General features: G+C 69.4%; 108 protein-coding genes and 1 tRNA gene (1 of these 109 running past the window's edge). 54 read left to right on the top strand and 55 right to left on the bottom strand.

Translation table 11 applies throughout. From position 1 onward, the window contains the following. Both PP359_RS10265 and PP359_RS10260 read right to left on the bottom strand, forming a co-directional pair. Positions 1-160, bottom strand: the beginning of a protein-coding gene (locus PP359_RS10265; protein WP_036318162.1) for a hypothetical protein. Its footprint begins 236 nt before the window's first position; 160 of the gene's 396 nt are visible here — the first part of the coding sequence; it begins with the start codon at positions 158-160; its stop codon lies beyond the left edge, outside the window. A 109-nt stretch (positions 161-269) separates the two neighbouring features. Beyond that, positions 270-1730: a protoporphyrinogen/coproporphyrinogen oxidase gene (locus PP359_RS10260; RefSeq protein ID WP_499250506.1), complete on the bottom strand. Its 1461-nt coding sequence runs from the start codon at positions 1728-1730 to the stop codon at positions 270-272. 71 nt (positions 1731-1801) lie between these two features. On the opposite strand from PP359_RS10260, the gene PP359_RS10255 reads away from it, so the two are divergent. Further along, entirely contained in the window at positions 1802-4630 is a 2829-nt protein-coding gene (locus tag PP359_RS10255; RefSeq protein WP_499250505.1) for an ATP-binding protein, read from the top strand. Here the strand turns inward: PP359_RS10255 and PP359_RS10250 are convergent. After that, positions 4627-5466: an ABC transporter permease gene (locus PP359_RS10250; protein WP_499250504.1), complete on the bottom strand. Its 840-nt coding sequence runs from the start codon at positions 5464-5466 to the stop codon at positions 4627-4629. The genes PP359_RS10255 and PP359_RS10250 overlap by 4 nt on opposite strands. Beyond that, positions 5463-6476, bottom strand: coding sequence for a daunorubicin resistance protein DrrA family ABC transporter ATP-binding protein (locus tag PP359_RS10245; RefSeq protein WP_036318156.1), 1014 nt, complete (start codon positions 6474-6476; stop codon positions 5463-5465). Before PP359_RS10245 ends, PP359_RS10250 begins: the two co-directional genes overlap by 4 nt. Positions 6477-6578: 102 nt before the next feature. On the opposite strand from PP359_RS10245, the gene PP359_RS10240 reads away from it, so the two are divergent. Further along, positions 6579-7154 (top strand): HhH-GPD-type base excision DNA repair protein, encoded by a 576-nt coding sequence (locus PP359_RS10240; RefSeq protein ID WP_036318155.1) that lies wholly within the window; start codon positions 6579-6581, stop codon positions 7152-7154. A gap of 95 nt (positions 7155-7249) precedes the next feature. Here PP359_RS10240 and PP359_RS10235 read toward each other — a convergent pair whose 3' ends face one another. Beyond that, entirely contained in the window at positions 7250-7975 is a 726-nt protein-coding gene (locus PP359_RS10235; protein WP_499250503.1) for a GNAT family N-acetyltransferase, read from the bottom strand. Between the two features lie 179 nt (positions 7976-8154). Further along, positions 8155-9543, bottom strand: a complete 1389-nt coding sequence (locus PP359_RS10230; protein ID WP_036318153.1) for a glycine--tRNA ligase — start codon at positions 9541-9543, stop codon at positions 8155-8157. 125 nt (positions 9544-9668) lie between these two features. On the opposite strand from PP359_RS10230, the gene PP359_RS10225 reads away from it, so the two are divergent. Then, the gene (locus PP359_RS10225; RefSeq protein WP_499250502.1) at positions 9669-10628 is read left to right on the top strand and encodes a hypothetical protein; all 960 of its coding nucleotides are present in this window, start codon (positions 9669-9671) and stop codon (positions 10626-10628) included. A 29-nt stretch (positions 10629-10657) separates the two neighbouring features. Next, complete coding sequence (locus PP359_RS10220; RefSeq protein WP_499250501.1) at positions 10658-11236, top strand: hypothetical protein; 579 nt, start codon at positions 10658-10660, stop codon at positions 11234-11236. Between the two features lie 143 nt (positions 11237-11379). On the opposite strand, the gene PP359_RS10215 is transcribed toward PP359_RS10220, so the two are convergent. Then, complete coding sequence (locus PP359_RS10215; RefSeq protein ID WP_499250500.1) at positions 11380-12063, bottom strand: NUDIX hydrolase; 684 nt, start codon at positions 12061-12063, stop codon at positions 11380-11382. Positions 12064-12152: 89 nt separating this feature from the next. Here PP359_RS10215 and PP359_RS10210 point away from each other — a divergent pair, with 89 nt between their 5' ends. After that, positions 12153-13181 (top strand): SPFH domain-containing protein, encoded by a 1029-nt coding sequence (locus PP359_RS10210; protein ID WP_499250499.1) that lies wholly within the window; start codon positions 12153-12155, stop codon positions 13179-13181. Between the two features lies 1 nt (position 13182). Beyond that, positions 13183-14070: an NAD(+)/NADH kinase gene (locus PP359_RS10205; RefSeq protein ID WP_499250498.1), complete on the top strand. Its 888-nt coding sequence runs from the start codon at positions 13183-13185 to the stop codon at positions 14068-14070. A 6-nt stretch (positions 14071-14076) separates the two neighbouring features. On the opposite strand, the gene PP359_RS10200 is transcribed toward PP359_RS10205, so the two are convergent. The 3 genes from PP359_RS10200 to PP359_RS10190 all read right to left on the bottom strand — a co-directional run bounded on the left by PP359_RS10200 (position 14077) and on the right by PP359_RS10190 (position 16831). Then, the gene (locus PP359_RS10200) at positions 14077-15540 is read right to left on the bottom strand and encodes a sugar porter family MFS transporter (RefSeq protein WP_499250497.1); all 1464 of its coding nucleotides are present in this window, start codon (positions 15538-15540) and stop codon (positions 14077-14079) included. Positions 15541-15636: 96 nt separating this feature from the next. Then, positions 15637-16416, bottom strand: a complete 780-nt coding sequence (locus tag PP359_RS10195; RefSeq protein WP_499250496.1) for a bestrophin-like domain — start codon at positions 16414-16416, stop codon at positions 15637-15639. Positions 16417-16459: 43 nt separating this feature from the next. Next, complete coding sequence (locus PP359_RS10190; protein WP_499250495.1) at positions 16460-16831, bottom strand: DUF4870 domain-containing protein; 372 nt, start codon at positions 16829-16831, stop codon at positions 16460-16462. A gap of 133 nt (positions 16832-16964) precedes the next feature. Here PP359_RS10190 and PP359_RS10185 point away from each other — a divergent pair, with 133 nt between their 5' ends. Beyond that, complete coding sequence (locus tag PP359_RS10185) at positions 16965-18350, top strand: SPFH domain-containing protein (RefSeq protein ID WP_239640133.1); 1386 nt, start codon at positions 16965-16967, stop codon at positions 18348-18350. Positions 18351-18408: 58 nt separating this feature from the next. Here the strand turns inward: PP359_RS10185 and menC are convergent, their stop codons facing one another. The 5 genes from menC to PP359_RS10160 all read right to left on the bottom strand — a co-directional run bounded on the left by menC (position 18409) and on the right by PP359_RS10160 (position 21905). Continuing rightward, positions 18409-19548: an o-succinylbenzoate synthase gene (menC, locus tag PP359_RS10180; RefSeq protein WP_499250494.1), complete on the bottom strand. Its 1140-nt coding sequence runs from the start codon at positions 19546-19548 to the stop codon at positions 18409-18411. A gap of 237 nt (positions 19549-19785) precedes the next feature. Next, positions 19786-20208, bottom strand: a complete 423-nt coding sequence (locus tag PP359_RS10175) for an organic hydroperoxide resistance protein (protein WP_036321258.1) — start codon at positions 20206-20208, stop codon at positions 19786-19788. 47 nt (positions 20209-20255) lie between these two features. Continuing rightward, positions 20256-20708 carry a MarR family winged helix-turn-helix transcriptional regulator gene (locus PP359_RS10170; RefSeq protein WP_036321260.1) on the bottom strand — a complete coding sequence of 151 codons (453 nt, stop codon included), beginning with the start codon at positions 20706-20708 and terminating at the stop codon, positions 20256-20258. Between the two features lie 55 nt (positions 20709-20763). Continuing rightward, on the bottom strand, positions 20764-21159 hold the full coding sequence (locus PP359_RS10165) for a hypothetical protein (RefSeq protein ID WP_499250493.1): 396 nt from the start codon (positions 21157-21159) through the stop codon (positions 20764-20766). After that, a complete protein-coding gene (locus tag PP359_RS10160; protein ID WP_499250492.1) occupies positions 21156-21905 on the bottom strand; it encodes a hypothetical protein in 750 nt (249 codons plus the stop codon). Before PP359_RS10160 ends, PP359_RS10165 begins: the two co-directional genes overlap by 4 nt. A gap of 52 nt (positions 21906-21957) precedes the next feature. Here PP359_RS10160 and PP359_RS10155 point away from each other — a divergent pair, with 52 nt between their 5' ends. The 5 genes from PP359_RS10155 (at position 21958) to purU (ending at position 28108) form a co-directional block, all read left to right on the top strand. Then, the gene (locus PP359_RS10155; RefSeq protein ID WP_499250491.1) at positions 21958-23397 is read left to right on the top strand and encodes an MFS transporter; all 1440 of its coding nucleotides are present in this window, start codon (positions 21958-21960) and stop codon (positions 23395-23397) included. A gap of 9 nt (positions 23398-23406) precedes the next feature. Next, the gene (locus tag PP359_RS10150) at positions 23407-24891 is read left to right on the top strand and encodes a peptide MFS transporter (RefSeq protein ID WP_499250490.1); all 1485 of its coding nucleotides are present in this window, start codon (positions 23407-23409) and stop codon (positions 24889-24891) included. Positions 24892-25082: 191 nt separating this feature from the next. Next, positions 25083-26261 carry a cobalamin-independent methionine synthase II family protein gene (locus PP359_RS10145; RefSeq protein ID WP_499250489.1) on the top strand — a complete coding sequence of 393 codons (1179 nt, stop codon included), beginning with the start codon at positions 25083-25085 and terminating at the stop codon, positions 26259-26261. Positions 26262-26549: 288 nt separating this feature from the next. Continuing rightward, positions 26550-27197, top strand: coding sequence for a GntR family transcriptional regulator (locus PP359_RS10140; protein ID WP_167487124.1), 648 nt, complete (start codon positions 26550-26552; stop codon positions 27195-27197). A gap of 29 nt (positions 27198-27226) precedes the next feature. Continuing rightward, entirely contained in the window at positions 27227-28108 is an 882-nt protein-coding gene (gene purU, locus PP359_RS10135) for a formyltetrahydrofolate deformylase (RefSeq protein ID WP_499250488.1), read from the top strand. A gap of 17 nt (positions 28109-28125) precedes the next feature. Here the strand turns inward: purU and PP359_RS10130 are convergent, their stop codons facing one another. Together PP359_RS10130 and PP359_RS10125 are read right to left on the bottom strand one after the other, a co-directional pair. Further along, positions 28126-29070, bottom strand: a complete 945-nt coding sequence (locus PP359_RS10130; protein WP_499250487.1) for a serine hydrolase — start codon at positions 29068-29070, stop codon at positions 28126-28128. Between the two features lie 89 nt (positions 29071-29159). Continuing rightward, positions 29160-31157, bottom strand: a complete 1998-nt coding sequence (locus tag PP359_RS10125) for a M13 family metallopeptidase (RefSeq protein WP_499250486.1) — start codon at positions 31155-31157, stop codon at positions 29160-29162. A 162-nt stretch (positions 31158-31319) separates the two neighbouring features. Here PP359_RS10125 and PP359_RS10120 point away from each other — a divergent pair, with 162 nt between their 5' ends. Further along, a complete protein-coding gene (locus PP359_RS10120; protein ID WP_295819825.1) occupies positions 31320-32639 on the top strand; it encodes an MATE family efflux transporter in 1320 nt (439 codons plus the stop codon). A gap of 42 nt (positions 32640-32681) precedes the next feature. Further along, positions 32682-34067, top strand: a complete 1386-nt coding sequence (locus tag PP359_RS10115; RefSeq protein WP_499250485.1) for an AAA family ATPase — start codon at positions 32682-32684, stop codon at positions 34065-34067. A gap of 12 nt (positions 34068-34079) precedes the next feature. Here PP359_RS10115 and PP359_RS10110 read toward each other — a convergent pair whose 3' ends face one another. Continuing rightward, on the bottom strand, positions 34080-34733 hold the full coding sequence (locus PP359_RS10110) for a TrmH family RNA methyltransferase (protein WP_036320389.1): 654 nt from the start codon (positions 34731-34733) through the stop codon (positions 34080-34082). Positions 34734-34908: 175 nt separating this feature from the next. Here PP359_RS10110 and PP359_RS10105 point away from each other — a divergent pair, with 175 nt between their 5' ends. Both PP359_RS10105 and PP359_RS10100 read left to right on the top strand, forming a co-directional pair. Then, on the top strand, positions 34909-36213 hold the full coding sequence (locus tag PP359_RS10105; RefSeq protein ID WP_499250484.1) for an Nramp family divalent metal transporter: 1305 nt from the start codon (positions 34909-34911) through the stop codon (positions 36211-36213). A gap of 22 nt (positions 36214-36235) precedes the next feature. After that, a complete protein-coding gene (locus tag PP359_RS10100; protein WP_039416231.1) occupies positions 36236-36880 on the top strand; it encodes a metal-dependent transcriptional regulator in 645 nt (214 codons plus the stop codon). A gap of 194 nt (positions 36881-37074) precedes the next feature. On the opposite strand, the gene PP359_RS10095 is transcribed toward PP359_RS10100, so the two are convergent. Further along, the gene (locus PP359_RS10095; protein WP_294944013.1) at positions 37075-38037 is read right to left on the bottom strand and encodes an SDR family NAD(P)-dependent oxidoreductase; all 963 of its coding nucleotides are present in this window, start codon (positions 38035-38037) and stop codon (positions 37075-37077) included. Between the two features lie 41 nt (positions 38038-38078). Here PP359_RS10095 and PP359_RS10090 point away from each other — a divergent pair, with 41 nt between their 5' ends. Together PP359_RS10090 and PP359_RS10085 are read left to right on the top strand one after the other, a co-directional pair. Further along, positions 38079-38888 (top strand): HAD-IIA family hydrolase, encoded by an 810-nt coding sequence (locus PP359_RS10090; protein ID WP_036320397.1) that lies wholly within the window; start codon positions 38079-38081, stop codon positions 38886-38888. Beyond that, positions 38885-39946, top strand: a complete 1062-nt coding sequence (locus PP359_RS10085) for a LacI family DNA-binding transcriptional regulator (protein ID WP_036320399.1) — start codon at positions 38885-38887, stop codon at positions 39944-39946. Before PP359_RS10090 ends, PP359_RS10085 begins: the two co-directional genes overlap by 4 nt. Positions 39947-39948: 2 nt before the next feature. On the opposite strand, the gene PP359_RS10080 is transcribed toward PP359_RS10085, so the two are convergent. After that, on the bottom strand, positions 39949-40701 hold the full coding sequence (locus PP359_RS10080; RefSeq protein ID WP_499250483.1) for a hypothetical protein: 753 nt from the start codon (positions 40699-40701) through the stop codon (positions 39949-39951). Next, positions 40659-41447 carry a CE1 family esterase gene (locus tag PP359_RS10075; protein ID WP_499250482.1) on the bottom strand — a complete coding sequence of 263 codons (789 nt, stop codon included), beginning with the start codon at positions 41445-41447 and terminating at the stop codon, positions 40659-40661. The genes PP359_RS10080 and PP359_RS10075 overlap by 43 nt, the downstream gene beginning before the upstream one ends. A gap of 250 nt (positions 41448-41697) precedes the next feature. Here PP359_RS10075 and PP359_RS10070 point away from each other — a divergent pair, with 250 nt between their 5' ends. Next, positions 41698-42915 carry an MFS transporter gene (locus PP359_RS10070; RefSeq protein WP_499250481.1) on the top strand — a complete coding sequence of 406 codons (1218 nt, stop codon included), beginning with the start codon at positions 41698-41700 and terminating at the stop codon, positions 42913-42915. A gap of 31 nt (positions 42916-42946) precedes the next feature. Next, positions 42947-44413, top strand: coding sequence for a sucrose phosphorylase (gene gtfA / locus PP359_RS10065; RefSeq protein WP_499250480.1), 1467 nt, complete (start codon positions 42947-42949; stop codon positions 44411-44413). Between the two features lie 18 nt (positions 44414-44431). On the opposite strand, the gene PP359_RS10060 is transcribed toward gtfA, so the two are convergent. From PP359_RS10060 to PP359_RS10035, 6 genes are all read right to left on the bottom strand, one after another. After that, positions 44432-45520: a helix-turn-helix domain-containing protein gene (locus PP359_RS10060; protein ID WP_347417925.1), complete on the bottom strand. Its 1089-nt coding sequence runs from the start codon at positions 45518-45520 to the stop codon at positions 44432-44434. Positions 45521-45604: 84 nt separating this feature from the next. Beyond that, entirely contained in the window at positions 45605-46438 is an 834-nt protein-coding gene (locus PP359_RS10055) for an alpha/beta hydrolase (RefSeq protein WP_499250479.1), read from the bottom strand. A gap of 43 nt (positions 46439-46481) precedes the next feature. Continuing rightward, positions 46482-47492 carry an alpha/beta hydrolase gene (locus PP359_RS10050; RefSeq protein WP_499250478.1) on the bottom strand — a complete coding sequence of 337 codons (1011 nt, stop codon included), beginning with the start codon at positions 47490-47492 and terminating at the stop codon, positions 46482-46484. After that, the gene (locus PP359_RS10045; protein WP_476152797.1) at positions 47489-48313 is read right to left on the bottom strand and encodes a carbohydrate ABC transporter permease; all 825 of its coding nucleotides are present in this window, start codon (positions 48311-48313) and stop codon (positions 47489-47491) included. The genes PP359_RS10050 and PP359_RS10045 overlap by 4 nt, the downstream gene beginning before the upstream one ends. Before the next feature lie 3 nt (positions 48314-48316). After that, entirely contained in the window at positions 48317-49216 is a 900-nt protein-coding gene (locus tag PP359_RS10040; RefSeq protein ID WP_347417929.1) for a carbohydrate ABC transporter permease, read from the bottom strand. Continuing rightward, positions 49216-50541: an ABC transporter substrate-binding protein gene (locus PP359_RS10035; protein ID WP_499250477.1), complete on the bottom strand. Its 1326-nt coding sequence runs from the start codon at positions 50539-50541 to the stop codon at positions 49216-49218. Before PP359_RS10035 ends, PP359_RS10040 begins: the two co-directional genes overlap by 1 nt. A 341-nt stretch (positions 50542-50882) precedes the next feature. Here PP359_RS10035 and PP359_RS10030 point away from each other — a divergent pair, with 341 nt between their 5' ends. From PP359_RS10030 to PP359_RS10005, 6 genes are all read left to right on the top strand, one after another. Beyond that, positions 50883-52196 (top strand): MFS transporter, encoded by a 1314-nt coding sequence (locus PP359_RS10030; protein ID WP_112932000.1) that lies wholly within the window; start codon positions 50883-50885, stop codon positions 52194-52196. A 27-nt stretch (positions 52197-52223) separates the two neighbouring features. Then, positions 52224-53033 (top strand): alpha/beta hydrolase family protein, encoded by an 810-nt coding sequence (locus PP359_RS10025; protein WP_135948828.1) that lies wholly within the window; start codon positions 52224-52226, stop codon positions 53031-53033. Continuing rightward, entirely contained in the window at positions 53030-54247 is a 1218-nt protein-coding gene (locus tag PP359_RS10020; protein WP_051039624.1) for a GDSL-type esterase/lipase family protein, read from the top strand. Before PP359_RS10025 ends, PP359_RS10020 begins: the two co-directional genes overlap by 4 nt. Positions 54248-54281: 34 nt before the next feature. Next, entirely contained in the window at positions 54282-54410 is a 129-nt protein-coding gene (locus PP359_RS10015) for a hypothetical protein (protein ID WP_269454347.1), read from the top strand. Continuing rightward, positions 54407-54589, top strand: a complete 183-nt coding sequence (locus PP359_RS10010) for a hypothetical protein (protein WP_036320403.1) — start codon at positions 54407-54409, stop codon at positions 54587-54589. Before PP359_RS10015 ends, PP359_RS10010 begins: the two co-directional genes overlap by 4 nt. Before the next feature lie 77 nt (positions 54590-54666). Further along, positions 54667-54888 carry a hypothetical protein gene (locus PP359_RS10005; RefSeq protein WP_499250476.1) on the top strand — a complete coding sequence of 74 codons (222 nt, stop codon included), beginning with the start codon at positions 54667-54669 and terminating at the stop codon, positions 54886-54888. 70 nt (positions 54889-54958) lie between these two features. Here PP359_RS10005 and pyrE read toward each other — a convergent pair whose 3' ends face one another. Then, on the bottom strand, positions 54959-55534 hold the full coding sequence (pyrE, locus tag PP359_RS10000; protein ID WP_112932004.1) for an orotate phosphoribosyltransferase: 576 nt from the start codon (positions 55532-55534) through the stop codon (positions 54959-54961). Positions 55535-55684: 150 nt separating this feature from the next. On the opposite strand from pyrE, the gene PP359_RS09995 reads away from it, so the two are divergent. From PP359_RS09995 to PP359_RS09980, 4 genes are all read left to right on the top strand, one after another. After that, positions 55685-57241, top strand: a complete 1557-nt coding sequence (locus tag PP359_RS09995) for a Re/Si-specific NAD(P)(+) transhydrogenase subunit alpha (RefSeq protein ID WP_499250475.1) — start codon at positions 55685-55687, stop codon at positions 57239-57241. After that, a complete protein-coding gene (gene pntB / locus PP359_RS09990) occupies positions 57238-58686 on the top strand; it encodes a Re/Si-specific NAD(P)(+) transhydrogenase subunit beta (RefSeq protein WP_499250474.1) in 1449 nt (482 codons plus the stop codon). The genes PP359_RS09995 and pntB overlap by 4 nt, the downstream gene beginning before the upstream one ends. 27 nt (positions 58687-58713) lie before the next feature. Next, positions 58714-59991, top strand: coding sequence for a hypothetical protein (locus PP359_RS09985; RefSeq protein ID WP_499250473.1), 1278 nt, complete (start codon positions 58714-58716; stop codon positions 59989-59991). 186 nt (positions 59992-60177) lie between these two features. Beyond that, positions 60178-61017: an exodeoxyribonuclease III gene (locus PP359_RS09980; protein ID WP_036320413.1), complete on the top strand. Its 840-nt coding sequence runs from the start codon at positions 60178-60180 to the stop codon at positions 61015-61017. A gap of 10 nt (positions 61018-61027) precedes the next feature. Here PP359_RS09980 and PP359_RS09975 read toward each other — a convergent pair whose 3' ends face one another. Both PP359_RS09975 and PP359_RS09970 read right to left on the bottom strand, forming a co-directional pair. After that, positions 61028-61654: a dihydrofolate reductase family protein gene (locus PP359_RS09975; protein WP_112932007.1), complete on the bottom strand. Its 627-nt coding sequence runs from the start codon at positions 61652-61654 to the stop codon at positions 61028-61030. Further along, positions 61654-62076 (bottom strand): VOC family protein, encoded by a 423-nt coding sequence (locus PP359_RS09970; RefSeq protein ID WP_036320418.1) that lies wholly within the window; start codon positions 62074-62076, stop codon positions 61654-61656. The genes PP359_RS09975 and PP359_RS09970 overlap by 1 nt, the downstream gene beginning before the upstream one ends. Positions 62077-62168: 92 nt before the next feature. Here PP359_RS09970 and PP359_RS09965 point away from each other — a divergent pair, with 92 nt between their 5' ends. Beyond that, positions 62169-63455 (top strand): sensor histidine kinase, encoded by a 1287-nt coding sequence (locus PP359_RS09965; RefSeq protein WP_036320420.1) that lies wholly within the window; start codon positions 62169-62171, stop codon positions 63453-63455. Further along, positions 63452-64162 (top strand): response regulator, encoded by a 711-nt coding sequence (locus PP359_RS09960; protein WP_294943988.1) that lies wholly within the window; start codon positions 63452-63454, stop codon positions 64160-64162. Before PP359_RS09965 ends, PP359_RS09960 begins: the two co-directional genes overlap by 4 nt. A gap of 54 nt (positions 64163-64216) precedes the next feature. Here the strand turns inward: PP359_RS09960 and PP359_RS09955 are convergent, their stop codons facing one another. Next, entirely contained in the window at positions 64217-65584 is a 1368-nt protein-coding gene (locus PP359_RS09955) for a hypothetical protein (protein ID WP_239498485.1), read from the bottom strand. Between the two features lie 250 nt (positions 65585-65834). Here PP359_RS09955 and PP359_RS09950 point away from each other — a divergent pair, with 250 nt between their 5' ends. Both PP359_RS09950 and PP359_RS09945 read left to right on the top strand, forming a co-directional pair. Next, on the top strand, positions 65835-66719 hold the full coding sequence (locus PP359_RS09950; protein ID WP_036320432.1) for an ABC transporter ATP-binding protein: 885 nt from the start codon (positions 65835-65837) through the stop codon (positions 66717-66719). Next, the gene (locus PP359_RS09945; protein ID WP_112932009.1) at positions 66716-67804 is read left to right on the top strand and encodes an ABC transporter permease; all 1089 of its coding nucleotides are present in this window, start codon (positions 66716-66718) and stop codon (positions 67802-67804) included. The genes PP359_RS09950 and PP359_RS09945 overlap by 4 nt, the downstream gene beginning before the upstream one ends. Positions 67805-67826: 22 nt before the next feature. Here the strand turns inward: PP359_RS09945 and PP359_RS09940 are convergent, their stop codons facing one another. Both PP359_RS09940 and rraA read right to left on the bottom strand, forming a co-directional pair. Next, the gene (locus PP359_RS09940; RefSeq protein WP_036320437.1) at positions 67827-69140 is read right to left on the bottom strand and encodes a cation:proton antiporter domain-containing protein; all 1314 of its coding nucleotides are present in this window, start codon (positions 69138-69140) and stop codon (positions 67827-67829) included. Positions 69141-69221: 81 nt separating this feature from the next. Beyond that, positions 69222-69692, bottom strand: coding sequence for a ribonuclease E activity regulator RraA (rraA, locus tag PP359_RS09935; protein ID WP_036320440.1), 471 nt, complete (start codon positions 69690-69692; stop codon positions 69222-69224). A gap of 187 nt (positions 69693-69879) precedes the next feature. Between rraA and PP359_RS09930 the strand changes: the two genes are divergently transcribed. From PP359_RS09930 to PP359_RS09920, 3 genes are all read left to right on the top strand, one after another. Continuing rightward, entirely contained in the window at positions 69880-70461 is a 582-nt protein-coding gene (locus tag PP359_RS09930) for a nitroreductase family protein (RefSeq protein ID WP_499250472.1), read from the top strand. A gap of 240 nt (positions 70462-70701) precedes the next feature. Then, positions 70702-71730: a hypothetical protein gene (locus PP359_RS09925; protein WP_499250471.1), complete on the top strand. Its 1029-nt coding sequence runs from the start codon at positions 70702-70704 to the stop codon at positions 71728-71730. Beyond that, positions 71727-72158, top strand: coding sequence for a GntR family transcriptional regulator (locus PP359_RS09920; RefSeq protein ID WP_499250470.1), 432 nt, complete (start codon positions 71727-71729; stop codon positions 72156-72158). The genes PP359_RS09925 and PP359_RS09920 overlap by 4 nt, the downstream gene beginning before the upstream one ends. Before the next feature lie 21 nt (positions 72159-72179). Here the strand turns inward: PP359_RS09920 and PP359_RS09915 are convergent, their stop codons facing one another. Next, the gene (locus tag PP359_RS09915; RefSeq protein ID WP_294943981.1) at positions 72180-74405 is read right to left on the bottom strand and encodes an ATP-dependent Clp protease ATP-binding subunit; all 2226 of its coding nucleotides are present in this window, start codon (positions 74403-74405) and stop codon (positions 72180-72182) included. A gap of 141 nt (positions 74406-74546) precedes the next feature. On the opposite strand from PP359_RS09915, the gene PP359_RS09910 reads away from it, so the two are divergent. The 5 genes from PP359_RS09910 to PP359_RS09890 are packed head-to-tail and all read left to right on the top strand — an operon-like array spanning position 74547 to position 77976. Beyond that, positions 74547-74840, top strand: coding sequence for a type VII secretion target (locus PP359_RS09910; RefSeq protein ID WP_112932014.1), 294 nt, complete (start codon positions 74547-74549; stop codon positions 74838-74840). Next, complete coding sequence (locus PP359_RS09905) at positions 74837-76243, top strand: hypothetical protein (RefSeq protein WP_499250469.1); 1407 nt, start codon at positions 74837-74839, stop codon at positions 76241-76243. The genes PP359_RS09910 and PP359_RS09905 overlap by 4 nt, the downstream gene beginning before the upstream one ends. Positions 76244-76257: 14 nt before the next feature. Further along, on the top strand, positions 76258-76833 hold the full coding sequence (locus PP359_RS09900) for a hypothetical protein (RefSeq protein ID WP_294943976.1): 576 nt from the start codon (positions 76258-76260) through the stop codon (positions 76831-76833). An 8-nt stretch (positions 76834-76841) separates the two neighbouring features. Continuing rightward, complete coding sequence (locus PP359_RS09895) at positions 76842-77411, top strand: hypothetical protein (protein ID WP_112932017.1); 570 nt, start codon at positions 76842-76844, stop codon at positions 77409-77411. A 10-nt stretch (positions 77412-77421) separates the two neighbouring features. Next, entirely contained in the window at positions 77422-77976 is a 555-nt protein-coding gene (locus PP359_RS09890) for a hypothetical protein (protein WP_295819865.1), read from the top strand. A gap of 8 nt (positions 77977-77984) precedes the next feature. Here the strand turns inward: PP359_RS09890 and PP359_RS09885 are convergent, their stop codons facing one another. From PP359_RS09885 to PP359_RS09840, 10 genes are all read right to left on the bottom strand, one after another. Beyond that, on the bottom strand, positions 77985-78971 hold the full coding sequence (locus PP359_RS09885; RefSeq protein WP_036320462.1) for a GlxA family transcriptional regulator: 987 nt from the start codon (positions 78969-78971) through the stop codon (positions 77985-77987). A gap of 200 nt (positions 78972-79171) precedes the next feature. Next, on the bottom strand, positions 79172-80224 hold the full coding sequence (locus PP359_RS09880) for a LacI family DNA-binding transcriptional regulator (protein ID WP_005051831.1): 1053 nt from the start codon (positions 80222-80224) through the stop codon (positions 79172-79174). Beyond that, positions 80221-81609, bottom strand: a complete 1389-nt coding sequence (locus PP359_RS09875; RefSeq protein ID WP_499250468.1) for a glycoside hydrolase family 13 protein — start codon at positions 81607-81609, stop codon at positions 80221-80223. Before PP359_RS09875 ends, PP359_RS09880 begins: the two co-directional genes overlap by 4 nt. A 2-nt stretch (positions 81610-81611) precedes the next feature. Next, complete coding sequence (locus PP359_RS09870) at positions 81612-82433, bottom strand: carbohydrate ABC transporter permease (RefSeq protein WP_036320471.1); 822 nt, start codon at positions 82431-82433, stop codon at positions 81612-81614. Next, on the bottom strand, positions 82430-83374 hold the full coding sequence (locus PP359_RS09865) for a carbohydrate ABC transporter permease (protein ID WP_112932020.1): 945 nt from the start codon (positions 83372-83374) through the stop codon (positions 82430-82432). Before PP359_RS09865 ends, PP359_RS09870 begins: the two co-directional genes overlap by 4 nt. 8 nt (positions 83375-83382) lie before the next feature. Next, positions 83383-84636 carry an ABC transporter substrate-binding protein gene (locus PP359_RS09860; RefSeq protein WP_239498486.1) on the bottom strand — a complete coding sequence of 418 codons (1254 nt, stop codon included), beginning with the start codon at positions 84634-84636 and terminating at the stop codon, positions 83383-83385. A 36-nt stretch (positions 84637-84672) separates the two neighbouring features. After that, positions 84673-86418 (bottom strand): glycoside hydrolase family 13 protein, encoded by a 1746-nt coding sequence (locus PP359_RS09855; RefSeq protein ID WP_112932021.1) that lies wholly within the window; start codon positions 86416-86418, stop codon positions 84673-84675. Positions 86419-86489: 71 nt separating this feature from the next. Next, on the bottom strand, positions 86490-88364 hold the full coding sequence (locus PP359_RS09850; RefSeq protein ID WP_499250467.1) for an alpha-amylase family glycosyl hydrolase: 1875 nt from the start codon (positions 88362-88364) through the stop codon (positions 86490-86492). 120 nt (positions 88365-88484) lie between these two features. Then, complete coding sequence (locus tag PP359_RS09845; RefSeq protein ID WP_499250466.1) at positions 88485-89585, bottom strand: glycosyltransferase; 1101 nt, start codon at positions 89583-89585, stop codon at positions 88485-88487. Position 89586: 1 nt separating this feature from the next. Beyond that, entirely contained in the window at positions 89587-90798 is a 1212-nt protein-coding gene (locus PP359_RS09840; RefSeq protein WP_039416198.1) for a glycosyltransferase, read from the bottom strand. Between the two features lie 119 nt (positions 90799-90917). Here PP359_RS09840 and PP359_RS09835 point away from each other — a divergent pair, with 119 nt between their 5' ends. Genes PP359_RS09835 through PP359_RS09820 form a run of 4 tightly spaced genes read left to right on the top strand, consistent with a single transcriptional unit; the run spans position 90918 to position 96901 of the window. Continuing rightward, on the top strand, positions 90918-91523 hold the full coding sequence (locus PP359_RS09835; protein ID WP_036320991.1) for a hypothetical protein: 606 nt from the start codon (positions 90918-90920) through the stop codon (positions 91521-91523). Further along, on the top strand, positions 91520-94714 hold the full coding sequence (locus PP359_RS09830; RefSeq protein WP_499250465.1) for a glycoside hydrolase domain-containing protein: 3195 nt from the start codon (positions 91520-91522) through the stop codon (positions 94712-94714). Before PP359_RS09835 ends, PP359_RS09830 begins: the two co-directional genes overlap by 4 nt. A 44-nt stretch (positions 94715-94758) precedes the next feature. Then, positions 94759-95532, top strand: coding sequence for a potassium channel family protein (locus tag PP359_RS09825; RefSeq protein WP_499250464.1), 774 nt, complete (start codon positions 94759-94761; stop codon positions 95530-95532). A gap of 4 nt (positions 95533-95536) precedes the next feature. Beyond that, positions 95537-96901, top strand: a complete 1365-nt coding sequence (locus tag PP359_RS09820; RefSeq protein ID WP_499250463.1) for a DUF2252 domain-containing protein — start codon at positions 95537-95539, stop codon at positions 96899-96901. Positions 96902-96904: 3 nt separating this feature from the next. On the opposite strand, the gene PP359_RS09815 is transcribed toward PP359_RS09820, so the two are convergent. The 4 genes from PP359_RS09815 to dnaK are packed head-to-tail and all read right to left on the bottom strand — an operon-like array spanning position 96905 to position 100830. Continuing rightward, a complete protein-coding gene (locus PP359_RS09815) occupies positions 96905-97348 on the bottom strand; it encodes a heat shock protein transcriptional repressor HspR (protein WP_036320988.1) in 444 nt (147 codons plus the stop codon). A 2-nt stretch (positions 97349-97350) separates the two neighbouring features. Further along, a complete protein-coding gene (locus tag PP359_RS09810; protein WP_499250462.1) occupies positions 97351-98334 on the bottom strand; it encodes a DnaJ C-terminal domain-containing protein in 984 nt (327 codons plus the stop codon). Between the two features lie 15 nt (positions 98335-98349). Continuing rightward, entirely contained in the window at positions 98350-98946 is a 597-nt protein-coding gene (locus PP359_RS09805; RefSeq protein ID WP_294943960.1) for a nucleotide exchange factor GrpE, read from the bottom strand. A 12-nt stretch (positions 98947-98958) separates the two neighbouring features. Then, positions 98959-100830, bottom strand: coding sequence for a molecular chaperone DnaK (gene dnaK, locus PP359_RS09800; RefSeq protein ID WP_039413913.1), 1872 nt, complete (start codon positions 100828-100830; stop codon positions 98959-98961). A 370-nt stretch (positions 100831-101200) separates the two neighbouring features. Here dnaK and PP359_RS09795 point away from each other — a divergent pair, with 370 nt between their 5' ends. Beyond that, positions 101201-102592: an MFS transporter gene (locus PP359_RS09795; protein WP_294943957.1), complete on the top strand. Its 1392-nt coding sequence runs from the start codon at positions 101201-101203 to the stop codon at positions 102590-102592. Positions 102593-102689: 97 nt separating this feature from the next. On the opposite strand, the gene PP359_RS09790 is transcribed toward PP359_RS09795, so the two are convergent. Continuing rightward, the gene (locus tag PP359_RS09790; protein ID WP_112932029.1) at positions 102690-104513 is read right to left on the bottom strand and encodes a DEAD/DEAH box helicase; all 1824 of its coding nucleotides are present in this window, start codon (positions 104511-104513) and stop codon (positions 102690-102692) included. Between the two features lie 26 nt (positions 104514-104539). Next, the gene (locus PP359_RS09785; RefSeq protein ID WP_499250461.1) at positions 104540-105049 is read right to left on the bottom strand and encodes a DUF427 domain-containing protein; all 510 of its coding nucleotides are present in this window, start codon (positions 105047-105049) and stop codon (positions 104540-104542) included. 36 nt (positions 105050-105085) lie between these two features. Between PP359_RS09785 and PP359_RS09780 the strand changes: the two genes are divergently transcribed. Then, positions 105086-105682, top strand: coding sequence for an LON peptidase substrate-binding domain-containing protein (locus PP359_RS09780; protein ID WP_036320217.1), 597 nt, complete (start codon positions 105086-105088; stop codon positions 105680-105682). Between the two features lie 9 nt (positions 105683-105691). On the opposite strand, the gene PP359_RS09775 is transcribed toward PP359_RS09780, so the two are convergent. Further along, complete coding sequence (locus PP359_RS09775; protein WP_187289954.1) at positions 105692-106216, bottom strand: MarR family winged helix-turn-helix transcriptional regulator; 525 nt, start codon at positions 106214-106216, stop codon at positions 105692-105694. A gap of 115 nt (positions 106217-106331) precedes the next feature. On the opposite strand from PP359_RS09775, the gene PP359_RS09770 reads away from it, so the two are divergent. Next, positions 106332-107009, top strand: coding sequence for a hypothetical protein (locus tag PP359_RS09770; RefSeq protein ID WP_499250460.1), 678 nt, complete (start codon positions 106332-106334; stop codon positions 107007-107009). Positions 107010-107025: 16 nt separating this feature from the next. Here the strand turns inward: PP359_RS09770 and PP359_RS09765 are convergent, their stop codons facing one another. From PP359_RS09765 to PP359_RS09755, 3 genes are all read right to left on the bottom strand, one after another. Beyond that, positions 107026-108678, bottom strand: coding sequence for a BCCT family transporter (locus tag PP359_RS09765; protein WP_499250459.1), 1653 nt, complete (start codon positions 108676-108678; stop codon positions 107026-107028). A gap of 90 nt (positions 108679-108768) precedes the next feature. Next, the gene (dcd, locus tag PP359_RS09760; protein WP_036320211.1) at positions 108769-109374 is read right to left on the bottom strand and encodes a dCTP deaminase; all 606 of its coding nucleotides are present in this window, start codon (positions 109372-109374) and stop codon (positions 108769-108771) included. Positions 109375-109414: 40 nt separating this feature from the next. Further along, positions 109415-110005, bottom strand: a complete 591-nt coding sequence (locus PP359_RS09755; RefSeq protein WP_036320209.1) for a TetR/AcrR family transcriptional regulator — start codon at positions 110003-110005, stop codon at positions 109415-109417. A 111-nt stretch (positions 110006-110116) separates the two neighbouring features. Between PP359_RS09755 and PP359_RS09750 the strand changes: the two genes are divergently transcribed. The 3 genes from PP359_RS09750 to PP359_RS09740 are packed head-to-tail and all read left to right on the top strand — an operon-like array spanning position 110117 to position 112001. Continuing rightward, a complete protein-coding gene (locus PP359_RS09750; RefSeq protein ID WP_499250458.1) occupies positions 110117-110764 on the top strand; it encodes a DUF6230 family protein in 648 nt (215 codons plus the stop codon). Then, positions 110755-111267 (top strand): DUF6114 domain-containing protein, encoded by a 513-nt coding sequence (locus PP359_RS09745; protein WP_476152734.1) that lies wholly within the window; start codon positions 110755-110757, stop codon positions 111265-111267. Before PP359_RS09750 ends, PP359_RS09745 begins: the two co-directional genes overlap by 10 nt. Beyond that, positions 111264-112001, top strand: a complete 738-nt coding sequence (locus PP359_RS09740) for a hypothetical protein (protein ID WP_499250457.1) — start codon at positions 111264-111266, stop codon at positions 111999-112001. Before PP359_RS09745 ends, PP359_RS09740 begins: the two co-directional genes overlap by 4 nt. Positions 112002-112049: 48 nt before the next feature. On the opposite strand, the gene PP359_RS09735 is transcribed toward PP359_RS09740, so the two are convergent. Next, positions 112050-112886 carry an alpha/beta fold hydrolase gene (locus PP359_RS09735; protein ID WP_499250456.1) on the bottom strand — a complete coding sequence of 279 codons (837 nt, stop codon included), beginning with the start codon at positions 112884-112886 and terminating at the stop codon, positions 112050-112052. 235 nt (positions 112887-113121) lie between these two features. Between PP359_RS09735 and PP359_RS09730 the strand changes: the two genes are divergently transcribed. Together PP359_RS09730 and PP359_RS09725 are read left to right on the top strand one after the other, a co-directional pair. Continuing rightward, positions 113122-114306 carry a Fic family protein gene (locus PP359_RS09730; RefSeq protein ID WP_499250455.1) on the top strand — a complete coding sequence of 395 codons (1185 nt, stop codon included), beginning with the start codon at positions 113122-113124 and terminating at the stop codon, positions 114304-114306. 83 nt (positions 114307-114389) lie between these two features. Next, a tRNA-Gly gene (locus tag PP359_RS09725) sits at positions 114390-114463 on the top strand. Positions 114464-115343 lie beyond the last annotated feature (880 nt).

Here is a 115343-nt window from a genome sequence, read left to right as displayed (position 1 = left end):
TGCCGAGCTCCTTCACGGTGGCGACCTGCTTCTGCACCGGTGCGGTGTTCCAGAGCTTGAGGTAGCCCGCCTTGATCTGCTCGTAGCGCTCGCGGCCGGCGCGCGACCCGAGCACGTAGCCCGCGGCGAGTCCCACGACGATGCCGATCTTGCCCTTCATGGCGTCTCCTCACGTCCGTGCCGGGAGTGCTTCGTGACTCCAGGGTAGTCGCAATATTCCGATTCCGGCATCCTCCGGTCACGGGGCTGTCCCTGACGGGAGGCGTGTGCTAGGAGCGCGTCCACAGCACGTCGTGGCGGACGCGCTCGACCTCGGCGAGGGTGTCCGCGACGATGCCGGACACGCCGCCGCCGGCAAGGTCCTCGCCCACCGCGATGAGGCCACCGTGCCGGCGGCCGATCGCCGCGCGGGTCGCCGCACTGCGCTCGGCGTGCCCGAGCACGGAGGCGGGCGGGGCCAGGCGCGCCCGTCGATGCGTCGCCGCGCGAACATGCCCGATTCCGGGCCACAACCTCGTCACGTCGGCGGCGGCGCGCGCGACGATCTCCGTCGCATCGTCCGTCGGCGACGCGTCGAGGGTCACACGAAACACACGCCGATCAGGCCCGGCCTGGGCGTGCACACCCGACCACGCCGAGCCGACGTCGATCACGGATGCCGCCGCCATCGCCCCCGGCACAGGATAGATCGTCGAGGGGCCGTCGGAGGCGGCGGTCCCAGCATCCATGACGAGGGTCACGACGTCGCGCACCGGCCGCGGCGCCGCCTCGAGGACGATGCCGTGCTCACGCAGGAGAGCGGCACCGCTCGCCGCTCCGCCGGCGAGCACCACGATGTCCGCGGCCAGCGGCTCCGCGGACTCTTGCGTGGAGGAAAGCTCGGCCTCGTCCCGCGGGTCCGCGGGGTCGAGATGGACCAGCCAGCCGTCCGGCGTTCGCGTCAGGCCCCGTGCGCGGTGGTTCACCCGCAGGTCGGCGTCGAGCAGCAGCAGTCGCTCGGTGAGCGCCGTGACCAGCTGTGTCAGCCCACCTCGCAACCGCGCCCGGCGCGGACCTCTCGTCGCGGCGTCGTCGGGCAGCAGTTGGCCGACCGCGCCGGCGAGCGAGCCCGCGCGGGTCAGCGCGGCGCTGAGGCCCGGAACGGCGAGGTCCACATCGATCTGGTCGGGATCGACACCCCAGGTGCCGAGAGTGAGGGGGGCGACGAGACGCTCACGCAGGCGCGCGCCCATGCGTGAGCGCACGAGCGCACCCAGGCTGCGCTCACGACCGATGGTCAACGGAGGGCGCAACCGATCGAGGTAGGCCCGCCACACCCCCCGACCGCCCACGAGGGCGCGCACCGGTTCAGCCCACACGTTGGCCGGGATGCCGGCCCGATTCGGTGGCAGCGTGACCACGCGTGGGCCACCGGGGGTGGCGAGCGCCACTGCGACCGACCCGTCGCGCGCCGGCTCCACCTCGGTACGCAGTTCCAGCTCATCGAGCAGCCCCGCGAGCGCGGGCGCCGAGAGCGAGAACGCTTCGGGGGCCAGATCGACGGTGATGCCGTCCAGCTCGTCCGTCTCGATCCGGCCGCCGAGCCGGGGCTGCTGTTCGATGAGCGTGACGGGCATGCCGATGCGAGCGCACTCCCACGCGGCGACCAGACCTGCGATCCCCCCACCGATCACCACGACCCGGGTGGTGCGGGCACGGTCGGCGAGGTCGGCTGCAGGCTTGTCGGACACGCCCCCATCCTTTCACCGCGTCGTGGAGAGGGGCCGGAAGGGAGGTGGCGCCTCGCACCTAGAGTGGAGCCGTGCGGCTCACCTACTTCGGCGGACCGGCGTGGGATGCCGGGCATCTTCCGGCGCGCGGTCGCGGGCAGGAGAGCCTGCTGTTCCGACTCGCGGTCGATGCGGGCGCCGCGGTGTCCGTGCGGGCACTGGCGGACGACCTCTGGCCGGTCGATGCGCCCGACGATCCGCGCGCCGCGGTGCAGTCCCTCGTCTCGCGTCTGCGCCGCGCCCTCGGCTCGGCGACGATCGAGGCGGTGTCCGGCGGCTACCGTCTGACGCTCGGCCGGGAAGAGATCGACCTGACCCGCTTCCAGGACCTCGTGGCGGCGGCCCGCCGTGAGGACGACCCCGAACGAGCCGCGGCGCTGGCGCGCAACGCGCTCGATCTCTGGACGGCGGACCCCTGGGTGCCGGCCGACTTCGACTGGGCGCGGCGCGATCTGCTCGAAGACCGCGCGCACGCGCAGCGGATCGCGGGTCCGCACGGCGCGCCCACGGTGGGGGCTGTGGACGACACACGCATTCCGGCAGCCTTGACGGCGCTGATCGGGCGAGCCGACGAGATCGCCCTCGCCGAGGCTCAGCTGACCGATGAGCGGCTGCTCACCCTGATCGGTCCCGGCGGTGCGGGAAAGACAACTCTCGCACTGGAGCTCGCCCGCCGTCACGCGCCCGCGGTGTTCGTCGAGCTGGCACCGGCCGACGCGGGGGGCGTCTGGGATGCCGTCGCCACCGCTCTCGGACGCGGCGTCCGCCTGTCCGACGGCACTGTCGGGCAGGCCCAGGGCTCCCGCGAGCGTGCCCTCGCCGCCCTCGCCGGCCGGCCCCTGCTGCTCGTGCTCGACAACGCCGAGCACGTCGTGAGCGACGCCGCCCAGGTGGCGACCGATGCCTTGCGGGTGGCACCGGCGCTGCGACTGCTGGCCACGAGCCGCGAACCGCTGGGCGTTCCTGGCGAGGCGTTCGTCACGGTGGGATCGCTGCCGGAGGGCGATGCCGTGGCCTTGCTGGCCGCGCGCATCCGCGCCGCCCGCGGGCACGCGCCGGACGCCGGCGAGACGGAGGCCGTCGCCCGCATCGCACGGCGCCTGGACGGCCTGCCGCTGGCACTCGAGCTCGCCGGGGCGAAGGCACGGGTGCTGTCGATCGCCGAGATCGAGGACGGCCTCGCGGATCGATTCGCGCTTCTGGACCGAGGACCGCGCACGGCGGAGCCGCGGCACCAGACACTGCGGGCTGTCATCGACTGGAGCTGGAGCCTGCTCGACGACGCGCAGCGGGACGCGCTGCTCGCGTTGGCCGTCTTCCCCGACGGCATCTCCTCCGCGGACCTGGCCGAGGTCACGGCGGCGTTCGGGCTTCCCGAGACGGCGATCGACGACCTCGTCGAGCGTTCACTCGTGCAGCGCTCCCGCGGCCGCTACCGCCTGCTGGAGACCGTGCGCGAGTACGGACTGGACGCGCTCCACCGATCGGGCAGGCTGGAGGACGCTCGCGGACGCCAGGCCGCCGTGATGGCGCAGCTCGCACTCGCGCAGGACCGGGCGCTGCGGACCCCGGCCGCCCGGCCTGCCATCGCCTGGTTCGACGCCAACGAGGAGAACCTCGCTGCCGCGACCCGCTTCTCCATCGGTCACGGCGAGCTCGAGGTGCGTCTAGCGCGGGCGCAGCTGTGGATCTGGCAGTTGCGCGAGCGGTTCGATCTGCTGACGTCCGTTCTGAACGCGACCGCGACCCCCGCCGACGCCCTCGCCAGCGAGGCGGATGTCGTGGTGGCGGCCATGGCGATGCTGATGCGCACGATGCTCGATCCGACGACCACGCACCTGTCCGCGCAGAGCGTGGCGCGCATCGCCGCGGCCGCGCAGAGGTACGACTCGGAGCTCGCGGCCATCCTCCCCGTCGTCCTGCGCGGGGCACTGCGCGCCCGCCAGGATCGGCGCGGAGACGAACCGTGGTCGACGTACCTGCGGCTGGATGAGAGCGAGCTGACGGACGGCCCCGCCTGGAGCCGGGCGTTCGCTGCGGTCATGAACGCGGCCACCGCGCAGAACAACGGTGACATCGAGGGACTCGGCGACGCCAGCGGCCGCGCGCTGGATGCCTTCCGGCACCTCGGCGATGCGTGGGGCACGGCTCTGGCCAGCCAGATGCGATCGGAGTGGCTCATGCTGCAGGGGCGCCTGGAGGAGTCGCTGCGCATCGCGGACGAGTCGACGCAGGCGCTCGAAGGTCTGACGTCGGTCAGCGATCTGCTGCAGCAGCAGGCGCTCTCCGTGTCGATCCTGCTCCGTCTCGGTCGCGAGAGCGAGGCCCGGCAGCGCGTCGACCAGATGCTCGCCCGCGCGCGGGCCGACGGCTCCGAACGAGCCGTCGCCCAGGCCGCCGCGACGGCAGCCGCGCTCGAGCTGGTGCGCGGCGACGGCGCCGCCGCCCTGCGCGAGCTGGAGCGTGCCGGCAGCCTCGAACAGCAGCAGGCACTGGCGGGCTTTCCCGCACAGGTCGCCGCGTGGCAGGAGAGCAAGCGCGCGCTCGCGCTGCTATTGACCGGAGACGCGGCGGGGGCCGCGGACGCCCTGCGACGGGCCGCGCCGGTCGCCGTCCGCACGGGCGATCAACCGATCATGTCGGACGTCGCGGTCGCTTTCGCCCGCTGGTTCCTGGCCGCGGATCGCCTGAGCGATGCGGCGGCGGCACTCGCCGAGGCCGACCGACTGCGGGGGCGCGCCGACCTCAGCGATCCGATCGCCCTGCCCGTGCGCGATGCGGTGAGCGCCGCCGGACGGGATGCCGCGGCATCCGATCCGGCGGAGCTCACCGCACTCGTCGATCGTCTGGACGAGCGCTAGGCCTTCCGCATGTACGCCCGCACCGTGAGCGGCGCGAAGACGAGGACGATGACGGCGGCGCCCACGAGCGAGGCCCAGAAGTCCCCCGCGATGACCCCCGTGTTCGCGAGATCGCGCACCGCGGTCACGAGGTGAGAGATCGGGTTCACACTCGCGAACCAGGCGAGCGGTGCGGGCAGCGAGTCGATCGGCACGTATGCGTTCGACAGGAACGTGAGCGGGAAAAGGATGAGCATCGAGATGCCCTGCACGCTGGATGCCGTGCGAGCGATGACGCCGAAGAACGCGAAGATCCAGCTGATGGCCCACGAGCAGGCGATGACGAGCAGTCCGGCCGCGACGACCGCGCCGAAGCCCCCGGCCGGGTGGTAGCCCATGAGGAAGCCGACGACGAACGTGATGGAGGTCGCGATCGCATACCGCAGGGTGTCGGCCAGCAGCGCGCCCGACAGCGGAGCGATGCGTGCGATCGGCAGCGACCGGAAGCGGTCGAACACACCCTTGTCCATGTCTTCACGCAACTGCGTGCCGGTCACGACCGAGGTCGTGATGACGGTCTGCACGAGGATGCCCGGAATCAACGCCGGAAGGTAGCTCTCGACGTTTCCGGCGATCGCGCCGCCGAAGATGTACGCGAACATCAGCGTGAAGATGATCGGCTGCACGGTCACGTCGACGAGCTGCTCGGGCGTACGACGGATCTTCACCAGCCCGCGATACGCCATCGTCAGCGTGTTCTCGAGAGTCTGGCGCAGGCTCGTGCGGTTGGAGAGCCGGCGCTCGGATGCCGGGGTGATGGGCGTCAGATCGATGCGGGTCGGGGCGATGGCGCTCATGCGTGGACCTCCTCTGAGGCGGCGTCCGCAGACGCGGAGTCGGGGGCCGCGGCATCCGCCGGTCGGCCGGTGATGGTCAGGAACACCTCATCGAGCGTCGGCTTCTGCACGCTCATCTCGGTGAGGTGGATGCCGGCCTCGCGCAGGGTGATCAGCAGATCGGTGACACGGTCGGGGTCGGACATCGGCGCGGTGATGCGCGCCGCCTCGGGCGAGAGGGTGCCGCGCACCCCCAGCACCTGCGCGATCGCGCGCAGGGCGTCATCCACGTCGGCGGGATCGGACATCCGCAGGATCAGCGACGACGTGCCCACCGAGGCCTTGAGGTCGTCGGCCGTGCCCTCGGCGACCACGCGGCCGTGATCGATGACGGCGATGCGGTCGGCGAGCTGATCCGCCTCATCGAGGTACTGCGTCGTGAGCAGCACGGTGGAGCCGGTCGCGACGAGCTCGCGGATCGTGTCCCACATCTGCCCGCGCGTGCGCGGGTCGAGACCCGTGGTGGGTTCGTCGAGGAAGATGAGCGGAGGCTGGGCCAGAAGCGATGCGGCGAGATCCAGTCGACGCCGCATGCCGCCCGAGAACTTCTTCAAGGGCCGCCGCGCGGCATCCGTCAAGGAGAAGCGTTCGAGGAGGTCCTCGGCCTTGCGCTTCGCCTCGTTGCGCGTCAGGCCCAGGAGCCGACCGAAGATCATCAGGTTCTCCGTCGCCGACAGCGTCTCGTCGACCGACGCGAACTGCCCGGTGACGCCGATCAGCTGACGGACGACGTTCGGTTCCCGCGAGACGTCGTGGCCGAAGATCTCGGCGCGGCCGGCGTCGGGACGCATCAGCGTCGCGAGCATATTGATGGTGGTGGTCTTGCCGGCCCCGTTCGGACCGAGCACGCCGTAGACCGTGCCGGCGTCGACGGCCAGGTCGACGCCGTCGACAGCGCGGTTGTCGCCGAAGACCTTCACGAGGCCCTCCGCGCGCACCGCGAGGGTGGATGGTGAGGTGGAAGTGGTCATGGCATCCACTGTGCGCCGGGCGCACTGTCGCGCCCCTGTCACGCGGGCGACGGCGCTGTCACCGTGCTGTCACGGCGGGTCTGCGGGTGACACACTCGAGGGATGAGCCTGCACATCACCGACGACCCCGCCGCCGACACCCTGCTCACCGAGAACCCGCTGGCGCTGCTGATCGGCATGCTCCTCGACCAGCAGGTCGCCATGGAGACCGCGTTCAGCGGTCCGCTGAAGATCCAGGAGCGCATCGGCGCGGTGGATGCCGCGACCATCGCCGGCTACGATCCCGATGCCCTCGTCGCCGCCTTCCAGCAGTCGCCCGCGGTGCACCGCTACCCCGGGTCGATGGCCGGTCGCGTCCAGACCCTCTGCCGCACGCTCGAGCAGGAGTGGGGCGGCGATGCCGCGGCCCTGTGGACCGAAGGCGACCCGGACGGGCCGACCGTGTTGAAGCGCCTCAAGGCGCTGCCCGGCTTCGGCGAGCAGAAGGCCAAGATCTTCCTCGCGCTGCTCGGCAAGCAGTACGGCTTCACCGGCGCCGGCTGGCGCGAGGCCGCGGGCGCCTACGGCGAGGACGGCTCGTTCCGCTCCGTCGCCGACATCGTCTCGCCCGAGTCGCTCGCCAAGGTCCGCGAGTTCAAGAAGGCGGCGAAAGCCGCAGCGACGTCCGCGAAGGGCTGAGACCTTTCGACTCGTCGCGCCGCTCCTCGCTCAACGACGGGAGTTGCGCTCTCACCGGTCGTCGAACGAGCGCGGCGAGTCGAAACGTGACCGGCTCAGCCTTGCACGAACAGGTAACCGCGCTCGTCGTCGAAGCCACCGATGATGAGGCCGCGCCCGTAGTGGGACAGCATCTCCTCGCGCACGCGCAGACGCCACGCCGCCGCCTCGGCCGGATGTGTGCGGCGCAGGGCCTCGATGTCCTCGGGGATCTGGACGGTCGCGACGACGTCCGCGGCATCCGGGTCTCGCACGGGAGCCGACGCGAGGGCCCACGAGACCAGCAGCCGGTCGCTGTCGACACCCTGACCGTTCTGGTCGAGTTCGGCGCCGTCGTAGACCGAGCCGTACTGGTCGACGAGATACTCCACGAAACGCACGCCGATCGTCTTGGCGTTGAAGTGGGCGTTGCGGCGCACGAGCGGGTCGAACGTCCAGGTGACGGTGCCGATGTCGCGCGCGATGGCCCACTGACGCTGCTGCTGCTTGAGCAGGCGCCCGAAACCGCGGCGCTGGTACTCCGGCAGCACACCCGTCACGTGGGAGTGCATCGCATGCCGCTCCGGCGGCGAGAAGAAGGCAATGGACGCTCCGACGATGCGCTCACCGTCGTAGAGGCCGACCACGTAGTTGCCCGAGTACTGCAGCGCCCGCATGAGCGGCGCGGGCATGGGGTCTCGTCCGCCCCAGATCTCCACGATCACCCGATGGGCGGCGAAGATCTCGTCGAGCGTGTCGAGGTCGCGGATGCTGAGCGTGGACTCGGGTGCGCCGGATGCCATGCCTCCACGGTAGCCGGTCTCTCGCGCTGCGCCGCGTGCCCCTGACCGCGAGACACGCGCGGCGCACCGAAACACCGGTGCACAACGCGTGTCTCGGTGCGTGGACGGTGTCTCGCGGACCCGAGACGCGGCGCGGCGCGGCGGCGCGACGCGGCGCGGCGCGGCGCGGATGCCGAGGCTCAGGCGCCCCGCAGCCGCGAGCCGAGATAGCCGACGAGCTCGTCGAGCGCGATACGCTCCTGCGCCATCGTGTCGCGATCGCGCACGGTCACGGCGCGATCATCGAGCGAGTCGAAGTCGACGGTGACACAGAACGGCGTACCGATCTCGTCCTGGCGGCGGTAGCGGCGGCCGATGGCGCCGGCGTCGTCGAAGTCGACGTTCCACCCCTGTGCCCGCAGATCGTCGGCGACCTCGCGTGCCAGCGGCGACAGGCGCTCGTTGCGCGACAGTGGCAGCACGGCCACCTTGACGGGCGCCAGGCGCGGGTCCAGCGCCAGCACCGTACGGGTGTCGGTGCCGCCCTTGGCGTTGGGCACCTCCTCCTCGCGATAGGCGTCGACGAGGAAGGCCATCATCGCGCGGGTGAGGCCGAAGGACGGCTCGATGACGAAGGGCGTGTACTTCTCACCCGAGGCCTGGTCGAAGAAGGTGAGCGACTGGCCCGACGCGTCGGAGTGGCTCTTCAGGTCGTAGTCGGTGCGGTTGGCGACACCCATCAGCTCGCCCCACTCCTTGCCGGGAAAGCCGAAGCGGTACTCCACGTCGATCGTGCCGGCGGAGTAGTGCGCGCGATCCTCCTCGGGAACGTCGAACCGCTTCATGTTCGCCGGATCGACACCGAGGTCGACGAACCAGTTCCAGCACGCCTCCACCCAGTGCTCGAACCACTCCTGTGCCTCCGCGGGCGGCGTGAAGTACTCGATCTCCATCTGCTCGAACTCGCGGGTGCGGAAGATGAAGTTGCCGGGGGTGATCTCGTTGCGGAAGGCCTTGCCGACCTGGCCCACACCGAACGGGGGCTTGCGGCGCGAGGCGGTGAGCACGTTCGAGAAGTTCACGAAGATGCCCTGCGCGGTCTCGGGGCGCAGGAAGTACAGACCCGACTCGTCATCCACGACGCCCAGGTAGGTCTTCACCAGCCCGGAGAACGCCTTCGGCTCGGTGTACTGGCCCTTGGTGCCGCAATTGGGGCAGGGGATGTCGGCGAGGCCGTTCTCGGCCGGGCGGCCCTTGCGCGCCTCGAAGTCCTCGATGAGGTTGTCGGCGCGGAAGCGCTTGTGGCAGTGCAGACATTCGACGAGGGGATCGGTGAAGGTCGCGACGTGGCCGGAGGCCTCCCACACGCGCTTGGGCAGGATGATGCTCGAGTCCAGACCCACCATGTCGGCGCGTCCGCGCACGAACGTCTGCCACCACTGGCGACGGATGTTCTCCTTCAGCTCGGTGCCGAGGGGACCGTAGTCCCAGGCCGACCGCGATCCGCCGTAGATCTCCCCGGCCTGGAAGACGAAACCCCGGTGACGGGCGAGGGCGATGACTTTGTCGAGGCGGGACTGCTCGGCCACAGGTGGCTCCAAATGGTCGTGTCGCGAATGCGAAAAGGGTGTGGATGCCGACAGTTCCGGCATCCGTCGAGTCTAGTCTTCCGCTGCTGCGGCTTCCCGGACGGCCCGTGACTAACGTGGAACGGGTGAGCGCAGACCGCGAGATCCAGCACATCATCGTCCCCGGGCGTCACCACCTGCTGACGAGGTTCCAGGCGGCCTACCTCGGCGAACTGCTCGCCGGCCGCGGGCGCGACGAGAACGGTGAGCCGATCGCGGTCGCCGACGGCGCCGTCGTCGTCTGGGCGGTCACGAGCGCGAATCACTCCGCGACGCGGCGCAACCCGTTCCCGGGACATCGGCGCGAAGCGGCGATCGAGATCCTCGCGCACGTCGAGCGGATCCCGTCGATCGTCGTCCCGGTCATGGACGTCGCGCCCACGCCCCGCTTCGCCGAGATCACCCTCAAGGAGATCGGCTACGCGACGGCGCAGGGGGTCATCCCCGCGCCCGAGACCGCGATCATCGCCACCTCGACCCCCCAGGTCGCCGACATGTACCGCGCTCGGGGCTACCGCATCGCCCCGATGGAACGGGAGCATCCCGACACGCCGTGCACGCCCTGGCAGCTGCTCGACGAACTCATGGCCGGCTCGGACGGCTGGCGCGCCGACGCCCACCCGGCGAGCCTCGACATCGTCGACCGTTACGGCCTGGCGGCGCAGGCGCGCGAGATCGCGGCCGACCCCGTCATCGGCGACGAGGGCGGGCTCACCCCGACCCGCGACTACCGCACCTACAGCCGCGCGTTCGAGGATGCCGCGGAGCGCAAGTGGGCCCAGGCGCGCCCCTGGATCGTGCCCGGCCGCATCGTCGACCTGGGCTGCGCGACGGGGGCGATGCTCGAGCTGGCATCGCAGGAGCCGGCCCTGGCCGAGTCTGATCTCATCGGAGTGGAGATCGCACCGGAGCTGTTCGCGGCCTGCGAGCACAAGAAGTCCGAGGGCGCGTTCGCGAACCCGAACACCTTCTTCTACGGCGCAACATCCTGGCCGGGCGCCTGTTCCCGGATCGCAGCATCGCCACGACGCTCAGCTTCGCGCTGACGCACGAGATCTACTCCTACGGCGAGGGGATGCCGTCGCTGCGGGCCTTCGCGTCGGCGATCGCCGACCACACCGTGCCCGGTGGCGTGTGGATCAACTCCGATGTCTGCGGGCCGGCCGATCCCGATCGCATCGTGCGGCTGCGGATGCGGGGCGGCGACGTCACGACGCCCGCGCGCGAGCTGACGGGATCCAACGACGAGGTCGCGGCATCCCTCGACGCGCTGCCGGTGGGAAGCCGGGTCGCCCAGTTCGCGCAGGACTTCCGCGCGCTCAGCGGTGCCGCGTGGGAGTACGAGGTGCGCGACGAGCGGACGATCGAGCTGCGTCTGGCGGATGCCATGGAGTTCCTCGAGACCGTCTCGTACACCCGCAACTGGCTGTCGGAGATGCACGAGCGGTTCTGCGCGCTGTCGTGGGCCGACTGGCGCGAGCTGGTCGCATCGGTCGGGCTCGAGATCGACGAGCGCTCGGGGCCGTGGCGCAACGACTGGCTCGTGGAGAATCGGTTCGCGCCCGCGGCATCCCTTCTCGGGCTCGACAACGAGCCGCTGGACTGGCCCGACACGCACATGCTGCTCGTCGCGCGCCGCCCGCTCGACGGCTGAGGCGGGCCGGGCGGGCGGGTCGGGCGGGCCCGTCGTCCACGTCGTGGATTCGGATCAGGTCAACAGAATCGGATGCCGCGCGCGGCGGCATCCGCATCCGTTCACATCCTCCGAATCTGTTGACCGGCACGGCGGCCCGCCGCTCAGCGCTCCGGGCGGGTGAACGGCGGCTGCAGCTGGCCGACGGGGCCGCGACGGAACAGCTGGGCGGGACGCCCACCGTCGCGGGCCATGCCGCCGGCCGGCTCGACGAACCCGGCGGCGCCGGTGATCTTGCGGTGGAAGTTGCGCGGGTCGACGGGCACTCCCCAGACCGCTTCGTAGACCGCGCGCAGCTGCGCGATCGTGAACTCCGGCGGGCAGAAGGCCATCGCGAGCGCGGAGTACTCGAGCTTCGCGCGCGCCCGCTCGAGGGCATCGGCGAAGATCGCGACGTGGTCGAACGCCAGCGGCAGCGCACCACCCTCGACGTCCGCGACCGGCCACCAGCGGGCGGAACGGGCATCCGATCCCGCCGCCGGCTCGCCCAGATCGGGGGCGAGGGCCAACCAGGCGACGGTGACGACGCGTCCGCGCGGGTCGCGATCCGGCGCGCTGTACGTGCGCACCTGCTCGAGGTGCACGCCCGCGGTCACCCCCGTCTCCTCGGCGAGCTCGCGGTACGCGGCGCTCTCGGCATCCTCGTCGGCGAGGACGAAGCCTCCCGGTAACGCCCACATCCCCGCCGCCGGCTCGATGCCGCGCTCGACGAGGAGGACATGGAGAGCACGGTCGCGGATGGTCAGCACGACGAGGTCGGCCGCGACCGCGAAGGAGAAGGGGTCCACGCGCTCAGATTACCTCAAATCGTCATCTTGACGATAACTACGGGGAAGGGTTATCGTCAAAGTGACACTAACGAGAGAAAGAGGACATCATGGCCACCATCACCCGCCGCCCGTTCGTGCGCCACCTGAGCACGACGCCCACGATGCACGTCACCCACTTCCGTCGCGGCGGCATCCGCCACACCGGCGCAGGACAGGCGTTCTGGTTCCGCCCCCTGGATGCCGCGATCAGCGAGGTGCCGCTCGACGACCGCGAGCTGTCGGTCGTCGTGAGCCTGCGCACCGCCGACCTGCAGCAGCTGTCGGCGCCGGTGACGGCGACGTATCGCATCGTCGATCCCGACCTCGCCGCGCGCCGCATCGACTTCTCCATCGATCTGGTGACCGGCACGTGGACCGAGCAGCCGCTCGACGCGATCGCCGCACCCCTGCACGGCGCGACGACCGCCGCCGTCGTGCACCTGCTGCAGCCGCGCACCCTCGACAACGCCCTGCGCGCCGACCTCGCCGAGCTCGGCGCCGCGGCGACCGCCATGCTCGCCGCCGACACGCGCCTGACCGACCTGGGCATCGCCATCGTCGGGGTGCGGTTCTCGCTGCTGCGCGCCGAGCCCGACGTCGAGCGGGCCCTGCAGACCCCCGCCCGCGAGACGATCCAGCAGGATGCCGACAAGGCCACCTTCGCCCGCCGCGCCCTCGCGGTCGAGCGCGAGGCCGCGATCGGTGAGAACGAGCTGTCCAACCAGGTCGAGCTCGCGCGCCGGCAGGAGGAGCTCGTCCAAGCGCGGGGACGCAACTCCCGCATCGAGGCGGAGCAGGCGGCCGCCGCTGCCGCGATCGCCGTGGAAGCGGAGGCCGAGCGCATCCGCACGAACGCCCAGGCCCGGGCCGACGCCGACCGTGCGCTCGGTGAGGCGGCCGGCGCGGCCGAGCAGGCCCGAATGGCGGCACTGCGCGACGTGCCCGTCGAGGTACTGACCGCCCTGGCGATGCGCGAGCTGGCAGGCAACCTGCCCAGCATCGACCACCTGACCGTCACGCCCGACCTGCTCACCGACCTCGTGGGACGCCTCGGCGGCCGGGCCGTCGCGCAGACCGCGACACCGACGGGACGCTGAGATGACCGCCCCTCGAGCCGTCATCGTGCATCGGGCGAGCGAGCTCACCGAACTGCTCGCCCGGCACGGCACGCGCGGCCAGGTCGCCTTCTTCCTCGATCAGCGCGGCCAGAGCCTCGCCGCCGTCGAAGAGCGGCACGAGCGCACCCGCGCCGCCCTGGCCGACGTGTCCGCGGGGCTCCCGGTCGATTGGCGGCGAGCCACGGTCGAACGCAGCGACCTCGCCCGCTTCGTCTTCGAACCCGACGACGTCGTACTCGTCGTCGGACAGGACGGGCTCGTCGCCAACGCCGCGAAGTACCTCGGCATCCAACCCGTCATCGGCATCGACCCGTTGCCCGGCGTCAATGCCGGGGTGCTCGTTCCGCACACCCCCGCGGCGGGAGTCGCTCTCGCCGCCGCCGCGCAGGCGGGAACCGCACCGATCTGCGAACGCACGATGGTGCGGGTGCGCACCGACGACGGTCAGTCGCTCACGGCGCTGAACGAGGTGATGATCGGCCAGAGCGGCCACCAGTCGGCGCGCTACACGCTCGAGGTCGGCGGTCGCCGGGAGCGACAGTCCTCGTCGGGCGTGATCGTCGGCACCGGCACGGGAGCGACGGGATGGTGCTCCTCGATCGCACGTTTGCAGGCACCCGGGATGCCGCTGCCCACCGCCACCGAGAGCGCACTCGCCTGGTTCGTCCGGGAGCCGTGGCCGTCGCCGAGCACGGGCGCAGACCTGTTCGCGGGTCGACTCGACGGCGGGGAGGTGACCCTCCGCGTCGAGTCGGACGTGCTCGTCGCGTTCGGCGATGGGATGGAGGACGACCGCCTGTCGCTGTCCTGGGGTCAGCGGGTGAGCGTCGGTGTCGCCGACCGGACGCTGCGCACCGTCGCGGCGTGAACCGCCTCAGCGGGCCCGCGCGGACCGCTTGGGCTTGGGGACGAACAGCGTCTCGCTCTGCTCGAGCGCCATGCCCTTCGTCTCGGGGATCTTCCACAGCACGAAGACGAACGACAGCGCCGCGAACACGGCGTACATGCCGTACGTGAACGGAAGCGAGAAGGCCGCAAGCTGGGGGAAGGTCCACGACACGAGGAAGTTCGCGATCCACTGGGCACTCGCCGCGACACCGAGGGCCTTGCCGCGGATGCGGCTGGGGAAGATCTCGCCGAGCAGCACCCAGACGATGGGACCCCACGACGCTCCGAATCCGACGACGAACAGGTTGGCCGCCACCAGGGCGATCGGACCCCACGCCCCCGGGAGGGTCACCTCGCCGTCCACCGTCTGTGCGAACGCGAAGGCCAGGGCCATCGTGGCCAGCGACAGGGTCATCAGCAGCGAGCCGGTCATCAGAATCGGCTTGCGTCCGACCCGGTCGACGAGGAAGATCGCGACGAGCGTCACCAGCACGTTCGTCACGGACGTGAAGACGCTGATCAGCAGCGAGTTGCTCTCATCGAATCCGACGGCCCGCCACAGCGTCGTCGAGTAGTAGAAGATGACGTTGATGCCGACGAGCTGCTGGAAGGCCGACAGCAGGATGCCGATCCAGACGACGGACTGCAGACCCAGCGCCTTTCCACGCAGAGAGGCGCTTCGGTTCTTGCGGTCGTCTTCGATGCTGCTGATCAGCTCGTTCATCGTCTTGTCGAGGTCGGCGGCGGGAACGAGTCGCTCGAAGATCGCGCGCGCCTCGTCGTTGCGTCCCTTGGCGAGCAGGAATCGCGGAGACTCCGGCATCGTCAGCGCCAGGATGCCGTAGACGGCGGCCGGCGCGACGCCGATGAGGAACATCCACCGCCACGCTTCGAGGCCCCACCACAGCACGTTGTCGGCGCTGCCGGCGGCACCGGCGAGCACCGCGTTGCTGAGCAATGCGGTGAAGATGCCGATCGTGATCGCGAGCTGCTGCAGAGAGGCGAGACTGCCGCGCACCTGACGCGGTGCGACCTCGGCGATGTAGGCGGGAGCGACGACCGACGCGATGCCGATGCCGATGCCGCCCAGGACGCGCCAGACGATGAGGTCGGGAACGCTGAAGGTCAGCGCCGAGCCGATCGAGCTCGCGAGGAACATGGCGGAGCCGAGGAGCATGACGCGCAGCCGGCCCCAGCGATCGGAGAGGGCTCCGGCGATAATCGCCCCGAGCGCGCAGCCGAGCAGGGCGACGGCGACGACGAACCCGGTGAGCAGGGCGTCCTTCGTGTACGTGGACTCAATCGAGGAGACCGCGCCGTTGATGACCGAGGAGTCGAAGCCGAACAGGAACCCGCCCACCGCGGCGGCGACCGACAGTGCCGCAGCCCTTCGCCCATACGGGCTCTTCATCGAGAACGTGCCGGCGGGGAGCGAGTCGGTCGAGGTCACTCGGAAAACGATAGCCCCGCCGAGAGCGACAGGGGCCGCCCTCGCCGAATGTGCCCTGCGCGTGGTAGGGCGCATCCGCCTCCGGCGCGGGCAGCGCTACGGAACGCGCTGGAACAGGCCGTCCAACAGCGACTGGTAATAGGCCGGAGTGACCGAGATCGGTCCGGAATAGGGGCGGTCGAAGCCCGCGATGGCGTAGAGCAGCAGGGCGACGAACACGGCGATGAGCCCCGCCATGATGAGGTGGATGCGGAGGTTTCGCACCTGGATGAGTGACAGCAGGATCGCATTCAGCAGCGCCCCCACCCAGAGCACCGTCCACAGGATGCTCGGCAGCCCGAGATCCGTCACCTCGATCCGCTCGCGTCGCTGGCCGACGAAGGTCTCGAAGGACTGCAGTGTCTGCGCCTGTACGTTGATCTCCCGAGCGTCGGCGGGGACGAACCCGGTGATCGCCCGCTGGATCGCCGTGACGTCGGCGTCGCCGCTCACCGGCTCGATGAGCTGAGCCTGCTGCGGCCAGTCGACCTCGATGACGTTCCTCGTGTAGGTGACGAGCGCATCGCGGAGCTCGGCTCGTTGCGGATCGGGAAAGTCCTCCGCCGAGCGGTAGAGCACGGCGATGGAGGAGGACTCACTGAGCGCGACCTGGTCCACGTCGGCGTACGTGGAGTACGAGGCGGCGGCGATGAGGGCGAGCGTGACGCCGTAGAAGACCCCGTACGCACCGACGGCGTAGCTGAGCACCCGGTCCCACTCGGACTGATCATGCGCCATGCGCGCGACCCAGCGCCGCAGTGCCAGCAGGACGAGGCACGACAAGCCGACGAAGCCGACGCAGAAGACCGTTATCCCCAGCCACAGGGGCGCGTCCATCAGCGTGACGATCACGGTTCGGCGGGCAGTCGGCGGGAGCGAGTCAGCTGACGAACGAGATCGAAAGGGGGTAGGTGTACCACTCCCCCCTGTTCGCCTTCACGGCGGCGATGATCGAGAAGACGATGTTCACCACGTACACGGCGAGCAGGATGAGCAGCCCGATGCCGATGATGGAGAGCACCGTGCCGACGAGGGACGCGATCAGCATCGTGAGCTGGAAGTTCAGCGCGGCGGCCGTGTGCGCCCGCACGAACGGGCCGCGGTCCTTCAGCACGAGGTAGCCGATCAGCGACGGCAGGAAGTAGAAGATGCCGCCGATGTGGACCAGGGTCGCCCACAGTTTCTCATCCGAGGGGCTCATGGGCTGCGGGCCGGAGGGGACGGCGGGCTGCGGGTACGGCGGAGTGGTCATGCCACCAGCGTAGGGGGCGCGTGTCCGGCACACCGAGGGGGTTATCCCGAGATCCGCCGAATCCTCGGCATCCGTCCGTCGCATTCGATACGGTCGAAGGACATCGGCAATACACAGGAAGTGGGTTCGTAACGTGGAGATTCTTGCCGCTGGGGGCGCACTGGTGATCGTCGGCATCGCCGTCGTCGCCGCGATCGTCCTCCTGATTTTCCTGCTGATCATGGTGCGCGCGTGGTACAAGGTCGCCAAGGCCGACCAGGCGCTCGTGGTGGTCGGCAAGAGCCAGAAGAACGCCAGCGGCGAGTCGTCGCGCATCTCGGTGATCACCGGCGGGGGCGCCCTCGTCAACCCGCTCACGCAGCGCGCCGAGATGATCTCGCTGCGCGCCCGCCAGATCAAGATGGAGCCGACGGCACAGGCCTCCAACGGTGTGACGGTCAACGTCTCGGGCGTCGCACTGGTCAAGATCGGCTCCGACCCCGAGTTCGTCCGCCGCGCAGCGGAGCGCTTCCTCTCTCAGGACGGCGCGATCGAGCAGTTCACGACCGAGCAGCTCGAAGGCGCCCTGCGCGGCGTCGTGGCGACCCTGACGGTCGAGCAGCTGATGAAGGATCGGCAGAAGCTGTCCGACCAGATCGCCGAGGGCATCAAGAGCGACCTGCTCGCCCAGGGACTCATCCTCGACTCGTTCCAGATCCAGGGCGTCACCGACAAGAACGGCTACATCGACGCCCTCGGCGCGACCGAGGTCGAGCGCGTGCGCCGAGAGGCCGAGGTCGCCCGTATCAACGCCGCCCGCGAGGTTCGCGCCCGACAGATCGCGACCGACGAGGCGAACCTCGTCGAGCAGACCGCGTTCGACAAGAACTCCGCCGCCGCGGCGGCCGAAGTCGGTCGCGCCCGGGCCGAGGCCGAGCAGGCCGAAGCGCTCGCGCGTGCCGAGCGCGAGCAGGCCGTGCTGCTGCAGGGAGCCGAGAACAAGCAGGCCCAGCTGGATGCCGACATCAAGAAGGTCGCCGACGCCTCCCTCTACGAGCGCCAGCGCGCGGCGGACGCCGCCGCGTACGGCGAGGTCAAGGCCGCCGAGGCGCGCGCGCAGATCGCAGCGCAGGAGGCGGAGGCCACCCGGCTTCGCGCCCAGGCCGAGGCCGACGCGGTGCGGCTCGTGGGCGAGGCGCGGGCGGCGGCCATCGAGGCCGAGGCCGAAGCCCTCTCCAAGAACCAGGAGGCTCTGCTCGCGCAGCGCGCGCTCGAGGCGCTCGTGCCGATGATGACCGAGTTCGCGCGCGGCTTCGACAAGGTCGGCTCGATCACCGTGCTCGGCGGCGAGGGGGCGTCCAGTCACATGGCCGCCGAATCGGCCTCGAGCATGCGGGCAAGCTTCGACGCCATCCAGGCGGCCACCGGCATCGACCTGCGACAGGTCATTCAGGGCCAGGCGACCGGCCGCGGCATGGCCCAGGGACTGCGGGACGAGCAGTCGGTCGCCGCTGAGCCGCCGGTGACCACCGAGAGCTGACGCGTTTCGACTCCTCGCTGCGCTCGTCGCTCAACGACCGGGCAAGCCTCCCGCCCGGTCAGCGGCGTAGCTCGACCCGAGCGACGGTCGCGTCCTCGAGCGCCACGGGATCGATCTCGACGCCGATGCCCGGTCCCGTCGGCACGCGGACGTGCCCGCCGTCCAACACGATCGGGTCGCGCACGATGTCGCGTGAGTAGAAGCGGTCGGATGCCGAGACGTCGCCGGTCAGTGTGAAGCCCGGCAGCGCGGCCAGCGCCGCGTTGGCCGCGCGGCCGATGCCGGTCTCGAGCATGCCGCCGCACCACACGGGGATTCCCGCCTCGCGGCACAGATCGTGGATGCGGACCGCTTCGAGGTAGCCGCCGACGCGGCCCGCCTTGATGTTGATGATCGCGGCGGCCCGCAGAGCGAGCGCATCGCGCGCCGCCTTCGCAGACACGATCGACTCGTCGAGGCAGACGGGCGTGCGAAGCCGCGCGGCGAGCTGGGCATGGTCGACGATGTCGTCCTCCTGCAACGGCTGCTCGATCAGCAGGAGGTCGAAGCGGTCGAGCTCGGCGAGGGTGTCGGCGTCCGCGAGCGTGTAGGCCGAGTTCGCGTCCACCTGCAACGCAATCGGCCCGAACGCGTCGCGCACCGCCGCGGTGTCGGCGATGTCGCGACCGGGCTTGATCTTGATCTTGATGCGCACGTAACCCTCGTCGAGGTAGCCGCCGACGGCGTCGACGAGGGCCGACGGATCGCGTTGGATCCCGACCGAGACACCGCTGGGTATCCGATCGACCACCGCGCCGAGGTACTCCCCCAACGCGCGCGACTCGGCACGCAGGGCCGCATCGAGGACGGCGAGTTCGAGCCCCGCCTTGACCATGCGGTGCCCGACGAACGGCTCGAGCACGCCCGCCACCTCTTCGGGCGCGAGAGCGTGCGCCGCGGCATCCAGAAGCGCGGGCGCGAGGAAGCGCTGGGCGACGTCCCACGCGCCCTGCGTGTATTCGCTGGAGTAGAGGGGGGACTGCTGGGTGACGATCTCTCCCCACCCGTCGCCGTCGGCGGTGCGAACGCGCACCACGATGACCTCCCGCACGGTCTCGGTGCCGAAGGAGGTCGTGAACGGCGAGACGAGCGGCAGATGGAGCACGCGAAGCTCGATCGCGTCGAGGCGCACGGGTGCGGCGGGGCGGGCGAGCGGCATGCGCTCAGGCTACGCCGCGCGCCGCGCGCGCACCGGGCCGATGTGCGCCGCGTCGCTCCCCTCAGCGGTGCGCCCGCAGCGCCGCGAAGCGCGGGGCGACGTAGGTGCTGCGTCGCGGTGCCCGCGGCAGCAGGGCTTCGGTGATGGCGCTGATGAAAGTGCGCACGGCATCCGTCCTCTCGAGGTCTTCACTCAAGAGATGACGAATGCCGTGCGCTATGACGCGTGTTCGCGAAATCAGTCGTCAACGACGGTGACGCTGACCTCGATGTTGCCGCGGGTGGCGTTCGAATACGGGCACACCTGGTGGGCGGCGTCGGCGAGCTGCTGCGCGACGGCGAGGTCGATCTCGGGGATGTTGACCTCGAGCTCGACGGCGAGCTGGAAGCCGCCCTGGCCGTTCGGGCCGATGCCGACGCGCGAGCCGACGCTCGAGCCCTCGATGCTCACCTTCTGCGCGCGGGCCACGCTCTGCAGCGCGCTGTGGAAGCAGGCGGCGTACCCGGCGGCGAACAGCAGCTCGGGGTTCGGCGCCTCACCGGCGCCGCCCATCTCCTTGGGGACGCGCACGTCGAAGTCGAGGATGCCGTCGGTCGTGCGGACGTGTCCGTTGCGGCCGCCACCGGTCGCGAGGGCTTCAGCGGTGTAGAGGGTTTCCATGGGTGTTCCTTTCGTGGAGGTCAGAGGGTCGCGCCGGCGACCATCGGTCAGGCAGCAGTGCGCAGATCGGAGGCGACCGCGCGCATGTTGGCCGTGATGGCGGCGAGCTGTTCGAGCAGCTCACCGAGCCCGCGACCGCTGTCGACGAAGGCCGGCACGAGGCACCCCGCGGCCGCGACGACCTCGGCGTGCGTGTTTCGGCCGGCGGCCGTGAGCTCGACGCGAACGACCCGCTCGTCGTCGGCGTCACGGCGACGACTCACGAGACCGCGCTCCTCCAGCCGGCGCAGCAGCGGCGACAGGGTGCCGGAGTCGAGGCCCAGTTCCTCGCCGAGTCCGCTCACGGTGCGCCCGCCCGTCGCCAGGACGACCATCGCCAGGTACTGCGGATACGTCAGCTTCCACGGCTTGAGCACCTCGCGGTAGGCCTGCGTCGTGGCATGCGAGGCGGTGTACATCGCGAAGCAGACGAACTCGTCGAGCGTGGCGGGAGCGGGCATGAGAGAAGCATTGCACACAATTGAATTGTGCACAATGTTTCCCGCAAGGGCGGCGTCAGCGCGACAGGGTGAACCCGTCCGGGTCGCCCGACCGGGGCGGTCGCAGCTGCGGGGGCAACGGCCACGGCAGCACGATCGGCTCGTGCGGCCTGCTCATGTCGCCGTAGTCCTCGACCTTCACGATGATCCGCGCCGGCGTCACCTCGACGAGCCGGACGCGAACCGGCTGCTCCGCGCCGCGCTCGAGCATCCAGGGCTCGGCGAGGAAGGCGAGGCCGCGCCGTTCGAGCGCGTCCTCGGCATCCAGCCACTCGACGGATGCCGCGACCACCCGCCCCAGCACGTCGATCGCCGTCCACGCGGCTCCGTCGGGGCGGATCCACCCCAGCCGCTCTCCGTCGTCGCGCCGGTGCGGCGTCCAGTCGTCGGGAACGGCCCCGCCCCCGCTCACGACGTGGCCCCGGAGCGCACGAAGAGATAGCCGCGCTCGTCGAACCCGCCCACCGCGAAGCCGTCCTGGGTCAGCCCGAGGATGGCTTCACGCACGCGGTACCGCCAGTCCAGCGCCTCACCGGGCGCCTCGCGTCGCAGCCGTTCGATGTCGGTCGGCACCTCGACGGTGGTGACGATGTCCTGCTCGCGCGGCGGCGCGGACGGTGCGTCGAGGTCCCAGACGGCGAAGATGCGGTCCGTCTCGTCTCCGCGGTTGACCCCGTCATCCATCGCGCCGTAGTGGTCCACGTAGTACTCCCCCACCCGCGCGCCGAGTACGCGGAGGTTGAACGACGCGTTGCGGGCGACGAGGGGGTCGAAGGTCCACGTGATCCGGTGGACGCCGCGCGCCAGCGCCCACTCGCGCTGGTGGTGTTTCAGCAGCCGCCCGAGACCCTGGCCGCGCCGGTCGTCGACGATGCCGGTGATGTGCGAGTGCAGCGAGCGGTCGTCGGGCGCGGAGAAGAAGCCGACGGAGGCGCCGATCATGCGCTCTGGCTCGGCGCCGCGCGCGGGGTCCTCGGCATACAGCCCGACGGCGTAGTTGCCGACGTGCGCGAGTGCCCGCAGGAGGTTGGCGGGCATGCCCGTGCGGTCACCGCCCCACACCTCGCTGAGCACGGCGGATGCCGCCGTGACCTGCTCCATCGTGCGCAGCGGTCGGATGCGGATCCCGTCGGGGGTCCGGCTGTCGAGATCCACCATGCGGTCACCCTACGCCGGAGCCGCCGCGTCACCCGGGCGATAGCCTGAAACGATGCCCACTGACGACGATGCCCGACGACGATTGACCCGGATGCCGCCGCAAGGCGCCATCGTCGCCGTGCTGGCGCTGGCGGGGCTCGCCTCGTCGTTCATGTTCACGCTCGTCGTCCCGATTCAGACGCGTCTGCCGGATCTGCTGCACGCGAACCGCGACGACACGGCGTGGGTGGTCACCGCGACGCTGCTCGCGGCCGCCGTCATCACTCCCATCGCGGGGCGGCTGGGCGACATGTACGGCAAGCGGCGCATCGTCCTGGTGCTGCTGGCGACGCTCGTGATCGGCTCGGTGATCGCGGCGGTGTCGACCGGACTGATCGGGCTGATCGTCGGACGTGCGCTGCAGGGCGCGGTGACCGGCGTCATCCCCCTCGGCATCTCCATCCTGCGGGACGTGCTCCACGAAGACCGCGTCGATCCCGCCATCGCCCTCATCAGTGCGACGCTCGGCGTGGGCGGCGCGCTGGGACTGCCGATCAGCGCGCTCGTCACCGAGAACGCGGACTGGCACGCGCTGTTCTGGACGGCCGCGGCCCTCGGCGCCGTGGTGTTCGTGCTCGTCCTTCTCGTCGTTCCGGTCAGCGTTCTTCGTACCGCGGGCCGCTTCGACTATGCGGGCGCGCTCGGGCTGGCGTTGGGGCTTCTCGGCATCCTGCTGGCGATCTCGCGCGGTGACGCCTGGGGATGGGGGTCGGCGGCGACGCTCGGCTGCGGTCTCGGCGGGCTGGCGGTGCTGCTGGTGTGGGGCTGGTACGAGCTGCGCATCGCCGAGCCTCTGCTGGATCTCCGGGTCGCCGCGCGCCGCCCCGTGCTGCTCACCAACATCGCGTCGGTCGCGATGGGCTTCTCCCTCTTCTCATCCAACGTCTCCTACCCGCAGCTGCTGGAGCTTCCGGCGCCGACCGGCTTCGGGCTCACGCTGCTGGCGGCCAGCCTGGTGATCATGCCCTCCGGACTGGTGATGATGGTGCTCTCGCCATTCTCGGGGCGCCTTGCGAGCACCGTCGGTCCGCGGCGCCTGCTGATCCTCGGTGCGATCGCCCTGATCGCCGCCTACGGCTTCAGCCTCCTGTTCGCCTCCGCCGTCTGGCACATCCTCATCGCGAACCTCCTCATCGGTGTCGGGATCGGGTTCGGCTACGCGGCCATGCCCATGCTGATCATGCGCTCGGTCCCGCAGAGCGAGACCGGCGCCTCCAACGGCCTGAACGCCCTCTTCCGCTCGCTCGGAACGAGTTCGGCCGCTGCGGTCGTCGGCGCCGTGCTCGCGAGCATGTCGAGCGTGCAGGACGGACGCGCCCTCCCCACGGCATCGGCCTTCCAGGTGTCGTTCTGGCTGGGGCTGCTCGCTGCGGTGGTCGCCCTCACGGTCGCCGCCTTCATCCCGCTGCGCCCCGCCGACGAGCACCACCCCGCGCTGCCGCCGGACCACTAACCTCGCACCATGACCGTCGTCCCGCCCGCCAGCCCCGCACCCGCGGCTCCCTCCGGAGACCGCGACGCCCGCTTCTTCGGCCAGCCGTGGGCCCTCGCGCACGTGTTCGGGGTGGAGATGTGGGAGCGGTTCAGCTTCTACGGCATGCAGGGCATCCTGCTGATCTATCTGTACTACTCCGTGAGCGACGGTGGACTCGGCGTCGAGGAGGGGGTGGCCGCCGGCATCGTCGGCGCGTATGGCGGCGCCGTGTACCTCTCCACGATCCTCGGCGCCTGGATCGCCGACCGGCTCCTCGGCGCGGAGCGCGTGCTGTTCGGCAGCGCGATCGTCATCATGGCGGGGCACATCGCGCTGGCGGTGCTGCCCGGATTCGTCGGCGTCGGCGTCGGGCTCGTGCTCGTCGCGATCGGCTCGGGAGGGCTCAAGGCCACCGCCACCAGCGTCGTCGGCACGCTCTACGGCCCCGACGACACGCGGCGCGACGGCGGCTTCTCGCTGTTCTACCTCGGCATCAACCTCGGCGCCTTCGCCGGACCCCTGCTGACCGGTGTGCTGCAGTCGACGCTGGGCTTCCACTGGGGCTTCGGGCTGGCCGCCGTCGGCATGGCGCTGGGCCTCGTGCAGTACTCGTTCGGCCGCCGGCAGCTGCCGGCCGCGGCGCGCGCAGTGCCCAACCCCCTGCCGCGCGAGCGCTACCCGCTCATGGCGGGGATCGCTGCGGCAGGCGTCGTGCTGATCGTCGTGCTGGTGCTCGTCGGCGTCATCCGCGCCGACAACCTGGCTCTCATCGTCATCGTGGTCGTGATCGCGGCGGCGCTCGCCTACTTCGCGGTCATCCTGTCGAGTCGTCGGGTGGATGCCGAGGAGCGCAGCCGCGTCTGGGGCTTCGTGCCACTGTTTCTGACGTCGGTGGCGTTCTGGTCGCTCTACCAGCAGCAGTTCACGGTGCTGACGGTCTACTCCGACAAGCGACTGAACCGCGACCTGTTCGGCTGGGAGATGCCGGTGTCGTGGGTCAACTCCATCAACCCGATCTTCATCATCGTGCTCTCGGGCGTGTTCGCCGCGGTGTGGACGAAGCTCGGCGCGCGCCAGCCCGCGACTCCGGTCAAGTTCGGTGTCGCCGCGATCGTCATGGGGGCGGCGTTCCTGCTGTTCCTGCCGTTCGCCGGCGGCGGCGAGAACTCCACCCCGCTGTGGGCGATCATCGGCATCCTCTTCGTGCTCACCGTCGCCGAGCTGCTGCTGTCGCCGGTGGGACTGTCGGTGACCACGAAGCTCGCGCCGGAAGCCTTCCACACCCAGATGGTGGCGCTGTTCTTCCTGTCGGTCGCCCTCGGCACCGCGATCGCCGGTCAGCTCGCGACGCTCTACGACCCCGAGAACGAAGTGCCCTACTTCTGCGTGCTGGGCCTCATCGCGATCGGTGTCGGCGTGCTCCTGCTGCTGTTCGTGCGCCCCGTGCTGACGCTCATGCGCGGCGTGCGCTGACGGCGGCATCCCCGCCCATCCGCGCCGCGTCACCCGATGTCACACGCGTGCGCAGCAGACGGTTGTCGCTCTATCCTGACGACGGCTCGAAAACCGGAAGCCTCCGCCTTGAGCAGCCCGCGACCGTCGCCGCTGCAAGAGCCTTCTGACACTCGCCCGCATCGCGGGCCATCGTCTTCAGGAGGAGAACCATGTCCGTCGCCACCACCACCTCCGGCAGCCTCCCGCGCACGGCCGCGCTGATCGAGGCGAACGCCGCGCGAACCCTCGACGACGACGGCTTCACGCTGCAGTCGACGCCCGCCTTCGAGGCGCTCACCGCGCGGGCGGTCGCCGACGTGGTGGAGCGCCAGCGGGCCGCGGGGATCACTCTCGTCGGCGACGGCGAGTTCGGGAAGGCGATGTCCAACGCCGTCGACTACGGCGCCTGGTGGTCGTACTCCTTCCAGCGGGTGAGCGGTCTCTCGCTCACTGAGATCAACGCCTTCAACGAGCCCCCGGTGCGCTCCGCGCCGGGCGAGATCCGCCTCACCAGCTTCCTCGACCGCCGTGACCGTCAGCGGTTCCCCGCCGTCTATGCGGAGGCGGTCGAAGCGGGTCGCACCGCGACGGCGTTCCCCACGACGACCGGACCGCTCGCGTACCGAGGTCAGGATGCCGTGGCCGCCGACATCCGCCATCTCACCGCGGCACTGCGGGAGGGCGAGCAGGGTTTTCTCACCGCCATCGCGCCCGGCTCTGCGGCGCGCGTGCGCAACGACTACTACGCCACAGACGAGGAGCACATCTTCGCGTGGGCCGACGCGCTCCGCGAGGAGTACCGGGCGATCGTCGACGCCGGGCTCGTCCTGCAGCTGGATGATCCCTCGCTCGCCGAGAACTTCGACCAGATCAGCCCCGAACCCTCGATCGCCGACTATCAGGCGTTCACGAAGATCCGCATCGAGGCGATCAATCACGCCATCGCCGGGCTGCCCAAGGAGCAGGTGCGTCTGCACCTGTGCTGGGGATCGTGGCACGGTCCCCACACGACGGACATCGAGCTGCGGCACATCCTGCCGGTCGTGCTGCAGGCGAACGTCGGGGCGATCTCGTTCGAGGCGGGCAACGTCCGCCACGAGCACGAGTTCGGTGCGTGGGCCGACGCCGACGTCCCCGACGACCTGGTGCTCGCACCGGGTGTGGTCAGCCACGCGACGAACGTCGTGGAGCACCCCGAGCTGGTCGCGCAGCGCATCCGTCGCTTCACCGACATCGTCGGCGACGACCGCGTCATCGCATCCACGGACTGCGGACTCGGCGGGCGCATCCACCCCGACCTGGCGTGGGCGAAGCTCGCGACGCTCGGCGACGGCGCCCGCCGCGCCTGACGCTCGCCGCGCACCGTCCACGCGTTTCATGCCGGAATATCGGTTCGGGTGCCGATGGCGCGGAGAGAATCGGTTCGGAGGCAGGTTGGGCCGACGGCACCCGTCGACCGGCCCGGCGGACACGGCGCATCCGGGGGGATGAGCGCCTGCCCGCACACCTGGGGTGCGTTCCGCTTGGGCGGCCGGGTACTCGCCCGGCCGCCCAAGGCCGCCCTCCACAGGGCATGCGGCGGGCGCACCGCGCGCGATACCGTGTGCCTACAATGCACTCCTTGCGAGGGGGAGCACATGGAACATGCACGGGGGCGCGGCATCGTCTCGGGGCGCCGGTTGTTGGCGGACCACGTCTTCCGCGGGATCGCCGACGAGATCCTCGCCGGGCGGATGCCGGACGGACACATCCTCCGCGATCACGAGGTCGCGCGGCGGCTCAATGTGTCCCGCACCCCCGTGCGCGAAGCGCTGATGCGGCTGGAGCGGATCGGCCTCGTCGAGATCGAACCCAGCCGCTTCACCCGTGTCACGGCGGTGACCGACGAGGTCGTCGATCAGCATCGCGAGCTCGCCGGCTACGCCGCGGGAACCTCCGCGCACATGGCGGTGCGGCGCATGACGGATGACGAGCTCGCCCGTGCCGTCGGCCTCGCGGAGGCCGTCGCCGATGCTCTGGGCGACCCGGCGGCAGCATCGGCCGCGCGCCACGCGCTCTTCTCGTACCTGTCCGCCCACTCGGGAAACCCCGCGCACCACGCCCTCATGGCCGACACCGAGATCGCGCTCACCCGCGCCCTGAGCCGCGCGCCGCTGCGAGACATCAGCATCGAAGATCAGCGCGCAGAATACAACGCGATCGCGGGGGCGCTGCGCGCCCGCGATCCCGATCGACTGGAGCGGCTCATCCGGACGCAGCACGGCATCTCCGAGGGCCGAACGTGACGGGGGCGCCGATCCGGCAGAATCGATCCATGGCTCCCGTGCACGATCCCCACCTTCCCGCCGACCACGCCTGCCTCATCGTGCACGGCAGCGACAAGCCCGGCATCGTCGCAGCCGTGTCGGCGATGATCACCCGCATCGGCGGCAACATCGTCGCGTTCGACCAGTTCTCCGACGATCATCGCGGCGGCGCGTACTTCCAGCGGGTCGTCTTCCATCGCCCCGACTTCGCTCTCGAGCGTCCCGCGATCGAGGCGGACATCGCTCAGACCCTGGCCGACTTCGAGCTGGAATGGTCGCTGACCGATCAGTCGGTGCCCAAGCGCATGGCGATCCTCGCGTCGAAGCAGGACCATTGCCTCCTCGACCTGCTGTGGCGCCACCGACGCGGCGACCTGCCGGTCACCATCCCGATGGTCATCTCGAACCACACCACGACGGCCGAAGACGTCCGCAGCTTCGGCGTGCCGTTCTTCCACGTGCCCTCGGTCGCGGGTCCCGACAAATCGGCGTCGGAGGAAGAGATCCTGAAGCTGCTCGTCGGCAACGTCGACTTCGTCGTGCTGGCGCGCTACATGCAGATCCTCTCGCCCGAGTTCCTCGAACGCCTCGGCGTGCCCGTGATCAACATCCACCACTCGTTCCTGCCCGCCTTCGTCGGCGCCGAGCCCTACAAGAAGGCCAAGGAGCGCGGCGTGAAGCTCATCGGCGCGACCTCGCACTACGTGACGGGCGACCTCGACGAGGGTCCCATCATCGAGCAGGACACCGTGCGGGTCACCCATGCCGAGTCATCCGCCGAGCTCGCCCGGCGCGGCGCCGACGTCGAGCGTCAAGTTCTCTCCCGCGCGGTGCTGTGGCACGCGCAGGATCGCGTCATCCGTCACGGCAACCACACGATCGTCTTCTGACGTCTGCCGAGCGGACGTCAGTAGACGTACTCCATGAGGTCCAGCCCGAGGGCGCGGAAGGCCTCGTGCGCGCGCAGTCGATGCGCGACCGACAGGTCGTCGAAGCACACGATGAGGGCGTAGGCGGCACCGGCGCGCGGGCCCGCGATCACTCCGGCCTCGGCGCGGATGCCGTCGCCGCGACCGGTCTTGTTGACGAAGAGCAGGCCGTGGCGGTCGTCGTCGTGCGCGAAGGGGTCCAGCGCGGTGCTCGCCGCGACCAGCGCCAGATCCTGGTTGAGGCTGAGCCACTCCGACACCTGAGCGCTCACCGCCGGGGAGACGACCTGAGCGTTGACGAGCCCCGCGAACAGCGTGACCAGCTCCCCCGTCGACGCGAGACCGACGTGCGGTGCGTCGTCGGGCCCGCGCTCGTCTCGGAAACCGTCGATGAGCGCGGTCTTCACGAGACCGATCTGCTCGACCCGCGCGCGGACGGCCTCCAGCCCCACGCGCTCCAGCAGCGCATTGGCGGCGGCGGCGTCGGATGCCGCCGCGGCGAGCACGGCCAGATCGCGCACCGGAAGCGCGGGAGCCGCCAACCGATGCCAGAGGCCGCCGACGGTGACCGGCGCCACCGAGCTGCGTTCGATGATCTGCAGGGGATCGAGGGTGCCCGCGTCGATCTGCGCCGCGACCTCGATCAGCAGCGGAACGACGCCGATGCCGGCGACGGGCAGCACGAGGTGGGCGTCACCCGCGAGCACCGTCTCGCCCGAGTCCAGATCCGTGACGCACACCGACACCTGCGCCCCTGCCGCGGCGACGGCGTCCAGTGCGGCGAGCGCGGTGGCGAACGAACGCGAACGGCCGGACGAGCGTCGCGGCGAGCGTCGGGTCGACGCCCGCTCGCCACGCGCCTCGCCGCGCTGCGCGCGCACCTCACCTCGACGTGTCGACGATGCCCGACCTGCACTGTCCACGCGAGATGCTCCGTCCTCGATGTTCTCGCCGGCGCCGGCGTCGTGACCCTGGCGCCGGGCCGACGACCGCCGGCCCGGCGACGCCGTGGTCACCAGATGGTGACGCGCTGGTCGGCGTCGAGCCACAGCGCGTCGGTCTCGGTGACGTCGAACGCACGGTAGAACTCGTCGACGTTGCGGACGATCTGGTTGCAGCGGAACTCGTTGGGCGAGTGCGGATCGATCGTCAGCAGGCGGATCGTCTCGGCTTCGCGACCCTTCTGCTGCCAGATCTGCGCCCAGCTGAGCAGCAGCCGCTGAATGCCGGTGTAGCCGTCGATCACGGGACCATCGGCATCCTCGTCGGTCGTGTCGGCGCCGAGCGACAGGCGATAGGCCTTGATCGCGATGCCGAGTCCGCCGAGATCCCCGATGTTCTCGCCGATCGTCAGGGCGCCGTTGACGTGGTGCTCCGCGGCGAGACCCTGCGGCACGAGTTCGTCATACTGGGCGATGAGGGCACCCGTGCGCTGCTCGAACGCGGCGCGGTCGTCATCCGTCCACCAGTCGCGAAGGGCACCGGTGCCGTCGAAGGCCGACCCCTGGTCGTCGAAGCCGTGGCCGATCTCGTGGCCGATCACGGCGCCGATGCCGCCATAGTTGGCCGCGGCATCCCGGTCCAGCTCGAAGAACGGGTACTGCAGGATCGCCGCGGGGAACACGATCTCGTTCATCAGCGGGTTGTAATACGCATTGACCGTCTGGGGCGTCATGTACCACTCGTCGCGGTCGATGGGGGCGCCGAGCTTCGCGATCTGCCGCTCGTGCTCCCACGCGTTCGTGCGACGCACGTTGCCGATCAGATCGGCGCCGTCGACCTCGAGCGCGGAGTAGTCCTTCCACGTCACGGGGTAGCCGACCTTCGGCGTGAACGCGTCGAGCTTCTCGAGGGCACGGCCGCGGGTCTCCGGGGTCATCCACTCGAGGGTCTCGATCGAACGCCGATAGGCCTCGATGAGGTTTGCGACGAGCTCGTCCATCGCCTCCTTGGCCGCGGGCGGGAAGTGACGCTCGACGTAGACCTTGCCCACGGCCTCGCCCATCGCCGCCTCGACGAAGCTGACGCCGCGCTTCCAGCGCTCGCGGTTGACAGGAACGCCCGTGAGCTCGGTGCCGTAGAACGCGAAGTTCGCGTCGACGAAGTCCGACGACAGGAACGCCGCGGAGGCGCGCACGATGTGCAGCCGCAGCCACGCCTTCCAGTCCTCGAGGCGATCCTCGACGAGCAGCGAACCCAGGCCCTCGAAGTAGCTGGGCTCGTTCACGTTGATCTCGGCGAAGCCGTCGCGGCGTCCAGGGGCGACCGCATCCAGCCACGGCGCGAGGTCGACGCCGACAAGCCGCTGCACGTCATCCCACGTCATGAGGTTGTACGTGGCGACGGCGTCGCGCGTGCGCACGTTGTCCCAGTGGTGGGTCGCCAGCTCGGTCTCCAGCGCCAGCACGCGGTCGGCCTGCCGCCCGGCATCCTCACCCTGCGCACCCACCCCGGCGAGGCCGAGGACCGTCTGCACGTAGTCGCGGAAGGCGACGCGGGTCTTGTCGAAGTTGTCGAGGCGGTAGTAGCTCTCGTCCGGCAACGACAGTCCGGCCTGCACGAAGAACGCGACGTAACGCTCGGGATTTCCCGGGTCGGGCTCGATGTAGACGCCGATCATGCTGCCGACGCCTTCCCGCTCCATCTCGCCGACGGTGCGCAGCAGCGCCGGGATGGAGTCGATGGCGTCCACGCGGGCCAACTGGGCCGCGAGGGGCTCGGCCCCGAGCCGCTCGATGCGCTCGGTGTCCATGAAGCTCGCGAACAGGTCGCCGATCTTGCGCGCCTCCGTGCCCGGCTCCGCCGTCGTCGACTCCTCGATGATGGCCCGCACGTCCTTCTCGGCCTGCTCGGCGATCAGGTGGAACGAGCCCCAACGCGCCTTGTCGTCGGGGATCTCCGTACGTTCCAGCCAGGCTCCGTTGACGTGCCGGAACAGGTCGTCCTGAGGACGGATGCCGGGGCTCAACGCGGACAGCTCGATACCCGAGCGAAGGGTGGGGGCGGTCATGCCGTACAGGATACGCGCCGCTTCTGTTCCCACGATCCGAGTTCACCACCCGTTCGCCCGCGGGGTCGTTGCCCGAACACCGTCGGTCGCCGAGCGCGCGCCGCGCGTCGACACGTCCCCCCTCCCGCGGCCCGCGTCGTCCGCCCCCCGTAGGCTCGACGCATGCCCGCGTCGACCCTCAACCGCGAGATCCTCCGGCTGGCGGTGCCGGCCCTGGGTGCGCTGGTCGCAGAGCCCTTGTTCCTGATCGTGGACGCCGCACTGGTCGGACACCTCGGCGTCGTGCCGCTGGCCGGCCTCGGCATCGCATCGGCCGTGCTCCAGACGATCGTCGGGCTCATGGTCTTCCTCGCCTACTCGACCACACCCGCGGTGGCTCGTCGCTTCGGCGCCGGTGATCATGCCGATGCCGTTCGCGCCGGTGTCGACGGACTCTGGCTCGCTCTCGGTCTGGGCGTCGTGCTGGCGATCGCGGGATCTTTGTCGACCCCGGCGCTCGTGGCGCTGTTCGGCGCGGCGCCCGACGTCTCCCACCAGGCGCTGATCTATCTGCAGCTGTCGATGTGGGGCCTTCCCGCGATGCTCATCGTGTTCGCGGCGACGGGACTGCTGCGCGGCATGCAGGACACCGTCACGCCGCTGTGGATCGCGGGCATCGGCTTCGCCCTGAACGCGGCACTGAACGCACTGTTCATCTACGGGTTCGGCTGGGGCATCGCCGGGTCGGCCGCCGGAACCGTCGCGGCACAGTGGGGCATGGTCGGCGCCTACGCCGTCGTGATCGGCCGACTGGCGCAGCGGCACTCGGCATCCCTGCGTCCGCAGCGCGACGGTCTGCGCGGATCGGCCGCGTCGGGGGGCTGGCTGTTCCTGCGCACCGTGTCGTTGCGCGCGGCGTTTCTCGCGACCGTGTTCGCCGCGACCGCGCTGGGTACCGATGAGCTGGCCGGGTGGCAGGTCGCGTTCACGATCTTCTCGACCGCCGCCTTCGCGCTCGATGCGTTGGCGATCGCCGCGCAAGCGCTCATCGGTCGGGGCCTCGGGGCCGGCGATGAGTCGTTCGTCCGCCGTGTACTCGGCCGCACCGTCGCGTGGGGGGTGTGGTTCGGCGTGATCGTGGGCGCTGCGATCGCGGCGCTGTCGGGCGGGATCGGACTCGTGTTCACCGGGTCACCCGAGGTCGCCGCGCTCGTGCAGCCCGCGCTTCTCGTGCTCGCGGCCGCGCAGCCGGTGTGCGGTGTGGTCTTCGTGCTCGACGGCGTGCTGATGGGAGCCGGCGACGTGCGCTACCTCGCGGCGGCGGGCGGCCTCAACCTCGTCCCGTACCTGCCGGCCCTCGCGGTGCTGTGGCTGGTGCATCCCACCGGGGCCGTCGGCCTGATGTGGCTCGCCGTCTGCTTCTTCGGCGTGTACATGCTGGCGCGGCTCGCGACGCTCGCCTGGCGCGTGCGGCGGCCGCAGTGGGTCACCGCCGGGGCGTGAGCGGCTGTTGTCTCCCCTCGCGGCGCGACCTAGCCTGAAACGGTGACTGCCGAAGACGACCTGCTGGCTCAGCTCCGCGACCTCGTGCGGCGACTCAACGAGATGCCCGACGACCGCGAGCCCACCCTCACCGAGCTGGGGCTGCGCGTACAGCAGCACCTGGGAAGCGACCCGTCTGCGCTGCCGGTCACCGTGGAGAACGTCTCCCCTCATCGACTCATCGACATCGATCTCGCGCTGGACGATCTGGGCGGCGACTCGGCGACGCTCCTCGGAATCTCCGGAGGCACGGCACGACACCACGAGGATTTCGCCTCAATGCTGCGCAGCCTGCATCGCGGGTTCACCGCCGACGCCCCCGTCGACTACACGAGCATGGCCGACAGCCCCCACACGACTCGGCACGTCGTCGCGCTCGGGCTTCGTCTCCTGCACATCGACGACCACCCCATCGCTGTCCTGCAGCGTGCCGCAGACCGGCGCTTCGGCCGCGACACCGCCACACTCGAAGTACTGGCTTCGACGCCCGCCACGGCGGCGGCCTTCATCGATCGTGTCCGGGAGCGCGCCAATGAGCTGAGCGTGGTCCGCGGACAGGTGGTCACCTTCGGTCGCAACGACTACGGACACGGCGTCGGCTCGATGACGTTCCTGCCGCGACCCGAGGTGTCCGCGGCATCCGTCATTCTGCCGGGCGGAGTGTTGGAGCGCGTGCGCGACCACGTCGTCGGCGTGGCGGAGCACGCAGACGAGCTCCGGGCGCATGGCCAGCATCTCAAGCGCGGCATTCTGCTGTACGGACCGCCCGGGACCGGGAAGACGCATACCGTGCGACACCTGCTGCACGAGATGCCGCACGCGACCGCTGTGCTCCTGCAGGGCGGCGCTCTCGGGGCCATCGGCGAGGCGGCCCAGCTCGCGCGAGCGCTGGCGCCCGCGATCGTCGTTCTGGAAGATGTCGACCTCGTCGCCTCCGAGCGGGGCATGTTCGGACTGCAGCCGCTCCTGTTCGAGGTACTGGATGCGCTCGATGGACTGGATGGAGATGCCGACGTCGCCTTCGTGATGACGACGAACCGTGCCGACGTCCTCGAGCCCGCCCTCGCTGCGCGGCCCGGGCGTATCGATCTGGCGCTCGAGATTCCGCTGCCGGGCGCGGAGGCCCGCCGCGCACTGTTTCACCTGTACGCGAAGGGCCTCAGGCTGAGCAGAGCCGCTCTCGACGCGGCGGCCGCCGATGCCGACGGGACGACGGCCTCGTTCGCGAAAGAGCTGATTCGCCGCGCCGTCCTGCGCGCAACCCTCAATCGCCGCGAGGCCGACGACGAAGACCTGCGGACCGCCTTCACCGAGCTTCGCGAGAGCACCGAAGGAATCTCCCGCGTATTGTTCGGCGGCGCCGATGCCGCGGGTGTTCCGCAGCCATGATGGGAGAGGGCGTCATGCCCAGCGGCGGCACCACTCGTACATCACGACGGCGGCCGCCGCGCTCGCATTGATCGAGCGCGTCGACCCGTACTGGGTGATCTCGACGACGGCGGATGCCGCCGCGACCGCCTCGGCCGACAATCCCGGCCCCTCTTGACCGAATAGCAGCACACAGCGTTCGGGCAGTTGGGCGCGATCGACCGGCAGCGAGCCGTCGACGTTGTCGACTGCGATCACGGGGATCGCGGCATCCTCGGCCCATGCGGTGAATGCGGCGACGTCCTCGTGGTGCCGCACGTGCTGATAACGGTCGGTGACCATCGCGCCACGACGGTTCCACCGCCGCTTGCCGATGATGTGCACCTCGGCGGCGCCGAACGCATTGGCGCTGCGCACGATCGAGCCGATGTTCATGTCGTGCTGCCAATTCTCGATGGCGACGTGGAACGGATGCCGGTGCTCATCGAGATCGGCCACGATCGCCGCCATCGTCCAGTAGCGGTAGCGATCCACGACGTTGCGTCGATCGCCGGTCGCGAGCAGCTCCCGGTCGTAGCGCGGATCATCGGGCCACGCCGGCGGGCCGCCCGGCCACGGCCCGACCCCGACGGGGAGCTGCGGCTCGGCCGCCGCATCCTCGAGCTCGGGGTCGGTGCGCTCGGTCATCGCTCCAGGCTACCGACCCTGATCGTCCGGCCTGCCGGCCGCCCTGCGTAACTCCGCCTGAGGGTGCCGGAAAGCGCGTCGCGCAGGCACTTCCCGCTACTCAGGCGGAGTTACGCGCACACCGCCCCACGCCTGCAATATTTCGGCCTCCCGAAATCTCTGGTAATTTTTCGGCATGCCGAAAAATCTCTCGCCCATGCTGGAGACGCCCGGTCGCACGGTTCGAGCCGCGCACAACGATGCCGCGCCGTCGCGAGCACGCCGTGCGGCATGGCTGCTGGGACCGGCGCTGGTCGCCGGCGTCGCCTACCTCGATCCCGGCAATGTCGCGAGCAACATGACCGCGGGGGCGCGCTTCGGCTACCTGCTCGTCTGGGTCGTCGTGCTCGGCAACGCGATGGCGTGGCTCATCCAGTACCTGTCCGCCAAGCTCGGCATCGTGACGGGACAGAGCCTCGCCGAGACCCTCGGCGACCGCCTGCGCTGTCCCTGGGCGCGCCGCGCCTACTGGCTGCAGGCCGAACTCGTCGCCGTCGCCACCGACGTCGCCGAGGTGATCGGCGGTGCCGTCGCGCTCTGGCTGCTCTTCGGCGTGCCCCTGCCCGTCGGCGGCCTCATCACCGGGGCCGTCTCGATCGCGCTGCTGCTCATCCAGCAGCGCCGCGGAGCCCGCAGCTTCGAGTTCGTCGTGATCGGTCTGCTCGTGGTGATCTCGATCGGCTTCACCTACGGAGTCTTCATCGCCCCGCCGGATGCCGCGGGCGTCGCCGCCGGCATGATCCCTCGATTCGAGGGATCGGAGTCGGTGCTGCTCGCGGCATCCATCCTGGGCGCGACGATCATGCCGCACGCGATCTATGCCCACAGCGCCCTCGCCCGCGACCGTTTCTCCGCGGTCGGCGCGCGCGCCGCCGACCGCGCCGTCGCGACACCACGCCTGCTGCGCGCGACCCGGTGGGACGTCACGATCGCCCTGGCCGTCGCGGGCACGGTGAACCTCGCGATCCTGCTGCTCGCCGCCGCCAACCTCGCCGGCGTCGAAGGCACCGACAGCCTCGAGGGCGCGTACACCGCGCTGTCGGCGGGCCTCGGTGGCGCCGTCGCGACGATGTTCGCGATCGGCCTGCTCGCGAGCGGTCTGGCGAGCACCGCCGTCGGCGCCTATGCCGGCGCGGAGATCATGCACGGCCTGCTGCGCGTGCGCGTGCCGCTGATCGCGCGGCGCCTCGTCACGCTGGTGCCGGCCATCGTGATCCTCGCGCTCGGGGCCGACCCGACCTGGGCGCTGATCCTCAGCCAGGTGGTGCTGAGCTTCGGCATCCCGTTCGCGCTCGTGCCGCTCGTCGCCCTCACCGCCCGCCACGACGTGCTGGGGGTGCACCGCAACCGCTGGTGGACGACCCTTGCGGGTGTCGTCGCGTCGGTGTTCCTCATCGCTCTGAACGCACTGCTGCTGTGGCTCGTGCTGACGGGCCCATAGTCACGGCCGGTAGCCTGAGAGCGTGGCTGCGAACTCCGTCGCGATCGACGACTACCTGAAGACGATCTACCACCACACCGAGTGGCAGCCCGCGCTCATCACCTCGTCGCAGCTGGCGGCCGAGCTGAAGCTCGCCCCGTCGACGGTCACGGAGATGGTGCAGAAGCTCGTCGCACAGGGTCTCGTCGACCACCGTCCGTACGGGCCGGTGGCGCTCACCGAGCAGGGCCGGCTGCGCGCGGCATCCATCATCCGTCGCCATCGCCTGATCGAGACGTGGCTGGTGCAGGAGTTCGGCTACGCGTGGGACGAGGTGCACGACGAGGCCGAGGTGCTCGAGCATACGATCAGCGACCGCCTGCTCGCCGGCATCGCAGAGCGGCTCGGGCATCCTCGCTTCGACCCGCACGGCGACGCGATCCCGGATGCCGAGGGCAACGTCCACCGCCTGCCGTTCGTGCTGCTGTCGGCCGCCGAGCTCGGGCACGCGGGTGAGGTGCTGCGGGTCAGCGACCGTGACCCCGAGCTCCTGCGCGCGCTGGAGGGAGCGGGCATCGATGTGGGGCACCGCCTCGTGGTCGCGGGAGCCGACGTGGTCCGCGTCGACGACGGCGCGACCGTGACGCTGCCCGCCGGCGCGGCCGGTGCAGTCTGGCTGACCGCCTGACCCGGGTTGCGCCCCGCCCTCGCCCGGCGAGGCTGCCCCCGGCGTGGCTGCCCCCGCCGCGGGGATGTCCCAAAAGCCGTCCCCTCCGGGGCCTCCACACCGCACAATCTGGGACACGCCCCGCTATAAGTGGGACACGGTCGGGGGCGATGGGGGGCATCGCGACCGTGGCGCGGAGGGGCTGGCCGGCAGTCTCAGCGCCGCCAGAGGCGCCGCGGACGGCTGGCCTTGAGGTAGGGCCAGGTGATGCCGGTGGCGTGCTCGCAGTAGTCCCAGAGTCGGGTGGCGATGTCTTCGCGCCGGGCCAGCTTGCTGGCTTGACCGAGCGCGGGCGGGCCGGCGACCAGTCTCGACGGCCCCCAGAACTGGCCACCGATCGCCTCCGGATCGACGAGCGCCCGCACGAGCGGCCACGCTCCACGCTCCTTGGACTGCGTGATCGGAGCCTGCAGGTTGTCGACGAAGCGCGTCATCCGCGTGGGCTCGTTGATGCCCAGGATGCCGCGGGTGCGCCCGCTGATCGCGTACCCGGGATGGGCGACGAGGCTGGCAATCGGCACGTTCGCGGCCCGCAGGCGCCGATCGGCCTCGAAGCCGAGAGCGGTCGTCGCGACCTTCGACTGCACGTAGGCCCGCCACGGCGAGTAGTTCGTCGCCAGCTCCGGGTCGACGGGGTCGTAGTTGCCCATCGCGGTCGACATCGACCCGACCCACACCATGCGACCTCGACCGGCGGCGAGCGGTAGCAGCAGCTCGCCGGCGAGCGCGTAGTGGCCGAGGGCGTTCGTCGCGAAGACCACCTCGTGCCCGTCGGCGGTGGTCTCGCGGTGGCGCGGCGGGTGCACGACGCCGGCGTTCAGCAGAAGCCCGTGCAGCCCCGCGCGACCGCGCACCGTCGCGGCGGCGGCGCGTACGGAGCCCAGGTTGCTCGTGTCGAGCAGGAGGGTCGTGATCTCGGCATCCGGCACCTGACGGCGCACGGCGACGCGTGCGGTGGCCAGCTTGTTCGGGTTGCGCCCCGTCATGATCACGTGGGCGCCCGCCTCGGCGAGCTGCAACGACGCGAAGAAGCCGAGCCCAGCCGTCGACCCGGTGACGAGGTAGCGTCTGCCGGTGAGGTCGGGGAGCGTCGTCGGGTCCCAGTCGTCGCGTGCCACGCGTCGAGACTACGGCCGGATCGCCCCGCTAGGCTGGCCCCATGCGGACACGCGCCGATATCGAATGCTGGCTCACCGACATGGACGGCGTCCTCGTCCACGAGAACAAGCCGATCCCCGGGGCCGCCGAGCTTCTCGAGCAGTGGCGCGACGCGGGCACACCGTTCCTCGTGCTGACGAACAACCCGTTCTACACACCACGTGATCTGAGCGCGCGGCTGCGCATCTCGGGGCTGGAGGTCCCCGAGGATCGCATCTGGACCTCCGCGCTGGCGACGGCCGAGTTCCTGCGCTCGCAGCACCCCGGCGGCACGGCATTCGTCATCGGCGAAGCGGGCCTGACGACCGCGCTCCACGAGGCGGGGTACGTCCAGACCGAGACGCAGCCCGATTACGTCGTGATCGGCGAGACGCGCAACTACTCGTTCGACCGCATCACCCAGGCGATCCGCTTCATCAACAACGGCGCACGCTTCATCGTCACCAACCCCGACGCCACCGGCCCGACTCCCAGCGGCATCGTGCCGGCGACCGGCTCGTTCGCCGCGCTGATCACCCACGCGACGGGCAAGGCCCCCTATGTGGTCGGCAAGCCGAACCCGATGATGTTCCGCTCCGCGATGAACCGGATCGGGGCCCACTCGGAGAACACCGGCATGATCGGCGACCGCATGGACACCGACGTCGTCGCCGGCATCGAAGCGGGCCTGCACACGATTCTCGTCCGCACCGGCATCTCCGACGACGCCGAGATCGAGCGCTATCCGTTCCGCCCCGACGAGATCGTCGACTCGGTGGCTGATCTGCTGGCCGATGAGCCGGCGGAGTCCGAGATGCCCGAGGGGCTGTGACGGAGCGCAGCTCCGGTCGGCGGGTCACCCTCACCGAGGTCGCAGAGAGGGCAGGCGTGTCGCGCTCGGCGGCCTCGTTCGCACTGAACGGCCGCCTCGACCAGCGCCTGTCCGTCGAGACGATGGCCCGCGTCCGTCGGGCAGCCGACGAGCTCGGCTACCGCGCGAACGTCACCGCGAAGACCCTGCGCACCGGCCGCTCGGGCACGGTCGCCCTGGTATCGGACTTCGTCAGCTCGACCTCCTTCGCCAACTCGATGGTGCGCGGCGCGCTGGAGCGCCTGCGCGAGGCGGGGCTGCTGCTGTTCACTGTCGACACGCAGGGCGATGCCGAGATGGAGCGCCGCTTCCTCGACGATCTCGTCGCGCGCGACATCGACGGCATCCTGTACGCGTCGATGTTCACGCGGCGCGTGACGCCTCCGGCGTCGGCGCGGCACACCGCGCTCGTGCTCATGAACTGCGAAGCCGATGATGCGGCGATCAGCTCGGTCGTCCCCGACGAGCGTGCCGCGGGCGCGACGGCGGCCCGGCTGCTGCAGGAGGCCGGCCACGATCGCGACATCTGGTTCGTCGGCACGCTCGCGCCCGGCCGCACCGGCGGCAGCGCGTGGCACGAGTGGGGTCCGGTCGCGCTCCCCCGCCGCCTGGAGGGCATCCGCGCTCAGCTCGCCGCCGCGGGCACGCAGCTCGCCGGCGAGGTCGCCGTGGACGACGACTGGACGGTGCACGACGGGCGGGATGCCGCGGAGCGTCTGCTCGCGTCAGGAGCGCGCCCGCGCGCGGTGATCTGCGTCAACGACGCGGTCGGGGTGGGCGTGTTCCAGGCCCTTCGACGAGCCGGACTGCGGGTACCGGACGACGTGTCCCTCGTCTCCTTCGACGGCGGTGTTCTCGCCGAGGCGACCGATCCGCAACTGTTCTCTCTGCGCCTTCCGCAGGCCGAGATCGGCCGGCGCGCCGCCGACCTCCTGCTCTCCCCCGATGAGGGCATTCGGCACGAGCTCGTCGAGATGCCGGTGAGCGGTGGCGGCACGATCGCGACGCCGCGCGCCTGACGTCATCCGCGTCTGCTGCCATCCTCGCCGGCCAGCAGATCCCGGATGAGCACCGCCATGTTCCCCGACAGTCGGGCATGGTGATCGGTGACGTAGAGCACCCCGGAGTGTTCGGATACGTGGAGATCCATGATCGCCGCGGCGAACCACTCGAGCGCGACGTGCAGCTCTCCCTCACGCAGCACAGCCTCGGCGAGCATCGCCGTCACACGCCCGTCCACGACGCATCCGACGTTCCCCCGGGCGAACTGGAGCACGCGGCCGTCGGCCAGCCGGATCACGACGCAGTCACCGGTTGAACTCGATTCGAACTGCGCGTCGAAGACATCCGCGATGAGACCCAGAGGCGCGTAGAGGTACGAGCCGCGCACCAGCCGCGCACCGCCTCGACCGTGGTACTGAGCGCTCTCCCATGCGAAGGTCGCCGTCGGGAGCGGCCGGCACTGGCCCGACACCCACGCGTGCGAGCACCCGTCCGCGATAGCGATCGCGAAGTCGTCGCCACGGCGAGGAAGCTCGGAGGCGCCCGTGTGCAGACGCCCGTCCGCCGCACGCCGAAGACCCGAGAAGAAGTAGTCCCATACGAGTTCCGCGTCGTCGAAGGTCTGCCCATGGTCGCGGTTGCGCACATCGCGGAAGACATAGTCCGCCCGCTCACCCCGATAGAAGGCGAAGTTGCTCACACCGCGGATTGCGATGGCCGGCTTCTCGCTCACACCGTTGACGCGCAGCCAATACTCGCGGTTGTCGCGCACCAGCGCGATGTTGTCGTCGGTGAACGGGTGCGGCCCCTCGTCGAGGTCGAGTCGCGACTGCCAGAGCGGAACGGGACCCCCGTGTTGACCACCTCGCCCTCGGCGTCGAACAGCAGCGACGGGTCGATCGGCGCTCCCGATCCCGCAGCCCCCGACAGGAGGTGGCCGACCTTCCTCGCGAACGTCGACGTCATGGCTTCACCCATGGACATCCCGTGCAGGAAGACGCGCTCTCGGTCGATCGAGTAGGCACTCGCGGCCCAGTCGATCAAGCCGCGGATGAGGAGAATGTCGTGATTCGCCTCCGGATCCTCCACCGGCGCATTGAGGTAGAGCCCCTCGGGGTTGGGTGCCGTCATCACCGGAACCCACTGCGGGGCGATGTCGATCGTCCAGAACCGCCGTGCCGCGGCATCCGGAAAGACGACGATGAAGCCTTCGCGATCGGCGACATTGGTCCAGGACGAGTAGACCGCCTGACCCCACCCCGTCATGAGACCGCCGTGCAGGGAGATCACGAGCGGACAGCTCCTGTCCGCGGCGTACGACTCGGGGACGTAGGCGTACCACCGATCGGTCGAACCCGGGACGATCTCGCCGGTGCACTCCTGCAGCAGCGGTGGATACGGCTGTGAGTTGTTCCCGTTCTCGTTGACGACGATCTCGGTGTTCTTCAGGTACTCGGGAAGGTAGTGGCGGTTGTCGTCATCCGGGATGCCGGGCCTGACTGCCGTCCGTGTGGTCATGAGGCTGCCTCGCTCCTGCTGCGTGTGCACGCGGCCCTGAGCGGCACCGCGCGGTTGGTTCACTATCCCCCGAGAACGCGCTCATTCTCAGCCGCCGTGTGGCGGATAACGACAGCGAGATTGCGTCCGCCGGGCGGATCAGCCGCGCAGGCGGCCTCAGCGACCATGGCTATGCCGCCGAAGCGGGGGCGACTGCGGCGATACCGCCGAGGTGATGGTGGCCGCGAATGCCGAGGAGAAGGGGTGGCGGATGAGACCTCCGCGTGCTGATCGGCCGCCGATCTGGACAGCGCGTTTCGTCAGCCTGTTCCTCATCAACTTCGTCATCACGTTCGCGCAGTTCATGACCCTGGTTCTGGTGCCCAAGCTCGCGTCCTCACTCGGTGCGAGCTCGCTGATGGTCGGGGTCGTCGCCGGCGTCTTCGCGGTGACAGCCCTCGCGGTGCGTCCGGCAGTCGGCTGGACGACCCTGGTGGTGCGCCACAACTATCTTCTCGCCGGCACGGTGGGCCTCATTCTGGTCGCGTTCGTGATGTATGGGCTCTCGGACAGCGTGCCCGTGCTCATCGGCGCACGTCTGCTGCACGGCGCGGCCATGGGGTTCCTTGCCCCCGTGACCCTCGCGATGGCCAGCGAAGCCCTGCCCCCGAGCCGCATGGCGCAGGGAATCGGGACCTTCTCCCTGGGGCAGGCTCTGAGCACAGCCCTCGGCCCCTCGGTCGGGCTATGGATGCTGGCGAGCGTCGGCTACCGGACGAGCTTCTTCATCGGCGCGGGCGTCATGCTCGTGTCGGCGATCATGGCCCTGCGCCTGAGCTCTCCTCCGGCGCAACGTCCGCGCGATGTCCGCTTCCGCTGGTCGTCCTTCATCGCCCCCGAAGCGCTTCTGCCTGCGGCAGTGATGTTCTTCCTGGCCGGCGCGTTCTCGGGCGTCAACACCTTCATCGTCCTGTACGGCGAGGCCCGCGGCGTGGAGGAGATCGGCCTCTTCTTCGCCGCCTACGCGCTGTTCATCGTGCTGTCCCGGCCACTGGCCGGAGCCCTCGGAGACGCGCGCGGCCTGTCGATCGTCATCATCCCGGGGATGTTGGTGTTCGCGATCTCGTTCGTGCTCATCGCCAATGTCGACAGCCTCGCGGGGTTCCTCCTGGCGGGGGCGGTCTCGGCACTCGGCTACGGCATCTGTCAGCCCGCCGTCCAGACGTGGGCGTTGACGTCCGTGGAGCCGGATCGCCGCGGGCTTGCGAGCAACACCAATTACATCGGCGTCGACCTCGGCTATCTCATCATGCCGATCGTCGGCGGGTGGATCGTTGCGGCGGACGTCAACACGGGAGCATCGACGCAAGCGGCGTACTCGATGATGTACCTGACGTTCATCGTCCCCGTCGCCGTCGGCCTGATCCTGTTCCTGCTCAGTCGCCGTCACCGTCCCCCTCGTCGGACGCTGGCACCCACCGCGCCCTAGTGGCCTCGCCGACCCCTCGAAAGGACCTCTCATGAAGCCCGTCGTCAACCAAGCGATGCTCATCACCTACGCGGACAGCCTCGGCGGCAACCTCCGGGAGCTGGACCGGGTGCTGAAGACGCACTTCGACGGCGCCTTCGGCGGGCTCCACATTCTGCCGTTCTTCCCATCGTCCGGCGATCGCGGCTTTGCGGTGATCGAGTACGACATCGTCGACCCCGCGTTCGGCGATTGGAACGACATCGACGCCCTCGGCGCGCGGTACTACCTGATGGCCGACTTCATGATCAATCACGCCTCGATCCGCTCGGCCGAATTCCTCGACTACATGCAGCGCGGCGATGACTCGCCGTACCGACGGATGTTCATCCATTGGAACGAGTTCTGGGGTGATCGCGAGCCCACCGAGGCGGAGATGAACGCGCTCTACCGCCGCAAGGCCCACGGCCCCTACCTCGACGTGACGCGCGACGACGGCACGGTCGTGCGCCTGTGGAACACGTTCTTCGCCGAGCAGGTCGACATCGATCCGTGGCAGCCCGTCACGCAGGAGTACTTCGCCCGCAACCTCGGCCTGCTCGCCGATCATGTCGCCCTCGTCAGGTTCGATGCGTTCGCCTACGCCGCCAAGCGCCCGGGCACGAGCTGCTTCTTCGTCGAGCCGGAGGTCTGGGACGTCCTCGAGATCGGCATGCGACCGCTGCGGGAGCGTGGCACCGAGATGCTGCCGGAAATCCATGAGAACTACCGGATCCAACTCAAGATGGCCGACAAGGGTCATTGGGTATATGACTTCGCGCTGCCCATGCTGACGTTGCACGCGCTCTTCACCGGGCGAACGGATCGGGTGCATCACTGGCTCGAGATCTGTCCGCGCAAGCAGTTCACGACGCTGGACACGCACGATGGGATCGGTGTGGTGGATGTCGTCGGTCTTCTCGAGGACGATGAGATCGACGTCGTCGTCGCGCGCGTCAACGCCCGGACGGAGCACCTGCGCGAGATCCTCCCCCTGCCCGCATCGGTGATCCGCCAAGGCGAGAAGGGCGCTCAGCGCTACCAGCTCATGTCCACGTTCTACTCGGCGCTCGGCGAGGACGACACGAGCTACCTCCTCGCGCGGGTGTTCCAGCTGTTCGTCCCCGGCATCCCGCAGGTCTATTACGTCGGCGCGCTCTTCGGGTCGAACGACGCCGCGGCGCTGGCAGAGGCGGGGGACGCACGCGCGGCGAACCGCCACAACTACACGACGGAGGAGATCGCCGAGCAGATCACCAAGCCCGAGATCCAGACTTTTCTCGACGTGCTGCGCTTCCGTAACACCTTCCCCGCCTTCGGCGGCGATTTCACGGTGATCGAGGAAGCACCCGGGGTGCTCGTTCTGACCTGGCAGGATGCCGAGAGCACGGCCGCCCTTCGCGCCGACTTCCGCCGACGCACCTTCACGGTCGACGCCCAGCGAGGAGCCGAGAGCAGCGTGACCATGTTCCGCTCGTGAAAGCGACCGCCGGTCGACTCAACGGGCGGGGTCGTCGAAGGGCCGTGGGGTGAGGCGCACGTCCTGTTCGAGGTTCTCCGGGGTGCCGAAGGAGGCGTAGCGATGTGCAGCGCACGCCAGCCAGAGATGATAGGCGTGTCGGGCGTTTCCCAGGTTCAGGTTGAACTGCTGCTGAAGCCTGTCGATCCGCTTCTGCACCGTGGAATGGTGCAGCCCGAGAAGGTCCGCGGCGCCGCGCACCGAACCCGTCTGGGTCACCGCGGTGACGGTCTGATCGAGCCACGGCAAGTTGCCGGCCTCGATGGCGCTGACGACGGGAGATTCGAGGATCTCCTCGGTGCGTGCGCGGAGGAACAATGGCGCGAGAACCCCGAGCTTGTCCCAGACCAGCGCCTCCCCCGGCCGGGCCATGCGCAGCACGATGACGGCCCGCTTCCATGACCAGAGCAGCTCGGGCACGGCCACCGCGGGACCGATGCCGAAGCGCACCTGTCCGCCCACCTGGGAATCCATCTCGACGGGTGCCGGCCGGATCGTGGCCCCCACCTCGACGCCCCGCACGACCGCGGTCGCGTGCAATCCGTCTCCGGCATCGGCCGGCAGGTGCGCGACGACCTGGTAGGTGCGCGTCGCATCCAGCTTCAAGGCCGAGAACAACTGCCGACGCCGTTCCTCGGGGATGGGATCGTTCAGGAGCGTCGCCCAGGCCTGTCGAGGATCGGGAGCGAGCGCGTCCAGTCGATCCGCCCATCGCCGAACGGCGTGAGCGACCCGCTCGAGGACGAGCCCGTGAGTGGCGTCGAGCTGCTCGGTCTCGATCCACGCCCAGCCGTCACCGCCGGCACCGAGCGGGACACGTGGCCACGTCTCATCGAGCTCGGCGGGAGAAGAGTCACGGATGCGCTCGCCGCCGGCCGCGACACGCAGGGACAGTCCGCGCTCGGGATGGCGAACGCCCACGACACGGCCGGTCAACGCCGCCGCGCCCCGGACGTAGGCCTCGGGGCCCACGCCGCGGGCATCGAGCGCATCGAAGTAGTCGACCACCCGCAAGGCTGCCGCCACCGAGTCATCGTTCAGCGCCAGACGGGCGAGAAAGTCTCTCACTCGGTTCCACCCCCTCCGGTGGTCGGCGATCGTCGTACAGTATCACCGGCCCAGCGACGGAAGGCGCCCACCCCGACCGTCCGCTCAGGCCATGTCGACGTCGACGTCCGGAAGGCCGAAGAAGTCGAAAGCATCCTGAATCGCGAGGTCCCAGAAGTCCCACTCGTGGGTGTACCGATCGCGAATCAGGAACTCGGCATCCAAGCCGATCTCCTGCGCGTGAGCCTGGAACGGTCGCAGCGTCTCCATCACGTAGTCGTCGGCCGCGCCGCACGCGAACAGGAGGCGAGGGAGAACACCGGTGCCGGCGTTCTCGTCGAGCACGCGCCAGACGTTCTCCTCGGAGGCGAGAAACGCCTCCACGCCGCCGGCGTTGTCGACCATTCCCTCCAGCCGCGCGGCGAACACATCCCCCGACCGGAAGTACTCGGGCGTCAGATCGGAGAACTCGCGAGGGCTCGCCGAAAGCGCCGCTGCAGCCGCGAAGCGCTCGGGATTGCTCGCGGCGATGGTGAGGGTACCTCGGCCGCCCATCGACAGGCCCGCGATGAAGTTGTCCTCACGGCGCGAAGAGACCGGCAACCAGTTGTAGACGAGTGGCATCAGCTCATGGAGCAGATAGTCGTTCATGTCGTAGCCGAGCATGAAACGGCTCCAATTGACGTAGTTGCTGTTCAGGCCGCTGGGCATGACCACGGCGACACCCTTGCGTGCGGCGTAGCGCTCGACGTTGGTTTTGCGCACCCAGTCGGTGTGGTCGCCGAACGTGCCATGAAGCAACCAGACGACGGGCAGATCGCGATGCTTCGCGTAGAACTCACTCGGGTCTTCCTCGCGTGGCATGTCCGGCAGGATCACGCTGAAGGCCTGGTTCGAGCGGAGGTACTTGCTCTCGGTGTTCATCGTCAACAGCGCCATCGGGAAACTCCTCGGATAAGGGTGGACGTCACGTCGGTGTCGGTCAGTGGTCGCGAGGCGCGGTGGTGCCTTGGAGAGCCCGGCCGAGCCGCCGAGAAAGCCAGTTGCGGCGAGAGTCGAGGACTCCCTGTGTCACGGTCGCGTGCGTGTAGGACTGGAATCCATGGAACCCGCCGCTCCACACGTGCAGTTCCGCGTCACCGCCCTCACGCCAGATTCGCGTCGCGTAGTCGACGACCTCAGTCCGGAAGATCTCGGCAGATCCCACCTCCAACAGCGCGGGGGGAAGTCCGGCGAGTGACTCGACGCACGCGGGCGCGTTTGCGCCCGCTGCTGCGACGCCATCGGGGCCGAGGGTGAGCGCCCAGGCGGCGCGGTTCTCCTCACGATTCCACGGCCCGTCCGGCACCTGGCGAGTGGAGTCGCCCTCGGCGCGAGGGTCGAGCATGGGCGCCATCAGCAACTGCCCACATAACGGCGGACCGCCGCGCTCGCGAGCGAGGATGGCCGTTCCGGCCGCGAGTCCGCCTCCGGCGCTCAGCCCCGCGATCACGATGCCGTCGGGATCGATTCCGAGTTCGCTCGCCCGCTTGTGCACGTCGCTCAGCACCGCGTAGCAGTCCTCGACCGGTGACGGCGCGATCACCTCGGGGACGAGGCGGTAGTCGACGGTGACGACGCTGGCACCGAACTCCTCGACCCAGCGGCGGTACTCGATCGCCGAGTCCCACGGGCTGCCGACGACCATTCCCCCACCGTGCACGTAGACGATGCAGGGGCGGGGCGCGGGCGATGCCGCCTGACGGACGTGGTGGTACGTGATCTCGGCGCCGTCGTGAGCGGTGACAGTGAGATCATCGATCAGGATCCCGGCATCCTCGAGCGCCGTTCGTCCGGCCAGCGCCCATTCCCGCACCCCCTCTCGCACCGAAGCCAGGTTGCCGGGTTCGAAGTCCAGGACGTAGACCCCGGCGACCTGCAGAGACGCTTCGAGCTCGGGATCGTAGTCAGGCCGCGGCGTGCTCTTCGACGAGGGCGGGATCTCTTCGGTCATGACTTCACCGACCCCTGCAGGAGTGCGGCGCTGAACTGGCGCTGGAAGATGACGAACACCAGAAGGGTCGGGATCATCATGAGAAGCGCGGCAGCACACAGCATCACGACGTCCGTCGCATGGGCCCCTTGGAAGCCCGCAAGGGCACCACCGACCGTCCGCTTGGACGGGTCATCGATCATCACGAGAGTGAGGATGAAATGGTTCCAGGTCCAGAGGAAGCTCAGGATGACCATCGTCGAGATCGCGGGCCGCGCCAGCGGGAGCTGGACCTGCCAGAAGGTGCGGAACGGCCCCGATCCGTCGAGCTGAGCCGCCTCTTCGAGCTCGGCCGGCATGCCCAGGAAGTGGGAACGCATCCAGAAGATCCCGAACGGCATCTGCAGCGCGGCCAACGGCAGCGCGACACTCCAGGGGGTGTTGGTGAGACCCAGACCCTGCATCGTCAGATACAGGGGTGTGATGAGACTCTCCGTGGGGATCGTCAGACCGGCAAGGAAGAGCACGAAGATCACCCCCGCCAGCGGTACGCGCAGCCATGTCAGACCGTAGGCGGCCATGGTAGCGCCGAGGACCACAAGAGGAACGACGATGACGACGAGCGTGGCGCTGGAGAGCATCAAGGTCGGGAAGTTCGCCAGTTCGAACGCGGTGGCGAAGTTCTCCCAGTGCAACTCCCGCAAGAACGAGATGCCCGACGGCAGCGTGTTCGCGGGCGAGAGTGCGACCGACAGCAGCGCGACGAACGGAAGGAGCGTGAAAAGGATCAGCAGGATCAGCACGATCCTGCTGGTGATGCGTTCGGTGAGTGAGACGCGCATGGGTCAGTCCTTCGCGGCCAGTCGTTGCAGGGGGATGATCACGAGCAGGACCACGACCATGAGGACGATCCCCATCGCGGCCGCGCCACCGACCTGCTGCTGCCCGAAGGCCAGGTTGTAGATGTCGATGCCGGGCACGATGGTCGCTCGGTTGGGGCCTCCCTGCGTCGTCATATAGACGATGTCGAAGCTCGCGAGCGCGGCGATGATGGTCAGCGTGGCCGCGACGACGAGCTCTCGACGAAGTCCAGGCACGGTGACAGCGAAGAACTCCTGGAACGCATTGGCGCCGTCGAGTCGGGCAGCCTCGTAGAGCGCCGGATCGATCTTGCTGATTCCCGCGGTGAGCATCATGGTGACAAGACCCAGCAGCGCCCAGGTGCCGATGAATCCGACCGCCACGAGTGCCGTCGACGGGTCTGCCAACCACGCGCGGGTGATACCGCTGAGACCGACGGCGTCGAGAATCTGGTTCGCCGCGCCCTCGCGCGAGTAGATCCAGCTCCACCCGATGGCGGCCGCGACGATCGGAATCACCTGCGGCATGAAGAGGATCGTGCGCACGGCCGCCGCCGAGCGTCGGCCGACCGCGGCTCGCGTGAGAACCGCTGCCGCGAGCCCCAGCGTGAGCGTCGCTCCGCAGAAGAAGATCATCAGCTCGAAGGCATGCAGCAGCGACTCGAGGCGCGCCGGGGAGGTGAGCACCTTGACATAGTTCTCGAATCCGACGAACGTCGCGGCCCCGACCCCGTTCCAGTCATAGAAGGAGTACTGGACGGCGTTGCCGAACGAGCCCAAGATCAACCAGCCGTACAGCGCGAGCGCGGGCGCGACGAACACCACGCCCACAAGCGCGCGACGACGAGTCAACGAGGTGCGGAACACACCTCCCCGGCGAGCCATCAGCGACCCAGATCGGCGGCGTAACCGGCCTGCACGGTGTCGATGAACTCCTGCGGTGTGCGCGAACCGAGCACCAACGCCTGCATCTCGGGGTTGAGGGTGTTGAGCGTGAAGGCTGCGGATCCGTTCGCGATGAAGTCCACCGCGCCGTCATCGGCGAGCACCTGCTGGAAGGCGGCCAGAGTCTGACCGACCAGCGCGCTGCTGCTCGTCGGCACCGGCATGTCGACGGGGCCGCCGGGCGAGCTGCCGAGCACGTCCACGATGATCTTGCGGGCCTGGTCGTTGGACTGCACCCAGTTGAGGAAGTATGCCGCGGCATCCTTGTTCTTCGAGCCCGCGGGGATCGAGTAGTTGGCCGGCGATGCCATCGTGTACTGCTTCGCACCCGCGTCGGCCGGCGGGATCAGGAAGAAGCCGACGTTGTCGCCCATGGCAGCCGCGAGACGGGCGTTCTCCCAGTCGCCGACGGGAACGTACAGCGCCTTGCCTGCCTGGAAGTCGGCCATCATCGTGGGGTAGTCCACCGATACCGCATCGGGCGAGATCACACCGTTCTTCGTCCACTCCTGGAGCTTCTGCGCGGCCTTCAACATGCCGGGCTGATCGAAGCTCGCGCCGGGGCGCTGGTAGATCCAGTCGTTGATCTCCGGAGCGTTGCCGTAGGCGTTCTGGAGCTCCTGCAGCAGGAATGGGGTGCCGGCGTCCTTCGCGGCGAGCGAGACACCCAGGTGTCCGGCCGCGACGGCGTCCGTCACCGACTTCTCGAACTGCGCGAACGTGGTCGGCGGGCCCGACATGCCGATTTCCGCCGCGATCTTCTTGTTGTAGTAGATGCCGGTGACGTTGTAGCCGATGCCGACGGCATAGAGCGAGCCCGTGCCGCGGTCACCGTTGGGGGCGATGCGAGCGATGCGCAGAAGCTCCTGCGACCAGCTGCTCCACTTGTACGCGTCGAAGTACGGGTCGAGGTTCGTGAGCAGTCCGTCGCGCGCCGGCTGTGCGAGCGCGGGAGTGAACAGGATGTCGGGCGGGGTGTCGCGCGTCAGGATGCGCGACAGGTTCGTGTTGATGTTCGAGTTCGCCTCCGCGACGACATCGAACGTCACCGTCGGGTTCTGGCGGGTGAACTCTGCGGTCAGCTTCGTCACGACATCCGCCGCTTCCTGGCTTGTCATGATCTGCAGCTTGATGGGGTCCGCAGGCAGAGCGGTCGAGACGTTGGCGGCGGCGGTTGCGGGGCCGGTGTTCGCTCCGCCTGCTCCGGGAGGGGCACACGCCGTGAGGGCGAGGGCTGCGGTGGCGACGGCCGCGGTGACGAGCACGTGACTCACCCTGGTGTGCCGCCCGCGCCTCTTTGCTGTGATCGGGCTCATGGGATTCTCCTTTGGTATCGACATTGACCCTGTCCGAAGAATTCTCGCCAGAGCGTCAAGACCCGCGAAGCCGCAACTCGCTCGCACTCGGCGCGGTCGCATCCGCCGGGTGGCGGCAAGGCCGTGCGCTCTCCGGGGCCAGAGGAGAGTTTCCTCCGACTGATCGTGCGATATCCACGCTTGCCTCGCCTGCTATATCGGTATAGCTTGAGTCCCGGTGGCGGTGAAGCCCGTCGGGACCACCCACTGCCGCCCGCCTTCGTCACCCGCACGTACAAAGGAGTATGACCATGAGCGCACTCTCGGCTCGCCCCGCCCCGAACCCCTGGTGGGTGGGCTTCGTCTGCGGAATGGCGACCTTCGTCGACGCCGCCGCGACCACCGGCATCGGTGTCGCGCTCGTCCTCTTCCAGTCGTTCGTCCCCGGAACTCCGGGCCTCACGCCCGACCAGGTCGGCCTGCTGACGGGCGTGCTGACCGCGGGCGTCGCGATCGGCTCGCTCGTCGGAGGACGCCTGGCCGACCGATTCGGCCGTCGCCGTATCTTCCTGGTGACGATGAGCCTCATCGTGCTCGGATCGCTCACGCCGTTCTTCGGCGTCTCCTTCGGCCTCCTCCTGCCCGGCATCGCGCTGATCGGACTGGGCGTCGGCGCCGACCTCCCCGCGGCTCTCGCATCGATCTCCGAAGCGGCCACCGACCGCAACCGCGGCAAGATCCTCGTGTTCTCGAATCTGCTCGGCGGCTTCGGCATCCTGCTCGCGGTGCTCATCGGCATCAACTTCGGTCAGCTCGGCGAGGTCGGCGGACGCATCATGTTCGCGGCCTTCGGCGGCGTCGGTCTCGTCGTGCTGGCACTACGCCTCACGATCCCCGAGTCGGCGGACTGGATCGCCGCCCGCGACGAGCGCCGCAACGGCGTACAGACCGTCCGCGCCGAGCGCGGCCGTCTCCGCGACTTCGGGCGCCCGCAGTACCGCCGGCCTTTCGTGACCCTGCTCGTCTACTACACGCTCGCCTCGATCGCGATCAGCGTCGCCGGCAGCTTCGGCACCTTCGTGGCGGTGAACGTGGCCGGCATCCCGGTGAACGAATACCAGGGATGGACGCTGCTGGCGATGCCCGCCGCAATCCTCGGCGCCGTCTGGTTCATGGCCGTCGCCGACACGCGGTTCCGCATGAGCTACTACGTCATCGGGGCGATCGCCGTGGTCGTCGCGAACCTGGTGCCGGTGGTGTTCGGCTTCACCCTCCCCGCCCTGATCGTCTCGGTCGTCGTGACGACCTTCGCCGGCGCGTTCTGCTTCGAGACGATCATGAAGGTGTGGACGCAGGAGTCCTTCCCCACCATGCTGCGCTCCACGGCGCAGGGAACGGTCTACGCCGTCGCCCGCTTCGCGACCGCGGCGTTCAACGTCGTCACCCCCGCCCTGCTGCTTCTCAACCCGAGCGCCGTCTACGTCGCCGTCTCGGTGGTGGCCGCCGCAGGCTTCCTGATCGGGTGGATCGGGTTCCGGCGCGGTGTGACCAATGCGTTCGACGTCGAGGCGGACGTGGTCTCGGCATCCGACGCGAACGCGTCTGCCGCGACACTGGCCCGCTGAACCGGCTTCCCCGACGAAAGAACACCCATGCGACTCGTCCCCTTCGAGACCACGGTCCGCTCGCTCACGCTGCGGGGCACGCACTACCTTCCGGATGCCGCGACGGGCGCCGAGCCGGCACCGCGGCCGACCGTCGTGCTGCTGCACGGCTTCGGCGGATCGCGAGTGGAGACCACCGGCGTCTTCGTCGCTCTGGCGCGCGCGCTGGTCGCGGCCGGGTTCGGCGTGATCGCGTTCGATCGCGCGGGGCACGGCGAGAGCGACGGCGAGTTCTTCGACACGACGGCGTCGGGCGATATCGCGGACACGTTCGCCGTGCTCGGCGCCGTGCGAGAGAGTCCCGACGTAGATGCCGAGAACCTCCACCTCGTCGGCATGAGCCTCGGCTCCGTCATCGCCGCGGTCGTCGCGGCGGAGGCGGGAGCGGGCGGCATCCGCTCGCTGACGATGTGGTCGACGGCCGCCGTGTTCGTCGACGACATCCGCTCGGGACAGATCCAGGGGCGCTCGCTCGCCGCGCTCGACGGGCCGGACGGGTTCTTCGACTTCCTCGGGATGCGACTGGGCCCGGCGATGCGCGCCGACGCTCTCACGTTCGATCCGTATGCGCGAGCCGCGGCCTACGACGGCCCGGCCCTGCTGCTGCACGGCACGGCCGACTTCGTCCCGGTGCGCTACGCCCAGCGTTACGCCGAGGCGGACGTCTTCGGCGAGCGCGCCGTGGTCGTCGTCGTGGACGGCGCCGACCACGGCTGGGCGCAACTGCCTCAGCGTGACGAACTGATCGCCCGCACCGTCTCCTTCATCCAGTCCCACTCCGAGAGGACCGCTTCGTGACCACCCCCCTGACCCCGTCCCGGATCGGCATCGGCGAGGTCGTGCGCCTCGGAGACGCCGAGGTGCTGCTCGAAGGGCACCTCGACGTCGATGACAGTCGCGGCATCCGCCCCCTGCGCCTGCCCCGCCGCACGTGGGCGCACTTCCCGCCGAACGGCGAGATCCTTCGCGCGATCACGGCCAACGCGAGCGGCGTGCGCGTGCGGTTCACGACGGCAGCGACCACGCTGAGCCTGACGATGCGGTGCACCCAGCTGCACTTCGCCGAGCTCGCCGGCCCGGTCAACGACGTGGTCGTGGAGGTCGAGGGCGAGCCGGTGCACGTCGTGCGCGCCCCCGTCACCGACATCCGTCGACTCTCGTGGATCGGGGATGCCGCGACCGACGAGCCCGCGAGCGAACCCGCGACGCTGGAGATCGCGCTCGGCGGCGCGGGCGGCCCAGGTCCGCGCACGGTGACCGTCTGGCTGCCGCAGGGGATGATCGTCGACCTCCTCGATCTTCGCGCCGACGCCCCCGTGGTCGCAGCGGAGCCCTCCCCGGCACCCGTCTGGATCCACCACGGCAGCTCGATCAGCCACTGCGTCGAGACGCCCTCGCCGACCGGGGTGTGGCCGGTGATCGCGGCGCGCACGAGCGATCTGTCGCTCATCAACCTCGGCTTCGGCGGGCAGTGCATGCTCGATCCGTTCGTCGCCGACACGATCGCCGCCACGCCCGCCGACGTCATCACGCTCAAGGTGGGCATCAACATCGTGGGCGCGCGCTCGTTCGATCAGCGCACGTTCACGCCCGCGGTGCACGGCTTCCTCGACCGGGTGCGCGCCGGTCATCCCGACACCCCGATCGTGCTGGCGTCGTCGATCCTGTGGCCGGGCAGTGAGGACACGCCGGGCCCCTCCGACGTGGAGTTCTTCGACGACGGGCATGTCCGTTGCTACGCCGCCGGGGACGCCGACGACGTCGCCCGCGGTGCGCTGACCATGACCGAGTCGCGGCGACAGCTTGCCGAGGTGGTGCGGGTGCGCGCGGCATCCGGTGAGCGGATCGCGTACCTCGACGGGCTGAGCCTGTACGGCGCCGACGACCAGGAGCGGTACACGCTGCCCGACAGCCTGCATCCCGACACGGAGCTGTATGCCGAGATCGCCGCGCGCTTCTCCGCCGCCGTGTTCGGTGCCGACGGGCTCGTGCCGCGCGCCGGGCTAGGCTGAGACTGCCCGACTCCGCGCGGGCGGAGGAGACATCGTGAACGCGACCGAGCAGACGCTGCTGTTCGCCTCGACCGGCGTGGTGCTGGTCGGGACGCTGGTGGTGTTCGTCGTGCAGTTCATCCGCGGTCGCGGGCGCGACGGCGGCGACGGGAGCAACCAGTGATCGCCATCGTCTTCGTCGTGACCGCGATGGCGCTGCTGATCGTCGCACTCGTGCTCTTCGTGCGGGGCCGCCGCGATGCGCCGCAGGGAACCCCGCTGCCCAACGGCCGCGGCATCCTCCTGCTCACCCTCGCCGGCCTCGTGCTCGCGCTGGCGTCGCAGCTGCCCGTCTTCCACTGAGCGCGCCCCTCCTTGAGCTCGGCCGCTCCGCGACGTAGCGTGAAACCGCCCGATCTCCATCGACCGAAGGGGACACAGTGACGACGCCGAACCCGTTCCTGTTCTGGACGAGCTTCGCGATCATGATGGTCATCGTGGTCGGTGGCGGAGCTGCGCTCGGTATCTCGACGCAGCAGTATGCCCTCGCTTTTGCCCTCCAGCTGATCGTCGCCGGCGCGTGGGTCGCCATGTTTTTCCGCTACCGCCCGCGCCGCGCACCGCAACAGAATCGGATGCAGACAACGGATACGGAGGCGTGAGCTCGCGGCATCCGAATCCGGTGCTGATCTCCGAATCCGTTGCGGCAGAGGGACCGTTAGAGGCGCCGCGCTACTGGGCCTGCAGTCCCAGGTCGTCGAGGTCGATGATCGAGCGCCACTCATAGCCGGCGGCCTCCACCGCCGCCTGCGCGCCGGTCTTGCGGTCGACGACCGTGACGACCGCCACGATCTCGGCACCGGCAGCCGCGACGACCTCGGCGGCCTTCAGGGGCGAGCCGCCCGTCGTGGAGGTGTCCTCGACGATGACGACACGCTTGCCGGTCACCTCGGCGCCCTCGATCTGGCGACCGCGGCCGTGGTCCTTCGGCTCCTTGCGTACGACGAACGCATCCACGGGCGTGCCGGCGGCGACCGACGCGTGCATGACGGCGTTCGCGATCGGGTCCGCACCCAGGGTGAGGCCGCCCACGGCATCCGCGTTCAGGTCACGCACCGCGTCGAGCACGAGCCGGCCGATCGCGGGAGCCGCGCGGTGGTCGAGCGTGAGCTTGCGCATGTCGACGTAGTACGTCGCCTTCTTGCCGCTGGAGAGCGTGAAGTCGCCGTGGAAGACGGCTTCGGCGGCGATGAGGTCGACGAGGGCGCGACGCTCGGACTCGAGCTCGGGCGTAGAGGCGGCGGTCATGCTGAAGAGTCTACGGAAGCGAAGAACCGGGATTATTTCCGCAGCATCTCCGCCCGCGGCATCCGCCCCGCGCCCTAGAGTCGGGAGCGTCACCCGGCGCGGTGCCCGGGCGATCCCGGGCGCTGCGGCCGACCGGATCGAAGGAGCACCATGGCCCGTATCGGCATCGTCCGCGAGCGCCCCGGCGAGACACGCGTCGCCGCCTCCCCCACCACCGTCGGCAAGATCCGTGCGCTCGGCTACGACGTGAGCGTCGAGGCCGGCGCCGGCGCCGCATCGTCGTTCCCGGATGCCGCGTACACCGCCGCCGGCGCCGTCATCGCCACCCGCGACGAGGCCTGGGGCGCCGACGTCGTCCTGTCGGTCGCGGCCCCCACGGATGCCGAGATCGCGCTGCTGCAGCCGGGGGCGACGCTCGTCGGCATCCTGAGCCCCGCGCTCAGCCCCGACCTGCTCGCCGCCCTCGCCGCCCGCGGCGTGACGGCACTCGCGATGGATGCCGTGCCGCGCATCTCGCGCGCGCAGTCGATGGATGTGCTCAGCTCGATGGCCAACATCGCCGGCTACCGCGCGGTCGTCGAGGCCGCGAACGAGTTCGGCCGCTTCTTCACCGGACAGGTCACCGCCGCCGGCAAGGTGCCGCCCGCGAAGGTGCTGGTCGCCGGTGCCGGCGTCGCCGGTCTCGCCGCGATCGGCGCCGCCTCAAGCCTCGGCGCGATCGTCCGCGCCACCGATCCCCGCCCCGAGGTCGCCGACCAGGTCGCGTCGATCGGCGGCACCTACCTCGAGGTCGTCGTGCCCGACGAGCAGAAGGAGGTCTCGGTCGACGGCTACGCCAAGGCCACCAGTGCCGCCTACGACGCCGCGGCCGCCAAGCTCTACAGCGACCAGGCCGCCGACGTCGACATCGTGATCACGACGGCGCTCATCCCGGGCCGCGCCGCCCCGCGCCTGCTCACGGCCGCCGACGTCGCCGCGATGAAGCCCGGCAGCGTCATCGTCGACATGGCCGCGGGCCAGGGCGGAAACGTCGAGGGCTCGGTGGCGGGCCAGCGCATCGTCACCGACGGTGGCGTCATCATCCTCGGCTACACCGATCTCGCCGGCCGCCTCCCTCAGCAGGCGTCGCAGCTCTACGGAACCAACCTGGTGAACCTCCTCGCTCTCCTCACCCCGGGCAAAGACGGGCAGCTCGCGATCGACGACACCGACGTCGTGCAGCGCGCCGTCACCGTCACGCGTGACGGCGCCGTCACCTGGCCGCCGCCTCCCGTGCAGGTCTCTGCCGCGCCCACGACGCCGGGTACGGATGCCGCGGCATCCACTCCCGCGCCGGCCGCCAAGAAGGGGCTCTCGGCGGGAGCGAAGACCGGCCTGATCGTCGCCGGCGTCGCCGCACTGTTCCTCGTGTGCGCCGTCGCGCCCGCGCCCCTGCCGCAGCACATCCTCGTGCTCACGCTGTCGGTCGTGATCGGGTTCTACGTCATCGGCAAGGTCGCCCACGCCCTGCACACTCCACTGATGAGCGTGACCAACGCGATCAGCGGCATCATCGTCGTCGGCGCCATGAGCCAGATCGTCGTGCCGAACCCCGTCGTGCAGGTGCTCGCGGCGATCGCGGTGCTCCTGGCATCCATCAACATCTTCGGAGGCTTCGCGGTGACCCGTCGCATGCTCGCCATGTTCCAGAAGGGTGACCAGAAGTGACGATCATCACCACCTCCGAGGCATACGACGCGCTTCTGCTCGCCCAGTCCGTCTCGACCGCCGCGTACATCGTCGCGGCCCTGCTGTTCATCCTCGCCCTCGCCGGCCTCAGCAAACAGGAGACTGCCCGCCGCGGCGTCGTCTACGGCATCGTCGGCATGACGATCGCCCTCCTCGCCACCCTCGTGCTCGTCATCGCGAACGGCACCCTCGCGTCGGAGGGTGCGACCGCCGCGCTCGGCATCGGCCTCCTCGTCGCCGCGGTCGTGGTCGGCGGCGCCATCGGGCTGTGGCGGGCGCGCGTGGTCGAGATGACCGGCATGCCCGAGCTCATCGCCCTGCTGCACTCCTTCGTCGGCCTCGCGGCCGTGCTCGTCGGCTGGAACGGCAGCCTCTACGCCGAAGGGTTGCCGGAGGAACTGGTCGGCATCCACCACGCCGAGGTGTTCATCGGCGTCTTCATCGGCGCCGTGACCTTCACGGGGTCGATCGTCGCCTTCCTCAAGCTCTCGGGCCGGATGTCGTCGAAGCCGCTCATGCTGCCCGGCAAGAACGCCCTCAACATCGGCGCCCTGGCACTGTTCGTCGTTCTGACCGTCTGGTATGTCGCGACCCCGTCGATCTGGCTGCTCGTCGCCGTGACCGTGCTGGCCCTCGCGCTCGGCTGGCACCTGGTCGCCTCGATCGGCGGCGGCGACATGCCGGTCGTCGTCTCGATGCTCAACAGCTACTCCGGCTGGGCCGCGGCCGCGGCGGGCTTCCTCCTCAACAACGACCTCCTGATCGTCACCGGCGCCCTCGTCGGCTCGTCCGGTGCGTACCTGTCGTACATCATGTGCAAGGCCATGAACCGGTCGTTCCTCTCGGTGATCGCAGGCGGCTTCGGCATCGAGGCGCCCCGAAGTGCCGACGCCGAAGAGGGCGAACACCACGAGACGGATGCCGCGGCTGTCGCCGAGCTCCTCCGTGACGCGCGGTCGGTCATCATCACCCCCGGCTACGGCATGGCCGTCGCCCAAGCGCAATACCCGGTCGCCGACCTCACGAAGCGGCTGCGCGAGCGCGGCGTCGAGGTGCGCTTCGGCATCCATCCCGTCGCCGGGCGCCTGCCGGGCCACATGAACGTGCTGCTGGCCGAGGCCAAGGTGCCCTACGACATCGTGCTGGAGCTCGACGAGATCAACGACGACTTCGCCGACACCGACGTCGTGCTCGTCATCGGGGCGAACGACACGGTCAATCCCGCCGCGGCAGAGGACCCCGGCTCGCCCATCGCGGGCATGCCCGTGCTGCACGTGTGGGAGGCCCGCAGCGTCGTGGTGTTCAAGAGGTCGATGGCCTCCGGTTACGCCGGGGTGCAGAACCCCCTGTTCTTCCGCGACAACACGCAGATGCTCTTCGGTGACGCCAAGCAACGGGTGGAGGACATCCTGCGGGCGCTCTGACCCGGCAGCGGGCGCCATAATCGACGCATGGCACGAGGCAGCACGAGCCCGGAGAAGCTGATCGGCGAACTCCGGCGCGCAGACTCGGCCGCCGCACGGTCCCGGGCTCGAGAGCGCGCACTGTCACGGCTTGGTGTGGGCCGGTTCCGCGGGGACGTCGACCTCACCGCACTGCGGATGGCCCTGGCCGCGCACGACCGACGCCACGGTGAGCCGTCGCAGGCGGGCCGATGGGGCATCGTGACCGAGGGATGGGCGACGACGCGCGAACTGCGCGATCTGCGCCGCTACCTCCTCGGCCAGTTCAGCGAGGGCGACTACGTGCGCAGCGTCCTGCTGCTGCCCCCCGATGCGACCCTGCCCGGGGCCGTCGCCGACCTCGTCGATCCGGCCTTCCGTCCGCCGCGCGCCGGCGAAACGGTGACATCCGGCCCGGGGTGCGTTCTCGCGCTCGGCGCGACCATCAGCGGACTGACGGCGTTCATGTTGCTCTACGTGATCGTCTGGAACGTACTCACGAGCGGAAACGTCGCATCGGCCCCGATGCTGGCGCTCCTCAGCGCAGCGGCCGCGCTCGTCTGCGTCGGATTCGTGCTCGCGGTCCGCGCGCGGGGACCTCGCCCATCGGCGACGAGCTCGCCGGCCATCGAGCCGCGGGATCGCTTCTTCGGCACCTCGCTCGCGTGGCGGCTGCACGATGCCGGCGACGATCGCGCCAGCAGGATCTTGCTCCGACGCATGATTGAACTCGACATCGACGGCGACGGCGCGAGGGCGGCGATGGTCGAACAGAGCCGAATGGCAGGACGGCTCGATGAAGCGGGGCGATGGGGGTGCGCGAAGCCGGGGCTCAGCACGCCCGCGGAGCGTACCGCCTTCGCGGAGCAGCTCCGGGCCAGCCCCGTCGAGTCGAGGCTGCGTGAACTGGCAGGTATCCCCACTCCCCTCCCGCTCCCGAGTGATGCCCGCGACGTGCTGCGACGAGCCGGCGGAGAGCCGACGGAGCCCGTCGAGCAGACTGAATCCGATGACGGATTCGGCACCCGCTGGAAGGCCCTCCCACTCGTGACCTTCGTGATGCTCGGCCTCGCGATCGCCGTGGCCCTCATCGTCGCGATCGCTCAAGTCCCGGAGGCACCACTCATCGCGCGGGTCACTCTCGCCTGCAGCGGCGCGATCGTCGGCGTCCTCTGGATCATCGAGAGCTTCCTCCTGCCGCGCCGTCGAACAGCCGCGACGCTCGCCGCGGCTGTCGGAGCGCTCGCGCTGTCGACCCTCCTCGGCGTTTCGGCGATCTTCGGCTGACCCCGGCCGCGCCGCCGACCCGGCGGCCGTCGAGAGCCGGCACCACATTGCAGACACCCGCGTGCACAACTCCGCCTGAACGGCGCCCATCCCGGCTGCGAAGGCACCGAGGCCACGCTGAGCAGGAGTTGTGCACGCGGGCGGCCCGTGACGGCTGCGTCGGCGGGGGCCAATACGCTGGATGCCATGCGCATCGCCACCTGGAACGTCAACTCGATCCGCGCCCGCGTCGTCCGCACCGTCGACTTCGCCGTCCGCGAGGGCATCGATGTGCTCGCGATGCAGGAGATCAAGTGCAAGCCCGAGCAGTTCCCGTACGAAGCGTTCGAAGACGCGGGCTACACCGTCGAGGCGCACGGGCTCAACCAGTGGAACGGGGTCGCGATCGCCAGCCGTGAGCCGATCGAGAACCTGCAGGTCGGGTTCCCGGGCATGCCCGGCTTCGCGAAGGGTCACGACGGCCCCGGCGCTCCACTCGAGGCCCGCGCGCTCGGCGCCACGATCGGCGGCGTCGAGGTGTGGAGCCTCTACGTGCCCAACGGGCGCGGCCTCGAGGACCCGCACTACCGCTACAAGCTCGACTGGCTGGAGGCCCTCCGCGGCTACACCGCCGACACGCTCGCCGCCGACCCCGACCGGGCGCTGGCGCTCACCGGCGACTTCAACATCGCCCCGACGGATGCCGACAACGGCGACCCCACCGTCATCGAAGGCGTGACCACCCACGTCTCCCCGCCCGAGCGCGCCGCCTTCCAGGCGCTCCTGGATGCCGGCTTGGCCGACACCGTCCGCCCCCTCGTTCCCACGGGGTACACCTACTGGGACTACAAGCAGCTGCGCTTCCCCCGCAACGAGGGCCTGCGCATCGACTTCATCCTCGGCTCGCACGCGTTCGCCGACGCGGTGACCGCGGCATCCATCCACCGTGACGAGCGCAAGGGCGAGATCCCCAGCGACCACGTCCCCGTCGTCGTCGACCTCGACCTCGACGGCTCGGACGACGACGACCGCCCCATGATCTGGTGACCGGGCGAACTCAGGTCATGTCGCCCGTGACGACGTCACCGTCGGGGGCGTAGCGCAGCAGAAGCGTGCCGGTCGGTCCCGACACGGCGGGTGCGATCAGCCGCAGCCGTGCCGGTGCCGCGCCGTCCGGAAACACCTTCTTGCCCTGACCGAGCACCACCGGGTGCACCCACAGCTTCAGCTCGTCGTACAGACGGGTGCGAAGCAGCGTCTGCGAGAAGTCGACGCTGCCGATCACGTGCACCTCGGCGTGGCGATCGCGCAGCGCATCCACGGCCGCCGCGACCTCGGCGTCCGAGCCGGTCAGCACGCTGGTGCCCGCCCATTCCGGGTCGACACCGGCCCGGGTCGCCACATACTTCGGGATGGCATCGAAGTGCCGACCGATGAACCCCTCCGGCCCGTCGGTGTGATGCGGCCAGTACCCGGCGAAGATGTCGTAGGTGCGTCGGCCGAGCAGCAGCGCGTCCATCCGGCGGATGCCGCTGCCGACGTCCTCGCCGATGACGGCGTCCTCGAACGGCGCCTGCCAGCCGCCGAACGGGAACCCGCCGCTGGTGTCTTCGTCGGGGCCGCCCGGTGCCTGGGCGACGCCGTCGAGCGTCGTGAACAGGTCGATGACGATCCGCCCGCGCATCACGACGCCTCCGCCGGAGGGCCCTGCTCGGCGGCGACGGGGTCCATGTAGAGGAAGCCGAGGCTGTTGCCATCGGGGTCGTCCAGGTCACGGCTGTACATGAAGCCGTAGTCCTGAGCGGGGTGCGGCTCGGTGCCACCGGCAGCCAGGCCCGCCTCCACGATCGCGTCGACGTCGGCGCGTGAATCTCGGGAGAACGAGAGCGAGGCCTGCGCCCACTCCCTGGGCTCTCCGACGGGCTTCTCGGTGAACGTGGCGAAGAACTCCCGCCGCAGCACCATGAAGAAGATGTCGTCCGACCAGACGACGCACGCGGCGTTCTCGTCGGTGAAGTTGGGGTTGATGGCGCAGCCGAGCGCCCGGTAGAAGGCGACGCTGCGCTCGAGGTCGTTCGTCGGAATGTTCACGAAGATGCTCGTCATACCCAGAGCATGCACCCCCGGCACGATGAGGTCGAGACCCTCTCCCTCTCAGGGGGGATGCCGCGGCATCCGGCTGCCCCTAGCGTGGAAGGATGAGCTCCGCCGCCCTCGTCCGCACGACCACGCCCGCGCAGCGTCGCAACGATGTGTGGCTCGCGCTCGCACTGTTGATCAGTGCCGTGATCAGCGCGTGGCTGGGCACGGTGGCAGGCTTCTACGGCGAGAACACCCCCGCCTTCGGCTGGGCGCTCGTGTACGTCGCCGCCCTCACTCTCCCTCTGGCCCTGCGCCGGCGCTTTCCCGAAGCGACGCTCATCGTCGTCGCGCTCGCATTCTTCGTCGGTGTCTCGGTACGCATCCCGGAGATCTACGTCGGCAACGTGGCCCTGTTCATCGCCATGTACACCGTCGGGGCGTGGGTGAGCGACCGCCGGCGCGCAACCGTCGTGCGGCTCGCGGTGATCGCGGGCATGTTCATCTGGCTTCTCGTGGTGACCTTCCAGAGCGCGATCGATCCGGACGGCGACGGGCCCTCCCGGGCGGGCCTGTTCTCCCCGTTCGCCGCGTACATGATCATCCAGTTCCTCGTGAACGCGGCCTACTTCGGCGGCGCGTACTTCTTCGGAGAGCGCGCCTGGGCCGACGCCCGTGCGCGCGCGGTGCTCGAAGAGCGCACCGCCGAACTCGAACGCGAACGCGAGATCACCGCCGCCCAGGCGGTCGCCCTGGATCGCGTCCGTATCGCCCGTGAACTGCACGACGTCGTCGCCCACCATGTCTCCGCCATGGGTGTGCAGGCAGGGGCCGCGCGCACGGTGCTGGACCACGACGCGGCGGCGGCGCGCGAGGCACTGGTCACCGTCGAGTCGTCCGCCCGCGACGCGCTCACCGAGCTGCGCCAGCTGCTCGAGACCCTCCGCACCCCCGACGCCGACACCCCCGCCGCCTCGACGGTGCGCCTGCAGTCGATCCCCGACCTCGTCGCACACGCGAACGACAACGGCATGCCCACGACGTTCGCGGTGGTCGGTGACCCGATCGATCTGCCCGAGCTCGTGCAGGTGAACCTGTACCGCATCGCCCAGGAGGCGCTCACCAACGCGCGGCGTCACGGAGGTCCGGATGCCGCGGCCGATGTCCGGCTGCGATTCGACGACGACCACGTCGAGCTGGAGGTCGCCAACCGCGGCCGCGCCCAGGTGGCCGGGCGCACGGGACTCGGCATCGTCGGCATGCGCGAGCGTGCAGCCGCATCGGGCGGCACCCTCGAGGCGGGTCCGCGCACCCGCGGCGGCTTCGTCGTTCGGGCGCGGGTACCCGCCAGACTCGGCACGACGAGAATCGCGCCCCCGACACCGGTCAGCGCGGGGCCGCGATGAGCGCGCCGGTGCGGGTGCTGCTCGTCGACGACCACGCCGTGATGCGGGCGGGGTTCCGCATGATCCTGGAGGCTCAGAGCGACATCGTGGTCGTCGGGGAAGCCGGGACCGGCGCCGAGGCCGTGGCCGCCGCCTCCTCGCTGCACCCTGACGTGATCTGCATGGACGTGCAGATGCCGGACATGGACGGACTCGAGGCGACCCGACGGATCGTGGCCGACCCGTCGATCGACGCTGTCGTGGTCGTGGTGACCACTTTCGACCGTGACGACTATCTCTTCCAAGCCCTGCACGCGGGCGCGAGCGGCTTCCTGCTCAAGAACGCCGGTCCGGAAGAACTCGTCACGGCGGTGCGCGTCGCTGCGGCGGGCGATGCCCTGCTGGCGCCGGCCGTGACCCGCCGCGTCATCGAGCGCTTCGCGGCATCCGCCCGCGACACCGACTCCGGGGTCGTCGCCGCGCCGTCATCGGCGCAGCCGCCGGCGTCATCGGCGCCGGAGCGGACAGCTCCGCCCGTCGAGCTCACCGAGCGCGAGCGCGAGGTGCTGCGTCTGCTCGCCGAGGCCTACAGCAACGCCGAGATCGCCGCCGCCCTGTTCATCGGCGAGGCGACCGTCAAGACGCACGTGTCGAACGTGCTGCAGAAGCTCGGAGCGCGAGACCGCGTGGCCGCCGTGGTCTACGCACACCGGCACGGCATGGTCTGAGCCGACACGGTCGACGCACACCGCCCGCGGGGCGCGGTCGGTGATGAGGCCTCGTCAGCGAGCGGCGACCGGGATGGAGCCGGTGGTGGCCGTCGTCGCGGCGCGCGCCAGGCGCTCGCGCAGCGACACCAGGGTCGCGTCGGGACGCCACAGCACCACGAGGCTCCAGCCGAACATGCCGACCAAAAGCACGTTGCGGGCGAGCAGCACACCGGCCGCGAACGGATGCGCGTCGATGAGCGGAAGGTAGAGCACCGGGAACACGAGCGTCGTCAGGAAGCACGTGACCGCGAGCCAGACGGCGATCGACGTCCAGGCCTTGCGGTCGATCAGCAGACCGGCGGCGACGACGGGCGCGAGCCACAGCATGTACTGAGGCGAGCCGACCTTGTTGAACACGATGAGCGCCGAGGTCAGCGCGAACGCGCCGCGAAGGATGAGGTGCTGCTCCCCGATACGGGAGAGGGCACCCTCCTGAAGCGCGCGACGACGCGCACGCCACAGCAGCACGAGGATCACCATGAAGGCGATCGGCATGGCGTAGCCGACCAGCACGCCCGCGGCGGTGGCGCCGGGACCGGCGACCTCACGCGTCGCGAGCACGTAGTTCTGGTGGATCTGAGCACCGGGAAGACCCAGCACCGTCGCCCACACCCACGGCGTCGCGACGGGAGCCTCGAGCTGCAGCGCACGGTCGCCCTGGATGGTCGCGAAGCTGAAGAGGTTCGACGCACCGCCGAAGGCGACCACGACACCGGCGATCGCCGCGCTCAGGGCCAGTCCACCGGCGATGATGCGCATACGCAACGATGAGACCGCAACAGCGGCGGCGGCCAGAGCAGCGGGGGCGACCTTGATCCAGGTCGCGGCGGCGATCAGCACGCCGGCGATGAACGGCCGACGAACGAGCCAGACGAGACCGGCGATGGCCAGCGGCGCGGCGAAGCCCTCGAGACGCAGCATCGACACGGGCGCGAGCAAGACCTGGATGGCCAGCCAGTACCAGGCAGCGACGTAGCCCTTGCGGTTGCGCAGATTGTCGGTGAGCGCGAGGACGGCGAAGAAGTTCGCTCCCACCATCATCAGAAGCCAGACGAGCTGGTAGTTCCAGGGGCCGGCGACGATCGCGGCCATGATCGGCGCCAGAGCGCCGGCCGGGTAGACCCACGGCATGTCGATCACGGGCCAGTGCCCGTGGGCCGCCTGCTCCGCCCACAGACGGTACAGCGGCAGGTCGCCCTCAGTTCCGCCGAAGATCATCACCTTCAGCAGGGCGAGGAAGAACAGGGCGTGCACGACGGCGAAGCCGATGAGCAGGCCTCGACGGGTGAACGCGAAGTGCAGGGCGCGGGGCCACCACTCGCGGGCACGGTCGGATACACGGGCGCCGAGGGCGCGGGTCACCTCAGGAGCGCTCGTCACTCGACAGAGTTTAGGAGAAGCCGCCTGAGCAAATGGTGGACGCCGTGTTACCCGTTCCTGGGAGTTCGCCGAGTGCGCCGCGGTTCTGCGCCGTGATTGCTCCGCCCGACCGCTCCCCCGCACGGGGGAGATGGTCATCCGGCGGATGCCGCCGCGCACCGGATCACGCTGCGGATTCCCGCCCCAGGGGGGAGGTCTGCGGCATCCGCCCTTCTTAACGTGGAGTCATCGGCACGCAGAGGAGGAGAACATGCTCGAACTGAACGGCATCACCAAGAGCTACGGCGTAAAGCGAGTGCTCGACGACGTGAGCTTCCGGGTTCCGTCGGGACGTCTGACCGGATTCGTGGGCGGCAACGGCGCGGGCAAGACGACGACCATGCGCATCGTGCTCGGCGTGCTCGGCCGCGACAGCGGCGAGGTCACCCTCGACGACGCGCCCGTCACCGCGTCCGACCGACGCCTGTTCGGCTACATGCCGGAGGAGCGCGGGCTGTACCCGAAGATGCGGGTTCTGGAGCACATCGTCTACCTCGCCCGTCTGCACGGGTTCGACAAGGCCGAGGCCACCGCGCGCGCTGAGGCGCTGCTCGTGGAGCTCGGTCTCGGCGAGCGCCTCCGCGACAACGTCGAGACCCTCTCGCTCGGCAATCAGCAGCGCGCTCAGATCGCTGCCGCTCTCGTGCACGACCCGCAGGTGCTCATCCTCGACGAGCCCTTCTCGGGTCTGGACCCCCTCGCGGTGGACGTCGTCGCGGGCGTGCTGCAGGCGCGTGCGGCTCAGGGCGCGGCCGTCCTGTTCTCGTCGCACCAGCTCGACGTCGTCGAACGGCTCTGCGACGACCTTGTCATCATCGCGGACGGCACGATCCGCGCGGCGGGCACGCGCGACGCCCTCCGCGCCGAGCATGCCCAGCACCGTTACGAGCTGATCTCCGGGGGCGATCTCGGCTGGCTCCGCGACGAGCCCGGAGTCGATGTGCTCTCCTTCGACGGCGGCTATGCACTCTTCGACGTCGACGGGGATGCCGCCGCGCAGCGCGTGCTGCAGCGCGCGGTCTCCTCCGGCGATGTCGCGAGCTTCTCCCCCCAGCAGCCCTCTCTCGCCCAGATCTTCAAGGAGGTCATCCAGTGAACGTCAGCGCTCCGTCCTTCGCCCAGAGCACGTGGCTCGTCGCCGAACGCGAGGTGGGATCCAAGCTGCGCAGCAAGGCCTATCTCATCTCCACCGGCATCCTCTTCGTGCTCGCGCTCGTCGGTGTGCTGTGGGGAGGCTTCTCGGCACAGTCCGACAGCCGCACCCCCGTCGCCGTCACCGCCGACACCGCGGCTTCGGTCGCCGAGAACCCGCTCGTGAAGTCGACCGAGGTCGCCGACGCCGATGCGGCGCGAGCTCTGGTGCAGGACGGCACGGTCGACGCCGCACTGATCCCGGGCGGCGCCGCGCCGTTCGAGTACACCGTCGTCGCGAAGGACACAGCTCCCTCGTCGCTCCTGCAGGCGCTGAGCCTCACCCCCCAGGTGGAGCTGCTCGACCCGTCGGGCGTGAACCCGGGACTGCGGTACCTGGTCGCGCTCGGATTCGGGCTCATCTTCTTCATGGCGGCACTGACCTTCGGCTCGACGATCGCGCAGTCGGTCGTGGAGGAGAAGCAGACGCGCGTCGTCGAACTGCTCATCTCGGCCGTACCCGTGCGGGCGCTGCTCGCCGGCAAGGTCATCGGCAACACGATCCTCGCGATGGGCCAGATCATCGGCCTCGCGGCGATCGCGATCATCGGCTTCACGGTGACCGGCCAAAGCAGTCTGCTCGCCGGGCTCGGCGCCCCCATCGCCTGGTTCGCGGTCTTCTTCCTCTTCGGATTCATCCTGCTCGCCGCGCTGTTCGCCGCGGCTGCGGCGATGGTGTCGCGGATGGAGGACATCGGCTCCACGACGACACCGCTGACCATGCTGGTGATGGCGCCGTACTTCCTCGTCATCTTCTTCAACGACAATCCGCTGGTGATGACGATCATGTCCTACGTGCCGTTCTCGGCCCCCGTCGGCATGCCCGTGCGCATCTTCCTCGGGGACGCGCAGTGGTGGGAGCCGCTGCTGTCGCTCGGGGTCATGCTGGTCACCTGCGCGGCGGCCATCTGGGTGGGCGCGAAGATCTATCAGAACTCGCTGCTGCGCATGGGGGCGCGCGTCAAGCTCTCCGAGGCGCTCGCAGGCTGACGAGGACGCACCCCGAGACGGGTCAGTGATCGGCGGATGCCGGTGCCTTCGCGGGCGGCGCGAGCACCGGCATCCGTCGATTGACGAACTGGGGAACCGCGATGCCGTGCAGCAGGATGCTGCCGACGACGGTGAACACCATGATCGCGAGGACGTCGTAGGCCTCCGCGTCGGGCAGCTTGTTGAAGGCGAGCAGCCCGAAGACGATCGTCGCGGTGCCGCGTGGGCCGACGACCCCGATGAGGGTGCGCGACCCCCAGGGCACGGGCGATCCCAGCATCGACAGGTACACCGGCACGATACGGAACAACGTCAACGCCAGGACGACGAGCACGAGCAGGCGCCAGTCCACGCCGTTGATGATGACGACGGTGGTCATCGCTCCCAGGACGAACCACACGATGTTGGCGGCGAGGGTGCCGGCTTCTTCGACGAGAAGGATCTCGGGGTGCGGGATCGTGCGCTCGTCGGTGCGCTTGGTCCGTGCGATGCGGTAGACGATGCCGGCGACGAACGCCGCGACGAAGCCGTTCGCCGCGACGCTGCTGAGTGTCGCGACGCCGAAGGCGATGAGGGGAACGAGAAGCATGACGTAGCGGATGCCGGGGGCGTCGGCCCAGCCGCGGCGCGAGGCCCATCGCACGCACACGCCGAAGACACCGCCGATGACCGCGCCGACGACAATCGCGATCGCGGTGGCGGGAACGGCCCCGAAGAAGGCCTCGAAGAACTCCCCCAACCGCTCTTCGAGCTGCGATTCGTTCTCGGGTGACAGGGTGTCGGAGTTGACGGCCGCCAGGATCGTCGGCCAGGCGATCGCCGCGGCCAGCGCCATGGCGAACACCGGCGAGACCAACCCGTCGTTGTAGCCGCTTTCGACATTCAAGATCTGGCGCACCCGGGCGGGAATGCGCGGCGAGCGCAGCAGCGTCGCCGCCGGCGCGAAGTCGGTCGGCATGATGACGCACGCGACGACGATGAGGATGAAGACGCTGAGATGGGGCAGCAGGAACAGTCCGCTCACCACGACCGCCAAGATCGACAGCGGCAGGGCGACGAGCACGAGGCGCGCGATCGTTCGCCCTTCGCCGCCGAAGACGCCCCCGCTCACCTCGCACGCATCGACGAACAGCAGCACGGCGAGGATCAGCTCCACGACGTGCTCGGCGGCGTCACTGCCCACCGCATCGGAGAAGCCGGTGACGTCGATGAGCACGAGCACTGCTCCGGCGAGAGCGAGCACGGCCGGACCGGCCACGCCGGTGCGTTCGAAACGATGAGCGACGACCGACCACAGACCGATCACGACGAAGCCCAGCAGGAAGATCAGCGGCACCGTTCACCTCTCCTCGGCTGTCTCGGGCGCACGGCCCCCGGTTTCCGGGATCAGTCTGCCAGTCGATGCCGCCGCCGCGTGTCAGCGCTCCACGAGCACACCGTCGGCATCCGCCCAGACATGGGCCCCGGGACGGAACACGACGCCGGCGATCTCCACCGGCACGTCGAGCTCGCCGACGCCCGCCTTGGCGCTCTTGCGGGGGTTCGAGCCGAGGGCCTTGACACCGAGATCGAGCGCGGCGATCGCAACCCGGTCGCGGATCGCGCCGTGCACGATGAGGCCGGCCCAACCGTTCGCGACCGCGGATGCCGCGATCAGGTCGCCCACGAGCGCCGATTCCAGCGAGCCGCCGCCGTCGATCACGAGCACGGCGCCCTCGCCCGGGGTCGCGAGCGTCGCCTTGACGAGCGCGTTGTCACGGTGGCAGCGGATCGTGCGGACCGGGCCGTCGAACGCCGCCCGTCCGCCGAAGTCGTGCAGCTGCAGGGCGAGCGAGTCCAGCGCGTCCCCGCGCTCGTCGTACAGGTCGGCCGTCGCGATGGTGGTCATGACGCCACGCTAACGAGACGCAGGGGCGCGGGGCGACGTCATGAGCGCGGAAGTTCCGGCATCCTTCCGCCGCCAGCAAACTCATAGGTCCTCACGGGAACAAGACGTCGGTTCCATACGGTTGCATCGACCGGGCCGATGGCGTCCCACCGACAAACCGTCCTTCATCCTTCTTCAGGAGACGACCATGAGCACCATCGCCGCACACCCCGCCGACACCGACGCGCCGATTCTCGACGTCCTCGCCGAGCGCTGGAGCACCCGTGTCTTCGACCCCGCGACGCCGATCGACGAGGATGCGCTCGCCAGCGCGCTCGAGGCGGCCCGCTGGGCACCTTCCGCCAACAACACGCAGCCGTGGCGCTTCGTGGTCGCCCGCCGCGGCTCGGCCGCGCACGCGCAGATCGTGGACGCCCTGATGGGCTTCAACCAGTCGTGGGCCGCAGACGCCGCCGCTCTCGTCGTCTTCGCATCGGCCGCCGCGCTCGACGGCAAGCCGCTGCCGTGGGCCGCGTACGACACGGGCCAGGCGGCCGCCCACTTCACGGTTCAGGCGCACGCCTCGGGCCTGCACACCCACCAGATGGGCGGCTTCGACCGTGACGCTATCGCCGCGGCGTTCGGCTTCGGCGACGACCTCGTGGCCGTGACTGTGATGGCCGTCGGCGCCCTCGGCGACATCGACGCCGCTCCCGAGGCGCTGCGCGAGCGCGAGCTGGCCCCGCGCGCGCGTCGCCCCGTCGCGGAGTCGCTCATCGTCAACGACTGACGCGCGGCGCCCGCCCCGCCCCGCCACGCGAGACCCCGCCCCGCCCCGCGAGAAACCACTCCCCGCACGAGAAACCCGTGCAGGAGTGGTTTTTCGCGTGCGGAGTGGTTTTTCGCGAGTCGTCCGTCGTCGGATGCCGCGGCATCCGTGCCTGCCACGATCGCTCTTGTACTTCACTCGAGATACAAATTGTGATACTTGTGTAGTACAAGTTCTCGATGCACGAGCGAGAGGCGCCCGATGACGACGACCAGCCGCACCCTCACCCCTATCGATCTGCTCGACGCGGGTCTTCACTCGCCGGCGATCTGCGCGGTGCTGGCTCTGATCCTCGCTACCGCGCTCGCACTCCTGGCGTCAGGCAGGCGGACGCGCGCAGCGTCCTCCGCAACCGACCTGTCGATCGCCCGCGCGCACGCAGTCGAGCACCGCGGCATCGCCGTCGTCGCCGGCGCCGTCGTTGTGGCGTTTCTCACCGAGTTCCTCACGCGCGGGGATCTCGCCAGCGGCGTCGAGCTGCGGTGGTGGCGATTCGCGGTCCCCCTGACGGTCGCTGCGGGAGGGCTGGTCATCGTCGCGGCCTTCATCGCTCGACGACGGATGCCGCGCGTCGCCGCACCCATGCCCCCGACCGCTCGACGAACGTGGCGCAGCTTTAGCTCGGCCTCGTCGCTGTGGTTCACGGCGGGCGCCATCGGGATGCTCGTCGCGACCACGGTCGGAGCCGGGGCCGCGTCATCCATTGACGACGAGGGGCGCTACGCGCGTCTCACCATCCCCATCCCCAACGCCCCTGACGTACCCGCATTGCAGTTCCCGTTCTACGGCTGGGCCTACGGGGTTCCGGTCCTGGTCTGCCTTTCTTCGGCGACCGCGGTACTCGTGGCCGTCCTCCACCTGAATTCCGCGCGCCGGTTCCAGAGTGTCCAGAGCATGCCGGCAGAGAGCATACTTCGGCGCCGCACGGCACGAGACTCCGCGACCCTCGTCGCTGCCACGGCGGTGTTGACGACGGCAGAGGCGTGGCGGAAGATCGCAGACGCAGGATCGGCGTCGTCGCTCACGGTGGGCTCCCCCACCGGCGAAGCGACGTACGAGACACCCTGGCGCTTCGCAGAGTTGGCCGTAGCCGCCGGGTGGCTTGCTCCGCTTCTCGAGGTCGCGGCACTGACCATCCTCCTGCTGCTCGTCTCCGGTGGAGTTCAGACTCGTCGGCGCGCGATCGCGCAGGTTGCACCGCTGAGTCACCCGCTCGGGAGCATGAGGTGACCCCGCGCCCGGGCAACGCAGCGGAACAGACCAGATCAGCCCGCGACATCTACGGACAGCTGCGTGGCCACATCCTGGGAGGAGCCTTCGGCGCCGACGAGAAGCTGCCCACCGTGCGACAGATGGCGTCTGACATGGGGGTTTCACCGGGCACGGTCGCGAAGGCATACAAGCTGCTGGAACAGGACGGCCTCGTGGTGACCAGGACCGCGGCGGGTACGCGGGTCTCGGCATCAGCCGCTCGGCTGCCCGCATCGCTGACCCGGCGGCTGCGTGCTGTGATCGAGGAAGCCGCCGTCACGGGAGCCCGCGTGGAGGACGTGATCGACGTCTTGCGCAGCACCTGGCCACCCGCGACCGCCCTGGGCGACCCCGTTGGCGCCGATGCCGACATCGACGGGTCGGTTCCCGACGTCAGCGCCAGGTGAGCACGAGCGCCCACAAGGTCGTCAGTCGTCGAGCAGCTCGGCCTCGATCACGTCGTCATCGTCGGATGCCGCGGCATCCCCGCTCTCGTCGGGCGCCGCTCCCGCGCTGGTGAGCACGAGGCTCGAGCCGTCGGCGGCGACGTCGACGCGCACGAGGTCGCCGTCTCGGACACCGCCCGAGAGCAGCGCCATCGCGAGCCGGTCCTGGATCTCGGACTGGATGAGGCGACGCAGCGGCCGGGCCCCGAAGATCGGGTCGTACCCGCGCTCGGCGAGCCACGCTCGCGCGTCGGGGGTGACCGCCAGCGTGAGCCGACGATCGCGCAGCCGTCGTTGGAGGGCGTCGACCGACAGCTCCACGATCTGTGCCAGGTCGTCCTGACTGAGCGCCTGGAACATCACGATGTCGTCGAGCCGGTTGAGGAACTCGGGGCGGAACGCCGTGCGCACGAGCGCCATGACCTGCTCACGCTTCTGCGTGAGCGTCAGCGTCGGGTCGATGAGGATCGGCGAGCCGAGGTTCGACGTCAGGATCAGGATCGTGTTGGTGAAGTCGACCGTGCGCCCCTGACCGTCGGTGAGCCGGCCGTCGTCGAGCACCTGCAGCAGGATGTCGAACACCTCGGGATGCGCCTTCTCGACCTCGTCGAGGAGCACCACCGAGTACGGCCGACGCCGCACGGCCTCGGTGAGCTGACCGCCCTGTTCGTAGCCGATGTAGCCGGGAGGGGCGCCGACCAGCCGCGCGACGGAGTGCTTCTCGCCGTACTCGCTCATGTCGATGCGCACCATCGCACGCTCATCGTCGAACAGGAACTCGGCGAGCGCCTTCGCCAGCTCGGTCTTGCCGACACCGGTGGGCCCGAGGAAGAGGAACGAGCCCGTCGGGCGGTTCGGGTCGCTGATGCCGGCGCGCGAGCGGCGCACCGCATCCGAGACGGCCTTCACGGCGTCCTTCTGGCCGATCAGCCGCTTGCCGAGCTCGGCCTCGAGGTGCACGAGCTTCTCGCTCTCGCCCTGCAGCAGGCGTCCGACGGGGATGCCGGTCCACGCGGCGATGACGGCGGCGATATCGGCATCCGTCACCTGGTCACCCACCATCCGCTCGCCGCCCTCGGCAGCCTCCGCGTTCTCGGCCTGCGCGACCTGTCGCTCCAGCGCCGGAATCTCGGCGTAGTACAGCCGCGAGGCCTTCTCGAGATTGCCCTCGCGCTGGGCGCGCTCCGCCTCGACGCGCGCCTGGTCCAGGCGCGTCTTGAGGTCACCGACCGCGTTCAGCGAAGCGCGCTCGCGCTCCCATCGCGCCTGCAGCTCGTCGAGGCGGGCCTGTTCGACCTTGAGGGTTTCGCGAAGCGTCGCCAGCCGCTCCTTCGACGCGGCATCCTTCTCGCGCTTGAGGGCCAGCTCTTCGAGCTTGAGGCGGTCGACGTGGCGGCGCAGCTCGTCGATCTCGAGCGGCGCGGAGTCGATCTCCATGCGCAGGCGCGACGCGGCCTCGTCGATCAGGTCGATGGCCTTGTCGGGCAACTGACGCGAGGGGATGTAGCGATTCGACAGGGATGCCGCGGCCACGAGCGCGCCGTCGGCGATGGCGACCTTGTGGTGTGCCTCGTAGCGCTCCTTGAGGCCGCGCAGGATCGCGACGGTGTCCTCGACGCTGGGCTCACCGACGTACACCTGCTGGAAGCGACGCTCCAGCGCGGCATCCTTCTCGATGAACTCGCGATACTCGTCGAGCGTCGTCGCGCCGATGAGGCGGAGCTCACCGCGCGCGAGCATCGGCTTGAGCATGTTGGAGGCGGCGACCGACCCCTCGCCACCTCCGGCACCCATGAGCACGTGCAGCTCGTCGATGAAGGTGATGATGCGACCCTCGGACTCGGTGATCTCTTTGAGCACGCTCTTGAGGCGCTCCTCGAACTGTCCGCGGTACATGGCACCGGCCACGAGCGCGGAGATGTCGAGCGAGACGAGCTCCTTGTCCTTGAGCGACTCGGCCACGTCGCCGGCGACGATGCGCTGGGCGAGGCCCTCGACCACCGCCGTCTTGCCGACGCCGGGCTCGCCGATGAGGACGGGGTTGTTCTTCGTGCGACGGGTGAGCACCTGGCTGACGCGCCGGATCTCACTGTCGCGTCCGATCACCGGATCGAGCTTGCCCTGCCGGGCGCGGTCGGTGAGATTGATCCCGAACTGTTCGAGCGCGCTCTGCTGCTCCTCCTGCCCGGGCTGGGGCTGTGCGTTCATCACTTCTCCTTGAAATCTGCGAGGCTCAAACTTGAGCCATCTGGACTCAACTTTATCAAAACGTGATGCGGGCGGCAAGGGGCCGCGCGATGGGCAGTCCTCCCCATCGCGACGACGCCGGGGCTCACCTAAAGTGACGACGTGGCCGATCTCGTCGTCAATACGGAGAACCTCCGAAACCTCGCGAACCAGCTCGCGACCGTCCACGGCACCCTCACCGCCGCGGACGGCGATGCGCGCGACCTGGCGGGGATGATCCCGCACGCCGGGCTCGCCTCCGCCGTGGACGAGTTCACCTCGGGGTGGGACCGGCGCCGCAAAGACCTCGCGGATCGCGTGGACCAGCTGCAGAAGCGCGCCGACGGCGCCGCCGATGCCTTCGAAGGCGTCGACGGCCAGCTGGCCGACAAGCTCACGGAGGGAAGCAACGGATGAGCATGGCACCCATCGGCGGCGACGTCGCCGGCATCCGCGGGCACGCCGCGCGCTACAGTTCCACCGCCCGCGCGGTGTCGGAAGCGGTCGAGATGCTCCAGGCGGTGATCGACGCGTCGCAGCAGGAGACGAGCGACGCGGTCGAAGCGCTGGCTGGGACGATCGGCGACACGAATACCTACCTCTCCCGCATCCGCGAGCGGTACGAAGTGGCCGGCTCCGCGCTGTCCGACTTCGCGAACGAACTCGAGCAGGCGCAGCAGCAGGCGGCCGGGGCCATCGCCGCGCACGACGACGCCCAGCGTCGGCACATGTACGCGCAGCGCAACCTCTCGGAGGCTCGCGAGGCCACGCAGCAGACCGTCGACCCGAACGAGCTCGCGGAGGCGACGGATGCCGCGCGTCGCTACTCCTCGATGAGCACGACGGCCGCGAGTGATCTATCGCAGGCACAGGCCGCTTACGATGCCGCGCTCCAGCGCGTGCAGCGGGCCGGCGACGCCGCGGCATCCACGATCTCGCAGACGGTGTCCAGCGATTCGCTCAACGACTCGTGGTGGGACAACGTCCTGGACTGGGTGAACCAGAACGCGGAGTGGCTGAAGGTCGTCAAGGACATTCTGACGGTCGTCACCGCCATCGTCGGCGTGCTGTCGATCTTCTTCCCCGTGCTCGCACCCATCGCCCTGGGGCTCGCCGTCCTGTCGATGGGGCTGAGCTTCCTCCTCGCATCATCGGGCGACGGATCGTGGTTCGACTTCGCGCTGGACGCCATCGGCGTGCTGACCTTCGGCGTCGGCAGCGCCGCGCTGGCCGGCATCAAACTCGGCACCGTCGCCCTGCGCGGCGGCCGCGCGGCCACACTCGCGGTGCGCAGCCCCGGGATGGTGTGGGGCAACGGCGCGCGCCAGGTCATCGGCAATCTGCTCGACCGGGGCCTGGTGGGATCGATCCGCCAGCCGCTGCGGATGGTGGCCGACGAGAGCGCGAGCGTCCTGTCGGCACGGCCGAGCTTCGCACAGGTCGTCACGCACTGGGGTGACGATGCGATGAAGGGCATCCGCGAGTCGGACAGCATCATCATCTCCGAGTTCGACCAGATCGCGTCGCAGGCGCGGCTCGGCGCCGGAGGCGCCATCGACAACCTCGTGACGAGCGGCGTCGACAGCCTGAAGGGAGTCGTCGGGACGATGGGCAAGATCGGCTCGTCGCTCGACGCCTACAACCTGGTCGGAATCGGGATCAACCGCAGCGACCAGCTGGTCAACTGGGTTCAGGACCAGACCGGGGTCCAGACACCGCTGGGTACCCTCACGACCGGCCTCAACGAGGTGTACGGATTCGTTCCGGGGCTGTTCGAGGCGCCGATGGGAGCGGACTGGCGCTCCGCCTCCACCCCGTGACGCTCGAGCGCCGCGTGGCATGGGAGGCCCGCTTCGGGGACGGCCTCTTCCTCGCCACCATCCTCTGGATTGTCTTCGGTGCACTCCCGACGATCGGCTTGCTGGTGGGACAGCTCGTGACCGGTTCGTTCGTGAGCAAAGGCATCGTGCCCGACAGCTTTCCCGCCTTCATGCCACCGTGGTGGGCGGCCTACCCCATGACCCTGCTGCTCGTGGTGTTGGCCCTGGGGTCGCTGCCACTGCCCCTGCGGGGTCCGCGGGCAACCACGCGGAGCACACTTCTGACGGTGCTCGTGCTGACCTTCAGCACGACGCTCTACATCGCCGCAGCCGCCGGGGCGGCGGAAGCCCACGAGGGTCGCGTCAATTTCTTCGGGGTCGACAACCTCGTGTTCATCCAGTTCTTCCTGATCCTCGTCACCGTCGCACGCATGCTGCTGAGCGGACTGCGCCTGCTGCCGCGAACGTGGCGGGAGTACAGAGACGACGACGGTACCGTGGTGCCGCCGAAAGAGATCGTGCGTCGCGCCCCGCGCCGCCCGTGGGACTGGAATCGCAACCGGATGCAGCGCCGTCCGCCGGGGCAGTGAAGGACACCATGAACGAGATCGCGCCCCCGCGCTACCGGCTCGTGCTGCCGCCGGGCTTCCTGCTCATCCCCGTCGGCCACTCCACGGACGACGAGATCACCGCCCTCGTCCGTCGGCATTATCGCGACCTGCCTCGCGACAGCTACGGCCCGCAGATCGACCGGACCGCCGCTCAGCTGGTCGCCGCTGCGCGCAGCGCCCGCGAGGCCGGCGTCCTCGACCTCATCGTGCCGATGGGCGTGCCGTGGCGCGCGCCGGTGTCGCTGGCGATCGCGATCAGCACCGGCACGGCACCCGCCGTCGACGACCCGGAGCCCTCGGCATCCGAGATCAGCGAGACCGTGACGACATCCGCAGGCGAGGCCGTTCGAGCGACCGAGAGGTTCGCCGTGCCCACAAGAGCCGACGAGATGGCACCGTTGATGAGAGTGCGCTTCCGATGGCCGATTCCCGATAGCGACCGGCAGCTGGTCGCGATCTGCACGATCAGCGGCACGGTCGACCCCGAACTCGCGCCGATCGTCGACGCCCTCGCGGAGCTCGGCGATCTGCTGCTGCAGACGCTTCGCTGGGACTGAGAGGAACTTCATGGCCATCGACATGGACTACGACCTGGACCGCTGGGTCTACGTGCCGAACCTCTTCCCCTGGGAGTCGTTCGGCGACGAGGAGCAGTGGGCGGATGCCGTCGCACGCGCCTTCGGCGGCGAAGGCCGCACGGCCGCACCCGCAGAGCTGGTCGACTGGCTGCGGGCCTACCTGGTCGGCGCCGTGCGCAGCAACCGATCGGGAACGATCCGCTTCGTGCATCTACCGAACATCACCGCACCGCACGCCATCGTCGACGTCTACGACATGCCGCATCGCGACGACGTCGCACTGATCGACCTCACGCATGAGAAGCAGGGACCTGCAGTGCGCGAGCCCGAGGTCGTCCCGTTCGACTCCGAGCATCTCGGCGCGGGGATCAAATCCACGCGATGGGTGCGCACCGAGGCCGACGCGATCGTCCGAGCCACCAACTGGGTCTGGCGCACCGGCGAGCGCGACATCGTGGTGATGACCGCCAGCTCCGACCTCCCTCTCGCCGAGGCTCTCGACCCGGTGGTCGACGAACTGGCCCGTACGATCCGCCTGGCCTGAGGCCGCGATCAGGAGGCCATCGCCTCCAGATCTGCAGGCACCGGCGTCGTGCACGTGAAGCGCGCGCGGTAGGCGGTGGGCGTCAGCCCCAGAGTGCGCCCGAAGTTCTGCCGCAGCACGGCCGCCGACCCGAAGCCGCACGCCGACGCGATGGCGTCCAGGCCCAGGTCGGTCTGCTCGAGCAGACGCTGTGCGTGGATGATCCGCTGGCGTCCCAGCCAGGCCGCGGGCGTCGTGCCGTAGTCGGCTTTGAATCGACGCGCGAAGGTGCGCGGTGACATGTGAGCACGGGCGGCGAGCTGATCCACCGACAGATCGAGGGTGAGGTTCTCGAGCATCCACTCGGTGACCGGTGTGAGCGAGAGCGACGTGGATTCGGGCAGCGGCTTCGCGATGAACTGCGCCTGGCCGCCGTCGCGCTGGGGAGGGACGACCATGCGGCGCGCGATCGTGTTGGTCATCTCGGCGCCGAGCTCGAGGCGCAGCAGGTGAAGGCATGCGTCCAGCCCCGCTGCCGTGCCGGCGCTGGTGATGATGCGCCCGTCCTGGACGTACAGAACGTTGGGGTCGACGTCGATGCGCGGATACATCTCGGCCATCGTGTCGGCGTAGCGCCAATGGGTCGTCGCACGCCGGCCATCCAGCACCCCGGCAGCCGCCACCACGAACGAGCCGCTGCAGACCGTGAGCACCCAGGCGCCTCGCTCGACGGCGCGGCGCACCACGGCGGACACGCGTTCGTCCACGTGTGCCCACTGGTCGCGCGGGATCGGGGTGATGACGACGAGATCGGCCTCGTCGGCGAACGACAGATCGTCGTCGACGTTGATCGAGAAGCGCAGGTTGCTCGGCACCGCGCCCGGGTCGGGCGCGACGACGCGGAAGTCGAAGTTCGGGATGCCGTCGTCCGACCGATCGAGCCCGAACGCCTCGCAGGCCAGACCGAACTCGAAGGGAGCGAAACCGGGCTGGACGACGCAGGCGATGGTCTTCATGGCAGGAATCCTACTCCTTTGAGCAGTTCTGCCACTCGTGACTCTCCGGCTACGGGCATAGCTTTTCTGCCATGCTCATCTTCTTCCTCGTTCTCGCACTCGTCATCGTCGTCTCGGTCGGCGCGACCGTTCGCGCCCTCATCACCGACGACTACCGACCGGTGCGGACCGACCGGTCGCGCCTGCCGTGAGGACGCCGCCTACCCGGCGGGCGCCGGGCCTGTGGACTCGCGAACCAGCAGCGCCGTGCTCAACCGCCGCTGATGCACGTCGATCGTCGTTTCGTCTGACGCGGCGATAGCCTCCACGAGATATTCCGCCGCCAACCGGCCCTTCGAGACGATCGGCTGGCGCACTGTCGTGAGAGTCGGTCGCGTCCATCCCGCTTCGATGAGGTCGTCGAATCCCGAGACGGACAGGTCGCGCGGAACGTCCACCCCCGCCTCTCGCGCACCGTCGAGCACGCCCACGGCCAGGATGTCGCTGAACGCCACGATGGCCGTCGGACGACGAGATGCCTCCCACGCGCGACGGAATGCGGACGCGCCGCCGGCACGCGTGTTGGGCGCTTCGACGATGTCGATCCCGTCGTCCAACAAGTCGATACCGACCTTCGCCAACGCGCGGACCGCCCCGTCCAAACGCTGTCGGACGGCGCCCCGCCACGCCGCGCGGCCCCCATCGGCCTCCGTCTCGAAGGCGACGAAGGTGAATCGGCGATGTCCGAGACCGACGAGGTAGTCGACGACTTCCTCCATCGCCGCACCATCGTCGATGTCGACGCGGGAGACACCATCGTGATCCTCACTGTCGACAAGCACGAAAGGCACTCCCCGCTGTTGCAGCGCCGTCACTTCGCCCCGATCGAACTCCAGACCGCAAACGATGAAGCCATCCACGGCCGCGTAGGGGATGGCTTTGAGCATCGATCCGCGCAGGGGCGGAGCCAGCAGCAGAGTGAAGCCCTCGCGCTGACACACCTGCCCGATCCCCTGCATGAAGAGCGTGTAGTAGGGGTTTTCCAGAACGCGGTCGAGTTGCTGCGGCAGCAGCAGACCGAGGCTGTCGGTACGGCGCCGACGCAGCATCCGGGCGGCCGGGTCCTGGGAGTACCCGAGCTCGGACGCCGCGGCGAGAATGTTCTCGAGCGTCGTCGCAGAGAGCTTCCGCGGGTCGTTGTAGGCCAAAGAGACGGCCGACTTCGAGACCTTGGCGCGGTCTGCGACGTCCTGCATCGTCGGTCGCCGGTTCATGCGCCGGCCCCGCCGAATGGGCGGCGTGCCATCAGCGCGCCACCGGCGCGAATGCGCCAGTTCCGGGCCGAGGCGTCTCCGTCGACGTCGACGACCGTCCAGTCCTGATCTCCGCGCAGCTCGACGTGCGCCGCCGGGTCGACGTCGATGCCCTGCCCCCGATGCACGATCGCCACCACCTGCTCATCCTCCCAGAGACGCGACACGAGGACGGTGTCGGCATCCAGCGCCGACACCTGCTGCGTTCCGCGACGCAGCGCCGGCCACTGCGCTCGCCGTCGCGCAAGCGCACGGACACCCTCGTACAGGGCCGTCGACCAGCGCTTGCGATCCCACACCATGCCCGCCCGGCATCCCGGATCGTTCTGCCCGCGCATGCCGACCTCGTCGCCGTAATAGAGCATGGGCGCTCCCTCGGCGGCGAACAACAGCGTGAACGCAGCGAGAGCCGACTGCTCGTCGTCGCCGTGTCGCGTCAGCAGGCGTTCCGTGTCGTGGCTGCCGAGCAGGTTGAGCATTCCGCGATGGAATCCCTCCGGGATGCGAGCACGCAGGCGATTCATCCCCTCCGCGAACGCGAAGCCGTCGATCGTACGATCCGCGGTGAAACCGAGCACCAGGTCGCGCAGGGTGTAGTTCATGGTCCCGTCGGCGAGGTCACCCGTGAGCCACTGCTCGGGCTCGCGCCACTCCTCCGCGACGATGTAGAGGTCATCGTCGCGGTCCTTCACGATCCGGTGGAATTCGCGCCAGAAGCTCTGGTTGATGAAGTACGGGACATCGAGCCTCCACCCGTCGATTCCCTGGTCGATCCAGTAGCGCGCCACATCGCCGTGGTGCGCGCGCACCTCGGGGTTGTAGGTGTTCCACTTGGGGAGGTACCAGCAGCCGGAGCACGTGCGGTAGTTGGGGTTGCCCTCTTCGACGTTCACCGGAAAGCCTTCGACGGAGAACCAGTTCACGTAGGGGGAGGCCGCCTCACGTTCGACGACGTCACGGAATGCCCAGTGTCCATCGCCGCAATGGTTGAGCACGGCATCGAGCACGACGCGAATGCCGCGCGCGTGAGCATCGTCGATGAGCGATCGGAACGCATCGAGGTCGCCGAGACGATGGTCGATACGAAAGTAGTCGACCGCGTCGTAGCGATGGTTGGTACCTGCCTCGAAGATGGGCGTGAGGTAGATCGCGTTCGCTCCCACTGCGGCGATGTGATCCAGGCGTGCGCGGATGCCAGCAAGATCCCCGCCGAAGAAGTTGTCGCGCGTCGGCTCGGCATCCCAGGCCACCACGTCCGGCGGGTTCAGCGACGGATCCCCGTTGGCGAAGCGGTCGGGGAAGATCTGGTAGAAGACGGCATCGGCGAGCCAATCGGGAGCGGGCATGGTCAATCCTTCAATCCGGTGGTGGAGATGCCGCGAACGAGCGCGCGCTGGAAGACGAGGAACACCACGATGGCCGGGATCGTCGCCGTCAACGTGCCGGCCATCAGATAGTTCCAGCTCGTGCCGTAGCGACCGACGAACGACGAGAGTCCGATCTGGATCGTGCGGAAGTCATCGGTGTTGGTGACGAGCAGCGGCCAAAGGAAGTCGTTCCATGCGAAGAGGAAACTGAAGATCGCGAGGGTGGCGAACGCGGGCCTCGACAGTGGCACGATGATGCGGAAGAAGGTGCCGATCCGGCTGCAACCATCGATGCGCGCGGCATCCTCGAGCTCGGTCGGAATCGTCGAGAAGTACTGGCGCAGCAGCACGATGCCGAACACGTCGGCCAGGCGCGGCACGATCAATCCGGCGTACGAGTCGATCCATCCAAGATCGGCCACGATGGCGTACGCGGGGATCACGGTCACGAACGTCGGGATCAGCAGCATCGCGAGCAGGACCACGAAGAGCGTATTGCGAAGCGGGAAACGCAGGCGCGCGAACGCGTAGGCCGCGAGCGCGTCGAGGACGAGGTGTCCGAGCACGATGCCCACGGTCATGATGATGCTGTTGAGGTAGTACTGGGCGAACGGCGCAGCCTGCCAGGCTCTGACGTAGTTCTCCCAGTGCCACGACGTCGGCAGGATCGATGTGTTGGTGTAGGTTTCCGCACGACTGAGGAGCGACGTCGTGAACATCCACAGGAACGGGACGACCACGACCACGGCCCCCAGAATCAGGACGATGTGGCGCGCCGCGCGTGCACCGAGCGATTGCCTCATCGCGCGTCCTTCCCCGAGCCACTGACCCGCCACTGCACGAGGGTCACTCCGAGCACGAGCAGCAGCGTCACGAACGCGATAGCCGTGCCGTAGCCGAAGTCCCCGAGCCGGAACGCCGTGCGGTACATGAACATCCCCAGCACATCCGTGCCGCCGCGCGGGCCACCTTCGGTGAGGACGTAGACCAGGTCGAACGCTTGGAAGCTGGTGATGAGCGCCTGGACCACCACGAAGAACGTCATGGGCGACAGCAGCGGAATCGTCAGGAACCTCAGCCGCTGTCGTGCCGACGCACCGTCCAGCTGTGCGGCCTCGTAGATGCCGTGCGGGAGGGCTTGCATCGCCGTCAGATACAACACCGCGTTGAACCCGATGTTCTTCCAGACCGTCAACAGGGTGAGTGCCCCCAACGCGAGCCAGCGGTCCTGCAACCAGTCCGGCCCGTCAATGCCGATCTGAGCAAGGAGCGCATTGACGAAGCCCGACGGGTCGAGCATGTAGCGCCAGACGATGGCGGCCGCGACCGAAGACGTGACCGCCGGAAGGAAGTAGATCCCCCGGTAGAGACCGCGCCCGCGCAAGGGCGCGTCGAGCAGCAGGGCCACCGCGAGCCCCGTGACGACGCTCAGGACGCAGACACCCGTCGCGTAGAGCACGGTGACGAAGAGGCTGTTCCAGAACTCGGGATCCTGCGACAGCCGGAGGTAGTTGCCGACACCGATGAACTCCTTCGTGGGGTCGAAGCCGTTCCAGGCCGTGAGACTGATGTACCCGGCCGAAACGATCGGGTAGAGGACGAAGATCGCCAACACGACGAGGGCGGGCGCGAGAAACAGCGCCGCCGTGAACACCTGCTCGCGGTCGTAGCGATGTCTGACGCGGGGGTGGGACCCGCCCGACGTCGCAGACGTCGGACGGGTCCCTCGGGTTGTGATCGTCACCGCAGTGCTCAGCCCTTTGCGATGACGGCGTTGACGGCTTTCTCTGCCGCTGCCAACGCGTCGGACACCGTCGCCTCGCCCGCGAGCGCCTTCTCGATCTGCTGCGCGAACGCGAGCGAGATCTGGGGATAGAGGGGCGTGTTGGGCCGGGCGTGAGCGACAGCCATCTGCTCGACGAACGGTCGCAGCAGGGGCTGAGTCTTATCCACCCAGCCGAGGTAATCCGAGCCGGTGGCTACCGAGTTCAGCACGGGGAGCATGCCGGTCTTCTCGCTCCAATCGGTGACCTGCGCGGGCTGGAGGAACCATCCCAGGAAGTCGGCCGCCGCCTTCGTCTTGGCGTCGGAGTTCTGGAAGACCATCGCCTGCTCGCCGCCGAGATTGGTCGCCGGGGCACCATCCTTCGGATACGGCACCTGCGCGGCGCCGAACTCGAACGGTGGGTCGGCGGCCCAGATGCCGACCATCCACGAGCCCTCCTGCGCGGACCCACCCTGCCCCTTCTCGAACTCGCCCCACCGGGCGTAGGGGCTGGCGCCGGAGGAGATCAGATCGACCCAGTACTGCAGGGCCTTCGCACCCTCTGGGGTGTTGAAGGCCGCCGCCGAGTTGTCGGCAGTGAGGAACTCGCCGCCCGCCTGCCACAGGTTGACCTGGAAGTTCCAGGTCAGACCCTCGCCGTTGTCGCCGGCCTGCGTATACAGGTCGTACCCGGGCATGCCGGTGGCGTCGAGGATCTTCTTCGCATCAGCCTTGAGCTCATCCCACGTGGTCGGGGGCTTGTCCGGATCGAGGCCCGCCTTCTGGAAGAGGGTCTTGTTGTACATGTAGCCGAGGTTGTTGGCCGAGACAGGAACGGATACCTGCGACCCGTCGATCGTGCCGAATCCGGTGAGCGCCGGATTGATGTCCGAGAGCGTGTCGGCGGGCAGCAGAGGGGACAGATTCGCAAGCGATCCGATCTGCGCGATCTGTGGGACCCAGACGAGATCGCCGATTGCGACATCGGGAAGCGTCTTCGAGGTCGCGGACGCCCGGAGCTTGGTGAGGAAGTCGGCGTTTGGGACGTTCGTGGTGACGATCTTCACACCCGGATGAGAGGCGTTGTAGGAGTCGACCATGGCATCGAAGGTGTCGGCGTTCGTGCCGTCCCAGTAGTGCCAGATCGTCACGGTGGTGGTGTCGGTGGCCGCGCCGGTCGACGGGGAACAGCCGGCGAAGGCGAGGGTGCCGGCCACCCCCACGGCGAGTGCGGCGGTCATTCTGCGGTGCATCATTGCTCCAATCGGGTGGTGTTCTCAGTGGTGTTCGGGGGAGGTCGGATCGGACGACGCCGGCGCGCGCACGGGCAGCGCGAACCAGGCCGTGCTGTCCGAGGCAACGTTGTCTGGTGCGGCCGGAGCCGTGGCGAGGATGAGCTCGCCGGTGGGCCAGATCTCGGGGATGACGAAAGCGTCCGGCCCCGTGTTGACGACGCACAGCGTGCAACCGCGTTGGAACGCGAGCACGTTGCTCACGCCGGTCTCGAGCCAGAGGAGCGGGTCGGTCGGCGCAAACCGCTCGCGGCGCCGCCGGAGAAGCGTGCGGTAGAGCGAGAGCATCGAATCCGGGTCCACGTCCTGCGCCGCTCGCGCGTAGGCTCCGAACCACGCCGGCTGCGGAAGCCAGGTGGCGCTCGCCCCGCTTCCGAAGCCGAAGTCGCCGGGATCCTTCGTCCAGGGCAGCGGGACGCGACATCCGTCTCGGCCAAGATCCGCGCCCGCAGAGCGGAGCCAGATCGGGTCCTGTCTCGATGCCTGCGGCAGATCGAAGACCTCCGGAAGCCCCAACTCCTCGCCCTGATAGAGGTACACGGTGCCGGGCAGCGCCAGCAGCATCGCGACCGCCGCGGCAGCGCGGCGAGACCCCAGAGCGATGTCGACCGATCCGGTGCGGCGCGCCGCCGAGATCATGTCTGACGGATCGACCGCGTCCAGCAGCTGGGTCTGCCCATATCGGGTGACGGTGCGGTGCACGTCATGGTTGGACAGCGTCCAGGCAGGCGGACCCTCGGACGCGGCGAGCCCCGTCGAGATCGCCTCCCGGAGGCGGGCCGCGTCCCACGGCTGGACGAGGAGATCGAAGCTGAACGCCTGATGCAGCTCGTCCGGTCTGAGGTAGGCCGAGAGTCGGCTCGCCGACGGCACCCAGACCTCACCGACGAAGTACTTCGGGTCGGGGTAGGCGTCGCCCACCGCCCGCCAGTCCCGGTAGATCTCGTGCACTTCCGGCTGGTCCCACATCGCTGCATTGTGACCGCCGGTGCCGTCGTCGGCTCCGGGCCAATCGGGCAGCCCCAGCGCTTTGACGTGGCCGTGCGCGACATCGATCCGGAAGCCGTCGACCCCGCGATCGAACCAGAACCGCATGACGTCGCGGAAGTCCTCGGCAACGTCGGGGTTACGCCAGTTGAGGTCGGGTTGCGCGGAGTCGAACGAGTGCAGGTACCACTGGCCCGGTTGCCCGTCGGCTTCGACGATGCGCGTCCACGCAGATCCGCCGAACACGCTCAGCCAGTTGTTGGGCGGAAGCTCGCCGTCGGGCCCGGCGCCGGCGGCGAAGTGGAAGCGTCGACGCTCTCGGCTGCCCGGCCCCGCCCGCAGGGCCGCTTGGAACCAGGCATGCCGGACGGAGCAGTGGTTGGCGACCATGTCCATGAGGACGCGGATGCCGAGGCGATGGGCGTGCGCCACCAGCGCGTCGAAATCCTCGAGCGTGCCGTAGGTGGGATCGATCGCACGGTAGTCCGCGATGTCATAGCCGTGATCAGCCTGGGGCGAGACATAGCAGGGGTTGAGCCAGATGGCGTCGCAGCCGAGGGCGGCGATGTCGGTGAGACCGGCGATGAGTCCGCGGAGGTCACCGATGCCGTCTCCGTCGCTGTCGCGGAACGACCGCAGGTACACCTGGTAGACGACGGCCCCCTGCCACCAGGCAGGAGCGGGAGTGTCGGTGTCGGTGACGGTGACGGTGTCGGTGACGACGCGTGGTTCGAGAAGAGTCATGGAGATTCCTGAGGTGGTGCCCGGGCGGCGCATATGGCGGCCGCACCGCCCGGGCGGCTGTGTCCTTCCGCTCAGAAGGTGGGATAGATGTCGATCGTGCTTCCGCCGGTGCCGGTGAAGTTGCCTCCGCTGGACCAGGTCGCGTCGTCGATCAGCGGTTTGAACTGGAACGTCTGTCCTGCGGGGATGCGCTCGAGTTCGAACTCCCACACGTCACTGGCGACGTTCCTGGCGCCGCGACCCGCGGTCCAGGTGAAGGGATAGGCATCCCCGCGGATCGCGATCGAGTGGCCGAGCCCGGTGTTGTAATGCACGCGGATCTTCGTCGTGTTGCGCGCGGCGGGCGCGTAGGCCGATACGGGCGTCCCCGGTGCGTACACCTTCGACTCGTGCTCACCGAGGCTCACGGTGATCTGCTTGCCCGTGGTGCCACCGGCGGTCACCGTGACCGTGTCGGAGGTGTTCATGAGGTTCGTGAGCACCGTGCCGACGGGCAGCGAGCTCTCGGCGCGCAGCGGGATCGTGCGGGTCTGCGTGTGCCATGAGTTGGACGAGATCGTGATGGCCTCCGCGCCCGTGGAATCGACACGGCGCGAGAACCCGTAGACGTTGGTGTCCGCCCACATCTCGCGCTGGGTGCCGACCTGCAGGGCCGGGTACGCCTTCTTGATCGCGGTCAGACGCTGGATGTGCGTGTAGATCGGAGAGGTCTGGCTGAAGCTGGACATGTCCTTGCGGTTGTCCTTGTTGGCGATCGGCACCTCACTCGCATTCCCGTTGCCGTTATCGGCCTGCTCGGTGCCGTAGTAGATCACCGGCACGCCGCGAGACGTCAGCAGGAACGTGAGCGAGGAGCGCAGGCGCTGATAGTTGTCGTCCGCCCAGGTCAGAAAGCGCGCCCGGTCGTGATTGTCGAGGAAGGTCTCGAGCCGGTTCGGATTCTGGTACTTGTAGTCCTGCGCGAACAGGGTGCTCAGTCCCGTCATGCTCGTGTCAGCGGCGAAGGCGCTGCGGGCGGCGAAGAAGTAGGGGAAGTCGAGGACGCCCCACTCGTAGTTCTGATAAGGCGCGACGTAGTCGACATCGCCGACGAAGACCTCACCGAACGTGGGAACGCCCATTGCCGTCTGAAAACTTGCCAGCCACGACTGGGGGATGGAGCGCGCGGCATCGACACGGATGCCGTCGAAGCCCATGTCGACCCAGTCCTTGTACGTGTTGATCAGGTAGTTCGACACGGTGGGGTTCGACTGGTCGAGATCGTCGAGTCCACCCAGGTCGCAGTTCTCGATCTGCGCCTGGGTCTCTGTGCCGTTGAACAGGCAGTCGCCGTTGTGATGGAAGTAGGCCGGGTTGTCCAGCGGCGACGCGGGCTTGTAGGTGCTCGGGGAGTAGGTCGTCGCCGTACCTGCGAGGTAGTCCGCGGTGTGGTTCGGGACGACGTCGAGGATCATCTTCAGGCCTTTGGCGTGCGCCGTGTCGATCAGGGTCTGAAGTTCGGCGGTACTGCCGAAGTGCTGGTTGGGCGTGGCGAAGTTCTTGGTGAAGTAGCCGTGGTAGCTGGCCTCCAGCCCGTCCCGCGACAACGGCTGTTGCTCCGACACCGGCGAGATCCAGATCGCCGTCACGCCGAGCCCGGCGATGTAGTCCAGCTTCTGGGTGAGGCCCTTCCAGTCTCCGCCGTGGTAGAAGCCGAGATCCGACGGGTTGTACTCGCCGGCGCCCTGGTTGTTGTTCGTCGAGTCGCCGTCGGAGAAGCGATCGACGAGGACCTGGTAGATGACGTCGCCTTCCGCGAGCGGGCCGGGCGACGGAACCGTGGTGGTGGCGGCGGCCGGCGCGCTGAGCGCGGGGGTGATGAGCAGAGCGGCCACGAAGGTGGCGATCGCTCCGAGGCCGAGCACCTGCCGGCGTCTCGTTGGAACGGTGGTGTCTTCACGGATCATGCGGTGGACTCCTTACGACTTCGCTGTCGGAGTGCGTACCGGCCGCCAGGCTTGCACGTGTTTACTGGATCGATGCAACACCGTCGGGGACTGCGGTGTCAAGAGCCAGTTCTGACCCGGTCAGCGCCGGCGCGGGAGGCGTCCGAGCGCGTCCAGCAGCACGTCGGCCGATCGCTGCCACGAGAAGCGCGCGATGTGCGCCGATCCGGCGGCGGTGAGCGCGTCACGGCGCTCGGGATCGTCGATCGCACGCACCGCAGCGGCGAAAGCCGCGGCATCCGTGCCCGGCGCGTACAGCGCACCGTCGCCGGCGACCTCTCGGAAGATCGGCATGTCGGTGACGACAGCGGGAACGCCCAGCGCAAGAGCCTCGGCGACCGGAAGCCCGTAGCCCTCGTCGAGGGATGCCGAGACCAGCACGGCCCGCTCGGCCAGAAGCCCGGCGTACTCGGCATCCGTCACACCGTTGTGGAAGCGCACCGCACCCCCGCGGCCATCGACGAGACGCTCGAGCTCGGCGCGACGGCCGGGCGAGATGCGCGACAGCAGATGAAGCGTACGTCCGGGAAGCTCCGCCATGGCGCGGATGAGGGTCTCGACGTTCTTGTACCCCATGAACGAGCCCATGTAGACGAGGTTCTCGGCACCGGGCTCGACCCGGACGCCCGCCGGCAGCAGGTCGCCGAGGCGCTGCGGCGCGTTCGGGACGACGATGACGGGCCGCTTCGTCAGGCGCACGCGGGCGAACTCGGCCGCGCTCGTCTCGCTCACGGTCGCGACCAGATCGGCGGCGTTGAGCGTGAGGCGCTGCGGAACGTATGAGAGATGGAACAGCCGCCAGCCGACGCGGACGTACCAGGGAAGATTCCGCGGCGGCGTGCGATGCCGGTAGTAGATCGTGTCGTGGAGGGTGAGGATCACGCCGAAGCGACGGCCGAGCACCCCGATCGTCTGCATCGGTGAGAACAGGGCGTCCGGACGATACCGGTTCAGCAGGAGCGCCGTGAACGGCTCGCGCACCGAGGTGGGGGCGTGGATGCGCACCACGCGGGCACCGCTGGGCAGAAACGCCCGCTGCGTCTCGTCGTGGATCAGGAAGGCGACGTCGACCTCCCGAGCGGGCGCCGCCGCGGCGACGGCCGCCGCAAGCTCGGCCGAGTACCGGCTGATGCCGTCGTGGAAGTCGGTGCGGATGTACCGCGCGTCGAACAGCAGGCGCATGTCAGCCGTCGAGGGGCTCGCCGCGGTAGAGCTTTTCGAACGTGTCGAGAGTCTTCTCGATGTCGTGAATCTCGACGCCGTCGAGCGACGCCTGCTGCATGCGGCGGTACTCCTCGGGCGTCGCGGTCAGCACGCGACGCAGCTTGTCGGCGAGATCGTCGACATCGCCCGGCTCGAACAGGTAGCCGTTCTCGCCGTCGTGGACGAGGTGCGGCAGAGCCACGGCGTTCGCACCGACGACCGGCAGCCCCGAGGCCATCGCCTCCATGGTGGCGATGGACTGCAGCTCGGCGATCGAGGCGATCGCGAAGACGTCGGCGCGCGTGTACGCTGCGCGCAGCTCGTCTTCCTCGACACGCCCGTAGAACGTGACCCGATCCTGGATGCCGAGGCGCTGCGCGGCCTGCTCGAGCGCGCGCCGCTGATCACCGCCGCCGACGATGTCGAAGGTGATCTCGGGAATCTCCGGCGCGAGCTTGGCGACCGCGGCGAGGGTCACCTCGACGTGCTTCTCGGTCGTCAACCGCCCCACGAACAGCACCCGGTTGTGCGTGCGCGGCTCGAGGTTGGGCGTGTAGTTGCGTTTGTCGATGCCGCAGCTGATCGGGATGACGCCCTCGATGTCGATCGTGTTCTCGAGGAACTCGGCGGCCTTGCGGGTGGGTGTGGTCACTGCGCGGGACATGTCGAAGGTGCGCTTGGCGTCGTCCCACGCGAGCTTGACGACGACCTTGTCCAGCAGAGGGGGAAGGGTCGTGAAGTCGAGGATGTTCTCCGCCATCACGTGGTTCGTCGCGACGACGGGGATGCCGCGCTGTCGCGCGATGCGCGTGAGGGCGCGTCCGAGCACGATGTGCGACTGACTGTGGACCACGTCGGCGGCCACCTCGTCGAGAAGTCTGCGCGAGTAGTGCTTGGCCATCCACGGCAGCACGAAGCGCAGCCAGTCGTGCGGAGGCCAGCGCCACCCGGGTGGACGGTGCACGGTGATCCGCTGGCCCTCGATGATCTCGTGGAAGGTGCCGTGCACAGAGTGCTTCACGCTCGGCGTCATGACGTGCACGTCGTGCCCACGAGCGGCGAGGCCGGCCGCGAGGCGCTCCGCGAAGCGCGCAGCGCCGTTGACGTCGGGGCTGAAGGTGTCGGCGGCGATGACGATCGTGAGCGGCCGATGAGCGGGGTGCGGGTCGTCGGGTGTCGCGGAGTCGGTCACGGGGTGCGAGGCCTATCTGTGCGGCGGCGGCAAGACCGCGGATCGCGGAGCCACCCCGAGGAGTCTACCCGAGGGCCCCGTTGCCGCCGGGAACCAGCCGCCCCGCGTAACGTGGTGTCATGGCCCGACTCACCGCCGATGCCGACCCGACACGCTGGGTTCCCGTCACCGACTCCTTCGGGCTGCGGGGCCGCCGCGCGCGTAAGAAGGCGATCCGAATGCTGCTGGGTCAGGCCAACGGCATGCTGGGCGCCGAGCCCCGCCCCGGCGGGGCGTTCGCCGCCTGGGCCATGAGCCAAGCCGCGCCCGCACTGATGCGCAAGGCCGCCGGCCGCGTCTTGGTCTGGGTGTGGAGGTCCGACCCCGAGCTGGTCGTCGTCATGGCGCAGATCCAGCAGCTCACCCCGCAGTTGCGCACCGCGCGAGCCATGATGCCGATGGAGTACGACGACACCGAAGACTTCCGCGGAACGTATCTGGGCACGGGAGAACGGCTGGTCATGCCGACGCCGCCGGCCCGGAGCGGCACCGCGACGCCGCCGCCGTTCGCCACCTACACCTGGGACACCGGGACGCATCTGATCACCGTGACGGCGACCGGGGGCGATCGCGAGCGCTTCGGCACGGTGATCCCCGCCGTCGACGAGCTCGCCCGATCGCTCCGGGTCGTCGATGACGTCGTCAGCGGCGAAGCGGGGCCGGTGCTGCGGATCGACCCCGCATGATCTTTCTGCAGCCGGCGGACGGCCCCGCCGATCCGCCCTCCTCGCGCCCCCATGCCGGTGTGCTCGGCGGCCAGGTGCACCGCTTCGCGTTCCGCCCCGCGGACGGCGAACAGCGCCTCTGCGCGCCGGGACTGGATGCGCTCCGCTGCACACCCGACACGGTGCTGCACTGGGCGTTCTACGCCGACGGGGATGCCGCGGTCAGCGCGCCCTGGGCACCGCTGGCCGTGACGGTCGACGCCCGCGTCGGCGAAGAGCGGCTCAGCGACGACACGCGCGTGCGCGACCGCTACGGCTTTCACCTCGACGCGGACAGCCAGTTCGCGGCGGCCTGGAGCATGCCCGAGCAGTGGAACGCCGACACCGTGAGCCTCGCCCCCTTCGCAGGGCGGACCGCGGAGGTCGAGATCGTCCTGGGGACGAGCGCGCTCGCGACCGATGCCGGCACCCCCGACGAGGTGACCGGTTTCGTCGAGCTTCGTGTCGAGGAGCTGTCGGCATCCACCCCCTCACCCGCCGAACGCGTGGACACCCGGCGGGGCTCGCACGCCGGCGACCGGTTCTCGCGCGGCAACACGGTGCCGGCGGTCGCGGTGCCCCACGGGTTCACCTTCCTCACCCCGGCGACCGACGCCCGCGACCAGCGCTGGCCGTACCGCCCCTTCGTTCACGACGACGAGCGGGGTCGCCGCCTCGAGGCCGTGCAGTTCTCCCACCAGCCGAGTCCGTGGATCGGCGACCGCGGCGTGCTGCAGGTCATGCCGTTCGACGGCACCCCGGTCTCGGCGCCGACCGCCCGGCGACGTTGGATCGCCCCGGGCAGCGAGCGTGCCCACCCGCACGTCTGGTCGGCGATGCTCGACGGCGGCCTGCGCATCGAGACGACGGCGACCGACCACGTGGGCCTCTTCCGCGTCGAGGGCGACGACTCCGACGCGGAGGTCGGCTTCATCATCGACCAGCCGGGAGCCCACGGCACCGTCATCGCGCAGGGCGACAGCGTGCGGGGCTGGGTGGGCGAGGCCGACCCGTGGTGGGGCAACGGGCCACGGACGTTCTTCGCGGGTGTCGTGCGAGGTCATGCGGCCCGCTCGGGCCGCCTCGATGACGACGGGCGAGGCGAACGCGCGGGCTTCGTCGCCGGCTCGGGCGCCCTCGAGCTGCGCATCGCGATCTCCTTCATCTCCCTCGAGCAGGCACAGCGCGCGCTCGCCCTGGAGGCGCCGGAAGAGATGACGTTCGACGAGATCCGCGATCGTTCTCGCGGCGCCTGGGACGCGGTGCTCGACAGCGTGCAGATCCCGCAGCTCACGGCATCCGAGCGCCCCTTCCGCGGCCTCGCCGACACCGACATCCGTGCGCAGCTCGCCTCGGCGCTGTACCGCCTGCACCTCTACCCGAACGCGGCGGAGGAGAACGTGGGATCCGCCGAGAGCCCCCGGTGGGCGTACGCCGATCCGTTCACCCCCGCCGGGGAGCACACCGACACGCGCACCGGAGCGCCGATCGCGGCCGGGCGCCTCCCCGTCAACAACGGATACTGGGACACCTATCGCACGGCGTGGCCGATGATGAGCCTGGTCGACCCGGTGCGATCCCGGGAGCTGCTGGACGGGATGCTCGAGCCGCAGCGACGTCACGGCTGGATGCCGCGGTGGACGGCGCCCGGATACGTGGACGCGATGGTGGGCACCTCCAGCGATCAGATCCTCGCCGACGGGGAGAGGTGGGGACTGCTCAACGACCCGCGCACCGCCCTGTCGTCGGGATGGCGCAACGCCGCCGAGCGCGCACCCGACGCCCGCCGCGGACGCAAGGGCATCGAGCGGGGACGCTTCCTGGGTTTCATCCCGCGGGCCATCCACGAGGGCATGAGCTGGAGCATCGAGAACGCCGTCAGCGACGCCGCGCTGGCGCGGCTGGCAGACCGACTGTCGGCGGCGTCATCGGGCGACGACGCCGCGCGCGATGAGGCGCTGTCGCGCTGGCTGGGAAACCGCGCCCTCGCCTACCGGCAGCTGTTCGATCCTGTCGTCGGCTTCTTCCGCGGACGAGACGCCGACGGCCGGACGGCGGGCGGGCGCTTCGATCCGCGCGTCTGGGGCGGCGACTACGTCGAGACGAACGCCTGGGGGATGTCGGTGAGCGCGGTGCACGACCGCGCCGGCCTGGCCGCCCTCTACGACGGCCGAAAGGGCCTGCGCATCCACCTCGATCGCCTGTTCGCCGAGCCCGAGACCGCGGATGCCGCGTTCGCCGGCGCCTACCGTCAGGTCATCCACGAGCAGCGCGAGGCGCGGGCGCTGCGCAGCGGCATGTGCGCCATCTCCAATCAGCCGGCGCATCACATCCCGTACATGTACACCGGGACCGATCAGCCCTGGCTCGCCGGCGCGACAGCACATCGGTTGGCACGACGCCTGTTCGCGGGCGGCCACATCGGCCAGGGCTTTCCCGGTGACGAGGACAACGGCGAGATGAGCGCGTGGTGGCTGTGGGCGGCGATCGGGCTGTATCCGCTCGAGCTGGGTTCCGGCGAGCTCGTCATCGGCTCGCCGCTGCTCGACGACGTGACCGTCGCGCGCAGCGACGGGTCGCGTCTGCGCATCCGCTCGCAGCGACCGCACGCGGACGCCCATGTGCTGCGCGCCGCCCGGGTAAACGGTGCGCCGCTCACCCGTGCCGTGATGGAGGTGGATGCGCTCGGCGCCGACGTCGACCTGGAGCTCGAGTTCGGCGACGACCCCGCCGAGAGCCTGGGCGCCGACGAGCCGACCCCCGTGCGCCTGTGGCACCCCGATCTGACGGGCGGGCCGGGTCGCATCGTCCACGCGCCCGGCGTGCGCCACGCCCGCCGACTCGTCGACGACGGCGCTGCGGGCGGCGACCGCGGCGTGCGCCTTCGGCCGGGGGCCTGGGTGGGGTGGCTGTTCCCCGAGATCACGTCCGTGACGGATGCCACCCTGACCGCCGTGGAGGCGGTGGGCGACGACGCGCTGGAGTGGGAGTGGTCCGCCGACGGGACGTCGTGGCATGCGGCCGAGGTCACGGCTCCGACGCCGCTCGCCGCCGATCGGACGACCCCCTTCCGCTTCACCGACGCTCTCGCCGCGCGCGCCGTGCGCGTCCGAGCGGCGCGCGAGGTGCGTGTGCGCCAGATCGAGCTGTTCGACCTCGACGCCGACCACTGATCGCGTCCTCCGATCGCGCGAGCGTCGGCCGCTATCGTGGCGTTATGAGCGAGCGGGAGCGTCCCCGGCGAACCCTGTCACCGCGTGTGCTGCGCTGGGAGGATCGCACGGCGTGGCCGATGTTCGCTCTCTCGCTGCTCTTCTTCGCGGGATGGGTCTGGAGCCTCGCCGACACGAAGCTCGATGACCGTCAGCAGAGCCTCCTGCTGGGCGCGATCGGTGTGCTGTGGGCGGTCTTCATCGCCGACTTCCTCGTGCGCCTGAGCATCTGCGGGTCTCCGCGCGAGTTCTTCCGCACGCGCTGGTTCGAGGCCGTCTCGCTGGTGATCGTGTACCTCCGACCGTTCGTCATCCTCGCCTACCTCTGGCGTCTGCCCTGGTTTCGCCTACGCCCGTCTCGCCAACGCGTGCGCCTGGTCATTCTCGTGTCCCTGTTCACCCTGCTGTTCGTGTTCACCGCCTCGACTCTCGTCTGGCTCGCGGAGCGGCAGGACGCGCATGCGAACATCGTCGACCTCGGCGACGCGATCTGGTGGGGCTTCTCGACTCTGGCGACCGTCGGGTACGGCGACTACGTCCCTGTCACCCCGCTCGGGCGCACGATCGCGGTCGGGCTGATGATGGGCGGGCTCGTCGTGCTGGGCGTCACCAGCGCCACGGTCATCTCCGCCCTCACCGACCAGATGCAGCGCGTGGGGCAGCGGCTCGAGGACGACCGGGCGGCAGCGATCGGACGCGGCATGGCGTCGGCGTCTGCCTCCACCCCGGACCGCGCGGACACAGACGCCGCGGGCGGCCCCGATTCGGTGCCATCATGAGCGCATGACCACCGCCGCCTGGACCGCGCCCGCCTCTCGCCAGGTCGCCTTCGACCAGGGCCGCGCGCTGCGGAGGGAGCTGCCCCGCCGGATGCTGGCGGAGCTGCCGACACGTCCGCGTGATCCCCTCGGCATCCTGGCCGCGCAGGCCGCCACGCGGGTCGCCGAGCTCCTGCCCCTCCGCGATGAGCGGATGTCCGCCAGCCCCTTCGCGTTCTACCGGGGCACGGCGGCGCTGATGGCGGACGACCTCGCCGCCGGACCGCGCAGCGACATCCTCGTCGCCTCCTGCGGCGACGCGCACGTCGCCAACTTCGGTTTCTACGCGTCTCCGCAGCGCACGCTCGTGTTCGATCTCAACGACTTCGACGAGTCGGCGTGGGCGAGCTGGGAGTGGGATCTCAAGCGCCTCGTGACGAGCATCGTCGTGGCAGGTCAAGCGACCGGGCGCGACGATGCGGTGACCGCGGATGCCGCGCGCGCCGCCGTCCGCCGTTACGCTCGCGCCCTGGCCGTCGGCGAGGAAGCCACTCCGCTCGCCCGGTTCTACCAGCACTTCGACGCCGCGGGCGCGCTCGTCACGAGCGACAAGGCGTCGCGCAAGGTGCTGCGCGCCGCGATCGCGGATGCCGAGAAGCGCACCGGCGACAAGGCCGTGCGCAAGATCACGGAGGCCGATGCCGATGGGCGACTGCGCTTCGTCGAGCAGCCTCCGACGCTGACGCGCGTCACGCCCGACGTGGCGGCCGCGGTCGATGCGTCCCTGGCCCAGTACATCGCGACGACGCGCGCGGACGTGCAGCTCGTGCTCTCCCACTACACCTTCTCCGACGTGGCGCGTCGGGTCGTCGGGGTGGGCAGCGTGGGCACCCGCTGCTACATCGCCGTCTTCGTCGACGGAGACGGCGCCGCACTGCTGATGCAGGTGAAAGAGGCGGGGCGCAGCGTGCTCGAGCAGTACGGCGGCTGCGCACAGCCGGAGGAGCTCACGGCGTTCGTCGACCGCCACGGTCAGGGCGGGCGTGTCGTGGCGCTGCAGCGCATTCTGCAGGGGTCGTCCGACCCGTTCCTCGGACACTTCCGCGGTGAGCGCGCCGACTACTACGTGCGCCAGTTCCGCGACATGAAGGGCGGCATCGACGCCGAAACGCTCGAGGACGGCCCGTTCCGTCTCTACGCTCAGGCCTGTGCGACGGTGTTGGCCCGGGCCCACGGCCAGTCCCCGAACGCCGCGAAGGTCATCGGGTACCTCGGTGAGGGGCGCGCGTGCGCCGAGGCCATCGTGGAGTGGGCCTACGGCTACGCCGCCCTCTCGCGGGCGGACTACGGCGCGTTCGTGGATGCCGTCGCCGCCGGCACCGCGCCGTAACGGCTAGTCGTCGGACTCGGCATCCGCCGACGGAAGCGGACGCCACAGCACCACCTCGGTCGCCCGACGCACGCGCGTGCCGTGGCGGAGGGTCACGACCGATCCCGTCGCCCCCGCCGCGAAGACGCGGGAGCGACGGGCCAGTTCCTCCTGCAGACGCTGCTCGAGTTCGGCGACGCGACGGCGCAGTCCGCGCGCCTCGTTCTCGAGCTCGATCAGGCGCGAGATCGCCGGCAGACTCATGCCCTCGGCCGAGAGGGAGGCCACCTCGCGCAACTGCTTCACGTGCCGCAGCGAATACCGCCGCGACCCGCCCTGCGTGCGCCCGGGAACGACGAGGCCCAGCCGATCGTACTGACGGAGGGTCTGCGGGTGCATGCCGGCAAGCTCCGCCGCGACGGCGATCGCGAAGATCGGCGCTTCCTCATCGGGGTGCTCGTCGACCATGCTCACTCCCGGGCCTTGGCCATGAGGTCGGCGCGCGGGTTCTCCTTCGGCTCCAGCTCGTGGAAGCGCTGCAGTGCTTCCTTCGCCTGGTCGTCCAGATGCGACGGCACCGCCACCTGCACCTCGGCGAGAAGATCGCCGGCGCCCTTCGCCGTGTGCACGCCGCGACCCTTGACGCGCAGCACGCGCCCGGAGGGCGTACCCGGCGCCACACGCAGCTTGACCGGATCTCCCCCCAGAGTCGGCACCTCGATCGTGGCGCCGAGCGCGGCTTCCGTGAAGGTGACCGGAACCGTCACGCGCAGGTTCAGCCCGTCGCGGACGAACACCGGGTGCGGGCGCACCGAGACGCTCACGACGATGTCGCCGGACTCGCCGCCGTCCGGCGACGGGCGCCCCCGGCCGCGCAGGCGGATCTTCTGTCCGTCGGCGACGCCGGCGGGGATCTTCACCTTGAACGGCTTGCCGTCCTCGCCCGCGAGGGTGATCGTCTCGCCCTTGACCGCGGTCTGGAAGTCGAGGGTGGTCCGTGCGGTCACGTCGGCGCCGCGCTGCGGGCCGCCGTAGCCTCGGAATCCACCGGTGGACTGCCCGAACCGTCCGGAGCCGAAGCCGCCGCCCTGGCCGAACATCGAGAACAGGTCGTCGAAGTCGGCCGACTGCGCCGATCCGCGCGACTGACCGAAGCGGCTGAAGACGTCCTCGAACCCGCCGGAACCCGCGCCGGGCGCCTGGAAGCGCGCACCACCGGAGCCCATCGCGCGGATCTGGTCGTACTCCTCGCGCTGGCTCTTGTCGGAGAGCACGGCGTACGCCTCGCTCATCTCCTTGAACTTCGCCTCTTTGGCAGGATCACCCTGCGTCGAGTCGGGGTGATACGTCCGGGCGAGCTTGCGGTACGCCTTCTTCAGGTCGGCCTCGGACACGTCCTTGGAGACGCCCAAGACCTTGTAGAAGTCCTTGTCGAACCAATCCTGACTGGCCATGGACACCTCCTCCCGTCAGTCAGCGGAACCGGCGACGACGACCTTGGCCGGTCGCAGTTCGATCGTGCCCAGGCGGTAGCCGACCTCGACGACGTCGAGGATCGTGCCGTCCTCGACCCCTCCGGGGTTCGGGGCGTGGAAGATCGCCTCGTGCTGCTGCGGGTCGAACACCTCGCCCGCGACGCCGTAGGTCTCCACACCGAGGCGTGCGACCACGCCCCGCAGCTTCTCCGCGATCGCCGCCAGCGGCGAGCCTTCGACCAGGTCGCCGTGCTTCTCGGCACGGTCGAGGTCGTCGAGCACCGGCAGCAGCCCCTTGGCGACCGATCCCTTGGCGCGGGCGATCTCCACCTCGCGCTGGTCCTCGGTGCGACGACGGTAGTTGGCGTACTCGGCCTGCACCCGCTTGAGGTCCAGGAGCAGGTCGCGGTCCTCGGGCGAAGCCTCTGCGACGGCGGCCTCGTCGGTCTGCGGCGCGTCGAGGATGTCGTCGACGGTCAGGTCGTCGCCCTCACGCTGGTCCCCCTGCGAGTCGGGGCCGGAGGCGTGCGCCTCCGACCCCTCGTCACCGGGGACTTCGTCGATAGGCTCTTCGAAGTCCTTGTTCGTCATGGCTCGATTCTCTTACTTCTTCTCGTCCTCGTCGTCGACGACCTCGGCGTCGATGACGTCCTCTTCGGGGTTCGGCACGCTGCCGTTGCCCGGGTCGGCGACCGTCGGGTCGGCCGGCTCGCCGGCGGCCTGCGCCGAGGCATAGATGGCCTCGCCGAGCTGCTGCTGCGATGCGTTGAGCTTGTCGAACGCCGTCTTCACGGCATCCTCGTCGTCGCCCGCGAGCGCGGTCTTCAGCGCATCCACGTCAGCCTGGACGGAGGTCTTCACCTCGTCGGGGAGCTTGTCCTCGTTGTCCTTGATGAGCTTCTCGATCGAGTACGAGAGGGTCTCGGCCTGGTTGCGGACCTCGGCGGCCTCGCGGCGCTTCTTGTCCTCGGCCGCGTGCTCCTCCGCCTCGCGCACCATGCGTTCGATGTCGTCCTTCGGCAGCGACGAGCCGCCGGTGATCGTCATCGACTGCTCCTTGCCCGTGCCCTTGTCCTTCGCGGACACGTGCACGATGCCGTTGGCGTCGATGTCGAAGGTGACCTCGATCTGCGGGATGCCGCGGGGCGCGGGCGCGATGCCGGTCAACTCGAAGGTGCCGAGCGGCTTGTTGTCGCGCGTGAAGTCACGCTCGCCCTGGAAGACCTGGATGGCGACCGACGGCTGGTTGTCGTCGGCGGTCGTGAAGGTCTCGCTGCGCTTGGTCGGGATGGCCGTGTTGCGCTCGATGAGCTTGGTCATGATGCCGCCCTTGGTCTCGATGCCGAGGCTCAGGGGGGTGACGTCGATGAGCAGCACGTCCTTGCGCTCACCCTTGAGGACGCCGGCCTGCAGGGCGGCGCCGACGGCGACGACCTCGTCCGGGTTGACGCCCTTGTTGGGCTCCTTACCGCCGGTGAGCTGCTTGACCAGCTCGGTGACCTGCGGCATACGGGTCGAACCGCCGACGAGCACGACGTGGTCGATGTCGCCGACCTTGATGCCCGCTTCGGCGATGACGTCGTTGAACGGCTTCTTCGTGCGGTCGAGGAGGTCCTTGGTGAGGTCCTCGAACTTGGCACGGGTCAGCGTCTCGGACAGCGACACGGGGCCCGAATCGGTCAGCGAGAGGTACGGCAGGTTGATCGAAGTGCTGCTGGAGCTGGAGAGCTCCTTCTTCGCCTGCTCGGCCGCCTCCTTCAGACGCTGCAGGGCGATCTTGTCGCCCGAGACGTCGACACCGGTGGTGTCCTTGAACTGCTTGATGAGGTAGTCGACGACGCGCTGGTCCCAGTCGTCACCGCCGAGGCGGTTGTCACCGGCCGTGGCGCGCACCTGGATGGTGGAGAAGTCGTCGTCCTTGCCCACCTCGAGCAGGGACACGTCGAACGTGCCGCCACCGAGGTCGAAGACCAGGATGAGCTCGTCTTCCTTGCCCTTGTCGAGGCCGTAGGCGAGGGCGGCGGCGGTCGGCTCGTTGATGATGCGCAGGACGTTCAGGCCCGCGATCTCACCGGCATCCTTGGTCGCCTGACGCTCGGCGTCGTTGAAGTAGGCGGGGACGGTGATGACCGCGTCGGTCACGCTGTCGCCCAGGTACTCCTCGGCGTCGCGCTTGAGCTTCTGGAGGATGCGCGCGGAGATCTCCTGCGGCGTGTACTGCTTGCCGTCGATCGCCTGCGTCTTCCAGTCGGTGCCCATGTGGCGCTTGACGGAGGAGAGGGTGCGGTCGACGTTGGTGACGGCCTGGCGCTTGGCGGTCTCGCCGACGAGCACCTCGCCGTCCTTCGTGAAGGCGACCACCGAGGGGGTGGTGCGGAAGCCCTCGGCGTTGGCGATGACCTTCGGCTCGCCGCCCTCGAGGACGGAGACGACGGAGTTCGTCGTCCCGAGGTCGATACCCACTGCACGTGCCATGTCTGTTCCCTTTCGTGAAACGGCTCTGAGAAGTCTGCGGGGTTGAGTCTTAACGGCTCAACTTCAATGACTTCCACGATAGCCGCGGCGCTTCCGGGTGTCAAACGCAAGTTGATATGAATCGGCTCAACTTTCGATCGCGCGCCTTGTCCCACTTGCGACATCCCTTGTCCCATTTGCGGCGCAGAGCGTCCCACTTGCTGTCCCTTCTGGCCTCCGTGGACAGCAGTAAGTGGGACACGCCCCAGCGGATGCCGCGGCTCGCCACCCCGCTCCTTAGCGCAGAACGGCGGGATGCCGCGAGTAACGTGACCTGCACGCGCGACGACGCGCCACCCGGTGTTCACCGAAGGGACATACCGTGACGAACATGTCACTGCCCGACCAGCCCGCGCCCGACTCCCTCGCCGCCACCGGAGCACGCGCGATCGCGGCCGACCGGCGCGGCGTGCGCGCATGGGCGCTGTGGGACTGGGGCTCGGCCGCGTTCAACGCGGTCGTGACCACCTTCGTGTTCAGCACCTACCTGTCGAGCAGCTACTTCATCGACCCGGCGATCGTCGCGGCCGCCGCCGGCGACGACAAGAACCCGGCGCTCGTGGCCGCCAAAGCCGACAATGCATCGCTGATCGGCATCGCCCTGATGATCGCCGGCATCCTCGTCGCGCTCCTCGCCCCGGTCCTCGGGCAGCGCTCCGACGGATCCGGTCGACGCAAGCTCTGGCTCGGGATCAACACCGGCGTCGTGGTGCTCGCGATGGCGGCCATGGTGTTCGTCGACGGCGCGCCGGGCTATCTCGTGCTCGGCGCCACGCTGCTGGCCGTCGGCAACGTGTTCTTCGAGTTCGCGAGCGTGAACTACAACGCCATGCTCGTGCAGGTCTCCACCCGTCAGACGATGGGGCGCGTCTCCGGCTTCGGCTGGGGCATGGGCTACGTCGGCGGCATCGTCCTGCTGCTCATCCTGCTCGTCGGCTTCATCGGGCTCTCCTCGAGCCCCGGCCCCCTCGGCATCACCACCGAGGGCGGGCTGCACATCCGCCTGGCCGTCCTCGCGTCAGCCGTGTGGTTCGGCGTCTTCGCGATCCCAGTGCTCGTGCGGGTGCCGGAGATCCCGGCATCCGATCGTCGGGTGAAGGTCGGATTCTTCCGCTCCTACGTGCTGCTGTGGCAGACGCTGCGTGGCCTCTGGCACGGCAACCGCCAGGTGCTCCTGTTCCTGCTCTCCAGCGCCGTCTTCCGCGACGGCCTCGCCGGCGTCTTCACCTTCGGCGCGATCATCGCCGCGCAGGTGTTCGGCTTCACGTCGACGCAGGTGCTCTACTTCGCCGTCGCCGCCAACGTCGTCGCCGGCATCTCGACGATCTTCGCCGGCCGACTCGACGACCGCTTCGGACCGAAGAACGTGATCCTCACGTCGCTCATCGGGCTCGTCGTCGCGGGCCTGGCCGTGCTGGTCATCGGCAGCGGTCAGCTCGGCTTCTGGATCGTGGGGCTCGTGCTCTGCATGTTCGTCGGCCCGGTGCAATCGGCATCGCGATCGTTCTTGGCCCGCATCACTCCGGAAGGGCGCGAGGGCGAGATCTTCGGCCTCTACGCCACCACCGGACGCGCGGTGTCGTTCCTGGCACCCGGCCTGTTCGCACTCTTCGTCAGTCTCAGCGGCGACACGCGCCTCGGCATCCTGGGCATCGTTCTCATCCTGCTCGCGGGACTGCTGCTCATGCTGCCCGTCAAGACCGCTCAGGTCGAGATCCGCTGAGCTGACTCAGACTTCTCGACGCGGGCGGAGTCCCACCGGTCGTTGAGCGAGCGCAGCGAGTCGAAACGCAGAACCCGGCCCGGATGCCGAGCCGCGCTCAATCGCGGCGCGGGCGCCGATCGCCGCGGTCGTCACGGTCGCGGTCCGGACGCTTGGCGGAGCGCTGGAAGCGGTCGGGCTTGATCTCGATCAGGCGACCGCTGATGCGGGTGCCCTCCAGCCGCTGGAGCGTCTCGCGGGGAAGGTCGGCGGGCAGTTCGACCAGCGAGAAGTCGGGACGGATCTGGATCGCGCCGAAGTCCTCACGGCGAAGACCGCCTTCATTGGCGAGCGCTCCCACGATCTGACGCGGCTCGACCTTGTGCCGACGACCGACCTCGATGCGGTAGGTCGCGGTCGGGCCTCCCGAGCGACGGCGATCGTCGCGGCGGGGCCGGTCGTCGCGGTCGCGGTCGCTGCGGTCGCGTCCGCGATCGTCGCGCTCGAACCGTTCGCGGCGCGCCGGAGCGGGCGGGTCCTCGTCCAGCAGCAGCGGGGTCTCCCCCTGTGCGACGACGGCGAGCGCCGCCGCGACATCCGCCTCCGGCACGTCGTGGTGGGTGACGTAGTGGTTGATGATGTCGCGGAAGCGGTCGATACGCTCGGTCTCGGCGAGCGCCGCCGTGATGGCGTCGTCGAAGCGGGTCAGACGCGTCGCGTTGACGTCGTCGGCACTGGGCAGCGCCATCTCGGTGAGGGGCTGACGCGTCGCCTTCTCGATCGACGCCAGCATGCGGCGCTCGCGCGGCGTCACGAAGCTGATCGCGTCGCCCGAGCGGCCCGCGCGGCCGGTGCGGCCGATGCGGTGCACGTACGACTCGGTGTCGATGGGCAGATCGAAGTTGACGACGTGGCTGATGCGCTCGACGTCGAGGCCACGCGCGGCGACATCGGTCGCGACCAGGATGTCGAGCTTGCCGTCCTTGAGCTGATTGACCGTCCGCTCGCGTTGCGCCTGCGCGACGTCGCCGTTGATGGCGGCCGCCGCGTACCCGCGGGCGCGCAGCTTCTCGGCGAGGGTCTCGGTCTCGTTCTTGGTGCGGGTGAAGACGATCATGCCCTCGAAGTTCTCGACCTCGAGGATGCGGGTGAGCGCGTCGACCTTCTGCGGATACGACACGATCAGGTAGCGCTGCGTGATGTTCGTCGCGGTCGAGGTCTTCGCCTTGACGTTGATCTCCTCGGCATCCTTCAGATACGTGCCGGCGAGGCGGCGGATCTGCGCAGGCATGGTCGCGGAGAAGAGTGCGACCTGCTTGCCGGCGGGGGTGTCGGCGAGGATCGTCTCGACATCCTCGGCGAAGCCCATCTTCAGCATCTCGTCGGCCTCGTCGAGCACGAGGAAGCGCAGTTCGGAGAGGTCGAGCGTGCCCTTGTCGAGGTGGTCCATGATGCGACCGGGCGTACCGACGACGATGTGCACGCCGCGGCGGAGCGCCGACAGCTGCTGCCCGTAGCCCTGGCCGCCGTAGACCGGCAGCACGTGCACGCCGCGGAGGTGGCCCGCGTAGGACTCGAAGGCTTCGCACACCTGCAGCGCGAGCTCGCGCGTGGGGGCGAGCACGAGCGCCTGCGGCGTCTTCTGGGCGAGGTCGAGCTGCGAGAGGATCGGCAGCGCGAAGGCCGCCGTCTTGCCCGTGCCGGTCTGCGCGGTGCCCAGCACGTCGCGGCCGGCGAGCAGCGGCGGGATCGTCGCCGCCTGGATCGCCGACGGCGTCTCGTAGCCGACATCCTTCAGCGCCTTCAGCACGGCGGCGTCGAGGCCGAGATCGGCGAAGCCGGGGGTCGACGGGATGTCGGTGGATGCCGCAGAGTCGGCGTCGGTCTGGGTGTCGGGCGCGGGCGCGGCCTCGAGGGGATCGGTCAAGCTGTCAGAGGCCATACACCCACGGTAGCCGTCCGGCGCCGTCACCACCCCATCGAACCCGGGATGCCCTTGTACGGGCCGAGCACGTTCGCCGTGATCCAGCCGCCGTAGAAGCCACCCGGCTGCGGCGTGACGGCTTCCCCATCGACCGTGCACGCGTCCATCGCAGCGGCGTAGACCGCCACCCGGTCGCTCAGCGCCGCGTACCCCGGCGCGGGATGCGGATAGTTCCACGCGGCCTGTGCCCGCGTGATGCCGCCGCCGACCACGTCGAGATAGCGCGCGGCGCCCTTGAACTCGCAGAACGACGACCCCTCGGCATCCACGAGGGAGCCCGGCGCGAAGTCGGCGATCGGAAGGTAGTAGACGGGCGGGTGGCTCGTCTCGAGCACGCGCACGGCATCGTGGGTGTCGGCGATGAGCTGGCCGCCGAGACGGATGGTCACACGCACGGGCACCGGCTCGACGCGCGGCGGGCGCGGATAGTCCCAGACCGACTCCTGTCCGGGGCCGGGAACGTCGGGGCGGATCGATGCGGGAAGGCGAGGCACGCGCCCACTGTACGTCCGTCGGTGTTGACTGGGCGCATGACCGTCATGCCGATGTTCCCTCTCGGATCGGTGCTCTTTCCCCACACACCCCTGCCGCTGCGCGTCTTCGAGCCGCGCTACCTGCGCCTGATGGGCGAACTGCTCGACAGCGATGATCCGCAGTTCGGGGTCGTCCTCATCGACCGCGGGCACGAGACCGGCGGCGGCGACCAGCGCTCCGGCATCGGCACACTGGCCCGCCTGGTCGATGTCGCCGCCGGCGCCGATGCCCTCCAGGTGGTCGCCATCGGCACCGACCGCTTCACCGTCGACCGCTGGCTCGACGACGACCCGTACCCCCGGGCGGAGGTCTCGCTGCAGGAGCCGCTGGCCTGGAACGACGCACTGACGCCGCTGCGCACCGAGGCCGAGGCCATCGTGCGCCGCGTGCTCGGCCGCTTTCCCGATGCCCCCTGGGGCGCGCACATCGAGCTGTCGTCCGATCCCGTCGCCGCCGCCTGGCAGGTCGCCGCGATCGCGCCCCTGGTGGAGTACGACCAGCAGCGCCTGCTGCGGGCAACGACCATGGGAGGTCTGCTTCAGCAGATCATCGATCTGACGCTCGAGGTCGACGAGATCTGGCCCGAGGGGTGAGTCCCCGCCTCAGTCGCGTGGCCAGGCCGCAGCGAGCTTCGTGAGCAGGCGGGCCAGCTCCGCACGCTCGTCCGCGCTGAAATCGCTCAACGCCGCGGTCAGATGCTCGCGGCGCCGGCCCCGGAACCCGCGCGCGAACTGCTCTCCCACGGGCGTGAGAGCGATCCGGGTGCGACGGGCGTCGTCGGGGTCGGCTTCGCGCTGCACGAGGCCCATCTCGACGCTCTGCTGCACCAGCCGCGACGCCCGGGGTTGATCGACACCGATCGCCTCGCCCAGTTCGCTCACGCTCAGGGGGTGGGATGCCGCGTGCAGCGCCTCGATCAGACGCAGGCGCGCGGGGCCGCCGCCCATCCGCATCGCGGGGCCGCCCTCCGGCGGAGCGGGCCAGTGCCCGCGGGGGCCGAACCCGTGCGGAGCGCCGCGATGGGCTCCAGCGCCACCGGGCCGGGGTCCCCGCCCGCGCAGCCGGCCGAGGGCCGCATCGATCGCGTCGAGGTCCGTGGCGGAGGAGGGGGAGTCGGCATCCGTCATTCCTCAAATTTACATGTCGCTTGACATGTTCTCAGACTGCATGTCACACTACATGCACATGCACTTTGACATGCAAATGAGATCGCCCGGCGATCACCCGATGAAAGGACCTCCCATGGAGACCCCCACCGACACCCCTGACAGCACCCCCACCACCCCCGACCCCCGCGACTTCGTCCGCAGCGTCCGCGCGGTCGATCGCGCCCTCTGGCACGATCGCGCCCGAGCCCTCGCCGCCGACGGCATCCGTCCGCGCGAGGCGCGCCTTCTGCGTGCCTTCGCCTCCGAACAGGCGGCGGAACTGCTCACGCGCCTTCGCCAGCACCCCCATGGCGGCAAGGGCCTGCGTCGACTCGCCGAACGCGGCTGGATCGCCGAGACCGACGGCACCTGGTCGCTCACCGATGCGGGGCGCGACGCCGCGGACGGGCTGCGCCGGCACGCCGAGCAGTTCGACGCACGCCTGCACGAGGCCGCGTCCGCGGAGGAGCTGGCCGCCGCCGGCGCCACCCTCGACGCCGTCGCCCGCGCGCTCGGCGCGCCGGACGACCTCGATGACGGCGACCACCCGCGCCACCGTCGTGGATTCGGCCCCCGCGGGCACCGCTTCGGCCCCCACCAGCACGGCTTCGTACCCGGCGGACCGGGATTCGGACGCGGCATCCACCACCACGCCGGACCCGACGGCGACGGATGCCGCGAACACTCACCCCGCCAGCGCGCCGCCGAGGGCGCCTACGAGCGCGGCTTCGCCGCCGGATTCAGCGCAGGGCGCTCCGCTGCGAGCGCCTGACCGCCTGCCCGCGCGGTCAGCGGGGCGGGCGGCGCCACCATCCCGGCATCCGTACGCCCTGCTCGTTGCCGTGTTCGACGTCGAGCCCGTAGTGCTCACCGACGTAGTCGACGAGCTGAGCACGCTGCGCACGGTCGTAGACCCGTCGCTCGCGCCGGAAGGCGATCACCGTCGACCAGCAGATGAGAAGCATCACGACGCTGAACGGCAGGGCGATCGTGACCGCCGCGGTCTGCAGCGCCGACAGCCCCCCGGCCAGCAGCAGGGCGACGGCCAGCACCGCCGTCGCGAGCGTGAAGAACACCCGCACCCACCGCTTCGGCTCGACGTCGCCGCCGGTGGCCAGCATCCCCATCACGAGCGCCCCCGAGTCGGCGGAGGTGACGAAGAAGATGCCGATCAGGACGATCGCACCGATCGTCAACACCGGACCGGCCGGCAGGTGGGTGAACAACTGGAAGAGTGCACCCTGCAGATCGACCGTTCCATCGGCACCGAGCATCGAGCCGGGCACCGTGAGCTCCTGATACAGCGCCGAGCCCCCGAGCACGGCGAACCAGAGGATGCCGACGAGCGTGGGCACGATGAGCACGCCCAAAACGAACTCACGGACCGTGCGGCCCTTGCTCACCCGGGCGATGAAGATGCCGACGAAGGGTGCCCACGAGATCCACCAGCCCCAGTAGAACGACGTCCACGACGCCTGCCATTGCTCGCCGGCTGCGCCCTGGAAGGCGCTGACCGTGAAGCTCAGGCCGACGAAGTTCTGCAGGTAGGCGCCGATCGACTGCACCCACTCCCGCAGGAGGTACTCCGTGTGGCCCGCGATCAGGATGAACACGAGCAGCGCCGCCGCCAGCAGCAGGTTGAAGGTCGACAGCCACTTCATGCCCCTGCCGACGCCCGACAGCACGGAGAACAGCACGAAGACCGTGATCACGCCGATGATCACGATCTGCATCGCGGTGTCGGGGGTACCGAGGCCGGCGCTGGACAGCCCCGCGCCGATCTGCATGACGCCCAGCCCGAGCGAGGTGGCGACCCCGAAGACGGTGCCGACGAGAGCGAGGGTGTCGATCGCGTTTCCCCATGCCCCGCGCACGCGATGGCCGAGCAGCGGCTCCAGCGCCCAGCGGATGGAGATCGGACGGCGCCGACGGTGGATCGCGTAGGCGAGGGCGACGCCGATGACGACGTAGATCGCCCACGCCTGCACGCCCCAGTGCAGGTAGGTCTGCGTCAGCGCGCTCTGCGCCAGCTGCGCGTCGGTGCCGGTGACGCCGGGACGCGGGGTGACGTAGTGGCTGAGCGGCTCGCTGACGCCGTAGAAGACGAGACCGATGCCCATCCCCGCCGCGAACAGCAGCGAGAACCAGGCCCCCAGGGAGAACTCGGGCTCGTCCTCGTCCTTGCCGAGTTTGATGTCGCCGAAGCGGCTGAAGCCCAGGACGAGCGCGAACGCGACGAAGAACGCGGCGATCAGGACGTAGTACCAGCTGAAGGTCCGGATGATCGCGCCCTGGACGGTGGCGAACGCGGCCTCCGCCGCCGCGGGGAAGAGCACCGCGAAGGCCGCGACGGCGACGATGATGACCACGGCCGGCCAGAACACCCAGCGGGCGAGGGGACGAGGAGCGAGCGGGTCGGCGGCCGGGGCGATCTCCGTCATCGCTCCAGGGTAGCCAGGCCGGCGGCGACGACCGAGACCTGGACTCCGCGCGGCCACTCTGCTAAAGCGACGGGCCCGCCCGTCGTGCGCTCAGGCCCCCCGCGACCCGGCGTCCGTCGCGCCGACATCGGTGCGGTGGAAGTTCTGGAACGACCGCGACGCGGTCGGACCCCGCTGACCGTGATAGCGGTTGAGGTACGGGCCCGTTCCGTAAGGGTTCTCTGCCGCAGAGGACAGACGGAAGAAGCACAGCTGACCGATCTTCATCCCCGGCCACAGCTTGATCGGCAGCGTCGCGACGTTCGACAGCTCGAGGGTGACGTGACCGGAGAATCCGGGGTCGATGAAGCCCGCGGTCGAGTGCGTCAGCAGTCCGAGGCGCCCGAGCGAGGACTTCCCCTCCAGGCGCGCGGCGATGTCGTCGGGCAGCGTCACCTGTTCGAACGTCGAGCCGAGGACGAACTCGCCCGGGTGCAGGATGAACGGCTCGTCGGGGCGCACCTCGATGAGGTGGGTGAGATCGGGCTGGTCCTCGGCGGGATCGATGAAGGGGTACTTGTGGTTGTCGAACAGCCGGAAGTAGCGATCCAGACGCACGTCCACGCTCGACGGCTGCACCATCGCGGCATCCCACGGGTCGAGTCCGACGCGGCCGGAGGAGATCTCGGTGCGGATGTCGCGGTCACTGAGCAGCACGCGGCCAGCCTACTGGCCGCACGGCGACAGCGCGGCGCGCTCAGCGGTCGACGGATGCCGCGATCGCCAGCGCCGAACGCGACAGGAAGGCGACGATCTCACCGGCGGGCCGGTCGGATTCGAGCCCGAGCTCGATGAGCACGTCCTCGGCGAACGCGACCCAGGCGCGTGCGGCCACCGACAGCATGGGCGAGTCGGCGTGACCCAGCTCGTGGAACACGTCGACGATGCGGTGCGCGTTCTCGTCGCGGGCCTCGTCGACGAGTTGGCGGACGACGGGGTCGCCGCTGGCGACACCTCGCACCAGCGAATAGAAGGTGCCGCGATGCGCGCGTACGAAGGCGACGATCCGCTCGATCGTGTCGTCGAGGCGGGCGCGCGGAGCCAGCTCCGCGCGCGGGGCGGATGCCGCGATCAGCGCGTCGCGGGCGGTCGTGACCACCGCGGTGTGCAGGCCCTGCCGGGTGCCGAAGTAGTGGAACACCAGTGCGCGCGAGACATCCTCGCGCTCGGCGAGTGCCTCGATGGTCAGCTCGTCCAGCGGCTGCGACGCGAGGAACGCGACGCCCGAGGCGATCAGCTGGGCACGCCGATCCTCGCGCGACAGGCGCCGCCGCTGCTCCGTGGACATGTCCTCGACCCTACCGACGAGGTGGGCGCGGTCCCACGGGCACTTTTCGTGAGAGTTCTCTCACAGTGGCCCCTCTCTTATTGACTGATTGTCAATTGAGGCGCACAGTCGATGATCGAACGCGTCGGCAGCGGAGCCGGCGCCCCGGCATCCGGAGGATCGATGAGACTCTCGAACCCGACTCGCTCCCGCGCGGGACGCATCACCCTCGCCACCATTCCCGTCGTCCTCGCCTCCACGTTCCTCCTCGGCGGCGTCGCGCAGGGCGCCGTTCCGGTCTCCTTCGCCGTCTCCGGCAGCCAGTTCCAGATCAGCGCGTCCAAGCTCGAGGGCACCGGGTTCTCGCAGTACGCGGGCGTGACGCAAGACACGGCGGGCGGCTCGCACAACGTCGCGATCGCCAACATCGCGTCGGCGCAGCTCTACGATCTCTGCCAATCGGTGATCTCCGACACCCCGCTCGGCAAGGTGGGTGTGCTCATCACGGCCGGTGGCGGCGGCAACCCCGCCACCGCGAGCGACCTGCAGATCGGCATGACCGACCTCAAGGGCGATTCATCGTTCTCCAACATCCGCATCGGCGTCGACGCCTCCACCGTGAACACCGCGGCGAAGGGCTCGGCGGGAGACTTCGCCCAGGATGCCGACAGCGTCACGATCAACAACCTCCAGCAGATCTCGTGGAGCACGCAGGCTTCGGTCTTCACGCTCACCGGAATGTCGCTGAAGCTGACGGACGGGTCGAGCGGATGCTTCTGACACGCCGGGCCGCGCGCACCGCTGAGCCCACTGCCGAGTCCGCATCCGAGCCCGAGGACCGGACAGAGCCGGCGCCCGCGGCCGATCGACCGGCGCGCGCGTGGCGGAAGGATCGGCCGCTCGTGGGCGGCATCCTGCTCATCGTCGGCGGCCTCGCGATGTTCGGCTCGAGTCAGCTCGACTTCGGGCGGCTGCACATCCACCTCGGCATCGAGGGACTGCAGGCGGTCGTGATCCCGCTGCTGCTCATCGTGCTGGGCGCCCTCGTGATCGCCACGCCGGCGCACCGCATCCTGTACGGCGTGATCGCGCTGGCGACGAGCGTGTACTCGATCGTGGGGGTGAACCTCGGCGGGTTCCTGATCGGGTTCGTGCTGTCGGCGATCGGAGGCATCCTCGCGGTGTCGTGGATGCCGAGAGCCGCGCGCACCGCGGAGTCGGAGCCGACGGCTGAGGCGGATGCCGAGGAGGCGATCGTTTCCGACGAGGCGGTCACGCGATGACCACGCGGCGCGCTCGTTCCGCGCTGCTGGCGGCCGCGCTCCTCGCGCTCGCGCCGAGCGCGGTGGGTGCCGCAGCCCTGCCCGCGGCCGCCGCCGAGACCTCCGGTGCGCGACCCACCGAGTGGTGCATTCCGATCATCATGCCCTGCCACTCGTCGCCGTCCCCGACGCCCAGTCCGTCACCGTCGGCGAGCGCGTCGGTTCCCGGCATCCCCAGCCTGCCGACCATTCCCGGTCTTCCGGAGCCCGGGCAGCCCTCGCCGTCTCCGTCGCCGTCGGAAGGCACCACCCCGCCGGCGGTGGCGCCCATCGCCGACGAGCAGGGTCCCGTCTTCACGCAGCCGTCGGCCCAGCTCGGGTCGAAGTCGCTGTCGTTCAGCGGGCTGCGCGGCATCTCGGTCGTGACCGTTCCCCTCGCGGACGGGTCGCGGACGACGGCGTTGAAGCTCGAAGCCGACCGCATCACGATCTCCGGATTCAGCCTGACCGTCCGTCACGACACCGGCCCCATCCTGACGACGACGGCCGACACGATGACCCTCGACGGGCACGTGGCCGTCTACATCAACTCGCTCAGCGCGACGCTTCCGGGCGGAAAGCTGCTCACGCTGGGCGCCGACACCCCACCGCCCGCCGAAGGCCTCGACTCCATGTTCGGCGTGACCCTCGGCCTCGTCGGATCGACAGCCGATTCGATCACCTACACGAACACGGCGCAGCACCTGTCGGAGTGACGGGGAGCGCGGCGCCCGGCGCAAAGCGGGCGGTTCGCGACCGGGTGGTCAGGACTGGATGAACGCGAGGATGTCGGGGTTGATGACGTCCGCGTGCGTGGTCAGCATGCCGTGCGGGTGACCCTCGTAGATCTTGAGGGTCGAGTTCTGCAGCAGCTCGTGCTGCAGAAGCGCCGCGGCCTTGTACGGCACGACCTGATCGTCGTCACCCTGCAGCACGAGCACCGGCACCGTGATGGCCTTCAGGTCTTCGGTCTGGTCGGTCTCGGAGAACGCCTTGATGCCGAGGTAGTGGGCCTGCGCACTACCGGTCATTCCCTGCCGCCACCAGTTGTCGATGACGGGCTGGGACGGCGTGACGCCCTCGCGGTTGAAGCCGTAGAAGGGGCCGGACGCCACCGCCTCGAAGAACTCGGCGCGGTTGGCGGCGAGCGCCTCGCGGAAGCCGTCGAAGACGGCCAGCGGGGTGCCCTCGGGGTTGCTGTCGCTCTGCAGCATGATCGGGGGCACGGCGGCGACGAGCACGGCCTTGGCGACGCGCCCCTGGGGCTCGCCGTACTTCGCGACGTAGCGCGCGACCTGGCCGCCGCCCGTGGAGTGGCCGATGTGGACGGCGTTTCGCAGGTCGAGGTGCTCGACGACGGCGCTCACGTCACTGGCGTAGTGGTCCATGTCATGACCGGTGGCGATCTGCGACGAGCGACCGTGGCCGCGACGGTCCGAGGCGATGACGCGGTAGCCCTTGTCGAGGAAGTAGAGCAGCTGCGCGTCCCAGTCATCGGAGGACAGGGGCCAGCCGTGGTGGAAGACGATGGGCTGGGCGTCGGCGCTGCCCCAGTCCTTGTAGTAGATCTCCGCGCCGTCTTCGGTGGTGACGTAGGCCATGATCGGTCCTCCGGGTCGTGTGGATGTGTGCGCTCGATCTGAGCGTGTTCACGCTAACCGCGGCATCCACTGACCCGTTCCTACATCTGTACAGACGTTCGGGGCTGCGGCGCGAGTGAGCCGAGAGACATGCACGATTGCGGCACGCTTCAATTACACGATTGTGAGTTCAATTATTTGCCGTTTTAATTGAATCGATACGTGGTGTAGTCAAGGGAACTTGAAGGAGCGCAGCATGGATCCCGCACGATTCGCGGCAAGTCCGATCGGTGACCTCCTTCCGATTTTCGGCACGGACGGCCGCGGACAGACATACGAGCACGTCGCGTTCGCCGCTCATCCACTCGCGGCGCCGCCAGAACTCGGCACAGCCACCTGGAACCGTGTCGCGCGAGCCAGCCGCGCGCTGGGGCGCCTGCAGCAGGGTTCCCTCGTTGTCATCAATCCGGGGCTCCTGCGTCAACCCACCTTCCGCCGCGAAGCTCAGAGCACCTCAGCACTCGAAGGCACCTATGCGCCCCTCGAAGACGTTCTCGCCGCAGACGTCATGAAGGACAGCAGCCGGTCGGCTGCTCTGAACGAGGTGCTCAACTATGTCACCGCCGCTGAGAACGGCTTTCACTGGGTGCAACAAGAGCGACCGCTGACCGTCGGGCTTCTCTGCGACCTTCACCGGACGCTCGTCCAGGGCACAGCCGCAGACACTGATCAAGCGGGGCGCGTGCGACGCATTCAGGTCGTCATCGGTAGCCGCGGGGGGCGGGTCACCGATGCGCGATTCATACCCATGCCCGCAGGGCCAGCTCTCGACGCCGGCCTGCAGGATCTGATGACCTGGATGCAGACAAGCCAAGACGACCTCGATCCCATCGTCGCCACCGCGATGGGCCACTACCAGTTCGAGACTCTCCACCCCTTCAACGACGGGAACGGCCGCATCGGACGACTCCTCATCGTCCTCCAACTCGTACGCCATGGCGTGCTTCCAGAGGGCCTCCTCAGCGTCTCGCCCTGGTTCGAACAACGTCGAGACCAGTACCAAGAACTGCTCGCGCACGTCAGCGCGACGGGAAGCTGGGACGAGTGGGTGAGCTTCTTCGCCGAAGGCATCGAAACGTCGGCAAACGACTCCGCTGATCGAATCCGCCGTTTGCTGGAACTGCAGATCAGCTATCACGAAAGGCTGCGCGCTGCCGGCGCGCGCGGAGCGGTCCGTGACATCGCAGACCTTCTCATCGGAAGCCCCTACGTGAACATCCCCAATCTGCGCGATACGACAGGGCTCACCTACCAAGCGGTGAGCAACGCTGTGCGCAAACTCGAGGAAGTTGGGATCCTCGAGCAGCGGAACGTTCCGGGGGTCATGGCGTTCCGCGCCCCCGATGTCGTCGCGATCATCTCTGCACCCAGCGCAGCGTAACCGCGCCTGCACCCAGCGCAGCGCGGCGATCAGTCGGCAACATTCGTGGGTATGCTGGACGGGCACGGCCGTCAGGTCGGCATGGGGCTGTAGTTCAATGGCAGAACTTCTGCTTCCCAAGCAGACAGCGCGGGTTCGATTCCCGTCAGCCCCTCCACGGGTTGTTCGCGGAAGTACGCGATTTCGTTCGCGTAGGTCCTCGAGCAGCTTTATCCCGACCAGGAGTTCTTTTCCGCACGGTCGCCCGTCGAGAAGGCCGTATTTATGCGCTTCTTCAACGGCGGTATGCGCGGTCACAGCTTGAGGACGTTGGTCTCTCGAACGGCGCCGTTCGCTCAGTACAGATCCGAGGGGGGACCGGCGATGCTTGCATCGGGCGCGCCTGCTCGCGCCTCTTCAGGAGAACGAAACTATGGGTTCCTTCTTCATGCGCGCCGTTGATATCCAGTCACCTAGAGTGCGGCGACGGTCGAGCGGAAGCGCTCGAATGACTTGCTTGTACCAGTCGGCGATGGCTTGTCGACCGCGATTCTCTCGGCAATTCGAGGCGAGTCGCTCTCGGCGTACTCGTGACCCGATCTACGAGTGAGCCTCTTGAGCTCCGTCTTCGGGGAGTTAATGCTCTCGACATCACGCGCCTTGCGTGGCATCGTCGCGCGCCATGCCTTCGGCCGAACTGCTTCTACCTGAGCTGGAAATAGAAACCACCAAGCCTCGGTGCATTGCACCGGGACAACCGGGTGGGCAACCTTGAGCGAGCTGAGAGCTACCGTCAGCGACTGATGTCTCTTCCCACCGGGGTCAGGTTCGTCACTGTCGACGTGGACCAATACGGCGCGCACTGGCTGTCCGGCGGCTTCGGTCGCCGCTACAGCGTTGCTGACGGCCCCGATCCACTTGTCAAGCGCCGGTTTACCTGGATTCCCGCTTAGGGAAACGGGCTTGGGCCGCGAAAGAACTCGTGGCAGATCGCTTCGAAAAAATTCTACGAGCCATTTGATCGAGTCCGAATCATGCAGATCCTCACCAAATGCAAG

It is taken from the genome of Sphingomonas sp. BLCC-B65, from assembly GCF_028550675.1.
Classification (GTDB): Bacteria; Actinomycetota; Actinomycetes; order Actinomycetales; family Microbacteriaceae; genus Microbacterium.
Note: the sequence above shows the minus strand (reverse complement) of the source record. Positions and strands in the feature narration are given on the sequence as shown.

Bases quoted from the DNA above. Each gene is read 5' to 3' on its own strand.
- PP359_RS10050 (WP_499250478.1), bottom strand. From the start codon at position 47,492: ATGACCGAAGAGATCCCGCCCTCGTCGAAGAGCACGCCGCGGCCTGAC.
- PP359_RS10235 (WP_499250503.1), bottom strand. From the start codon at position 7,975: ATGGCATCCGGCGCACCCGAGTCCACGCTCAGCATCCGCGACCTCGAC.
- PP359_RS10220 (WP_499250501.1), top strand. From the start codon at position 10,658: ATGCCGTCGCTGCGGGCCTTCGCGTCGGCGATCGCCGACCACACCGTG.
- PP359_RS09875 (WP_499250468.1), bottom strand. From the start codon at position 81,609: ATGCCCGCTCCCGATTGGCTCGCCGATGCCGTCTTCTACCAGATCTTC.
- PP359_RS09930 (WP_499250472.1), top strand. From the start codon at position 69,880: ATGAGCACCATCGCCGCACACCCCGCCGACACCGACGCGCCGATTCTC.
- PP359_RS09870 (WP_036320471.1), bottom strand. From the start codon at position 82,433: ATGAGGCAATCGCTCGGTGCACGCGCGGCGCGCCACATCGTCCTGATT.
- PP359_RS09925 (WP_499250471.1), top strand. From the start codon at position 70,702: ATGACGACGACCAGCCGCACCCTCACCCCTATCGATCTGCTCGACGCG.
- PP359_RS10145 (WP_499250489.1), top strand. From the start codon at position 25,083: ATGTCCGTCGCCACCACCACCTCCGGCAGCCTCCCGCGCACGGCCGCG.
- PP359_RS09960 (WP_294943988.1), top strand. From the start codon at position 63,452: ATGAGCGCGCCGGTGCGGGTGCTGCTCGTCGACGACCACGCCGTGATG.
- PP359_RS10250 (WP_499250504.1), bottom strand. From the start codon at position 5,466: ATGAGCGCCATCGCCCCGACCCGCATCGATCTGACGCCCATCACCCCG.
- PP359_RS09845 (WP_499250466.1), bottom strand. From the start codon at position 89,585: ATGCGCCTGCTGTTCGACGCGCGGTACATCCGCACCGACTTCCACGAC.
- PP359_RS10190 (WP_499250495.1), bottom strand. From the start codon at position 16,831: ATGACCACTCCGCCGTACCCGCAGCCCGCCGTCCCCTCCGGCCCGCAG.
- PP359_RS09885 (WP_036320462.1), bottom strand. From the start codon at position 78,971: ATGAAGACCATCGCCTGCGTCGTCCAGCCCGGTTTCGCTCCCTTCGAG.
- PP359_RS09820 (WP_499250463.1), top strand. From the start codon at position 95,537: ATGACCACCGCCGCCTGGACCGCGCCCGCCTCTCGCCAGGTCGCCTTC.
- PP359_RS09905 (WP_499250469.1), top strand. From the start codon at position 74,837: ATGAGCATGGCACCCATCGGCGGCGACGTCGCCGGCATCCGCGGGCAC.
- PP359_RS10150 (WP_499250490.1), top strand. From the start codon at position 23,407: ATGACCGTCGTCCCGCCCGCCAGCCCCGCACCCGCGGCTCCCTCCGGA.
- gtfA (WP_499250480.1), top strand. From the start codon at position 42,947: ATGAAGCCCGTCGTCAACCAAGCGATGCTCATCACCTACGCGGACAGC.
- PP359_RS09825 (WP_499250464.1), top strand. From the start codon at position 94,759: ATGAGCGAGCGGGAGCGTCCCCGGCGAACCCTGTCACCGCGTGTGCTG.
- PP359_RS09750 (WP_499250458.1), top strand. From the start codon at position 110,117: ATGATCGAACGCGTCGGCAGCGGAGCCGGCGCCCCGGCATCCGGAGGA.
- PP359_RS10045 (WP_476152797.1), bottom strand. From the start codon at position 48,313: ATGCGCGTCTCACTCACCGAACGCATCACCAGCAGGATCGTGCTGATC.
- PP359_RS09805 (WP_294943960.1), bottom strand. From the start codon at position 98,946: ATGACGAACAAGGACTTCGAAGAGCCTATCGACGAAGTCCCCGGTGAC.
- PP359_RS09815 (WP_036320988.1), bottom strand. From the start codon at position 97,348: ATGGTCGACGAGCACCCCGATGAGGAAGCGCCGATCTTCGCGATCGCC.
- PP359_RS09965 (WP_036320420.1), top strand. From the start codon at position 62,169: ATGAGCTCCGCCGCCCTCGTCCGCACGACCACGCCCGCGCAGCGTCGC.
- PP359_RS09765 (WP_499250459.1), bottom strand. From the start codon at position 108,678: ATGACGGAGATCGCCCCGGCCGCCGACCCGCTCGCTCCTCGTCCCCTC.
- PP359_RS10245 (WP_036318156.1), bottom strand. From the start codon at position 6,476: ATGACCACTTCCACCTCACCATCCACCCTCGCGGTGCGCGCGGAGGGC.
- PP359_RS10040 (WP_347417929.1), bottom strand. From the start codon at position 49,216: ATGGCTCGCCGGGGAGGTGTGTTCCGCACCTCGTTGACTCGTCGTCGC.
- PP359_RS09790 (WP_112932029.1), bottom strand. From the start codon at position 104,513: ATGGCCTCTGACAGCTTGACCGATCCCCTCGAGGCCGCGCCCGCGCCC.
- PP359_RS09770 (WP_499250460.1), top strand. From the start codon at position 106,332: ATGGAGACCCCCACCGACACCCCTGACAGCACCCCCACCACCCCCGAC.
- PP359_RS09880 (WP_005051831.1), bottom strand. From the start codon at position 80,224: ATGAACCGGCGACCGACGATGCAGGACGTCGCAGACCGCGCCAAGGTC.
- PP359_RS09740 (WP_499250457.1), top strand. From the start codon at position 111,264: ATGACCACGCGGCGCGCTCGTTCCGCGCTGCTGGCGGCCGCGCTCCTC.
- PP359_RS09810 (WP_499250462.1), bottom strand. From the start codon at position 98,334: ATGGCCAGTCAGGATTGGTTCGACAAGGACTTCTACAAGGTCTTGGGC.
- PP359_RS10025 (WP_135948828.1), top strand. From the start codon at position 52,224: ATGCGACTCGTCCCCTTCGAGACCACGGTCCGCTCGCTCACGCTGCGG.
- PP359_RS10125 (WP_499250486.1), bottom strand. From the start codon at position 31,157: ATGACCGCCCCCACCCTTCGCTCGGGTATCGAGCTGTCCGCGTTGAGC.
- PP359_RS09745 (WP_476152734.1), top strand. From the start codon at position 110,755: ATGCTTCTGACACGCCGGGCCGCGCGCACCGCTGAGCCCACTGCCGAG.
- PP359_RS09980 (WP_036320413.1), top strand. From the start codon at position 60,178: ATGCGCATCGCCACCTGGAACGTCAACTCGATCCGCGCCCGCGTCGTC.
- PP359_RS09895 (WP_112932017.1), top strand. From the start codon at position 76,842: ATGAACGAGATCGCGCCCCCGCGCTACCGGCTCGTGCTGCCGCCGGGC.
- PP359_RS10195 (WP_499250496.1), bottom strand. From the start codon at position 16,416: ATGGACGCGCCCCTGTGGCTGGGGATAACGGTCTTCTGCGTCGGCTTC.
- menC (WP_499250494.1), bottom strand. From the start codon at position 19,548: ATGCCGCTCGCCCGCCCCGCCGCACCCGTGCGCCTCGACGCGATCGAG.
- PP359_RS09995 (WP_499250475.1), top strand. From the start codon at position 55,685: ATGGCCCGTATCGGCATCGTCCGCGAGCGCCCCGGCGAGACACGCGTC.
- PP359_RS09975 (WP_112932007.1), bottom strand. From the start codon at position 61,654: ATGCGCGGGCGGATCGTCATCGACCTGTTCACGACGCTCGACGGCGTC.
- PP359_RS10175 (WP_036321258.1), bottom strand. From the start codon at position 20,208: ATGGAAACCCTCTACACCGCTGAAGCCCTCGCGACCGGTGGCGGCCGC.
- PP359_RS09950 (WP_036320432.1), top strand. From the start codon at position 65,835: ATGCTCGAACTGAACGGCATCACCAAGAGCTACGGCGTAAAGCGAGTG.
- PP359_RS09985 (WP_499250473.1), top strand. From the start codon at position 58,714: ATGGCACGAGGCAGCACGAGCCCGGAGAAGCTGATCGGCGAACTCCGG.
- pyrE (WP_112932004.1), bottom strand. From the start codon at position 55,534: ATGACCGCCGCCTCTACGCCCGAGCTCGAGTCCGAGCGTCGCGCCCTC.
- PP359_RS09730 (WP_499250455.1), top strand. From the start codon at position 113,122: ATGGATCCCGCACGATTCGCGGCAAGTCCGATCGGTGACCTCCTTCCG.
- PP359_RS10170 (WP_036321260.1), bottom strand. From the start codon at position 20,708: ATGCCCGCTCCCGCCACGCTCGACGAGTTCGTCTGCTTCGCGATGTAC.
- PP359_RS09755 (WP_036320209.1), bottom strand. From the start codon at position 110,005: ATGTCCACGGAGCAGCGGCGGCGCCTGTCGCGCGAGGATCGGCGTGCC.
- PP359_RS09890 (WP_295819865.1), top strand. From the start codon at position 77,422: ATGGCCATCGACATGGACTACGACCTGGACCGCTGGGTCTACGTGCCG.
- rraA (WP_036320440.1), bottom strand. From the start codon at position 69,692: ATGACCACCATCGCGACGGCCGACCTGTACGACGAGCGCGGGGACGCG.
- PP359_RS10110 (WP_036320389.1), bottom strand. From the start codon at position 34,733: ATGACCGAGCGCACCGACCCCGAGCTCGAGGATGCGGCGGCCGAGCCG.
- PP359_RS10160 (WP_499250492.1), bottom strand. From the start codon at position 21,905: ATGGTGGATCTCGACAGCCGGACCCCCGACGGGATCCGCATCCGACCG.
- PP359_RS10030 (WP_112932000.1), top strand. From the start codon at position 50,883: ATGAGCGCACTCTCGGCTCGCCCCGCCCCGAACCCCTGGTGGGTGGGC.
- PP359_RS09775 (WP_187289954.1), bottom strand. From the start codon at position 106,216: ATGACGGATGCCGACTCCCCCTCCTCCGCCACGGACCTCGACGCGATC.
- purU (WP_499250488.1), top strand. From the start codon at position 27,227: ATGGCTCCCGTGCACGATCCCCACCTTCCCGCCGACCACGCCTGCCTC.
- PP359_RS10140 (WP_167487124.1), top strand. From the start codon at position 26,550: ATGGAACATGCACGGGGGCGCGGCATCGTCTCGGGGCGCCGGTTGTTG.
- PP359_RS09835 (WP_036320991.1), top strand. From the start codon at position 90,918: ATGGCCCGACTCACCGCCGATGCCGACCCGACACGCTGGGTTCCCGTC.
- PP359_RS09780 (WP_036320217.1), top strand. From the start codon at position 105,086: ATGACCGTCATGCCGATGTTCCCTCTCGGATCGGTGCTCTTTCCCCAC.
- PP359_RS10090 (WP_036320397.1), top strand. From the start codon at position 38,079: ATGCGGACACGCGCCGATATCGAATGCTGGCTCACCGACATGGACGGC.
- PP359_RS10155 (WP_499250491.1), top strand. From the start codon at position 21,958: ATGCCCACTGACGACGATGCCCGACGACGATTGACCCGGATGCCGCCG.
- PP359_RS09735 (WP_499250456.1), bottom strand. From the start codon at position 112,886: ATGGCCTACGTCACCACCGAAGACGGCGCGGAGATCTACTACAAGGAC.
- PP359_RS10240 (WP_036318155.1), top strand. From the start codon at position 6,579: ATGAGCCTGCACATCACCGACGACCCCGCCGCCGACACCCTGCTCACC.
- PP359_RS09850 (WP_499250467.1), bottom strand. From the start codon at position 88,364: ATGATCCGTGAAGACACCACCGTTCCAACGAGACGCCGGCAGGTGCTC.
- PP359_RS10120 (WP_295819825.1), top strand. From the start codon at position 31,320: ATGCCCGCGTCGACCCTCAACCGCGAGATCCTCCGGCTGGCGGTGCCG.
- PP359_RS09855 (WP_112932021.1), bottom strand. From the start codon at position 86,418: ATGACTCTTCTCGAACCACGCGTCGTCACCGACACCGTCACCGTCACC.
- PP359_RS10070 (WP_499250481.1), top strand. From the start codon at position 41,698: ATGAGACCTCCGCGTGCTGATCGGCCGCCGATCTGGACAGCGCGTTTC.
- PP359_RS09860 (WP_239498486.1), bottom strand. From the start codon at position 84,636: ATGACCGCCGCACTCGCCGTGGGGGTGGCCGGCACCCTCGCCTTCGCC.
- PP359_RS10105 (WP_499250484.1), top strand. From the start codon at position 34,909: ATGCCGAAAAATCTCTCGCCCATGCTGGAGACGCCCGGTCGCACGGTT.
- PP359_RS10075 (WP_499250482.1), bottom strand. From the start codon at position 41,447: ATGACCACACGGACGGCAGTCAGGCCCGGCATCCCGGATGACGACAAC.
- PP359_RS09970 (WP_036320418.1), bottom strand. From the start codon at position 62,076: ATGACGAGCATCTTCGTGAACATTCCGACGAACGACCTCGAGCGCAGC.
- PP359_RS09830 (WP_499250465.1), top strand. From the start codon at position 91,520: ATGATCTTTCTGCAGCCGGCGGACGGCCCCGCCGATCCGCCCTCCTCG.
- PP359_RS10055 (WP_499250479.1), bottom strand. From the start codon at position 46,438: ATGGCGCTGTTGACGATGAACACCGAGAGCAAGTACCTCCGCTCGAAC.
- PP359_RS10205 (WP_499250498.1), top strand. From the start codon at position 13,183: ATGACCGCCCCTCGAGCCGTCATCGTGCATCGGGCGAGCGAGCTCACC.
- PP359_RS09915 (WP_294943981.1), bottom strand. From the start codon at position 74,405: ATGAACGCACAGCCCCAGCCCGGGCAGGAGGAGCAGCAGAGCGCGCTC.
- PP359_RS10210 (WP_499250499.1), top strand. From the start codon at position 12,153: ATGGCCACCATCACCCGCCGCCCGTTCGTGCGCCACCTGAGCACGACG.
- dnaK (WP_039413913.1), bottom strand. From the start codon at position 100,830: ATGGCACGTGCAGTGGGTATCGACCTCGGGACGACGAACTCCGTCGTC.
- PP359_RS09795 (WP_294943957.1), top strand. From the start codon at position 101,201: ATGTCACTGCCCGACCAGCCCGCGCCCGACTCCCTCGCCGCCACCGGA.